Annotated in this window: 104 protein-coding genes, 2 tRNA genes and 3 rRNA genes (2 of these 109 running past the window's edge); 19 read left to right on the top strand and 90 right to left on the bottom strand. The window is 54.8% G+C overall.

What is annotated here, in order from left to right; translation table 11 throughout:
• The 19 genes from rpsI to NLK58_RS17600 all read right to left on the bottom strand — a co-directional run.
• Nucleotides 1-128, bottom strand: partial view of a 30S ribosomal protein S9 gene (gene rpsI / locus NLK58_RS17690; protein ID WP_117619609.1) — the start only. 265 nt of this gene lie to the left of the window's left edge; only the first 128 of its 393 coding nucleotides appear in the window; it begins with the start codon at nt 126-128; its stop codon lies off the left edge, out of view.
• 12 nt (nt 129-140) lie between these two features.
• Nucleotides 141-569 carry a 50S ribosomal protein L13 gene (gene rplM / locus NLK58_RS17685; protein ID WP_341581397.1) on the bottom strand — a complete coding sequence of 143 codons (429 nt, stop codon included), beginning with the start codon at nt 567-569 and terminating at the stop codon, nt 141-143.
• 200 nt (nt 570-769) lie between these two features.
• A complete protein-coding gene (locus NLK58_RS17680; protein ID WP_117619607.1) occupies nt 770-1,555 on the bottom strand; it encodes a TatD family hydrolase in 786 nt (261 codons plus the stop codon).
• A gap of 22 nt (nt 1,556-1,577) precedes the next feature.
• Nucleotides 1,578-3,158 carry a peptide chain release factor 3 gene (gene prfC, locus NLK58_RS17675; protein ID WP_341581396.1) on the bottom strand — a complete coding sequence of 527 codons (1,581 nt, stop codon included), beginning with the start codon at nt 3,156-3,158 and terminating at the stop codon, nt 1,578-1,580.
• A gap of 88 nt (nt 3,159-3,246) precedes the next feature.
• The gene (gene rimI / locus NLK58_RS17670) at nt 3,247-3,732 is read right to left on the bottom strand and encodes a ribosomal protein S18-alanine N-acetyltransferase (RefSeq protein WP_117619605.1); all 486 of its coding nucleotides are present in this window, start codon (nt 3,730-3,732) and stop codon (nt 3,247-3,249) included.
• Nucleotides 3,732-4,544: a 2-isopropylmalate synthase gene (locus NLK58_RS17665; protein WP_117619604.1), complete on the bottom strand. Its 813-nt coding sequence runs from the start codon at nt 4,542-4,544 to the stop codon at nt 3,732-3,734. Before NLK58_RS17665 ends, rimI begins: the two co-directional genes overlap by 1 nt.
• Nucleotides 4,545-4,580: 36 nt before the next feature.
• Nucleotides 4,581-6,131: a 2-isopropylmalate synthase gene (locus NLK58_RS17660; protein WP_117619603.1), complete on the bottom strand. Its 1,551-nt coding sequence runs from the start codon at nt 6,129-6,131 to the stop codon at nt 4,581-4,583.
• Between the two features lie 62 nt (nt 6,132-6,193).
• Nucleotides 6,194-7,186: a sensor domain-containing diguanylate cyclase gene (locus tag NLK58_RS17655; protein ID WP_162893764.1), complete on the bottom strand. Its 993-nt coding sequence runs from the start codon at nt 7,184-7,186 to the stop codon at nt 6,194-6,196.
• Nucleotides 7,187-7,619: 433 nt separating this feature from the next.
• Nucleotides 7,620-7,734 (bottom strand): 5S ribosomal RNA (gene rrf / locus NLK58_RS17650).
• A gap of 101 nt (nt 7,735-7,835) precedes the next feature.
• Nucleotides 7,836-10,726: ribosomal RNA gene (locus tag NLK58_RS17645) — 23S ribosomal RNA — on the bottom strand.
• Between the two features lie 324 nt (nt 10,727-11,050).
• Nucleotides 11,051-11,126: transfer RNA gene (locus NLK58_RS17640), tRNA-Ala, on the bottom strand.
• Nucleotides 11,127-11,396: 270 nt separating this feature from the next.
• Nucleotides 11,397-11,473 (bottom strand) — tRNA-Ile (locus tag NLK58_RS17635).
• A gap of 88 nt (nt 11,474-11,561) precedes the next feature.
• Nucleotides 11,562-13,097 (bottom strand): 16S ribosomal RNA (locus NLK58_RS17630).
• Together the 16S, 23S and 5S rRNA genes with 2 tRNA genes alongside form the textbook arrangement of a ribosomal RNA operon.
• A gap of 420 nt (nt 13,098-13,517) precedes the next feature.
• Nucleotides 13,518-14,141 carry a sulfite oxidase heme-binding subunit YedZ gene (locus NLK58_RS17625; RefSeq protein ID WP_117619601.1) on the bottom strand — a complete coding sequence of 208 codons (624 nt, stop codon included), beginning with the start codon at nt 14,139-14,141 and terminating at the stop codon, nt 13,518-13,520.
• The gene (msrP, locus tag NLK58_RS17620) at nt 14,141-15,115 is read right to left on the bottom strand and encodes a protein-methionine-sulfoxide reductase catalytic subunit MsrP (RefSeq protein ID WP_117619600.1); all 975 of its coding nucleotides are present in this window, start codon (nt 15,113-15,115) and stop codon (nt 14,141-14,143) included. Before msrP ends, NLK58_RS17625 begins: the two co-directional genes overlap by 1 nt.
• A 104-nt stretch (nt 15,116-15,219) precedes the next feature.
• Nucleotides 15,220-16,038, bottom strand: a complete 819-nt coding sequence (gene pssA / locus NLK58_RS17615; protein WP_117619599.1) for a CDP-diacylglycerol--serine O-phosphatidyltransferase — start codon at nt 16,036-16,038, stop codon at nt 15,220-15,222.
• Between the two features lie 88 nt (nt 16,039-16,126).
• A complete protein-coding gene (gene ilvC, locus NLK58_RS17610) occupies nt 16,127-17,143 on the bottom strand; it encodes a ketol-acid reductoisomerase (RefSeq protein WP_117619598.1) in 1,017 nt (338 codons plus the stop codon).
• A 64-nt stretch (nt 17,144-17,207) separates the two neighbouring features.
• On the bottom strand, nt 17,208-17,699 hold the full coding sequence (gene ilvN, locus NLK58_RS17605; protein ID WP_048497877.1) for an acetolactate synthase small subunit: 492 nt from the start codon (nt 17,697-17,699) through the stop codon (nt 17,208-17,210).
• A 2-nt stretch (nt 17,700-17,701) separates the two neighbouring features.
• On the bottom strand, nt 17,702-19,420 hold the full coding sequence (locus tag NLK58_RS17600; RefSeq protein ID WP_117619597.1) for an acetolactate synthase 3 large subunit: 1,719 nt from the start codon (nt 19,418-19,420) through the stop codon (nt 17,702-17,704).
• Nucleotides 19,421-19,940: 520 nt separating this feature from the next.
• Between NLK58_RS17600 and NLK58_RS17595 the strand changes: the two genes are divergently transcribed.
• The gene (locus NLK58_RS17595; protein WP_117619596.1) at nt 19,941-20,396 is read left to right on the top strand and encodes a DUF4124 domain-containing protein; all 456 of its coding nucleotides are present in this window, start codon (nt 19,941-19,943) and stop codon (nt 20,394-20,396) included.
• Nucleotides 20,397-20,440: 44 nt separating this feature from the next.
• On the opposite strand, the gene clpB is transcribed toward NLK58_RS17595, so the two are convergent.
• The 3 genes from clpB to rluD all read right to left on the bottom strand — a co-directional run bounded on the left by clpB (nt 20,441) and on the right by rluD (nt 24,910).
• Nucleotides 20,441-23,017, bottom strand: coding sequence for an ATP-dependent chaperone ClpB (gene clpB, locus NLK58_RS17590; RefSeq protein ID WP_117619595.1), 2,577 nt, complete (start codon nt 23,015-23,017; stop codon nt 20,441-20,443).
• 137 nt (nt 23,018-23,154) lie between these two features.
• A complete protein-coding gene (gene pgeF, locus NLK58_RS17585) occupies nt 23,155-23,943 on the bottom strand; it encodes a peptidoglycan editing factor PgeF (protein WP_117619594.1) in 789 nt (262 codons plus the stop codon).
• Complete coding sequence (gene rluD / locus NLK58_RS17580; RefSeq protein ID WP_117619593.1) at nt 23,933-24,910, bottom strand: 23S rRNA pseudouridine(1911/1915/1917) synthase RluD; 978 nt, start codon at nt 24,908-24,910, stop codon at nt 23,933-23,935. The genes pgeF and rluD overlap by 11 nt, the downstream gene beginning before the upstream one ends.
• A gap of 146 nt (nt 24,911-25,056) precedes the next feature.
• Here rluD and NLK58_RS17575 point away from each other — a divergent pair, with 146 nt between their 5' ends.
• Nucleotides 25,057-25,890: an outer membrane protein assembly factor BamD gene (locus NLK58_RS17575; protein WP_117620440.1), complete on the top strand. Its 834-nt coding sequence runs from the start codon at nt 25,057-25,059 to the stop codon at nt 25,888-25,890.
• Nucleotides 25,891-25,989: 99 nt separating this feature from the next.
• Here the strand turns inward: NLK58_RS17575 and NLK58_RS17570 are convergent, their stop codons facing one another.
• Nucleotides 25,990-27,654, bottom strand: a complete 1,665-nt coding sequence (locus NLK58_RS17570) for an NAD+ synthase (protein WP_117619592.1) — start codon at nt 27,652-27,654, stop codon at nt 25,990-25,992.
• A 93-nt stretch (nt 27,655-27,747) separates the two neighbouring features.
• On the opposite strand from NLK58_RS17570, the gene NLK58_RS17565 reads away from it, so the two are divergent.
• From NLK58_RS17565 to NLK58_RS17555, 3 genes are all read left to right on the top strand, one after another.
• Nucleotides 27,748-29,409: a PAS domain-containing sensor histidine kinase gene (locus tag NLK58_RS17565; RefSeq protein WP_117619591.1), complete on the top strand. Its 1,662-nt coding sequence runs from the start codon at nt 27,748-27,750 to the stop codon at nt 29,407-29,409.
• 56 nt (nt 29,410-29,465) lie between these two features.
• The gene (locus tag NLK58_RS17560; RefSeq protein WP_117619590.1) at nt 29,466-30,854 is read left to right on the top strand and encodes a sigma-54 dependent transcriptional regulator; all 1,389 of its coding nucleotides are present in this window, start codon (nt 29,466-29,468) and stop codon (nt 30,852-30,854) included.
• A 125-nt stretch (nt 30,855-30,979) separates the two neighbouring features.
• Complete coding sequence (locus NLK58_RS17555; protein WP_162893763.1) at nt 30,980-31,546, top strand: GspH/FimT family pseudopilin; 567 nt, start codon at nt 30,980-30,982, stop codon at nt 31,544-31,546.
• 72 nt (nt 31,547-31,618) lie between these two features.
• Here NLK58_RS17555 and NLK58_RS17550 read toward each other — a convergent pair whose 3' ends face one another.
• The 13 genes from NLK58_RS17550 to murJ all read right to left on the bottom strand — a co-directional run bounded on the left by NLK58_RS17550 (nt 31,619) and on the right by murJ (nt 45,977).
• On the bottom strand, nt 31,619-32,071 hold the full coding sequence (locus tag NLK58_RS17550) for a type IV pilin protein (RefSeq protein WP_117619588.1): 453 nt from the start codon (nt 32,069-32,071) through the stop codon (nt 31,619-31,621).
• Nucleotides 32,072-32,074: 3 nt separating this feature from the next.
• The gene (locus NLK58_RS17545) at nt 32,075-34,699 is read right to left on the bottom strand and encodes a PilC/PilY family type IV pilus protein (protein ID WP_341581395.1); all 2,625 of its coding nucleotides are present in this window, start codon (nt 34,697-34,699) and stop codon (nt 32,075-32,077) included.
• 209 nt (nt 34,700-34,908) lie between these two features.
• The gene (locus tag NLK58_RS17540) at nt 34,909-35,277 is read right to left on the bottom strand and encodes a hypothetical protein (RefSeq protein WP_117619586.1); all 369 of its coding nucleotides are present in this window, start codon (nt 35,275-35,277) and stop codon (nt 34,909-34,911) included.
• A 33-nt stretch (nt 35,278-35,310) separates the two neighbouring features.
• Nucleotides 35,311-35,784 carry a PilX N-terminal domain-containing pilus assembly protein gene (locus NLK58_RS17535; protein WP_117619585.1) on the bottom strand — a complete coding sequence of 158 codons (474 nt, stop codon included), beginning with the start codon at nt 35,782-35,784 and terminating at the stop codon, nt 35,311-35,313.
• Nucleotides 35,785-35,818: 34 nt separating this feature from the next.
• A complete protein-coding gene (locus NLK58_RS17530; protein ID WP_117619584.1) occupies nt 35,819-36,913 on the bottom strand; it encodes a PilW family protein in 1,095 nt (364 codons plus the stop codon).
• An 8-nt stretch (nt 36,914-36,921) separates the two neighbouring features.
• Nucleotides 36,922-37,476, bottom strand: a complete 555-nt coding sequence (gene pilV, locus NLK58_RS17525) for a type IV pilus modification protein PilV (RefSeq protein ID WP_227539330.1) — start codon at nt 37,474-37,476, stop codon at nt 36,922-36,924.
• A gap of 10 nt (nt 37,477-37,486) precedes the next feature.
• Complete coding sequence (locus NLK58_RS17520) at nt 37,487-38,089, bottom strand: GspH/FimT family pseudopilin (RefSeq protein WP_117619583.1); 603 nt, start codon at nt 38,087-38,089, stop codon at nt 37,487-37,489.
• Between the two features lie 235 nt (nt 38,090-38,324).
• On the bottom strand, nt 38,325-39,278 hold the full coding sequence (gene ispH / locus NLK58_RS17515; protein WP_341581394.1) for a 4-hydroxy-3-methylbut-2-enyl diphosphate reductase: 954 nt from the start codon (nt 39,276-39,278) through the stop codon (nt 38,325-38,327).
• Nucleotides 39,279-39,466: 188 nt separating this feature from the next.
• Nucleotides 39,467-39,919, bottom strand: coding sequence for an FKBP-type peptidyl-prolyl cis-trans isomerase (fkpB, locus tag NLK58_RS17510; RefSeq protein ID WP_117619581.1), 453 nt, complete (start codon nt 39,917-39,919; stop codon nt 39,467-39,469).
• Between the two features lie 5 nt (nt 39,920-39,924).
• The gene (gene lspA / locus NLK58_RS17505) at nt 39,925-40,449 is read right to left on the bottom strand and encodes a signal peptidase II (RefSeq protein ID WP_117619580.1); all 525 of its coding nucleotides are present in this window, start codon (nt 40,447-40,449) and stop codon (nt 39,925-39,927) included.
• Nucleotides 40,449-43,268 (bottom strand): isoleucine--tRNA ligase, encoded by a 2,820-nt coding sequence (ileS, locus tag NLK58_RS17500; RefSeq protein WP_341581393.1) that lies wholly within the window; start codon nt 43,266-43,268, stop codon nt 40,449-40,451. The genes lspA and ileS overlap by 1 nt, the downstream gene beginning before the upstream one ends.
• A gap of 73 nt (nt 43,269-43,341) precedes the next feature.
• The gene (gene ribF, locus NLK58_RS17495; protein WP_341581392.1) at nt 43,342-44,313 is read right to left on the bottom strand and encodes a bifunctional riboflavin kinase/FAD synthetase; all 972 of its coding nucleotides are present in this window, start codon (nt 44,311-44,313) and stop codon (nt 43,342-43,344) included.
• A gap of 83 nt (nt 44,314-44,396) precedes the next feature.
• Nucleotides 44,397-45,977 (bottom strand): murein biosynthesis integral membrane protein MurJ, encoded by a 1,581-nt coding sequence (gene murJ / locus NLK58_RS17490; protein ID WP_117619577.1) that lies wholly within the window; start codon nt 45,975-45,977, stop codon nt 44,397-44,399.
• 211 nt (nt 45,978-46,188) lie between these two features.
• On the opposite strand from murJ, the gene rpsT reads away from it, so the two are divergent.
• On the top strand, nt 46,189-46,458 hold the full coding sequence (rpsT, locus tag NLK58_RS17485) for a 30S ribosomal protein S20 (RefSeq protein WP_117619576.1): 270 nt from the start codon (nt 46,189-46,191) through the stop codon (nt 46,456-46,458).
• 76 nt (nt 46,459-46,534) lie between these two features.
• On the opposite strand, the gene proB is transcribed toward rpsT, so the two are convergent.
• The 4 genes from proB to rplU form a co-directional block, all read right to left on the bottom strand.
• Entirely contained in the window at nt 46,535-47,659 is a 1,125-nt protein-coding gene (gene proB, locus NLK58_RS17480; RefSeq protein WP_117619575.1) for a glutamate 5-kinase, read from the bottom strand.
• Nucleotides 47,660-47,694: 35 nt separating this feature from the next.
• Entirely contained in the window at nt 47,695-48,888 is a 1,194-nt protein-coding gene (gene cgtA, locus NLK58_RS17475) for an Obg family GTPase CgtA (protein ID WP_117619574.1), read from the bottom strand.
• Nucleotides 48,889-49,032: 144 nt separating this feature from the next.
• Entirely contained in the window at nt 49,033-49,293 is a 261-nt protein-coding gene (gene rpmA, locus NLK58_RS17470; protein WP_088829262.1) for a 50S ribosomal protein L27, read from the bottom strand.
• A 36-nt stretch (nt 49,294-49,329) separates the two neighbouring features.
• On the bottom strand, nt 49,330-49,641 hold the full coding sequence (gene rplU, locus NLK58_RS17465) for a 50S ribosomal protein L21 (RefSeq protein ID WP_027831003.1): 312 nt from the start codon (nt 49,639-49,641) through the stop codon (nt 49,330-49,332).
• A gap of 294 nt (nt 49,642-49,935) precedes the next feature.
• Here rplU and ispB point away from each other — a divergent pair, with 294 nt between their 5' ends.
• Nucleotides 49,936-50,904 (top strand): octaprenyl diphosphate synthase, encoded by a 969-nt coding sequence (gene ispB / locus NLK58_RS17460; RefSeq protein WP_117619573.1) that lies wholly within the window; start codon nt 49,936-49,938, stop codon nt 50,902-50,904.
• Nucleotides 50,905-50,959: 55 nt separating this feature from the next.
• On the opposite strand, the gene NLK58_RS17455 is transcribed toward ispB, so the two are convergent.
• Nucleotides 50,960-51,946: a glutathione S-transferase family protein gene (locus NLK58_RS17455; protein WP_341581391.1), complete on the bottom strand. Its 987-nt coding sequence runs from the start codon at nt 51,944-51,946 to the stop codon at nt 50,960-50,962.
• A 305-nt stretch (nt 51,947-52,251) separates the two neighbouring features.
• On the opposite strand from NLK58_RS17455, the gene NLK58_RS17450 reads away from it, so the two are divergent.
• The gene (locus NLK58_RS17450; RefSeq protein ID WP_117619571.1) at nt 52,252-53,169 is read left to right on the top strand and encodes a LysR family transcriptional regulator; all 918 of its coding nucleotides are present in this window, start codon (nt 52,252-52,254) and stop codon (nt 53,167-53,169) included.
• Nucleotides 53,169-54,698 (top strand): wax ester/triacylglycerol synthase family O-acyltransferase, encoded by a 1,530-nt coding sequence (locus tag NLK58_RS17445; RefSeq protein WP_117619570.1) that lies wholly within the window; start codon nt 53,169-53,171, stop codon nt 54,696-54,698. Before NLK58_RS17450 ends, NLK58_RS17445 begins: the two co-directional genes overlap by 1 nt.
• A gap of 35 nt (nt 54,699-54,733) precedes the next feature.
• On the opposite strand, the gene NLK58_RS17440 is transcribed toward NLK58_RS17445, so the two are convergent.
• Both NLK58_RS17440 and NLK58_RS17435 read right to left on the bottom strand, forming a co-directional pair.
• Nucleotides 54,734-55,429, bottom strand: coding sequence for a DUF2057 family protein (locus NLK58_RS17440; RefSeq protein ID WP_117619569.1), 696 nt, complete (start codon nt 55,427-55,429; stop codon nt 54,734-54,736).
• Complete coding sequence (locus tag NLK58_RS17435) at nt 55,426-55,647, bottom strand: hypothetical protein (RefSeq protein ID WP_117619568.1); 222 nt, start codon at nt 55,645-55,647, stop codon at nt 55,426-55,428. The genes NLK58_RS17440 and NLK58_RS17435 overlap by 4 nt, the downstream gene beginning before the upstream one ends.
• Before the next feature lie 50 nt (nt 55,648-55,697).
• Here NLK58_RS17435 and NLK58_RS17430 point away from each other — a divergent pair, with 50 nt between their 5' ends.
• Nucleotides 55,698-55,901: a DUF6316 family protein gene (locus NLK58_RS17430; protein ID WP_099619836.1), complete on the top strand. Its 204-nt coding sequence runs from the start codon at nt 55,698-55,700 to the stop codon at nt 55,899-55,901.
• A gap of 23 nt (nt 55,902-55,924) precedes the next feature.
• On the opposite strand, the gene NLK58_RS17425 is transcribed toward NLK58_RS17430, so the two are convergent.
• The 9 genes from NLK58_RS17425 to NLK58_RS17385 all read right to left on the bottom strand — a co-directional run bounded on the left by NLK58_RS17425 (nt 55,925) and on the right by NLK58_RS17385 (nt 64,032).
• Nucleotides 55,925-56,452 (bottom strand): phosphatidylglycerophosphatase A, encoded by a 528-nt coding sequence (locus tag NLK58_RS17425; protein WP_117619567.1) that lies wholly within the window; start codon nt 56,450-56,452, stop codon nt 55,925-55,927.
• Nucleotides 56,449-57,396, bottom strand: coding sequence for a thiamine-phosphate kinase (gene thiL, locus NLK58_RS17420; protein WP_117619566.1), 948 nt, complete (start codon nt 57,394-57,396; stop codon nt 56,449-56,451). Before thiL ends, NLK58_RS17425 begins: the two co-directional genes overlap by 4 nt.
• Before the next feature lie 3 nt (nt 57,397-57,399).
• Nucleotides 57,400-57,882, bottom strand: coding sequence for a transcription antitermination factor NusB (gene nusB / locus NLK58_RS17415; RefSeq protein WP_117619565.1), 483 nt, complete (start codon nt 57,880-57,882; stop codon nt 57,400-57,402).
• The gene (ribE, locus tag NLK58_RS17410; RefSeq protein ID WP_117619564.1) at nt 57,882-58,358 is read right to left on the bottom strand and encodes a 6,7-dimethyl-8-ribityllumazine synthase; all 477 of its coding nucleotides are present in this window, start codon (nt 58,356-58,358) and stop codon (nt 57,882-57,884) included. Before ribE ends, nusB begins: the two co-directional genes overlap by 1 nt.
• Before the next feature lie 47 nt (nt 58,359-58,405).
• Nucleotides 58,406-59,521 carry a bifunctional 3,4-dihydroxy-2-butanone-4-phosphate synthase/GTP cyclohydrolase II gene (gene ribBA, locus NLK58_RS17405; protein WP_117619563.1) on the bottom strand — a complete coding sequence of 372 codons (1,116 nt, stop codon included), beginning with the start codon at nt 59,519-59,521 and terminating at the stop codon, nt 58,406-58,408.
• A gap of 64 nt (nt 59,522-59,585) precedes the next feature.
• Nucleotides 59,586-60,701: a bifunctional diaminohydroxyphosphoribosylaminopyrimidine deaminase/5-amino-6-(5-phosphoribosylamino)uracil reductase RibD gene (gene ribD / locus NLK58_RS17400; RefSeq protein WP_117619562.1), complete on the bottom strand. Its 1,116-nt coding sequence runs from the start codon at nt 60,699-60,701 to the stop codon at nt 59,586-59,588.
• Nucleotides 60,698-61,216 carry a transcriptional regulator NrdR gene (nrdR, locus tag NLK58_RS17395; RefSeq protein ID WP_117619561.1) on the bottom strand — a complete coding sequence of 173 codons (519 nt, stop codon included), beginning with the start codon at nt 61,214-61,216 and terminating at the stop codon, nt 60,698-60,700. The genes ribD and nrdR overlap by 4 nt, the downstream gene beginning before the upstream one ends.
• A gap of 77 nt (nt 61,217-61,293) precedes the next feature.
• Nucleotides 61,294-62,547 carry a serine hydroxymethyltransferase gene (glyA, locus tag NLK58_RS17390; protein WP_341581390.1) on the bottom strand — a complete coding sequence of 418 codons (1,254 nt, stop codon included), beginning with the start codon at nt 62,545-62,547 and terminating at the stop codon, nt 61,294-61,296.
• Between the two features lie 1,254 nt (nt 62,548-63,801).
• A complete protein-coding gene (locus NLK58_RS17385; RefSeq protein WP_053114477.1) occupies nt 63,802-64,032 on the bottom strand; it encodes a helix-turn-helix domain-containing protein in 231 nt (76 codons plus the stop codon).
• A gap of 116 nt (nt 64,033-64,148) precedes the next feature.
• On the opposite strand from NLK58_RS17385, the gene NLK58_RS17380 reads away from it, so the two are divergent.
• A complete protein-coding gene (locus tag NLK58_RS17380) occupies nt 64,149-64,700 on the top strand; it encodes a hypothetical protein (RefSeq protein WP_053114475.1) in 552 nt (183 codons plus the stop codon).
• Nucleotides 64,697-66,097 carry a DEAD/DEAH box helicase gene (locus NLK58_RS17375; protein WP_075267661.1) on the top strand — a complete coding sequence of 467 codons (1,401 nt, stop codon included), beginning with the start codon at nt 64,697-64,699 and terminating at the stop codon, nt 66,095-66,097. Before NLK58_RS17380 ends, NLK58_RS17375 begins: the two co-directional genes overlap by 4 nt.
• A gap of 331 nt (nt 66,098-66,428) precedes the next feature.
• On the opposite strand, the gene NLK58_RS17370 is transcribed toward NLK58_RS17375, so the two are convergent.
• Nucleotides 66,429-66,671 carry a hypothetical protein gene (locus tag NLK58_RS17370; protein ID WP_053114471.1) on the bottom strand — a complete coding sequence of 81 codons (243 nt, stop codon included), beginning with the start codon at nt 66,669-66,671 and terminating at the stop codon, nt 66,429-66,431.
• A gap of 336 nt (nt 66,672-67,007) precedes the next feature.
• On the opposite strand from NLK58_RS17370, the gene gmtY reads away from it, so the two are divergent.
• The 4 genes from gmtY to NLK58_RS17350 are packed head-to-tail and all read left to right on the top strand — an operon-like array spanning nt 67,008 to nt 73,085.
• Nucleotides 67,008-68,387 carry a gamma-mobile-trio recombinase GmtY gene (gmtY, locus tag NLK58_RS17365; protein WP_114435623.1) on the top strand — a complete coding sequence of 460 codons (1,380 nt, stop codon included), beginning with the start codon at nt 67,008-67,010 and terminating at the stop codon, nt 68,385-68,387.
• The gene (locus NLK58_RS17360) at nt 68,377-72,198 is read left to right on the top strand and encodes a VPA1269 family protein (protein ID WP_011783464.1); all 3,822 of its coding nucleotides are present in this window, start codon (nt 68,377-68,379) and stop codon (nt 72,196-72,198) included. Before gmtY ends, NLK58_RS17360 begins: the two co-directional genes overlap by 11 nt.
• On the top strand, nt 72,191-72,826 hold the full coding sequence (gene gmtX, locus NLK58_RS17355) for a gamma-mobile-trio protein GmtX (RefSeq protein WP_011783463.1): 636 nt from the start codon (nt 72,191-72,193) through the stop codon (nt 72,824-72,826). The genes NLK58_RS17360 and gmtX overlap by 8 nt, the downstream gene beginning before the upstream one ends.
• Nucleotides 72,819-73,085 (top strand): hypothetical protein, encoded by a 267-nt coding sequence (locus NLK58_RS17350; protein ID WP_011783462.1) that lies wholly within the window; start codon nt 72,819-72,821, stop codon nt 73,083-73,085. The genes gmtX and NLK58_RS17350 overlap by 8 nt, the downstream gene beginning before the upstream one ends.
• Nucleotides 73,086-73,232: 147 nt before the next feature.
• On the opposite strand, the gene NLK58_RS17345 is transcribed toward NLK58_RS17350, so the two are convergent.
• From NLK58_RS17345 to NLK58_RS17320, 6 genes are all read right to left on the bottom strand, one after another.
• Complete coding sequence (locus NLK58_RS17345; protein WP_341581389.1) at nt 73,233-73,976, bottom strand: hypothetical protein; 744 nt, start codon at nt 73,974-73,976, stop codon at nt 73,233-73,235.
• A 106-nt stretch (nt 73,977-74,082) separates the two neighbouring features.
• On the bottom strand, nt 74,083-74,442 hold the full coding sequence (locus NLK58_RS17340; protein ID WP_341581388.1) for a hypothetical protein: 360 nt from the start codon (nt 74,440-74,442) through the stop codon (nt 74,083-74,085).
• A gap of 142 nt (nt 74,443-74,584) precedes the next feature.
• Entirely contained in the window at nt 74,585-75,037 is a 453-nt protein-coding gene (locus NLK58_RS17335; protein WP_341581387.1) for a hypothetical protein, read from the bottom strand.
• Between the two features lie 354 nt (nt 75,038-75,391).
• On the bottom strand, nt 75,392-76,516 hold the full coding sequence (locus NLK58_RS17330; protein WP_341581386.1) for an IS91 family transposase: 1,125 nt from the start codon (nt 76,514-76,516) through the stop codon (nt 75,392-75,394).
• Nucleotides 76,513-77,364, bottom strand: a complete 852-nt coding sequence (locus NLK58_RS17325; RefSeq protein ID WP_273070137.1) for a site-specific integrase — start codon at nt 77,362-77,364, stop codon at nt 76,513-76,515. The genes NLK58_RS17330 and NLK58_RS17325 overlap by 4 nt, the downstream gene beginning before the upstream one ends.
• Nucleotides 77,365-77,824: 460 nt before the next feature.
• Nucleotides 77,825-78,436 (bottom strand): tyrosine-type recombinase/integrase, encoded by a 612-nt coding sequence (locus NLK58_RS17320; protein WP_341581385.1) that lies wholly within the window; start codon nt 78,434-78,436, stop codon nt 77,825-77,827.
• A gap of 381 nt (nt 78,437-78,817) precedes the next feature.
• Between NLK58_RS17320 and NLK58_RS17315 the strand changes: the two genes are divergently transcribed.
• A complete protein-coding gene (locus NLK58_RS17315) occupies nt 78,818-82,435 on the top strand; it encodes an ATP-binding protein (protein ID WP_341581384.1) in 3,618 nt (1,205 codons plus the stop codon).
• 233 nt (nt 82,436-82,668) lie between these two features.
• Here NLK58_RS17315 and NLK58_RS17310 read toward each other — a convergent pair whose 3' ends face one another.
• The 17 genes from NLK58_RS17310 to NLK58_RS17230 all read right to left on the bottom strand — a co-directional run bounded on the left by NLK58_RS17310 (nt 82,669) and on the right by NLK58_RS17230 (nt 97,247).
• Complete coding sequence (locus NLK58_RS17310) at nt 82,669-83,760, bottom strand: toll/interleukin-1 receptor domain-containing protein (RefSeq protein WP_341581383.1); 1,092 nt, start codon at nt 83,758-83,760, stop codon at nt 82,669-82,671.
• 87 nt (nt 83,761-83,847) lie between these two features.
• On the bottom strand, nt 83,848-84,723 hold the full coding sequence (locus tag NLK58_RS17305; protein WP_341581382.1) for a DUF4231 domain-containing protein: 876 nt from the start codon (nt 84,721-84,723) through the stop codon (nt 83,848-83,850).
• A complete protein-coding gene (locus NLK58_RS17300) occupies nt 84,723-85,223 on the bottom strand; it encodes a TIR domain-containing protein (RefSeq protein WP_341581381.1) in 501 nt (166 codons plus the stop codon). Before NLK58_RS17300 ends, NLK58_RS17305 begins: the two co-directional genes overlap by 1 nt.
• Nucleotides 85,224-85,805: 582 nt before the next feature.
• Nucleotides 85,806-86,120 (bottom strand): hypothetical protein, encoded by a 315-nt coding sequence (locus NLK58_RS17295; RefSeq protein WP_139216089.1) that lies wholly within the window; start codon nt 86,118-86,120, stop codon nt 85,806-85,808.
• Nucleotides 86,121-86,236: 116 nt separating this feature from the next.
• Complete coding sequence (locus NLK58_RS17290) at nt 86,237-86,566, bottom strand: hypothetical protein (protein ID WP_092034314.1); 330 nt, start codon at nt 86,564-86,566, stop codon at nt 86,237-86,239.
• Nucleotides 86,567-86,790: 224 nt separating this feature from the next.
• Nucleotides 86,791-87,621, bottom strand: coding sequence for an iron-sulfur cluster carrier protein ApbC (gene apbC / locus NLK58_RS17285; protein WP_376788057.1), 831 nt, complete (start codon nt 87,619-87,621; stop codon nt 86,791-86,793).
• 26 nt (nt 87,622-87,647) lie between these two features.
• Nucleotides 87,648-88,424 (bottom strand): ferredoxin--NADP reductase, encoded by a 777-nt coding sequence (locus tag NLK58_RS17280; protein WP_092034445.1) that lies wholly within the window; start codon nt 88,422-88,424, stop codon nt 87,648-87,650.
• A gap of 36 nt (nt 88,425-88,460) precedes the next feature.
• Nucleotides 88,461-89,468: a putative sulfate exporter family transporter gene (locus tag NLK58_RS17275; protein WP_341581380.1), complete on the bottom strand. Its 1,008-nt coding sequence runs from the start codon at nt 89,466-89,468 to the stop codon at nt 88,461-88,463.
• A complete protein-coding gene (locus NLK58_RS17270) occupies nt 89,465-89,776 on the bottom strand; it encodes a DUF971 domain-containing protein (RefSeq protein WP_339779363.1) in 312 nt (103 codons plus the stop codon). Before NLK58_RS17270 ends, NLK58_RS17275 begins: the two co-directional genes overlap by 4 nt.
• 48 nt (nt 89,777-89,824) lie before the next feature.
• Nucleotides 89,825-90,148: a ferredoxin FdxA gene (gene fdxA / locus NLK58_RS17265; protein ID WP_339779365.1), complete on the bottom strand. Its 324-nt coding sequence runs from the start codon at nt 90,146-90,148 to the stop codon at nt 89,825-89,827.
• 65 nt (nt 90,149-90,213) lie between these two features.
• Nucleotides 90,214-91,173: a HEAT repeat domain-containing protein gene (locus tag NLK58_RS17260; protein ID WP_339779367.1), complete on the bottom strand. Its 960-nt coding sequence runs from the start codon at nt 91,171-91,173 to the stop codon at nt 90,214-90,216.
• 8 nt (nt 91,174-91,181) lie between these two features.
• On the bottom strand, nt 91,182-91,415 hold the full coding sequence (locus tag NLK58_RS17255) for a ferredoxin family protein (RefSeq protein ID WP_092034431.1): 234 nt from the start codon (nt 91,413-91,415) through the stop codon (nt 91,182-91,184).
• A gap of 38 nt (nt 91,416-91,453) precedes the next feature.
• Entirely contained in the window at nt 91,454-93,187 is a 1,734-nt protein-coding gene (locus NLK58_RS17250) for a fumarate reductase/succinate dehydrogenase flavoprotein subunit (protein ID WP_339779370.1), read from the bottom strand.
• 9 nt (nt 93,188-93,196) lie between these two features.
• Nucleotides 93,197-93,940: a GntR family transcriptional regulator gene (locus tag NLK58_RS17245; RefSeq protein WP_339779372.1), complete on the bottom strand. Its 744-nt coding sequence runs from the start codon at nt 93,938-93,940 to the stop codon at nt 93,197-93,199.
• A gap of 72 nt (nt 93,941-94,012) precedes the next feature.
• Nucleotides 94,013-94,891, bottom strand: coding sequence for an ABC transporter ATP-binding protein (locus NLK58_RS17240; protein WP_092034415.1), 879 nt, complete (start codon nt 94,889-94,891; stop codon nt 94,013-94,015).
• On the bottom strand, nt 94,888-95,826 hold the full coding sequence (locus NLK58_RS17235) for an ABC transporter permease (protein WP_092034413.1): 939 nt from the start codon (nt 95,824-95,826) through the stop codon (nt 94,888-94,890). Before NLK58_RS17235 ends, NLK58_RS17240 begins: the two co-directional genes overlap by 4 nt.
• 59 nt (nt 95,827-95,885) lie before the next feature.
• A complete protein-coding gene (locus tag NLK58_RS17230; RefSeq protein WP_092034411.1) occupies nt 95,886-97,247 on the bottom strand; it encodes an ABC transporter substrate-binding protein in 1,362 nt (453 codons plus the stop codon).
• 428 nt (nt 97,248-97,675) lie between these two features.
• Between NLK58_RS17230 and NLK58_RS17225 the strand changes: the two genes are divergently transcribed.
• Complete coding sequence (locus NLK58_RS17225) at nt 97,676-98,005, top strand: hypothetical protein (protein WP_139216097.1); 330 nt, start codon at nt 97,676-97,678, stop codon at nt 98,003-98,005.
• Nucleotides 98,006-98,121: 116 nt separating this feature from the next.
• On the opposite strand, the gene NLK58_RS17220 is transcribed toward NLK58_RS17225, so the two are convergent.
• The 12 genes from NLK58_RS17220 to NLK58_RS17165 form a co-directional block, all read right to left on the bottom strand.
• Nucleotides 98,122-98,883: a sulfite exporter TauE/SafE family protein gene (locus NLK58_RS17220; RefSeq protein WP_092034407.1), complete on the bottom strand. Its 762-nt coding sequence runs from the start codon at nt 98,881-98,883 to the stop codon at nt 98,122-98,124.
• A gap of 8 nt (nt 98,884-98,891) precedes the next feature.
• The gene (locus NLK58_RS17215) at nt 98,892-99,293 is read right to left on the bottom strand and encodes an ATP-binding cassette domain-containing protein (protein ID WP_341581379.1); all 402 of its coding nucleotides are present in this window, start codon (nt 99,291-99,293) and stop codon (nt 98,892-98,894) included.
• Between the two features lie 140 nt (nt 99,294-99,433).
• Nucleotides 99,434-99,613, bottom strand: coding sequence for a hypothetical protein (locus NLK58_RS17210; protein ID WP_139216065.1), 180 nt, complete (start codon nt 99,611-99,613; stop codon nt 99,434-99,436).
• A 687-nt stretch (nt 99,614-100,300) separates the two neighbouring features.
• The gene (locus NLK58_RS17205) at nt 100,301-100,849 is read right to left on the bottom strand and encodes an HNH endonuclease family protein (RefSeq protein WP_341582825.1); all 549 of its coding nucleotides are present in this window, start codon (nt 100,847-100,849) and stop codon (nt 100,301-100,303) included.
• Between the two features lie 1,595 nt (nt 100,850-102,444).
• On the bottom strand, nt 102,445-103,812 hold the full coding sequence (ltrA, locus tag NLK58_RS17200) for a group II intron reverse transcriptase/maturase (protein WP_376788056.1): 1,368 nt from the start codon (nt 103,810-103,812) through the stop codon (nt 102,445-102,447).
• A gap of 435 nt (nt 103,813-104,247) precedes the next feature.
• Nucleotides 104,248-105,612: a TRAP transporter large permease subunit gene (locus NLK58_RS17195; RefSeq protein ID WP_053114456.1), complete on the bottom strand. Its 1,365-nt coding sequence runs from the start codon at nt 105,610-105,612 to the stop codon at nt 104,248-104,250.
• A gap of 31 nt (nt 105,613-105,643) precedes the next feature.
• Nucleotides 105,644-106,192, bottom strand: coding sequence for a TRAP transporter small permease subunit (locus tag NLK58_RS17190; protein WP_053114454.1), 549 nt, complete (start codon nt 106,190-106,192; stop codon nt 105,644-105,646).
• 83 nt (nt 106,193-106,275) lie between these two features.
• A complete protein-coding gene (locus tag NLK58_RS17185; protein ID WP_053114452.1) occupies nt 106,276-107,373 on the bottom strand; it encodes a TRAP transporter substrate-binding protein in 1,098 nt (365 codons plus the stop codon).
• 69 nt (nt 107,374-107,442) lie between these two features.
• On the bottom strand, nt 107,443-108,627 hold the full coding sequence (locus tag NLK58_RS17180) for a lipid-transfer protein (RefSeq protein ID WP_273045151.1): 1,185 nt from the start codon (nt 108,625-108,627) through the stop codon (nt 107,443-107,445).
• A gap of 267 nt (nt 108,628-108,894) precedes the next feature.
• Nucleotides 108,895-110,211, bottom strand: coding sequence for an IS1380 family transposase (locus NLK58_RS17175; protein ID WP_232902043.1), 1,317 nt, complete (start codon nt 110,209-110,211; stop codon nt 108,895-108,897).
• Between the two features lie 539 nt (nt 110,212-110,750).
• Entirely contained in the window at nt 110,751-112,046 is a 1,296-nt protein-coding gene (locus NLK58_RS17170) for an IS4 family transposase (protein ID WP_341581325.1), read from the bottom strand.
• A 426-nt stretch (nt 112,047-112,472) separates the two neighbouring features.
• Nucleotides 112,473-112,730, bottom strand: coding sequence for a hypothetical protein (locus tag NLK58_RS17165; protein WP_053114449.1), 258 nt, complete (start codon nt 112,728-112,730; stop codon nt 112,473-112,475).
• 310 nt (nt 112,731-113,040) lie between these two features.
• Between NLK58_RS17165 and NLK58_RS17160 the strand changes: the two genes are divergently transcribed.
• The gene (locus tag NLK58_RS17160) at nt 113,041-114,342 is read left to right on the top strand and encodes an IS1380 family transposase (RefSeq protein ID WP_053114403.1); all 1,302 of its coding nucleotides are present in this window, start codon (nt 113,041-113,043) and stop codon (nt 114,340-114,342) included.
• A gap of 145 nt (nt 114,343-114,487) precedes the next feature.
• On the opposite strand, the gene NLK58_RS17155 is transcribed toward NLK58_RS17160, so the two are convergent.
• Both NLK58_RS17155 and NLK58_RS17150 read right to left on the bottom strand, forming a co-directional pair.
• Nucleotides 114,488-114,766, bottom strand: a complete 279-nt coding sequence (locus NLK58_RS17155) for a hypothetical protein (protein WP_341581378.1) — start codon at nt 114,764-114,766, stop codon at nt 114,488-114,490.
• A gap of 417 nt (nt 114,767-115,183) precedes the next feature.
• A protein-coding gene (locus tag NLK58_RS17150) for a branched-chain amino acid ABC transporter permease (RefSeq protein WP_053114444.1) crosses the window boundary here: on the bottom strand, nt 115,184-115,343 show its 3' end. 836 nt of this gene lie beyond the right edge of the window; 160 of the gene's 996 nt are visible here — the last part of the coding sequence; its start codon lies beyond the right edge, outside the window; the stop codon is at nt 115,184-115,186.

The raw sequence follows: 115,343 nt of genomic DNA, 5'->3' as shown, positions 1-115,343 counted from the left end.
GTCTCACGACCGAAGAAATCTTCGATAGAGCGACCATTGATGGAAATATTACCGCTTCCCGGCTTGATAAAGACTCGAGCCGTGGATGTCTTGCGGCGACCAGTACCGTAATTTTGTGCTACAGACATATCCGCCTTCCGTTAAATGTCGAGTTCTTTGGGCTGCTGGGCTGCGTGAGGATGCTCAGCGCCGGCATAGATTTTCAGCTTCTTGAACATGGCGCGGCCGAGCGGACCCTTCGGAAGCATGCCTTTGACAGACTTCTGAATAATTTGCTCGGGCGCCTTGTCGACCAGCTTCTCGAAGTTGATGGACTTGATTCCACCCGGAAAGCCGGTGTGACTATAGTACATCTTGTCAAATGCCTTGTTGCCAGTCACCCGCACCTGGCCCGCATTGATCACAACAATGTAATCGCCAGTGTCTACATGGGGGGTGTACTCAGGCTTATGCTTGCCCCGCAGACGACGGGCGATTTCGGTTGACAGACGACCCAGCGTCTTGCCGGCTGCGTCTACAACGTACCAGTCACGCTTTACTGTTTCTGGTTTCGCACTCAGAGTCTTCATTGATTCCGCCTTGAACGCTATATAAGAAACGTTAAAAACCACCACCGGTAAATGCTTTGCATCCGGAGGGGTCTCTATACCTGTTAGTTGGTCGGCAGTGACACTATTCGGGGCTGAGATAGTGACATCGCCTTGAAAAGCCAGGGCGCGAAGTATACTCGAACCACCCGGGAAATCCAACCCTGTCTCGCGCTGTTTCGTTATTCCCCTATACCGGCAGCGGGCCACCCGTATAATCTCGACACATTACCCTTTAGCGCCAGCGCCAGCGCTTCCGGTTCCACCCCCCGGATTTCTGCCAGAATGTCCAGAATTTGCGGCAGATAGACCGGAGAATTCCGCCCCGGCCGGACGCCTTCAGGTGCCATATCCGGTGCGTCTGTCTCGAGCACCAGGGATTCAGTTGGCAGCCTTGCAATGGCATCGCGGGTCTTGCGCGCCCGGGGATGGGTAATCACTCCGCCAACCCCTATGAAACAGCCCAGATCGACCAGCTTTTCCGCCTGCTGAAAGCTTCCGGAAAAACCGTGAATCAAGGCCCGACCACTCCACTGCCTGCGATTGAGCAGGCCGTGCACCTCATCATGGGTTTTAACCGAGTGAATAACCAGCGGCATATTCAGTTCGGACGCCAGACTCACCTGAGCCTCAAACCAGGGCCATTGAGCCTCAAGGCTTCCCCTGAGCCGGTCCAGCCCGCACTCGCCGATTGCGACACAACGCTCGGGCTTACTCGCCAGCAACTGCTCAAGCGCAACGAGGTCTTGCCCGGAATGCTCATCCACAAACCACGGGTGAATCCCCAGACAGTAAAACAGACCCTCATGGGCCAGCGCTGTTCGCCGAACCCTGCCCCAGTCCGGTCGGCGCACACCAGGTATGACCAAACGACTGACACCGCGGGAGCGAGCCCGCTCAAGCTCCGTCTCGCGACGGCCGTCAAACTGTGGAAAATCGAAATGGCAGTGGGCGTCGATCAGTTGCAAAGTCACCTCCGCCCAGGCGCCTTCAGTGCTCCCGGGTCTTGTGGAACTGTATGTCGGGGTACCGTTCTTGGGCCAGATTCAGGTTTACCATGGTCGGGGCAATATAGGCCAGCCGGTCGCTGCCATCGAGCGCCAGGTTGTCGTTGTTCTTGCGCTGGAACTCATCGAGTTTTCGCTCGTCATTGCAGGTCACCCAGCGGGCAGTGGCCACATTAATCGGCTCATAGACGGCCTCGACCTTGTATTCGCTTTTCAGACGACTGACCACCACATCAAACTGCAACACACCTACCGCACCCACAATAAGATCGTTGTTACGGAGCGGCCTGAAGACCTGAACGGCGCCCTCCTCGGACAGCTGTATCAGGCCCTTCTGGAGCTGCTTGGCCTTGAGCGGATCCTTGAGTCGGATACGGCGGAACAGTTCCGGAGCGAAATTCGGAATCCCGGTAAATTTCATGTCTTCGCCGGCGGTGAACGTATCACCCAGCTGAATGGTGCCGTGATTGTGCAGGCCAATAATGTCGCCCGCAAAGGCCTCTTCGGCGTGTTCCCGATCACCGGCCATAAAAGTCAGTGCGTCGGAAAAACGCACCTCTTTGCCGATGCGCACATGACGGGCCTTCATACCCTGACTGTAGTTACCGGATACGATGCGGAGGAACGCCACACGGTCTCGGTGCTGGGGATCCATGTTTGCCTGGATCTTGAACACAAATCCCGAAAACCCGTCTTCGGCCGGCTGCACCAGCCTCTGGTCGGTTTCCCGGGGCTGCGGCTCCGGCGCCCACTCCACCAAACCGTCCAGCATGTGGTCGACGCCGAAGTTGCCCAAAGCGGTACCAAAGAATACCGGTGTCAGCTCACCTGCGAGAAAGGCTTCCTGATCAAATTGATGGGAAGCGCCCTTGACCAGCTCGATTTCATCCCGCAAGTCTTCGGCGTATGCCCCAACCGCCTGTTCCAGCTCCGGGTTATCCAGCCCTGCGATAACCCGTTTTTCCTGAATGGTGTGGCCCTGACCGGATTGATAAAGAATCACCTCATCCCGGAGCAGGTGGTAAACGCCCTTGAAGCTCTTGCCCATTCCGATCGGCCAGGTAATTGGCGCGCAGGCAATTTTCAGAATATCCTCAACTTCGTCCATCAACTCCACCGGATCCCGGGTATCCCGGTCCAGCTTGTTCATGAAGGTAATAATGGGGGTGTCACGCAAACGCGTGACTTCCATCAGCTTGATGGTCCGTTCCTCAACGCCCTTGGCACTGTCGATCACCATCAGGCAGGAATCGACCGCCGTCAGGGTACGATACGTATCTTCGGAAAAATCCTCATGACCCGGCGTATCCAGCAGGTTCACCAGCTTGCCACCATAGGGAAACTGCATGACCGATGTGGTCACGGAAATACCACGCTCTTTCTCCATTTCCATCCAGTCCGACTTGGCATGCTGGCCGGACTTCTTTCCTTTGACGGTACCGGCCTTCTGAATCGCCTGGCCGAATAACAGGACCTTCTCGGTAATGGTGGTTTTACCGGCGTCCGGGTGCGAGATAATCGCGAAGGTGCGGCGCTTGGCCACTTCCTGGGAAAGGTTAGACATAGTCGGAGAGCAACCTGAATCTGATGTTCTGGAAAAGGCCGCTATTATAGGGCCTAACCAGCTGTTACGCGAACACAAGCAATGCCGGTCACTGGCCGAGGCCAAGAACCATCACCCGGGCATCCTCCCGGCCATTGGCTGAAGGGTAGTACCCGGGGCGACGCCCTATTTCCCTGAAACCCTCATCTTCATAGAGCGCTATGGCAGCTTTGTTGCTGGCTCGCACTTCCAGTAAAAGCTGTGACATGCCTTCATGGGACGCGGCAGCGAGCACATGCCTCAGAAGCTGTCGGCCGACTCCCTTGCCACGAACTCGGGGGTGCATGCAAATATTCAGGAGGTGCGCCTCGCCGACCACGTAGGTGACAACCGCGTATCCCACAAGCGATTCGCCCTGACAGGCTGCCCAGAAGCGATAACTGTCCTTGAAACAGTCGAGGAATACCGCTTCGCTCCACGGATAAGAATAACCCTGCAGCTCAATATCCAATACCGCGGTGATGTCCTCTGGCACCAGCGGCCGAAACAGAAGGTCTGCCTCCATCACGCACTGGTAAGGCTCCGGACAGGGCATCAGCGGCCTGCCATAGCCTTGAGCTGATGCCAGAGCGAACGCTTCATAGCGGGATCGCCGGCAAGTTCAGCGAGAGAGTGCTGGAAATTAACCGTTATATCGCGCCCCAGGGCTTCTGCCAGCCAATCTTTTCCGGTCTCGGCCTCGGTTCCCAGCACAACAACTTTCTGGTGATCCAGCCCGGACAGGACATTGCGCATCACCTCAACAAGGTCACCGGTAGAATTTCCGGGAACCAGAAGATTATTGAACACGGGCCAGCGCACGTGGCCCAAAACCCGCCCCCCCTGTTCGCCCAGACTCTTGAGAATGTTCAGCGCCAGGGTTTCCTGGAGCCGGGTACTGGCTTCGGCCGATATGGCTGCTATGAGGGCAACATTATCGCCGGCCAGGAGCATCAGGCTTATATTTCTGACCGGGTTCTCCGGAACTCCTGCGACAACCTCACCTGCAGGCTCTGGTTGCGGCGAATTCTGGTCCGCACCCACCGGAGATTCCTGTTCCGGAGACTCAGACGCAGGCTTCTCCAAAGCCCCGGTACCGCCCTCCATCAACGCCTGCAGATCGGCAATTCGTGCGGCACCCTGATTGCGGTTCCTGACCGACGGCACTGACCGGGCCGTTTTTCCGGAAACCCCGCACGGGCGAGAGGCAGGCTCGGAAATTTCCAGCGGAACCTCCGCAACAGCTGCCTCTTCCGGGAATTCAAATTCCGGACTCGGCGCCGCACCAGGCAGTGGCTGGCGGGCATACCATACACGGATGCCTGCCGCTCCCAGATAGAACTGGCGCTCTGCTTCTGACCTAATCATTGAGCTCGCCTGTGGTTTCCAAGCAGTTGTAAAACTTCAGACATCCGCTACCTGTGGATGTTGCCGAATGCCGCCTTTGCTGATCAGATTAAGGGCTTCAATGTAGGCCTTTGCAGAAGCGATGATGATATCGGTATCGGCCCCAACGCCGTTAACGATCCGACCGCCCCGCTCAAGACGCACCGTTACCTCGCCCTGGGCGTCGGTACCACTGGTGATATTGTTGACGGAATAAAGCTGGAGGTTGCATCCGGAGTCCACCAGGGACTCAATGGCCTTGAACGTGGCATCTACAGGGCCGCTGCCTTCGGCTTCCACCTTGTGCTCTTTGCCATCCATCGTCAGTGTGAGATTTGCCTTGGGAACCACGCCGGTTTCCGAACAGACCTGCATACAGACCAGACCGTAACGGCCATCTTCCTCCTTCTGGCGGGTATCACTGGCGATCGCCTGCAGATCTTCATCGAAAATCTCGTGTTTCAGGTCCGCCAGAGCCTTGAACCGCGTGAACGCCTCATTCAGCTCTGTCTCGGTTTCGAACTGGATACCCAGCTCAAGTAACCGCGTGCGGAAGGCATTTCGGCCGGAATGCTTACCCAATACCAGACTGTTGGTGTGCCAGCCCACATCCTGGGCACGCATGATTTCATAGGTCTCACGATGCTTGAGAACACCATCCTGATGAATGCCGGACTCATGGGCAAAGGCATTGGCGCCGACAATGGCCTTGTTGGGCTGAACGGGGAAACCGGTGATGGTCGAGACCAGGCGCGAAGCCGGGACAATATGTTGTGCCTCGATTCGGGTATCGATATGGAACAGATCCTGACGGGTACGAACGGCCATCACAACCTCTTCCAAAGCAGCGTTACCGGCACGCTCACCCAAACCATTTATGGTGCATTCTACCTGGCGAGCTCCCTGGGAAACAGCGGCCAGCGAGTTGGCCACGGCAAGGCCGAGATCGTTGTGACAATGCACCGAGAAAATCGCCTTATCGGCATTGGGAATGCGATTCAGGAGCTGACGAATGGTTTCGCCAAACTGTTCGGGAATCGCATAGCCCACGGTATCCGGGATGTTAATGGTGCGGGCTCCGGCGTCTATCGCCGCCTCAATGATACGACACAGAAAATCAAGCTCGGAACGGCCGGCGTCTTCGCAGGAAAACTCCACATCGTCCACGTGGCTACGGGCTCTCTTTACTGCCCGCACAGCCTGCCCGACAACATCGTCTGGCTGCATCTGGAGCTTGTGCTTCATGTGGATTGGAGAGGTGGCAATGAAGGTATGAATACGGCCACGCTCGGCCGGTCTGATCGCCTCGGCGGCACGGTCGATGTCATTATCAAGCGCCCGGGCAAGGCTACAGACCGTTGAGTCTTTTATCGACTCGGCGATTGATTTCACCGCCTCGAAATCACCCTGACTGGCAATGGCAAAACCCGCCTCTATAACGTCAACGCGAAGCCTTTCCAGCGCTTTGGCAATACGGAGCTTCTCCGCCTTGTTCATGGTGGCGCCGGGGCTTTGCTCACCATCACGGAGCGTTGTATCGAAGATAACCAAATGCTCAGTTGCAGACATAAGCCCCTCTGTCAGGAACACCAAAGAATAGGAATTAACGGGAGTATATCACTCTGTTCAGGTCAGTTGCCTGCATCGCTCCAGAGGACGCAGCAGTTACGCCCGGCATTCTTGGCCCGGTAGAGGGCCTGGTCCGCCCGGGAAATCAACCAGTCCAAGGCGATCCCGGCGCCCTCGCTGACCGCAAGCCCTACCGAGATTGTCGGCCGGAGCCCGTCGCAAACTTCACCATGATCGATGGAAACCACGGCTTTTCGCAACCGCTCGGCCACCTCAAGCGCCTGCACTGTACCATTTTCCGGAATCAGGGCCGCAAATTCCTCCCCACCCAACCGGCCCAATACGTCGTATTCCCGCAATTCCTTGCTGAGAGCCGCAGTGATGTTACACAGCACACAATCGCCGACCTGATGACCATACTCATCATTTACCAGCTTGAAAAAGTCCACATCGATCACCAACAGGGCACAGTCCCTGCCTGCGCGGCGACAGCGGCTCACTTCCTGCTGGGCAAGGCGCAGAAAGTTGCGGCGGTTATTAATGCCGGTGAGATCATCGGTATTGGCCTGCGTGCTCAGCTTGGCTGTGAGTCTCTCCAACTTGCGCTCTATACGTTTCTGCTCGGTGATATCTGTAAAGAAAGTGAACATCTCGCCGCCTTCGGTAAGCTGCTCGGTAAGCTGCACCCAGCGTCCATCCAACATATCTGTTTGAAAGGAACGGTAGCGATGGCGACGGCGCTTTTGGTGGGCCATGGCCAGCCACTGTTCAATGTCGTCAGTTTCAATATTTATCCCGACATGCTCTCGATAGCAGTGGCGCACCAGCTCTTCAAAGGTTTTACCCTGGGCCTGCTGCGGCGTTAAGCCAAATAATGCGGCGTTGGCGCTGTTGGAGAAGATGAGACGGTCGTCCGGGTCAAAGATGCCAATCCCGTCTGCGGTAATTTCCATGGCCTCGAGCAGCAGCCTGAGAGTTTTCTCTGACAGGCCGGCACTAATACCGCCTGCTTCACAGTCGATACCGCCAGGACCTTTCTTCGGACTGCATGGCATTGACAGCATGCCCTTCAGGATAAAAAGTGGCCAGAATCTTAATCAAGACTCCTCCCAAACTATATAGTATACGATAGCAAATGGCGCGTAACGCTTTGTGTCCCCGGGTTTCCCGGGCCTACCCGAAACTCTGGGGCGAAGAGACAGCGCAGATCACGATGAGGGCATGCGACTGCTCAAGAAGCTCTATCTAAAAGTGCCTTGGCTGACTCCGTGCCTTCGGCCACCACTGTCTCGCAGCTAATAAAAAACCCCAGCACCTTGCGGTACTGGGGTTTTGTATTAGGAGCCTGACGATGACCTACATTGCTCAGGCCTGCGGCGTGCGTGGCACGCCTTGTCACATGGGGGCCGTTGTAGTGCACAGCAGGGCCTCGATCCAAAACAAAAAAGCCCCGGCAGCTATTGCTGTCGGGGCTTGTTTATATTAGGAGCCTGACGATGACCTACTCTCACATGGGCAACGCCACACTACCATCGGCGCTGGTCTGTTTCACTTCTGAGTTCGGGATGGGATCAGGTGGTTCCAGACCGCTATGGTCGTCAGGCAAAACGGTTGATCACTGGGGGACGAGATGGAACGTTCAGGGTGTTTTCTGAGTGATAATCGATTTCGGTTTGCGTTACCCGCAATTGTCTTGGGTGTTATATAGTCAAGCCGCACGAGCAATTAGTATCGGTTAGCTCAACGCCTCGCAGCGCTTACACACCCGACCTATCAACGTCCTGGTCTTGAACGGCTCTTCAGGGCCCTCGAGGGGCCAGGGAGATCTCATCTTGGAAGGGGCTTCCCGCTTAGATGCTTTCAGCGGTTATCCTGTCCGAACATAGCTACCGGGCAATGCCACTGGCGTGACAACCCGAACACCAGAGGTTCGTCCACTCCGGTCCTCTCGTACTAGGAGCAGCTTTCCTCAAATCTCCAACGTCCACGGCAGATAGGGACCGAACTGTCTCACGACGTTCTAAACCCAGCTCGCGTACCACTTTAAATGGCGAACAGCCATACCCTTGGGACCGGCTTCAGCCCCAGGATGTGATGAGCCGACATCGAGGTGCCAAACACCGCCGTCGATGTGAACTCTTGGGCGGTATCAGCCTGTTATCCCCGGAGTACCTTTTATCCGTTGAGCGATGGCCCTTCCATACAGAACCACCGGATCACTATGACCTACTTTCGTACCTGCTCGACGTGTCTGTCTCGCAGTTAAGCGGGCTTGTGCCATTACACTAACCGCATGATGTCCGACCATGCTTAGCCCACCTTTGTGCTCCTCCGTTACGCTTTGGGAGGAGACCGCCCCAGTCAAACTACCCACCACACAGTGTCCTCATCCCCGATCAGGGGACCAAGTTAGAACCTCAAACAGGTCAGGCTGGTATTTCAAGGTTGGCTCCATGAGAACTGGCGTTCCCACTTCAAAGCCTCCCAGCTATCCTACACAAACATGCTCAAAGTTCACTGTGAAGCTATAGTAAAGGTTCACGGGGTCTTTCCGTCTAGCCGCGGATACACCGCATCTTCACGGCGATTTCAATTTCACTGAGTCTCGGGTAGAGACAGCGCCCCCATCGTTACGCCATTCGTGCAGGTCGGAACTTACCCGACAAGGAATTTCGCTACCTTAGGACCGTTATAGTTACGGCCGCCGTTTACCGGGGCTTCGATCAAGAGCTTCGCGCAAGCGCTAACCCCATCAATTAACCTTCCGGCACCGGGCAGGCGTCACACCGTATACGTCCACTTTCGTGTTTGCACAGTGCTGTGTTTTTAATAAACAGTCGCAGGGGCCTGGTATCTTCGACCGGCGTCCGCTCCACCCGCAGGGGCTTCACGTAATACCGGCGTGCCTTCTCCCGAAGTTACGGCACCATTTTGCCTAGTTCCTTTACCCGAGTTCTCTCAAGCGCCTTGGTATTCTCTACCTGACCACCTGTGTCGGTTTGGGGTACGGTCCCGAATAGCCTGAAGCTTAGAAGATTTTCCTGGAAGCAGGGCATCAATGACTTCCCGCTCTATGAGCAGTCGTCGTCGCGTCTCGAGATTGTGGACCCGGATTTGCCTAAGTCCACTCCCTACTCGCTTAAACCGGGACAACCGTCGCCCGGCTCACCTAGCCTTCTCCGTCTCTCCATCGCAGCTATCCAAGGTACGGGAATATTAACCCGTTTCCCATCGACTACACCTTTCGGTCTCGCCTTAGGGGCCGACTCACCCTGCGCCGATTAGCGTTGCGCAGGAACCCTTGGTCTTCCGGCGTGGGGGTTTTTCACCCCCATTGTCGTTACTCATGTCAGCATTCGCACTTCTGATACCTCCAGCATGCTTCTCAACACACCTTCGCAGGCTTACAGAACGCTCCCCTACCCCGTGCACTTGCGTGCACAGCCGCAGCTTCGGTGACCAGTTTGAGCCCCGTTACATCTTCCGCGCAGGCCGACTCGACTAGTGAGCTATTACGCTTTCTTTAAAGGATGGCTGCTTCTAAGCCAACCTCCTAGCTGTCTGAGCCTTCCCACATCGTTTCCCACTTAACTGGTACTTGGGGACCTTAGCTGGCGGTCTGGGTTGTTTCCCTCTTCACGATGGACGTTAGCACCCACCGTGTGTCTCCCGGATAGTACTCACAGGTATTCGGAGTTTGCATCGGGTTGGTAAGTCGGGATGACCCCTAGCCGAAACAGTGCTCTACCCCTGTGGTATTCGTCCGAGGCGCTACCTAAATAGCTTTCGGGGAGAACCAGCTATCTCCGGGCTTGATTAGCCTTTCACTCCGATCCACAAGTCATCCCCTGGCTTTTCAACGACAGTGGGTTCGGTCCTCCAGTTGATGTTACTCAACCTTCAACCTGCTCATGGATAGATCGCCCGGTTTCGGGTCTATGCCCAGCGACTAAATCGCCCTATTCAGACTCGGTTTCCCTACGGCTCCCCTAAACGGTTAACCTCGCCACTGAACATAAGTCGCTGACCCATTATACAAAAGGTACGCCGTCACGGAACACGTCCGCTCCGACTGCTTGTACGCATACGGTTTCAGGATCTATTTCACTCCCCTCACAGGGGTTCTTTTCGCCTTTCCCTCACGGTACTGGTTCACTATCGGTCAGTCAGGAGTATTTAGCCTTGGAGGATGGTCCCCCCATGTTCAGACAGGATATCACGTGTCCCGTCCTACTCGATTTCACTGAACTTAGGTTTCGGATACGGGGCTATCACCCACTATGGCGGCCCTTTCCAGAGCCTTCTCCTACCCGTCGTCCAGCTTAAGGGCTGGTCCCCGTTCGCTCGCCGCTACTGAGGGAATCTCGGTTGATTTCTTTTCCTCGGGGTACTTAGATGTTTCAGTTCCCCCGGTTCGCCCCGCACAGCTATGTATTCACTGTACGGTACCGACCCGAAAGTCGGTGGGTTTCCCCATTCAGAGATGCCCGGATCACAGCTTGTTTGCCAGCTCCCCGAGCCTTATCGCAGGCTTCCACGTCTTTCATCGCCTCTGACTGCCAAGGCATCCACCGTATGCGCTTAGTTGCTTGACTATATAACCCCAAGACAACTGTTCACGAATCAACATCCCTTACCAGGCAAGCCTGACAAAGAACCCTGTTTCGAGACAGTCACTTGAAGCAATATAACAACCACTTCAACGACAACACCGGATAACGCTTGAAATCGCTATCACATTGAACACGTTTTCTCGGAGATAATGAGAAAACGTCTTCGTGTTCTATCTCGTCCAATTTGTTAAAGAGCAAATCTGACCCAGTGATCAGAAAGAAGGCCTTCAGCCATAACCCTTAACTCGGTCATCAAACTGAAAAACTTGTTTCTGTACACTGCCAACTCGCGTTGGTCAGTAAATTTGGTGGAGCTAGGCAGGATCGAACTGCCGACCTCCTGCGTGCAAGGCAGGCGCTCTCCCAGCTGAGCTATAGCCCCGTCTACTTGTCCAGCTTCTGTCACTCGTCGTTGCAGCCTTCATTCGCATCCGTCATGACCCATCGAGGGTCACTCCTTTACTCATTCAAGCTGCGCCTAGATTGACAAAACCTGTCCGGCGCATCCGCGTTCGTCACTCACTTCGGGTTACCCAACCGGCGTGCCCCGCAACTCCAAGGCATGCTCCGAAAATTGGGTTAGCCTAGGCATCGGCGGGTGTAGCGTGCGAGTAGCACGTGAGCCCGGCGATAACGACGGATAACGCAATTTTGGTGGGTCTGGGTGGATTTGAACCACCGACCTCACCCTTATCAGGGGTGCGCTCTAACCAACTGAGCTACAGACCCAAAGGTACGGGCCTGTAAGACCCTTTGCTCTCTTTATTAGCCAACCAAGTAATTCGTGTGGACTCTGACCGAAGCCTTCGGCTTCGTTTAAGGAGGTGATCCAGCCGCAGGTTCCCCTACGGCTACCTTGTTACGACTTCACCCCAGTCATGAACCACACCGTGGTGATCGTCCTCCCGAAGGTTAGACTAACCACTTCTGGTGCAATCCACTCCCATGGTGTGACGGGCGGTGTGTACAAGGCCCGGGAACGTATTCACCGTGACATTCTGATTCACGATTACTAGCGATTCCGACTTCACGCAGTCGAGTTGCAGACTGCGATCCGGACTACGACGCGTTTTGTGAGATTGGCTCCCCCTCGCGGGTTTGCAGCCCTCTGTGCGCGCCATTGTAGCACGTGTGTAGCCCTGGCCGTAAGGGCCATGATGACCTGACGTCATCCCCACCTTCCTCCGGTTTGTCACCGGCAGTCTCCCTAGAGTTCTCAGCCAAACTGCTAGCAACTAGGGATAGGGGTTGCGCTCGTTACGGGACTTAACCCAACATCTCACGACACGAGCTGACGACGGCCATGCAGCACCTGTGTCTGAGTTCCCGAAGGCACCAATCCATCTCTGGAAAGTTCTCAGCATGTCAAGGCCAGGTAAGGTTCTTCGCGTTGCGTCGAATTAAACCACATGCTCCACCGCTTGTGCGGGCCCCCGTCAATTCATTTGAGTTTTAACCTTGCGGCCGTACTCCCCAGGCGGTCAACTTAGTGCGTTAGCTGCGCCACTAAGACTTCAAGAGTCCCAACGGCTAGTTGACATCGTTTACGGCGTGGACTACCAGGGTATCTAATCCTGTTTGCTCCCCACGCTTTCGCACCTCAGTGTCAGTGTTGGTCCAGGGTGCCGCCTTCGCCACTGGTGTTCCTTCCTATATCTACGCATTTCACCGCTACACAGGAAATTCCACACCCCTCTACCACACTCTAGCCTGACAGTTCGAAATGCCGTTCCCAGGTTAAGCCCGGGGCTTTCACATCTCGCTTATCAAACCACCTACGCGCGCTTTACGCCCAGTAATTCCGATTAACGCTTGCACCCTCCGTATTACCGCGGCTGCTGGCACGGAGTTAGCCGGTGCTTCTTCTGTGAGTAACGTCAATCCTCAAGGGTATTAACCTTAAGGCCTTCCTCCTCACTGAAAGTGCTTTACAACCCGAAAGCCTTCTTCACACACGCGGCATGGCTGGATCAGGGTTGCCCCCATTGTCCAATATTCCCCACTGCTGCCTCCCGTAGGAGTTCGGGCCGTGTCTCAGTCCCGATGTGGCTGATCATCCTCTCAGACCAGCTACGGATCGTCGCCTTGGTGGGCCTTTACCCCACCAACTAGCTAATCCGGCTTAGGCTCATCTGATAGCGCAAGGTCCGAAGATCCCCTGCTTTCCCCCGAAGGGCGTACGCGGTATTAATCCGGGTTTCCCCGGGCTATCCCCCACTACCAGGCAGATTCCTAAGCATTACTCACCCGTCCGCCGCTCGTCAGCATCCCGAAGGACCTGTTACCGCTCGACTTGCATGTGTTAAGCCTGCCGCCAGCGTTCAATCTGAGCCATGATCAAACTCTTCAGTTTAAATCATACAAGAATCCGAAGATCCTCTATTCTTGCTCAAGACAAAACTCAATTTCGACGAGTCACTGTCCTGATATTTCATCTCCGAAATACCTCGGCCAGCGCCCACACGAATTACTTGGTTAACTTTTTAAAGAGCGGTTGAGCCGTGGCTCAATCAAGGAGGCGTATTCTACATCGTTCCGCCACCCTGTCAACCGTTTATTTCGAACAATTTAAATATCAAATTTTCGAATACTTTCAAACAGTTGCTATCTTTCGGGAGGTTGCCGTAAGTGGCTTGTCCCTCAGAAGTGGTGCGCATTCTACAGACGTCAGGAAAACTGTCAACGAGGTTTTTGAATTAATTGTTAGCCGTTTCGGTTTCCACCTACCCTATCGATCAGCCACTGATCAACCTGCCGAATAAACAAACAGAAATCAGCCCCTGGCAAACGGAATCATTCCCCGCGAGCCCGCCCACTTCCAGCGAACCGCAAGAAGCACCAGTATGGCCAGACCATAAAACACCATCTCCCCCACATCGCTGCGAGCCTGCCAGATAAAATGAACCCAGGCGACAACAACACTCGGATAAGCCAGTTTGTGCAGCTGCATCCAGTTCTTGCCCAGTCGCCTCATCATTCCCCTGGTTGATGTCAGAGCAAGAGGAACCAGCATCAGGAAAGACAAGGCGCCCGCTACGATGTAAGGCCGTTTGGTAAAAGTTGCCCACAAGTCAGTCCAACCAAGAATAAACTGCAGAAACGCCAGAACATGAAGCGTTGCGTAAAAAAACGCGAACAATCCCAGCATGCGCCGAATCCGGATCCAGCCGCCCCAGCCGGTCCAGCGCTTGAGCGGCGTCATACATAGCGTGGCTATGAGTAGCTGAAAGGCCGCCAGCCCCAGAGACTCGGTTACTTCCTGGCCCGGGTCTGGCCCGAGAGATTGCGCTGCGATACCGGTGATCAGAAACAGAAGGGGCGCACTGGCCAGCAAGGCGGCCAAAAACCGGAAAGCCAGCAGAAATCGGGGGTGTCCGACCCAGCGGGAAATGAGCATTAATAGTACTTCCGCAGATCCATGCCTTTATAGAGATGGGCGACCTGCTCGCCATAGCCGTTAAATCTGACCGTTTCCACCCAGTTGGGAGAAAACAGCCCGGAGGGAAGCCTCCTTTCCTTCTTCTGGCTCCACCTGGGATGATCAACCGCGGGGTTCACGTTGGCGTAAAAGCCGTATTCCTGTGGCGCAATCATTTCCCAGGTCGTTTTTGGCCGCTCCTCCTGGAACCGGATCTTTACGATGGACTTGATGCTTTTGAAACCGTACTTCCAGGGGACAACCAGTCGAATTGGCGCGCCATTCTGTTTAGGCAGAGCCTTACCATAAAGCCCGACTGCCAGAAAGCTCAGTTCGTTCATGGCCTCATCCATCCGCAACCCTTCCTGGTAAGGCCAGTCGATGGTGCTGAAGAGGGAGCGCTGCCCGCGCATCTGGCCCGGATCGTACAGAGTTTCGAAGTACACATACTTCGCGCGGGAGGTGGGCCGCAATCGCTTGAGGATGTCCGCCAGCGGCACACCAATCCAGGGTATCACCATGGACCACGCCTCAACACAACGGAGACGGTAAACACGCTCCTGATACTCGTAAGGCTTGAGCAGCTCCTCAAGCGCGTACTCACCTGGCCGCTCACACTCTCCCTCAACAACCACCGACCAGGGATCGACCGTCATTTCGTCGGCATATTTGGCAGGATCATCCTTCCCCGTTCCAAATTCATAGAAATTATTGTAACGGGCCACATCTTCGAATGGCGTCTTCTTTTCATTCGTGGAGTAGCGGGGCATTGAGATGAAATCCAGGGTTTCACCCTGAACCGGTAACTCTGCGGCAGATAAAAGCCCGGGCATGGAAAGCCCGGCGGCCATGGCAACGGTGCCGGACATGAACTGTCTTCGATTCAGATAGACGGACTCGGGCGTTATTGCGAAGTGGGGCAAAGCCCAGGATGGGCGCTTCTTGATAAACATGAAAAGTCTCCGTCAGGGCGTCAGCCAAGTAAGGCGTTGACCGGAGACTGCGGCTAAAATTCCCCGGGCTTCCGTGAGAAAGACCGGGGGGGGGGAACCGCATTTTAGTCGGTGGCGCCCAGGGTTTTCCGGGGTTTTCCGCGGAACAGGGCACGAATGGGACCGGACAACGCGTAGATAAGGAACCCGGTAAAGAGTACGGTTGCAGGGTCTAGCGCAATCACCACAAATATAAGCACAACAAGAAGAATCGCTGCGAAGGGCACCCGGCCACGCAGATCCAGATCCTTGAAACTGCGATACAGAATATTGCTGACCATCAGAACTCCGGTACCACCCACCACGACCATGGTCAGCAACGTGAGCCAGGTGGCCGGTTCGAAGAGATGGAAACACCAGACCAGCCCGGCGACGCAAGCGGCAGCTGCCGGGCTTGGCAGGCCAACGAAAAATTTCTTGTCGACAGAACCGATCTGGGTATTGAAACGGGCCAGACGCAGCGCGGCGCCAGCGACGTATATGAAGGTAATAGCCCAGCCAACCTTGTCAAAACTGTTCAGTGACCAGAAAAAGGCAACGAGACCCGGTGCAACACCAAAGGCCACCATGTCGGCGAGACTGTCGTATTCCTCACCAAACTTGCTCTGAGTGTTGGTCATCCGGGCCACGCGACCGTCCAGACCATCCAGGATCATCGAAACAAAAATGGCAATGGCGGCGTTATCAAAGACGCCGTTTGCGGCAGAAACAATGGCGTAAAAACCAGAAAACAGGGAGGCCGTCGTCAGCGCATTGGGAAGAAGGTAGATACCTTTACGCCGAACCGGCGCACCTCCAACAAGCTCTTCCTCAACAACTTCTCCGGCTTCAACTTCATAGTCTGGATTCTGCATGTCGTCAGCAGATGTTCTTTCTTCAGTCATTCCCATTACTCCGGAAAGCGTTTGAGCGGATTATATACGAAAAACGCGGCCACCCGGGCCGCGTTTTTCAAACCAGGCGGAATTCCGCTTAGTTTTTGTCCTTATCCACGATCTTGTTCGCGGAGATCCACGGCATCATGCCGCGCAGTTTCTCACCCACAATCTCGATTTCGTGAGCAGCGTTCTGGCGACGACGCGCCGTCATGGACGGGTAGTTCAGCGCACCTTCGGAGATGAACATCTTGGCGTACTCACCGCTCTGGATGCGCTTCAGTGCGTTGCGCATGGCCTCGCGGGACTGCTCGTTGATGATCTCCGGGCCAGTCACATACTCACCATACTCCGCGTTATTGGAGATGGAGTAGTTCATATTGGCGATGCCGCCTTCGTACATCAGATCAACGATCAGCTTCAGCTCGTGCAGACACTCGAAATAAGCCATTTCCGGCTCGTAACCGCCATCCACAAGCGTTTCAAAAGCCGCTTTGACCAGCTCGACAGTACCACCGCACAGAACTGCCTGCTCACCGAACAGATCGGTTTCAGTCTCGTCCTTGAAGGTGGTTTCGATAATGCCGGTACGACCGCCACCGATACCGCTGGCATAGGAAAGGGCCAGGTTCTTGGCGTTGCCGGAAGAGTCCTGGAAGATGGCGATCAGGTCTGGGATACCGCCACCACGGGTGAACTCGGTACGGACCGTGTGGCCCGGGGCTTTCGGGGCAACCATGATGACATCCAGATCCTTGCGTGGAACGATCTGGTTGTAGTGAATGGCAAAGCCATGAGCGAAGGCCAGGGTTGCGCCCTGCTTCAGGTTCGGCTCGATTTCAGCCTGGTACAGCTGAGCCTGGAACTCGTCAGGAGTCAGAACCATAACAACGTCGGCTGCCGCAACGGCAGAGGGAACGTCGCTGGTCTTCAGGCCGTAGGCTTCCGCCTTGGCGATGGAGGAAGAGCCCGGGCGCAGACCAACGGTGACATCAACGCCGGATTCCTTCAGGTTGCACGCGTGGGCGTGGCCCTGCGAACCGAAACCGATGACGGCAACTTTCTTGCCCTGGATGATGGAAAGATCGCAATCCTTATCGTAATAAACCTGCATGAGAAACCTCTGTTATTTGTGATGGCCCCGGAAGGCCATGATGTTCAAACTCTGTTTGAAATTGTTAAAGGCTGAGCACCTTTTCGCCACGGGCAATACCGGATACACCGGTACGCACCACTTCCAGCACACCCGAGGTGCCAATGGCCTGGATAAAACCATCGAGCTTTTCGCTGTCGCCTGCCAGCTGAACGGTGTAAACCGAGCTGGTCACATCCACGATCTGGCCGCGGAAGATGTCCACCGTACGCTTTATCTCGGCACGCTGGGAACCGGTCGCTTTCAGCTTCACCAGCATCAGTTCACGCTCGATGTGGGCGCCCTCGGTCAGATCGACCAGCTTTACTACCTCGATCAGCTTGTTCAACTGCTTGGTAATCTGCTCGATAACCTTGTCCGAACCGGTAGTTGTCACCGTCAGACGGGACAGGGTCTCGTCCTCGGTCGGCGCCACAGTCAGGCTTTCGATATTGTAGTTACGCTGGGAAAACAGGCCTACTACCCGTGACAGTGCGCCCGGTTCGTTTTCAAGCAAAACAGAAATGATTCGACGCATGATCACACCCTCTCCGTCTTGCTGAGCCACATGTCCTTCATGGCGCCACGGGCAACCTGCATCGGATACACATGCTCAAACCGGTCCACATAGATATCCACGAACACCAGCTTGTCCTTCATGGCCAGCACTTCCTTCAGCTTGGTTTCCAGGTCTTCCTTCTTGTCGATCCGGACCCCGACGTGGCCATAGGCCTCCGCCAGCTTGATGAAGTCCGGCAGGGACTCCATGTACGACTGGGAGTGGCGGGACTCGTAGTTCATATCCTGCCACTGCTTAACCATGCCCAAGGCCTGGTTGTTCAGGTTGATGATCTTGACCGGCAGATTGTACTGCTTGCAAGTCGACAGCTCCTGGATGTTCATCTGGATACTGCCTTCACCCGTGATGCAGAGTACTTCGTCGTCCGGATGGGTCAGTTTGACACCCATGGCCGCGGGCAAGCCGAAGCCCATGGTGCCCAGGCCACCGGAATTGATCCAGCGATTGGGCTTGTCGAACTTGTAGTACTGGGCGGCAAACATCTGATGCTGGCCGACGTCGGAAGTGACAAAGGCCTCGCCGTTGGTCAGGCGACACAGCATTTCAATCACTTCCTGGGGCTTGATCACATCCGGGCTGGTCTCATAACGCATGCCATGGAAGGCCCGCCACTCATCAATCTGCTTCCACCAGGAAGCAATCGCCTCGGCATCCGGCTTTTCCTTGCTTTCCTTGACCAGCGACAGCATTTCCCTGAGCACCGCATCCACCGGGCCGACGATTGGCACATCAGCATCAACGGTTTTGGAGATGGAAGCCGGGTCTATGTCAACGTGGATAATGCGCGCACCCGGACAGAACTTCTCGGTGGCATTGGTGACACGGTCATCAAAGCGGGCCCCAACACAGAGAATCAGATCCGAATGGTGCATGGCCATATTGGCTTCGTAAGTGCCGTGCATGCCAAGCCAGCCAAGATGTTGTTTATCGCTGGCTGGGTAACAGCCAATGCCCATCAGCGTATTGGTGATCGGATAGCCCAGCATCCGGACAAGTTCAGTTAGCTGATCCGAGGCCTTGCCAAGAATGACCCCACCGCCCGCGTAGATGATCGGGCGCTTGGCAGCGAGCATCATGTCGACGGCTTTCTTGATCTGGCCGGCATGGCCGCGGATGGCGGGATTGTACGAGCGCAGCTTGACCTTCTTGGGGTAAGCATACTCATAACGCTCGTTCGGCGTGGTCATATCCTTGGGTATATCCACAACAACCGGCCCGGGGCGACCGGTCGCCGCGATGTAATACGCCTTGCGGATAATTTCCGGAATTTCCTCGGGATGACGAACGCTGAAGTTGTGCTTAACCACCGGGCGGGAAACACCCATCATATCGGTTTCCTGGAAGGCGTCTTCTCCAATGAGGGTTGACGCAACCTGGCCGCACAGAACCACCATAGGGATGGAGTCCATGAATGCGGTAGCAATGCCGGTAATGGTGTTGGTGGCTCCAGGACCCGAGGTCACCAGGACAGTACCCGGTTTTCCGGTCGCCCGCGCATAACCGTCGGCCATATGGACCGCCGCCTGCTCGTGCCTTACCAGAATATGTTTGACTTCGTCCTGCCTGAACAGCGCATCATAAATATGAAGGGCCGCACCACCCGGATAGCCATATATGTACTCGATACCTTCATCTTTAAGGGACCGGATCAGCATATCGGCGCCAGACAATAACTCCACGATTTTCTACCCTCTTCTACGAGTGAATGAGCCGGGATTCATCCCGGTTGCCTGGATTCACGGTCTCCATGCTTCTTTTGAAAGCGGAACCGGCTGCTCCTCCACACCTTAAAAAGAGGTTGTCTCCTGGCCAGCCGCCCTCCTGAGGGTTGCGGAGAACGGCCAATCAACGGGTTGCACGTAAGCAACAACCATCCCGCGACCAATGCGCGGCGCGTTCAGTGTGGTGATTAACGGGGGATACTCGCTCGGGATTGCCTGCCGTATTGACCCCAGTCTTCAGGCAATCGGTAATTCTGACAGCGCTAAACTCCCTGTCAATAGCCGCTGCGGGTTTCTGTGCCTACACTGGCCGAAGGTCTGCCATACCTGGCGCAAATCCGGTGCAAAGATTTGAACCAGACAGAAGAAAATCCACAGCACTGGTGGCATGATAGGCCATAATCGAAAGAGAAAAACGGGCCCGGTTTATCCAGGTTGTCTGCCTGCCCGGGAGCAGTGAACATACGTGAGTAGAGCCATGAACCGAAAAACCCTGACGCTGACCTTATTACTGGCCGTTGTACCAGGTGTCGCCATGAGCGCCTCTGTCTATAAATGGACCGACGAAAACGGAGTTACCCACTTTGGTGACCGGCAGCCCAATGGCGCCAAGGCCGAACGCGTCAATGTTCGCTCCGGCACTTCGTCGGATGCTTCCGGAAACAGACCGAGCCCCCAGGAGCGACTGCAGAATCTGCAGGAACACCAGGAAGATGAGGCAAGGCAGCGCCAGGAGACCGCCGTTGAGGAGGCCCGCCGGAAACAGCGCGAGGCAAATTGCGCGACAGCCCGGTCCAACCTGGAGGTAATTGCCAACCACGCCCGCATCCGGATTGAGGAAAACGGCGAACTGCGCTATCTGACTCCGGAAGAGCTTGCCGAGAAACGGGCAGAACTTGAGCGAATGGCGAAAGATAACTGCGAACCAATGTGAACATGGGGTCAGATGAACGCTTTCATCTGACCCCGGTTTAGGCCTCAGGCTTTGGTGAAATCCAGGTGGTGCTCCTTCACCGTGCCACGAATGACATCACCCGACACAAACTCTCCCTTTAGCAGCCTCTGGGCCAGCGGGTTCTCGATCATCCGCTGGATGGCCCGCTTCAGCGGCCGGGCACCGTAGACCGGGTCATAGCCCACTTCCGCCAACAACTCCATGGCAGCATCATCCAGCTCCAGCTTCATATCCTGATCTTTCAGGCGCTTGCTCAGAGACTCTATCTGAATCCGGGCAATGCCCTGGATCTGGCTTTCGGCCAGCGGATGGAACACCACCACCTCATCCACCCGGTTTATGAACTCGGGGCGGAAATGTGTGCCGACAACTTCCATGACCGCATTCTTCATGGATTCGTAATTCTCCTCCCCGGCTTTCTGCTGGATGATGTCCGAGCCAAGGTTTGACGTCATCACGATTACTGTATTCCGGAAATCTACCGTGCGACCCTGGCCGTCTGTCAGCCGCCCGTCTTCAAGCACCTGCAACAGGATGTTGAAGACATCCGGGTGGGCTTTTTCCACCTCATCCAGCAACAGCACCGAATAGGGGCGACGGCGCACGGCTTCGGTCAGGTAGCCGCCTTCCTCATAACCCACATACCCCGGAGGCGCACCGATCAGGCGAGCCACCGAATGCTTCTCCATGAACTCGGACATATCAATGCGAACCATGGCTTCCTCGGTATCAAAGAGAAAGAATGCCAGGGCCTTGCAAAGCTCGGTTTTACCGACACCGGTCGGGCCAAGGAACAGGAATGAACCGTTGGGGCGGCTGGGATCGGACAACCCCGCCCGGGAGCGGCGCACTGCATTGGAAACCGCTTCCACAGCCTCGTCCTGACCAATAACCCGGTCATGGAGCGCCTCTTCCATGCGCATCAGCTTGTCGCGCTCACCCTCAAGCATCTTGGACACCGGAATACCGGTCCACTTGGAGACGATCTCGGCAATCTCCTCGTCCGTTACCCGGTTCCGGAGCAGCTTCATCTCCATCATCTCGGCCTGGCTGGCCATATCCAGCTGGCGCTCAAGCTCGGGAATCTGCCCGTACTGAAGCTCGGACATCTTGCCAAGGTCGCCCGCCCGGCGGGCATTTTCCAGATCGATCCGGGCCTGCTCCAGCCGGCTCTTGATCTTCTGCGAGCCATGAAGAGCCGCCTTCTCTGTATTCCAGACTTCTTCCAGATCAGCGTATTCACGCTCGACGCCGGTGATCACGTCAGACAACTCGGACAGACGTTTTTTCGACGCGGCATCGGTCTCTTTCTTCAGGGCCTCACGCTCGATTTTCAGCTGGATCAATCGACGCTCAAGGCGGTCCAGCGGCTCCGGCTTGGAGTCCATTTCCATGCGAATCTGGGAGGCGGCTTCATCCACCAGGTCAATCGCCTTGTCGGGCAACTGTCGGTCGGCAATGTAACGGTGAGACAGCTTAGCCGCCGCAATGATTGCACCATCGGTAACTTCAACCCCGTGGTGAACCTCATAGCGCTCCTTCAGGCCCCGCAGGATTGCGATGGTGTCTTCCTCACTGGGCTCACTCACCAGTACTTTCTGGAACCGACGCTCAAGGGCCGCGTCTTTCTCGATGTTTTCACGGTATTCATCGAGCGTGGTGGCGCCCACACAGTGAAGTTCGCCCCGGGCCAGGGCCGGCTTGAGCATGTTGCCGGCGTCCATGGAGCCCTCGGCTTTGCCGGCACCAACCATGGTGTGGATTTCGTCGATAAACAGGATAATCTGGCCTTCCTGCTTGGAAAGCTCATTCAGCACTGCCTTCAGCCGCTCTTCGAATTCACCCCGGAATTTGGCACCGGCAATCAGAGACCCCATATCCAGGGACAGGACCTTCTTGTCCTTGAGGCCATCCGGCACCTCGCCGTTCACGATTCGCTGGGCCAGACCTTCAACGATCGCGGTTTTACCCACGCCAGGCTCACCGATGAGTACCGGGTTGTTCTTCCGGCGACGTTGCAGCACCTGGATCGTGCGGCGGATCTCGTCGTCACGACCAATCACCGGGTCCAGCTTGCCGGCCTCGGCGCGCTCGGTCAGGTCGATGGTGTATTTGGACAACGCCTGGCGATTTTCTTCCGCGCCGGCATCGTTTACAGCTTCACCGCCACGAACCTCGTTGATGGCCTTCTCCAGGGCGGCCTTGTCGACACCCTGCTCACGAAGGACCCGACCCAGGGTGCCACGGTCTTCCAGCGCCGCCAGCAACATCAGTTCACTGGAAATGAACTGGTCCTTCCGCTTCTGGGCCAGTTTGTCGGCAATATTGAACAGCCGGCCCATGTCATTGGACATGGAGACATCGCCGGCCGATCCCTGCACTTCCGGCAGGTTCTCGATTTCCCGTGCGATGGCCTGGCGAATGCGTCCGGGCTCGGCACCGGACTGCTTGAGCAACGGCTTAATGGCACTGCCCTCCTGATCAAGCAACGCCTGCATCAGGTGCACTGGTTCGATGAAGTTGTGATCTTTCCCGACCGCGATGGATTGTGCGTCCGCGAGGGCGGTCTGCAGCTTGCTGGTCAGCTTGTCGATTCTCATGTGTAGTTTCCCCAAAATTCTGCGAATACCGTAGTGCCGGTGATGGCGGATATTCGATTGCTTTGACCCTTAATGTAGGGGCAAGTGGGGGGACTTCAAGCGGGACTGCGGTCTATTCGTCAGAAATTTGACGGCCGTCAGTTCTGGCTTCGGTGCAAGCCTGGGTCGGGTAAGGCTCTCCAGATCAGGGTTGCCATGCGCCCTGTCTGACCATCCCTTCGATAGGAAAAAAACCGGTCTTGGTCCTGCACTGTGCACAGACCACCGCCAGTGACGGCGGAAACACCGAGATTGTTCAACCTCAGGGTGGCAAGGGCGTAGATATCTGCCATGAAATGCCCCGACCGGGCACCGTCGGTCCTGAAAGCGCGGGCGGCTTCCGGATCATGCCTCAAAAACGCGTCACGGACTTCCGGGCCGACTTCGAACCTGTCTGGACCGATGGCCGGGCCGAGCCAGGCTTGCAGCGTTTCGGGTGCTACAGCCATGGCGCTCACCAGGTTCTCAATTACGCCACCGCACAGGCTCCGCCAGCCGGCATGGGCGGCGCCGACGACCGTACCTTTGTAATCCGAGAGAATCACCGGCAGGCAATCGGCGGTGAGGATGGCGCAGGCGATGCCGGGGTGTCGGGTGTAGCTGGCGTCAGCATTCGCGATTTGCTGGACGTTGTCCGGTGTGAGTTCGACAACCTTGGTGCCGTGCACCTGGTTAAGCCAACCGATCCGGGCACTATCCAGCCTGATGAATTCGGCAAGTCTCCGCCGGTTCTCTTGCACGTGTTCCGGGTTGTCTCCGACATGGCCGCCGAGATTGAGGCTGTTCCACGGCGATCCGCTGACACCGCCTGCGCGGGTTGTGCTGATGGCCTGCACCCTTCCCGGCCCGGACCAGCCCGGGTTCAGGAGGGTTCCTTCAGTAATCACGGTGTTCCAGCTCCCGGGCGTGTTTGCGCAGGGCTTCTATCAGCGTGACCATGTCTCCCGGCAAGGGTACTTCCCAGCTCAGGATTTCACCGGTCTCCGGATGCTCCAGCGTCAGCTGCCGGGCATGGAGTGCCTGGCGGTTGAACGCGGAGAGCGCCTCGCGCAGCTCTTCAGTGGTTCCCTTGGGAAGCCGCAGGCGACCGCCATACATCGGATCACCAACCAGCGGGTGTTTGACATGGGCCATATGCACCCGGATCTGGTGAGTACGGCCGCTTTCAAGTTTGCAGCGGATGAGCGTGTGGGCGGCAAAACGCTCTACCAGGCGATAATGGGTAACCGCCGGCTTGCCCGAAGCAACCACCGCCATCTTTTTACGCTCCCGAGGGTGCCTGCCGATAGGCGCATCCACCGTTGAACCACCCGTCAGCGTGCCGACCACAACCGCTTCATATTCGCGCCCCATGGTTCGTGTCTGCAACTGGTCCACCAGGGAGGTGTGGGCAATCAGGCTGCGGGCAACGACCATGATGCCCGAGGTATCTTTATCGAGCCGATGCACGATACCTGCCCTTGGAAGATTTTCCACTTCTGGTGCATAGTTCAGCAGCGCATTGACCAGCGTGCCGTCGGCATGGCCGGCCGCCGGATGCACCACAAGCCCGGCGGGCTTGTTGATGACCAGAAGATGCTCGTCCTGGTAGACGATATCCAGGGAGATTTCCTCAGCCTGCCAGCTCACCCGAATTTCCGGCTCGGCATCCAGCTCCAGGCGATCATCGAGCATCACCTTGTCCCGAGGCTTGCGCGCCTCGCCATTCACTGTCAACACACCACTTTTAATCCATGATTGCAGTCGCGAACGGGAGTGCTCGGGCATCAGCTCTGCCGCTGCCTGATCCAGGCGCCGGTCACTCAACGTCGGTGGGACAACAAAGCTGGCGACGATTCGATTTTCAGATGACATTAAGCCCCCAGGGCCTGTGTGTGTTACGTTTCGGTCAGATTCTTTGAAACAGCGGGGCGTTGCTCTTCACATGCCTCTGCACATGGAGCAACTTCCCCGCTACAATGGCTGCCCTTGAATTAATCGACATTATACGGGATTCCGGCATGAGATCAGGTCTTCGTTTACTGCTACTTTCCACACTGGTTGTTCTGATCAGTGCCTGCGCCTCCAATAAGCAGGAAGAAGTGCTTCCGGAGAAGACTTACTATGAGAATGCCCGCCAAGCCATGAGCTCCGGGAATTTCAACGAAGCGGAACAAAACCTGGATTCGCTGGAAACTTACTATCCCTTCGGCCGCTATGCCGAGCAGGCTCAGCTTGATCTCATTTATGCCCGTTACCAGAACCTGGATCTCGAAGGCGCCCGAGCGGCGGCTGACCGCTTTCTGCGGCTGAACCCGCAAAGTGACCACGCGGATTATGCCCTGTATATGCGCGGCCTTGCCTCCTACAACCTGGACCTGGGGCTTGCGGCCCGTTATTTCCCGATCGACGTGGCCGCCCGGGATCCGGGTGAGCAGATGCAATCCTTCCGGGATTTTTCGGAACTGCTCAACCGCTACCCGGACAGCCAGTATGTGGCAGACGCCCGCCAGCGCATGGTTGCGATCCGTAATCGGATGGCCGAACTGGAAATCAACGCAGCCCGCTACTATATCAAGCGCCAGGCCTATGTTGCCGCCAACAACCGTGGCCGATACGTGGTGGAGAACTACCCGTCATCGCCTTCCGTTGAAGAGGCCCTGATCATCATGGTCGAAACCTATCAGTTTCTTGACCTGAAAAAGGGCGCCCAAGACGCCATCGCCCTGCTTCGCACCAACTTTCCAGACAGCGAAGCGTTTAACAGCAATGGCGAGTTCGAGGCAGACCTGCTGAAGGGAGAGAGTCGTTCACTCACCAACGTTGTCACCTTTGGCCTGATGGGCGACGAATAAAAGGCTGAAATTGGGGTCAGATGAAATTGGGGTCAGATGAAGTTTTCATCTGACCCCAATTTCATCTGACCCCTTTTTCATCTGACCCCGGGCAATCGGCTACTTTCCGCTTTTCCAGGCGTTGGTAATGGGATAACGACGGTCCTTGCCAAAACCACGCTCGGTAATCCGTACGCCAATCGGCGCCTGCCGGCGCTTGTATTCGTTGGTGTCCACCAGGCGGATAACCCGCTCCACATCGGCCCGTTCAAAGCCTTCCGCAACGATGGCGTCGGCACTGAAATCCCGCTCCACGTAGAGGTTCAGGATCTGATCCAGCGCATCGTAGCCGGGCAGACTGTCCTCATCTTTCTGGTCCGGCGCCAGTTCGGCGGAGGGCGGCCGGGTGATAACCCGCTCCGGGATTACCTGGGATACCGTGTTGCAGTACCTGGCCAACCGGAACACCAGGGTTTTCGGCACATCCTTGAGAACGTCAAACCCCCCGGCCATATCCCCGTATAACGTTGAATAGCCCACCGCCATCTCGCTCTTGTTACCGGTTGTCAGCACCAGAGAGCGGAACTTGTTGGACAGGGACATCAGCAGAACACCGCGCAGGCGGGCCTGCAAGTTCTCCTCGGTTGTGTCAGGACGGGTACCCTCGAAAGGCCCGGCCAGGGTTTCCATGAAGGCATCGTACATGGGCTCGATAGAGAACACGTCGTACTGAACCCCCAGTGCCACCGCTTCAGCCTCGGCGTCCTCAAGGCTCATGCTGGAGGTATAACGAAAAGGCATCATCACCGCCCGGACACGGTCCTTACCCAGGGCATCAACCGCCACCGCCAGGGTGACCGCCGAGTCGATGCCGCCGGACAACCCCAGAACCACCGATTTAAAGCCATTTTTATTTACATAATCCCGAACGCCCGTCACCAGAGCCTTGTACACATTGGCTTCCAGTGACGGCTCCTCAGGTAAGGGCTGGGAAATCGGCTGGCAGTGGCGCTCACACAAAAAATCGACCGGGTAAAGGCCCTCGCCAAACTGGGGCGCTTCTGCCATCAGCACACCGGAGTGATCGAACACCATGGAGCCACCGTCAAAGACCAGCTCGTCCTGGCCACCAACGAGGTTCACATAAACAATACTGACCAGATTCTCTCTCGCTTTACGCTCCAGCAGGGCCTTCCGGCGGGCCTGTTTATCGATATCGTAGGGGGAGGCGTTCAGGTTCAGGATCAGCCGTGCGCCGGCTGCGGCACAGTCCTCTACCGGCCCTTCCTTCCAGATGTCTTCACAGACGGTGATGCCGACCTGAACACCACGGATATCAAGGGTCAAAACATCCGCACCTTCAGCGAAGTACCGCTTTTCATCAAACACCTGGTAATTGGGCGGGAAACGCTTGAAGTACCGACCGGTGATTTCGCCACCGTCGATAACCACAGCCGCGTTATACAGGAGCGCTCCGTGGCGCAGGGGTGCACCGATAACGATGGCCGGCTCCAGTTGCGCCTCCTGCAGCCGCTCCAGCGCTTCGTTAACACGAACCTCAAGGCTTGGCCGCAACAGCAGGTCCTCCGGCGGATAACCCGTCAGGCAAAGCTCGGGAAAGACCACAACGTCCGCCTGGTGGTCCGATGCCGCCCGCTGGACAGCATCAATGACGAGCTCCGTGTTGCCGGGAATATCACCCACCAGAAAGTCCAGTTGGGCCATCACCACCCGCAGTTTTCTGGCTGTCACCCCGTAGACGGCCTGTTTTCCGGACACGGACATAAATCGGCTCCTGTAACTCATTGCCATGAAAAGGCTATTATAACCCCGCACGCGCGTGGATTTCTTCCGACCAACAGCGGATTCCGGTAAATCATGGCAACAGAGACATCTACAACAACAGCCAACACCATAAGCCCGGCCGTTCCCACCACGCCTTCCGGCCTGCAGCAGGCAAAACTGTTCAGGATCTACAACCACTACCGCCTGGTGGTCAGCCTGATACTGGTGGCGCTGCTGTTCGTCGATCCGGTCAATTTCGACGTGCAATTCCGGATGCTCGACTACTACCAGGCCGGCGTTTCAGCGTATCTGGGGCTGAACGCCTTTATCGCCCTGCTCCTCGTGGCGGGGTTTCATCCTGGCCAGCGGCACATCACGCTCTCGATTCTGCTGGACATTCTGATCATGCACGGGCTGTTGCTCACCAGCACGGGCATTACCAACGGCCTGGCCAACCTTGTTATTGTTTCCGTGGCCGCGGGCAACATCCTGACCCCAAGCCGCATGGGAACGTTTTATGCGGCACTGGCCGCCATCAGTTCGCTGGGCATCTCCGGGTGGGCGGTACTGGCACTGGGTGAATCGGCAGACGATATTGTCCGGGCCGGCTCCCTGGGCATCCTCTACTTTGCGGCGGCCTTCGTGTTGCAGAACATCTCCCGCCGGATGATGCGCAGCGAGGCACTGGCCACCAGCCGGGCCCGCAGCATTGCCGAACTGGAGCAGATCAACCAGCAGATTATCCAGCGCATGCGCACCGGCATACTGGTGCTGGATTGTTTCGGCCAGATTCGCCTGGCCAATGCCGCCGCCGAGGAGCTTTTGTACGGCGCCCCCAAAGCCGCGGCACCCATTCATGAATTCACAACCGTGCTACCCAAACCCTTGAAACAGGGCCTCGAAGCCTGGCTGAAAGACCCCACTCGCCGGATCGAACCCTTCCAGCCCTCGCCTACGTCCCCGTTATTGCAGGCAAACTTTACCCAACTGGACCAGGAACGCGGCGACCAGATACTCGTGTTCATTGAAGATATGAGTAAGGTCACCCAGCAGGCACAACAGATGAAACTGGCTTCTCTCGGGCGACTCACCGCAGGCATTGCTCATGAGATTCGCAACCCTCTGGGTGCGATCAGCCATGCGGCACAGCTGATGGAAGAGGCCCCGAACCTTGAGCCCGGCGACCGCCAGATGCTTGGAATCATCCGGCGCCATTCCCGCAGGGTAAATGGCATCATCGAGAATGTTCTGGACCTCTCCCGGCGCCGGGCCGCCAACGCCGACCTGATCGAGTTGGAGCCCTGGCTAAAGGAATTCAGGGAAGATTTTCTCCAAACCCAGGACCAAGACTGCACCTCCTCAAATATCATCCTGAAGAACGACTCAGACGACCTGCCGCCAGCCCGTTTCGATAAAAGCCAGATCGAGCAGGTGATGGTTAACCTCTGCGATAATGGCTTGCGGTATAGTAAACAGCAGACCGGCGAGCGGCACATCGAACTTCACGCCGGAGCCACAGCAGATGGCGAACGAGCCTACGTGGATGTCCGCGATTTCGGGCCTGGCATTGCCCCTGAAAACCGTAACTCGGTGTTCGAGCCCTTTTTCACCACCGACAAGAGCGGAACCGGGCTCGGGCTTTATCTGGCACGGGAACTGTGCGAGGCTAATCAGGCGCATCTTTCCCTGGTAGACGACGACCAGCCCGGCTGCTGTTTCCGCATTACGTTCGCCCACCCTGGGCGAATGATCTGACCCTACACCGGCGGATATCGGGCGTTTGAACAACGACATGGAACCGACGACACAACATGACCACATACACAGCGCTGATCGTTGACGACGAACCGGACATCCGGGAACTGCTGGAAATCACCCTCACCCGAATGGGCATAACCACCTTCACGGCACCCGACCTGACCAGCGCTCTGGCGCTGCTGGAGCAGAACAAACCGAACCTCTGCCTCACCGACATGAACCTGCCGGACGGCAATGGTATCGAACTGGTTCAGTGGATCCAGCAGCATGCTCCGGCAACACCGGTGGCCGTCATTACCGCCTACGGCAATATGGACACGGCGATTGAATCCCTCAAAGCCGGGGCTTTCGATTTTGTTTCCAAGCCGGTGGAACTGCCCCGCTTAAGAGAGCTGGTAAACAGTGCGCTCAAGCTCTCGGAGCCCAAGGCGGACTCGGAAGATGGAGCCGACGAGCCCGGCCTGCTACTCGGTAAATCTCCGGAGATCCGGAAACTCCGGAACCAGACCCGAAAGCTGGCCAGAAGCCAGGCGCCGGTATTCATCAGTGGTGAGTCCGGCAGTGGTAAGGAACTGGTTGCCCGAATGATTCACCTTCAGGGCCCCCGCCGGGAGGGACCTTTCATTGCCGTGAACTGTGGTGCGATTCCCTCGGAACTCATGGAGAGTGAATTCTTCGGGCACAAGAAAGGCAGCTTTACCGGGGCTGTGGAAAACAAGGACGGCCTGTTCCGCTCTGCCAACGGTGGCACTCTGTTTCTGGATGAAGTCGCAGACCTGCCGCTGGCCATGCAGGTGAAACTGCTCAGGGCCATCCAGGAAAAAGCGGTCCGACCAGTAGGTGACACCAAGGAAGTACCGGTAGATATCCGGGTGCTGAGCGCCACCCATAAAAACCTGCCGGAACTGGTTCAGGAAGGCAGCTTCCGCCAGGACCTGTTCTACCGGATTAACGTGATCGAACTGGCTGTTCCGCCTTTGCGGGAGCGGCTCGATGATATCCCCATACTCGCCGGCCACATTCTTGAACGTATTGCCGGAGAGTACGAATGCGATCCGGCCACGTTAACTCCCGCTGCGATAGAGCGCCTCAAGAGCTACGATTTTCCCGGAAACGTGCGGGAATTGGAGAATGTTCTGGAACGCGCGTTTACCCTGTGCGATGCCGACCAGATTGACGCTGACGATCTGCATCTCGGGAATGGTGTACAGCATGCCGCATCGCCCTCACAGATTATTGCCGAGGGCCAGGCCGGCGAAGGTGAGAATTTTACCGTGCCGGATGGTGAAATCGATCTGGAAGGATACCTGGAAAGCATCGAACGGCAAGCGATTGAGAAGGCTCTGGAGGCGACCCGCTGGAACAAGACGGCGGCGGCGAAGCGGTTGGGGATCAGTTTTCGGGCGTTGCGGTATCGATTGAAGAAGTTGGGGATGGAGTAAAGTTAGCAGACATTTAAAGGGACTGGTTCACAGAATATAAATTCCATCCTTTTAAAATAATCTTACCGGATATCGCAGGACGTGAATCCGGCACTTCCCAAAAAGATAGAACATGGATGTTAACGATGAGTACCGCCAAATCACCTGCAGGTTTTACACTGCCGGAGCTTGTTATTACGGTCGCCGTGCTGGCCATTGCCACCGGTTTTGCTGTTCAGTCGTTCGGAGGTTGGATCGAGCGATCAAATCACAGAACTCTTATTGAACACTATCACTCAATCTTCGCATTCGCCCGCTGGTCGGCGGCAAGTCAGCGTCAGCTGATCACGGTCTGCCCCCTCTCGTCACAGAACAAATGCATAGACGACTGGCAAAACACCATTTCGGTATTTGTTGATTCAGACAATAACAAACAACCTGACGAAGACACGGTAATCCGGGAATTCACGCCAGACTTCGGGGGTTTCCGGATACGCTCTCGCACAGCCGGGCGAGGCTACTTTCAGTTTAATCCCAGGGGTATGGCTCATGGCGCAATGGGAAGCCTGATACTTTGTCCTTCGAATCCGGCAAGCGGCAACATGAGCTACATGGCGGTCAACATTGCCGGTCGTTTCCGGGCCGAGCACGACAAGGACGCGGATGGCATGATTAAGCTTTCATGGGGAGCGAAGGTTTTCTGCCCTGGTTAATTGTCGGACATAGACGAAAAGGCCGACCCTGAAGGCCGGCGTTTCAATCATTGCTGCAAGGATTACCGGAAGTTAGTTTTCCCAGGTATTATCACCAGCGCCAAAGCCATCATTGTCGCGATCCCAGCGTCGCGCACCGGTAGAGTCAAGCTCCAGGTTTCCATCTCCCGCTTGCACGCCTTTCGGAGTTGCCCGCAAGGTGTAGGAGTTTGCATCCGCAGCCTCGATGGTCAGATCGTAATACTTCTGCCCACCGTCGAGCGGCGCCTCATCCGGGTATATAGCCGGAGCACCGGTATCCGCACCACCGGCCGCTGCACTCTCATAAGTGTTGTTAGAAGCATAATATCGCTCCATAGCACCCGAGAGCCCGGTTAACGCTCCTTGAGCATCAGAACGGCGAGTACGATCCGTGTACTCTACGTAACTGGGATAAGCAATGGCGGCGATGATCCCAATAATCGCCACCACGATCATCAGTTCAATAAGCGTAAAACCTGACTGGGAACTCCTTGCCTTAACCAAGACTTACTCCTCGTACCAATAGGTTTCAACGACGCCCTTGAGAGAGTCTACCGTCACACATTCCGCGCCAACACACACCACATCCGTATCATCAACACGCATGCGCTGAGGGTCGGCAGGCAGACCGATCGTATTGAGTTCCACCTCCCGGTCAGGGCGGGTCAGCTCGTCGGCTGCGCCCACTCCGTCGTAGTTGACGACAGCACGCCCATCAAGCACCGACAGGTGATACAGGCGCGATGTACCGGCCGACGGAATACAGATGTTTGTACTTGGAGTTGGCTCGTAAGTAGTGACAAACACCTCATTATTGATGGTCTGGCTTGTCGAGAGCACCTTTTCACCGCTGTTCGTCAGGCGGATATACCAGCCATCCGCCAAGCCAATCGCCGCAGCAGCGTCGTTCTGCTCTTGCGATGTTCCCTGTTGAACCAGGTTGTCAGTGGCATCGTAAAGATCTGTCTCAGTAATGGGCGTGTACAGCACGTTGCCTTGGTCGTCGACCGGCGGCGCGCTGATCTCAGGAATTCGCATCATGTAAATGCGGTCATCAATATTTTCGTCCAGAGGGTGAGCCTGAAAGCCCGACCCGATGACCAGACCAAGGAACCGCGTTCCGCCAAACTTCAAACCGAACAGGTCCGGCGCATGGTAGAAACGCCGATTGTTCGCGGTACTGTTATCCTCCGCCAGATCTGCGATTACACCACCGGTAACCAGGTCATCGGCAGCGTTGGAATTGGTAACATCAAACCGGAAAATCTGTCCGCCCATATCACCCACGTATATCTGGTTAATCTTACCATCACCGGTCAGGTCTAGAGCCTTGGGGGCAGAGGGGATACTGTATTTCAGATCAGCAAGCTCAAGGTTCGCGCCACTGCCTGTGGGGCCAGCCCACCAGAGACGGTCACCGGTTTCAGCATCCACGATGTACAAAGCCCGGCCGATATCGTCAACGGTGCGCGTTGTTGCATCGTCCTGGTCAGCATCGTATCCGCCGCCGAAGATCAACACGTCGTGGATCTGGTTGCCAATTTCCACCTTGGTCTTGGAAGGTCTCGACCAGGTTTGGCCCAGCTCAGCGAAATCGGTATTGGCTTGCCCACCCTGAATCGACCAGAGAAAGTCTGGCTGATCAGGGTTGGTTACATCCAGTGCGTAGTAGTTGGAACCACCACGGCGCATACCCGAGTAGATATAAGCGAAATCGCCGTCGCCAGCAATGATACTGCCGTCATTGTTGTCATCATTAACCCAGCTGAGGATAGACGAGTCCATGCCATACACTTTATTCGCGGTCTCGCTGTTTTCTTTTAAACCTGCCTGATTTTTCAGAAGGTCTCTGGGCATGAATGAGAAGTGCGTTTCCCCGGTCTCACCATCGATACCGTGGATAAAGCCCTGATTATCCCCAAAGAACACTGCGGTATCCGGTGAAGACTCACTGCCACCATAGACGATCAGGTGCGGTACGGAGTGGAGCGGGTCCGCGATAAACTTCCGTGAGTCGGTTGTTGATGCATCACCGTCCGAATCATCGAGATCCTGACCCCGGGTCCAGTTAACCAGGGCGGAGAAATCTGCATCGGACATGTTTGTGTCCCCGAAGAGAGCCTTGGTCAGATTATTATTACCTGTTGCGAGCGCATTGGCGCTATTCGTCAGCCCCCTGTTTGTGGCGAGATTCGAATAGACCTTGCGATCGGAGTTGGGATCTGCATGCTGTGACGAGGCTCCTCCGTCGGTAACAACCTTGCCATCCTGGATATTGCTCCACCAGCTCTGGGCACTATCCTTGAAGAAACCGCTGTTCGGGTCGACGGCTGGCTGCCCGTCCTCGCCGACAATGACGGCCTCACTTTGCCCGGTAGTGGAATTCTCCTGGATAGCGAGTTTGTAGCGCTTAAGATTACCCGGCCAACGGGCTCCTTTCGCCGGCTGGAACAGAGCAAAATAGAGCGCATCGAGGTGATTCAGGCGGTCAAAAGTGTTGACCGCAATGCCTGGAGCCACATAGGTTGCAGAGGTCGCAAGGATGTCGTTGAAGGCTGTCTCAAACGCGGTTGCCAATGAAGCGGCGTCGTTAGCCTGAAAGTACTGTCCGCCGCCATTGGAAGCGGCGTCAGAAAGCAGCGTCTGATTGCTCTGGAAGCCCACAGTGTATGTGCGGATGGACTGCGGACCGTCCTGTTCCGTGCTCATGTCGTTATCAAACATGTACTCCGCAATTTCGTCGAGGCAGTTGCCGGAACACGAGCCGACGGTGCTCTCCATGGTGCTTTGATAGTTGGTATCCTGAGTGGGCTGGCCGTCCGTTAACAAAATGATGTTGTTTGGCTGGCACTGGTACTCGATCGGGCTGTCGTATTTGTTTCCATCCATCACATCGGCAACGCTGGAATCACGGATGAACGTATCACCTCCCTGAAAATACCTCATTGCCTCAAAAGTTGTCTCGGAAAGCGGCGTATTTCCGCCCGGCGAGAGCCCATTGATTGCGGTTTTCAATGGTGACCTGACGTCAGCAATCGGTTTGATTGCCGAGAGGAAATAACCACCATCGTTGCCACCAAAATACATGGCCCCGACATTGACGTCTTCCATATCATCCAGAAGATTGCCCATTACCGCCTGAACAACCTCCAGGCGATTGGACGTTCCTTCCGCGATATTGCTCATGCTTCCGGACTTATCGAGAATAAACAGAATGTTGGGCTTGACGATCTTGTCAGCGTCTGTAAAGAAAATCTCGGTATCGTCAGCAACCGCTGTAGAGGTGCCAACCGTCAGGGACATGGAAAGCAGGCCCCACGCGAATCGTTTTATGAAGACCTTCATTGCAGCTCTCCTTCTTGCTGGATAGGATAAATGACCATCAACGCCATCCCACTATCCGAATCCACGAGTACGGTACCGGCTTGGCCAGAAACGCGCCGGTATCCATCTGCACCTACGTCACGCTTGCCAACCTGAACCTTGAATCCACGAGCTGGAAGCAGGCGTGGTTCAGGGCAAAGCTCGCAGCCTTCGGTAACCACACTGAATACCCGTGACGATGAATCTACCATCAACTCGACGGAAGCGGCTTCATAGGCCTCAATCGGGCTATCAATTAACCGCGCATCCTCAAGACTCGCCGCACTGACCGGAGTGATCGCCCAAACGAACATTACCAGTGGTAAACAAAGCATTTTCTTGATCATCTTTTCCTCCAGAGCTGGTCCCAAAACCAACAATCAGTAATATTCGATTCCCTTGAAGACCGTTGAAGTCGCACCGGTCCCTGCCATGGTTGCAGTGCCACTTAACTCATATCGATAACCATCCAGTGCCGTGGAGCTCTCGTTAGCATCCAGTGAGCTGCCGCTACCGGCTATTATTTCGCCGAGGTACCGGGCCTGGTAGGTACCGGCAACGCCGTTCCCGGCGTCAACCGTGAAGTTAACCGAACTGCTCATATTGTCCGCAGATTGCATCGACTCTCTTAGCAAGCTCAAATCATTCCCGATTAACCGCTCCGTCAAGGCACTGGCGGAACTCTCGGCAGCCTGAAATGTCCGATTGGAGTTCTGGGCATTCACGGCCATACGCTCCTGCATCACTGACGTATTCATCCCCGCGACACCGATGAGCGTCAAGACCAACAAAACCACAAGGCTTACGATCAGAACTGCGCCACGCTCCTGGCGACCTGTCTTCAATTCAGTCATAGCTTCTATCCTCTGGCGTTCTATGCACCTATGCTTAATCCCTGTTTCTCAAGGTCACCGTACTGATGAAAGTCCGCCTCAAGCGGGTGTCTTCCGGGTGCGTCACCGGGCCGGCACCACTTGCTTCAGTAATCACTTCGCCTGGCAGCGCATAGCTCGATGTATCGTCCGTGTCCCGAACCTGGTCAGCGTCACTGATCAGCAAGCCGATTCTCAGCGCGACCACGCGAGACATATCGGTGACGTTGTCAGCGGTTTCGTAACGGATATTGTTGGTGGGCAGTATCTCCCCATACTGGATTTGCATGCTCTCGACCCCCTCCACCAGCTCGTCAACCTGGAAGCTTGGCCCGCCGGCAGCGAGCATGTTATTGGCGCCCCTATAGAGAGCAATTATGTCGTTACCCTGAATGTCATCACGCCCGGTATCGGCGACAAAATAAACGTTGGATGAGAACCTCATAATCCGGGCGCTTTCGTTGTACGCCTGCCCCAGATTGTTGCTGGAGTTCACGTTTTGGGCGTGCGCCCAGGTGCCGCTACTTGGGTCGCTCGATATTCGAAAAAGATCCGCGTTCTCGCAATCGGAAATCAGAACAATGTCATTCTGGGTAAACGAATTAATCGCAGTGCCTGCCACCTGAATGTTGGCGTTTACCACGTTCATGTTTCCGGTCACCTCGACGTCAATGGTCTGGCCGCGCTGTATCGAAATCACATCGCTTCCAACGAGGGCATTGGCCTCAATCGGGGTCCCGTCAAACTCGGTGCCATTGGCCCAGTTGCCGTCGGCGACTTCCCAGCCTCTAAGGGTGGTGGAGAAGAAATCTGCCGTAGGGGCGTTATCCGCGATAATCCTCATGGTCACGTCTGCAGGGTCCGCACATCCCTGAAAACCAATCATCCGCATGTCTCGCCCGACGATATCCGTCGCGATCCGACCGGATTCCTGAATCCGCGCAAGAGACGTACTGAGGCGAGCGGTCTGGCTTGAATCCACATAGACCGTGAAAATGCCAAGAATCAGCGTTGCACTCAGGGCAAGCGCGACCATCAATTCAACCAGCGATAAACCGGCCTGCCCTTTTGGGCTATGGGTAATGAACCCCTGAACTTTTTTGGCTCCCATCAAGCACCTCATAATGAGAAATTCAGGAAAAAGGAATTATCACCGGCGATTTGTTCGTTAGCATCGCCTTCTCTGACAACTTCATCCCACTGGACAGAGATCGTAAACATCTCGGTGCCGGCATCGAACTGAATCGAGCCTTGCCCGCCAGGCAAGAGCGTCATGTCGCTTCCGACTCCCTGAATCTGGCGCGCCCACTGAGCCAAATCCACCGTTACCTGTTGCGCCGGCGAACATCCGCCGTTCTGCGTCGCACAAACCGGGAGGTTTGTGGATGCGCCAACGGTCGTGAAGCCGTCATAGGCTCCACCGCCTACAGCCTGGGCCCGATTGGCCCGTATGCGGTCAGCCATGTCATAGGCCAGAATGCTCGCCTGGGTCCGCAAATACGCACCCTGATTGTTTCGCATTCCGTCGACCAGCAAACCGGCGAGGCCCAGAAGCCCTATCGCCAGGATGAACACGGTCACCAGAATTTCAATCAGCGTAAAGCCCTGACTTTTCATGCCTTTCATTTCGCTTCTGTTGGCACCGCGCTTCGGAATAAACGACGTTTTCATCATTGCGCCACTCTCACGGACAGGTGATATTTGCGTTGTTGTGATCGTTCAGTACGCCGTTACCCGAGGTATCTCGCGCCAGACGTGTCTGACCGGACACGCTGACAACAATTGCCCGAGCTGCCGCCGCACCACGGGAATCACATACTGTAATCGTGCCTGCAGCCGATAGACCAATTCCCGGAGGAATCGGGAAGCCATTGCCTGAAAACTGCACAAATGAGCCTCCACCACTGGTAAGGCCAGCGATTCTCATGGTGTTGCCACCTTCTAGGGCCTGGCTGATCCGGAGGAGCTGGTCGTCTCCGGCATCGAGCACGCGATCACCGTCAAGGTCGCGCATCACAATCCAGCCGGTCTCCCACGTGTTTGCACCACTGCATGAAGCGCTGTCAGCACTGGCGCAGACAGTAATCACGCCATCCTGCATTTTGGATGCTTCACTGCGGGCATAGCTCATAAGGCTGGACGCTTCATTTATTTGAGACGTCAGCCGATTATTAAGTACGGTCTCGCGAAAAGACGGAACTGCAAACGATGCAACGATTGCCAGAATGACGATCGTTATAATCAGTTCAAGCAACGTAAAGCCAGAGCTTCGCTGGAATCCGGACATAATTCTTCCCTATTTCTGATTGGTTACAGATTATTTTGAGTCAGGGTGCGAAACCACCCACCTGCGATAAGCGGGAGTCTTAGCATGATAAACGGTCGCTACTTAAGAAGTGAGGTGTAACGGTTCACAAAAAAAAGGGGGGGGGAAATAGGGCAGGATATTGAAAGTCTGGGAAGCTTCCCGAATGAAGCAAGGCCCCATCCGGCAAAGCTCACCTGCCATACGAGGGCAAAAGTCAGGAAACCTCTACCACATCAATCCTGAGCTCTTTGGGCATCGAAAACACAATATTCTCCTCACGCCCGGCAACTTCCTCCGGAACACCACCCCCCAATTCCCTGAGGCGATTGATCACATCGTTCACCAATACTTCGGGCGCAGAGGCACCAGCGGTTACGCCAACTGAGGTCTTTCCCTCAAGCCAGGCAGGATCAATCTGAGATGCCTCATCGATCAGGTAGGCCGGCGTACCCATCCGCTCAGCCAATTCTCGCAACCGGTTGGAATTGGAACTGTTCGGGGAGCCAACCACCAGCATCAGGTCACAGTCTCCGGCGAGCTGCTTCACGGCGTCCTGGCGGTTCTGGGTGGCGTAGCAGATGTCGTCTTTGCGGGGTCCCTGGATTTCGGGGAATTTGGCGCGCAGGGCGTCGATGACTCGGGCGGTGTCGTCCATGGACAGCGTGGTCTGGGTGACATACGAGAGCTTTGTGGGATCAGTCACTTCCAGCTTTGCCACATCTTCCTCGTTTTCCACGAGGTAGATGTCACCGCCATTGCGGTGGTCATATTGCCCCATAGTGCCTTCCACTTCCGGGTGGCCATGGTGGCCGATCAGGATGCATTCCCGGCCGTCGCGGCTGTAGCGCATCACTTCCAGGTGGACCTTGGTGACCAGCGGGCAGGTGGCGTCGAAGACTTTCAGGCCGCGGCGGGCAGCTTCGTTCTGCACCGCCTGGGAGACGCCGTGGGCGCTGAAGATGACGAGCTTGTCGTCCGGGACTTCGTCCAGTTCGTCAACGAAGATGGCGCCGCGGTTGCGGAGGTTGTCCACCACGAATTTGTTATGCACGACTTCGTGACGCACGTAGATCGGAGCGCCAAAGACATCCAGGGCGCGATTGACGATTTCGATGGCACGGTCAACACCGGCACAGAAGCCACGGGGGTTTGCGAGTCTGATTTGCATTATCTTGCCACTATTTCCGGACGAAGGACTTTGGAGCATTGCGACCGCGGGCTACGGGGAAGAACCTGCCGGGACACGCTGTGAATACGTCCCTGTACGCTTGACTGCAGCATCCATGCTGCAGACAGTCCCGGCAGGTTCTTCCCCGCACCCCGCTAGTTCAGAGTATGACGCTCAGCTATTTCTTTTTAATGGGTCGCCCCTGCGGGCTCCACATCAATAATCTGTACTTCGAAGGTCAGTGTACGCCCTGCCAGGGGGTGATTGAAATCCACCTCCACTTCATCGCCTTCCACCCGGCTGACAACGCCCGGCAGTTCGCTCTGGCGGGCATCCGCGAAGGAGATCATCACGCCCGGCTCCAGCACCATATCTGGGCTGAACTCGTGGCGCTTGAACGTCTGCACGTTGTTGGGGTTGTGCTGACCAAAGGCTTTTTCCGGGGGCACTTGATAGCTTTCCCGGTCGCCGGCCTTCATGCCCATCAGGTAGGCTTCGAAATTCTCCGGCAGGTTTTCATCGCCGATTTCGAGGGTGGCCGGCTCTTTCTCAAAGGTGGAATCGATCACTTCACCATCCGGAAACTTCAGGGCGAAATGCAGTTTGACCCGGGTACCCTTGTCGACAGGCAGTTCATTCATAAGAGTTACTCGCTCCTTTCAGCATCCCCACCAGAATCGGTGGGTTTGCGGAACATATCGAGAATCATCATGGCAGCACCGATGGTGATGGCGGTGTCGGCCAGGTTAAAGGCGGGAAAGTGCCAGTCCTGCCAGTACAAATGCAGGAAGTCGACGACATAGCCGTGCACCACCCGGTCGTAGACATTACCCAGGGCGCCACCGAGTATGAGCACGATGGCAACGGCGGTCCAGGTTTCATGGCGCTTCAGGTTTTTCAGCCAGTAGATCAGCACAACACTGACCACCAGGGCCAGGGTTACGAAAAACCAGCGTTGCCAGCCCGCGGCTTCGGCCAGGAAGCTGAACGCGGCGCCGGTATTGTGGAGCAGGGTCAGGTTGAACATGGGGATGACCGGAACCGGATCGCCGTAGGTCAGCATGGCCGTGGCCATGGCCTTGGTGCCGAGATCGAGGATGATCACAAGCACCGCCAGCCACAGCCACTTGAGTTTGCTTCCGGCGACCTGTTCAGGCATGGCAGCGTCCATCAGGCGTAAGCGCGGGCTTCACCGGGCCCTTCCACGTTGGTCACGCAACGACCACAGAGGTCCTCGTACCTGGCGTTACGGCCGACATCTTCCCGGTGATGCCAGCAACGCTCGCACTTGGTGTGGGTAGCCGGAGTCACCTTCACCCGGAGGCCTTCGTGGGAAGTCATCTCGGCGTCGCCCGCCTCGGAGACCGGCTTCACGGTGGCCTCAGACGTGATCAGGACGAAACGCAGTTCCTCACCAAGGTGTTTGAGCTCTGCCGCCAGATCACCTTCGCAGTAAAGGGTGACTTCCGCACTCAGGGAGCCCTTGATCTCTCCACGCGCCCGGGCCTCCTCCAGCCGTTTGTTGACGGCTTCCTTGACGCTGTAGATCTCGCGCCAGTAGTCGCGACCAAGCTCGGCGTTTTCCGGCAGTGCGGTCAGGCCTTCGTACCAGGTTTCGTAGAATACGGTATCGCCCCGCTTGCCCGGCAGGTGCTGCCAGATTTCATCGGCGGTGAAGCTCAGGATCGGGGCAATCCAGCGAACCAGGGCCTCGGCTACGTGATAGAGAGCCGTCTGGCAGGAGCGACGGGCCAGGCTGTCGGCCTGGGTGGTGTACTGGCGGTCCTTGATGATATCGAGGTAAAAGCCGCCCAGGGTCGCCTCGCAGAAGTTGTAGACCTTCTGGTAGATCCGCAGGAAGGCATAGTTGCCGTAATCCTCATGGAGCTCTTCTTGCAACTGCAGGGCACGATCCACCATCCAGCGGTCCAGGGCGATCATGTCCTCCGGTGCCACCATGTGCTGTTCCGGATCGAAACCGGTCAGGTTGCTCAGCAGGAAGCGGGAGGTGTTCCGGATCCGGCGGTAACCATCGGCGGTCTGGCGCAGGATGTCCTTCGAGACGGTCATTTCACCGCTGTAGTCCGTCGCCGCCACCCACAGCCGCAGGATGTCAGCACCCAGCTCGTTCATGACTTCCTGGGGCGCGATCACGTTACCCAGGGATTTGGACATCTTGTGGCCCTTACCATCGACGGTAAAGCCGTGGGTCAGAACCTGCTTGTAAGGCGCCACACCGTTCATGGCGATGGAGGTTTTCAGGGACGACTGGAACCAGCCACGGTGCTGATCTGAACCTTCCAGGTACATATCCGCCGGGAACTGGCCCAGTTCCTCGCGAACCCGCAGCACCGATTCGTGGGTCACGCCGGAGTCGAACCAGACATCGAGGGTATCGGTCACCTTCTCGTACTGCTCGGCATCGCTGCCCAGCAGCGCGGACGCATCCAGCTCGTACCAGGCGTCGATACCGCCCTCCTCAATCTGCTGGGCCACCTTCTCGATCAGGTTCTGGGTGTCCGGATGCAGTTCCTGTGTCTCCTTGTGGATAAACAGGGTGATGGGTACGCCCCAGGTGCGCTGCCGGGAGATGCACCAGTCCGGAGACTGGTTGAACATGGCTTCGATGCGATTCTTGCCCCAGGAGGGCACCCAGCGCACGCCCTTGATCGCTTCCAGAGCGTCGGCGCGGAGGTGTTCCTTGTCCATGCTGATAAACCACTGGGGAGTCGCCCGGTAGATCAGCGGGGTCTTGGTGCGCCAGCAGTGCGGGTAGCTGTGACGGAACTTCTCCGAACGGACCAGCTTGCCTTCGCGCTCAAGCGCGCCGCAAACCGGCTCATCGGCCTTGTAAACGTGCACGCCAGCCAGTTCACCGGCCGCCGAGGTGTAGGTGCCGTCGGCCTGAACCAGGTTGATGGTGCCGATGTTGTAGGCCTTGCCTACTTCAAAGTCTTCCATACCGTGATCCGGCGCGGTATGGACAGCACCGGTACCGGCGTCGGTGGATACGTGCTCCCCCAGGATGACCGGCACCTGCTTGTCGTAAATCGGATGCTGGAGCACCAGGTGCTCCAGTGCGGCGCCGGAACAGGTCGCCAGCACTTCATAGTCTTCCACCTGCCAGCGGGCCATGACGCCTTCCACCATCTCGGCAGCCAGGATCATGCGCTCCGGCCCCTGCCCGACGTCGGTCTGGACCAGCGTATAGTCCAGCTCGGCATTCACGGACACGGCCTGGTTGGCCGGAATGGTCCAGGGGGTGGTGGTCCAGATGACGACAGACACATCGCCTTCGCCCCTATCAGTGCCAAACAGTGAGAGCGCTTTTGGCTGATCAACGGCGGTGAAGCGGACGTCAATCTGGGTAGAGGTTTTGTCCTGGTACTCAACTTCGGCCTCTGCCAGTGCGGACTGACCCACCACACTCCAGTAAACCGGCTTATAGCCACGAACCAGGTGACCTTTGGCTACGATCTTGCCCAGGGCGCGAACGATCCCGGCTTCCACCTTGGGATCCATGGTCAGATAGGGCTTGTCCCACTCACCCATCACACCCAGGCGAATGAAGTCTTCCTTCTGACCGGCGATCTGTTTGGTGGCATAGTCACGGCAGGCTTGGCGGAAGGTCTTGTAATCCACCTTCACGCCTGCCTTGCCGATCTCCTGCTCCACCTTGTGTTCGATGGGCAGGCCATGGCAGTCCCAACCCGGCACATAGGGCGCGTCGTAGCCCATGAAGCCTTGAGACTTGACGATCATGTCCTTGAGAATCTTGTTGACCGCATGACCTATGTGAATGCTGCCGTTGGCGTAGGGAGGACCATCGTGGAGAATGAACTTGTTCCGCCCCTCACGCTGCTTGCGCAGGTTGCCGTAGACGTCGAGATCCTGCCAGCGCTTGAGCATTTCCGGCTCGCGCCTGGCCAGGTTACCGCGCATGGGAAAGGCGGTTTCCGGCAGATTCAGGGTGTGCTTGTAGTCGCTCATGTTTGTGTGCGTACTCTTTTGGTCTTGGTCAGTGTTGGTCAGTCTTTTATTCGTTGGGGCGCAGCCGGGCGTTTCAATGCGCGCTTTTTACAGTGCCGTGCTCCGAAATCCACGCACGGGCGTGCTCGAAATCCCGGGTAATCTGTTCTTTCAGTTCATCCACGGAAGCGAACTTTTCCTCGTCCCGCAGGCCGTGGCGGAACACGACTTCCAGGTGCTGGCCATAAAGTGTGCCAGCAAAGTCAAACAGGTGCACTTCCAGGGACGGCTGCTTGCCATCCACGGTCGGCCGCAGGCCTATGTTGGCAACGCCATCGTACACGGCGCCATCGTCCAGTGTGGCCGCCACCACATACACCCCTTGCAGCGCTGGTAGCCGGTGCAACAGGATGTTCGCCGTTGGCGCCCCGATCTGGCGCCCCAGTTGCCTGCCATATACCACCCTGCCCCGGATGCGGTATGGATGTCCGAGCAGCGCCTCTGCCTGCTCCAGGCCGTTCACCGTGAGCAGTTCCCGCACACGGGTGCTGCTCACCCGCTCGCCATCAACCGTTACCGTGCGGGTATTCTCAACCGTGAACCCTGCATCCTTGCCTACTTTCTTTAGAAGGGCGAAATCCCCGGCCCGGTCGCAGCCAAAGCGGAAATCGTCCCCCACCACCAGGTGCCGGACGGCCAGCCCCTGAATCAGGATGTCTTCGATAAAGCCCATGGCAGAGTAACTGCGGAAGGCCTGATTGAAGCGCAGGCACAGCACGATATCGATGCCCTCGGCCAACAGGGCCTCAAATTTCTGCCGGAACCCCATCAACCTTGGCGGCGCCTCGCTACCCTGGAAAAACTCCCGGGGCTGGGGCTCGAAAATCATGACCATGGAAGGCACGCCAAGGGCTTCGGCCTTGCTCCTGACCTGATCAATAATGGTCTTGTGGCCCAGATGCACACCGTCAAAATTACCGATGGTGGCGACACACCCGTTGGCGAGTGGAGAATCCTCCCGCCGGGACAGCTTTTTCAGGTTGGTCAGGCCCCGGATCAGACGCATGTAATGCGAACCTTCAATTGCCAGCTAGCTTTCAGCGCTACCCTTGTTACCGCAACGCTGGTGAGAAAACGCGCGATTATACCTTACCTCTGGCGGAAATGTCTTACCCGAACCCCGGCCAGCGCCAGGGCAACAAAGTAAATGGCCACACCGGCACCCACCAATATCGCCATATCCGCCGCCCGCTGATAACCGCCGTTTGCCAGCCACACTGCCACCGGCGCCTTGAGCCACAAAATAACGGCAGCCAACGCACCATTGGCGAATAGAACCTGCAGCAGGAAACGGGGCCAGCCGGGCTGGCTCTGCCAGGCTCCTTCCTTGCGCAACCCTCGCCACAGCAGATATCCATTCAGCCAGGCCGACAGGGAGGTTGCCAATGCCAGTCCGGCATGCGCCAGCGGAAAAATCAGTATCAGGTTGAACACCATGTTCGCCACCATGGCGATAACACCGATCTTGACCGGCGTTTTAGTGTCCTCGCGGGCAAAGAAACCCGGAGCCAGCACTTTAATTAGCATGAACGCAAGCAACCCCGCGGAATAGGCCCGCAGGCTCTGGGCCGACATGGCCACATCCCGGTCGGCCACTTCGCCGTAGTGAAACAGGGTGGCAATCAGCGGCTCCGCCAGCAAGACGAGGGCCAGCGCCGCCGGCAAACCAATCAACAGGACCGCACGGACTGCCCAGTCCAGGGTGGCCGCAAACTGGTCAGCCGATGCCGCCGCATGCTTGCGGGACAGGCTTGGAAGAATCACCGTGGCAATGGCAATGCCAAAAACACCAAGAGGCAGTTCCGCAAGCCGGTCGGAGTAATACAACCAGGAGACACTGCCGGTCTGAAGAAAGGAAGCCAGCACGGTATCAAGCAGCAGATTGATCTGGCTGACCGATACCCCGAACAGGGCGGGCGCCATCAATTTAAGAATCCGGCTGACACCTTCGTGGCGATAATCGACTCGAGGCCTGGGCAACAGGCCGAGGCGCATCAGAAAAGGCAGCTGGAAGAACAACTGCAGGGCACCGGCAATGAACACCCCCCAGGCCAGCGCCATCACCGGCTCGTCCATCAGCGGCGTCAGCCAGATCGCCGCCGCAATCATGGCCAGGTTCAGAAGAACCGGGGTAAACGCCGGCACAGCGAACCGGTCGTAGCTGTTCAGTATGCCGCCGGCAAAGGCGGTCAGGGAGATCAGCAATAAATAGGGGAAGGTGATGCGCAGCATCTCGCTGGTCAGGGCAAACTTCACGTCATCATCAAGAAACCCCGGCGCAAAAACTGCCGTCAACACCGGCGCTCCCAGGATCGCCACCAGTGTTACACCCAGCAACACCAGACCCAGTGAACCGGCCACAGCATTGACCAGCCGCTGCACGTCGGAGTGGGACTGATTTTCCCGGTAGGACGACAACACTGGAACGAAGGCCTGGGAAAAAGCGCCCTCGGCAAACAGCCGGCGCAGAAAGTTGGGAATCTTGAAGGCGACAAAAAAAGCATCCGCCCCGGCACCGGCGCCAAAATAGCGGGCAATCACCATGTCCCGGACCAGGCCAAGCACCCGGGACAGCATGGTCATAATGCCCACAAGTCCCGACGACCTGAGCAGGCCAGGCGCTTTAGGCAATTGCTTTTGCTCAGGAGATGATTCAGGTTCCGAAGACATGCGGGCTCTGGTCTGGCATTGTGGAAATAGACAAGTGGCCGCGAGTTTACCACAGGCCTTCTGTGTCAGGGCATGAAATGGGTTTTGGCCTTGACATTTCGAGGTTTGAGCGGCATAGTTCCGCGTCATTTATTTCGACGCGCTGGTTTTGGCGCGCCCGCGATGTAACGAATCATTCAGCAACGAATTTGAGATTTTCAGGAGTTTTACGGTGGCAAATACCCCGCAAGCCAAGAAGCGCGCACGTCAGAACGAGAAGAACCGCAAGCACAATGCAAGCCTGCGTTCCATGGCTCGTACTTACATGAAGAAGATCCAGTCCAAGATTGAGGCCGGCAACTACGAAGAAGCCCAGGCTGCTTTCCAGCAGGCCCAGCCGATTCTGGACAGCATGGTCAACAAGGGTATCTTCGCGAAGAACAAGGTTGCTCGTCACAAGAGCCGCCTGAGCGCCAAGATCAAGTCTCTGAAGAGCGCGTAAGTCGCCCGACTTCAGAAGCATAAAAAAACCGGCCAGTTGGCCGGTTTTTTTATGCTTCAGTTATCAGAAACAAGCATTACACTATAACGAGGTTATCCCGGTGTATCATTTCCTCGCCGGAACTGTAGCCCAGAACCTCGGCAATCCGGTCACTGGATCGACCGGCGATCGCCCTGGCCTCGTCGGCATCGTAATTCACAAGCCCCCGGGCAATCTCCTTGCCAGCCTGATCAACGCAGGACACCATTTCGCCACGGCGAAACTGCCCGACCACACCCTTTACGCCCACCGGAAGCAGGCTGCGCCCGCCGAGACACACCACCTTCACCGCACCGTCATCCAGGGTCAACTTGCCCCGGGTCTGTAAATGGCTGGCCAGCCACTGCTTGCGGGCAGCGATCCGGCCCTGCTCCGGGAGCAGCAGGGTGCCAATCACGTCGCCTTGGCGCAGCCGGCCGATCACCCCCTCGATACGACCACCAACAATAACGGTAAACGCACCAGACCGGGCGGCCAGGCGAGCCGCACGCAATTTGGTCATCATGCCACCCCGCCCCAGCACACCGGCCCCGCCTCCGGCCATGGCATCCAGCTCATGATCACCAGCCTTGCGCTCAGTGACCAGCCGGGCATTGGCGTTCTTCCTGGGATCCTTGTCAAACAGACCAAGCTGATCAGTCAGGATAATCAGGCCGTCCGCCTCAATCAGGTTAGCGACCAGTGCGCCAAGGGTATCGTTGTCACCGAACCGAATCTCGTCGGTCACCACCGTGTCGTTTTCGTTGACGATCGGCACTACGCCAAAGTCGAGCAGCGCCCTGAGCGTGCTTCGGCCGTTGAGGTATCGCTTGCGGTCCGAGAGGTCATCGTGAGTGAGGAGAATCTGGGCAGTGTGGATATCATGCCGCTTGAACTGGGCCTCCCAGGTCTGAACCAATCCCATTTGCCCAACCGCGGCGGCGGCCTGGAGTTCGTGCAACTGCTCCGGCCTCACTGTCCAGCCAAGACGGCTCATCCCCTCAGCCACCGAACCGGAGGAGACCACGACCACTTCCACCCCTTCTTCGACCAGCTCTGCAATCTGATCCACCCACAAGCCCAGAGCAGCCACATCCAGCCCCCTGCCATCGTTGGTCAGCAGGGCGCTTCCGATCTTGATAACCAGGCGGCGGGCCTGGCGCAACTGTAGGCGTTCAGTCATGGTGCTTGAGCGGTCTCCCTGGTGTTAATCCTGCTTTACTCGGGCGCGTAAACCACTTCGACGTCGTAGTCATCATCGTCGAAGTCATCGTCATCGTCGTCCTCGCGGGCAGCACGGCGAGCCTGACGCTCCGCCTCGATACGGACCCGGGCCTCTTCATCCATCTGTCGACGGCGACGGGCTTCCCGCTCAGCGACCTCGGGATTCTGGGCCTCTTCTTCGGCCTGCTCTTCAATCCAGCGCATAACCGCCTGAACCAGCGGCCTGGTGCCCTCACCACTAAGCGCGGAAATCCGGAACACCGGCCCTTCCCAGCCAAGCTCATCAACGATGGCCTGGCAATGGGCATCGCGGTCTTCCTCAGCCACCATATCCACCTTGTTCAGCACCAGCCATCTGGGCCGATTGGCAAGAGTCTCACTGAACTTCTCAAGCTCATGCTCAATCGCCCGGACGGCATCCGCCGGCGAAGATCCGTCGTAAGGCGCAACATCCACAAGGTGCAGCAAAAGCCGGGTGCGGACCAGGTGCTTGAGGAACCGGATACCGAGCCCGGCGCCCTCGGCTGCGCCCTCGATCAGGCCGGGGATGTCGGCAATGACAAAACTCTGATGCGCCTGCACACTGACGACCCCGAGGTTAGGCACCAGTGTGGTAAAGGGGTAATCCGCCACTTTCGGGCGGGCCGCCGACACCGAACGGATAAAGGTGGACTTACCGGCATTGGGCATACCCAGCAGCCCGACATCCGCCAACACCTTCAGCTCCAGCCGAAGGTTGCGCAGCTCGCCTTCAGAGCCTTTGGTGGTCTGCCGGGGCGCACGGTTAACCGAGGACTTGAAGCGGGTATTGCCAAGGCCATGAAAACCGCACTGGGCAACCTTCAGACGCTGCCCTGCATGGGTCAGGTCCCCGAGCACCTCATGGGTGTCCATATCCACAACCGTGGTGCCCACCGGCACTGGCAGGACAAGATCCTCACCCTTGGTACCGGTGCAGTTGCGGCCGGAGCCTGGCTCACCATTCCGGGCTTTGTGTTTACGCTGGAAACGGTAGTCAATCAATGTATTGAGCGACTCGTCTGCTTCCAGATACACGGAACCACCATCGCCCCCGTCGCCACCGTCGGGGCCGCCCTTGGGAACGTATTTTTCACGCCGGAAGCTCAGGCAGCCGTGACCGCCCTTGCCGGCTTCCACAATGATGGTGGCTTCGTCTACGAATTTCATGAATCAACCCTTTGCGCGATGCGCATAAACTAAAAAGCCCCGCAGCCTCAAGGAAGCTTTGCGGGGCTCCGGATGGCTCTGAACACCTGATGATATCAGGATATCAGCGCCACCCAAGGTTCGACAGAACCGGATCGCCGCTGCTTACGCAGCCGGAACGATACTCACGAACTTACGGCTCTGCGGGCCTTTGACTTCGAACTTCACCTGGCCGTCTGCTTTCGCAAACAGGGTGTGATCCTTGCCAATGCCAACGTTGCTACCAGCGTGGAAACGGGTGCCACGCTGACGAATGATGATGCTGCCTGCAGAAACAGTCTCACCGCCAAAGCGCTTCACACCAAGTCGTTTCGACTCGGAATCGCGACCGTTACGGGTACTACCTGCTGCTTTTTTATGAGCCATTACCAGCCTCCTTCTCTAGGGGGTAATTCGAGAGCCTCAGCCCTGGATACCCGTGATCTTTACTTCAGTAAACCACTGACGGTGGCCCTGACGCTTCATGGAATGCTTACGACGACGGAACTTGATGATCTGAATCTTGTCGTGACGGCCGTGGCTAACCACTTCCGCAGTCACTTTGGCACCATCAACAACCGGCGCACCAACCTGAACCTTGTCACCATCGGCGATCAGCAGAACGCGATCAAACTCAACGTTACCGCCGGTTTCAACTTCCAGCTTTTCCAGCTTCAGGGTTTCGCCTTCTTTTACACGGTGCTGCTTACCACCGCTGACAATAACTGCGTACATTTACTCGTTCTCCGCGATTGACCCATCCCTGCTCTTATCCACCTGGTTCTAAGGGAAGCGCTCTGGCGACCCTATAGCAGGGAGCGCAGGTTGGGATGAGTTGGGCGCGTGATTGTACGAGAAGACGCCATGCTAAGCAAGTTGAACATAGGGTCAGAAGAAAGCTTTCTTCTGACCCCGACTTCGCCGACTTAACGTTGACACCTCAACCTGCAATACCTAGCATTGCCGCGACCTGCCTTTATTATCAGCGAACGCAACGACGACAACACCAGCAAGGGATCCACAAGCCGCATGACAGCCCAGCGCATTCACGACACCGTGGCCGACGACTTCAGCCGCGTCAATGACCTGATCATCCAGCGGCTTTCCTCAGACGTTCCCCTGGTGGAAAAAATCGCCCAGTACATCATCGAAAGCGGCGGTAAGCGGCTGAGACCCTTACTGGTTTTGCTTTCCAGCCAGGCTGCGGGCTACGACAAAAGCGACCACCTGAAACTGGCGGCTGTCATCGAATTCCTGCACACCGCCACCCTACTCCATGACGATGTGGTGGACACCTCCGACATGCGGCGGGGCCGGAGCACGGCCAATGCACGCTGGGGTAATGCCCCGAGCGTGCTGGTAGGTGATTTCCTCTACGCCCGGGCCTTCGAGATGATGGTGGAGCTCAAAAGCCTGCCTATCATGGAGGTTTTGTCCCACGCCACGGCCGTGATCGCCGAAGGCGAAGTCATGCAACTGATGAACGTGAAAAATCCGGACCTGACCGAAGACCAGTACATGAAGGTCATTCACAACAAGACCGCCATGCTGTTTGAAGCCGCGTCCCACACCGGCGCCCTGCTCGCCGGGGCCGGTGACGACCAGGAACGGGGCCTGAAGGACTACGGCAAGCATCTGGGCCTGGCGTTCCAGCTGGTGGACGATGTCCTGGATTACCGGGGCGATGCCGAAGCCATGGGCAAAAATGTGGGCGACGACCTTGCCGAAGGCAAGACCACCCTGCCCCTGATTTACGCCATGGCACACGGCACGGAAAATGAGCGCCAGTTGATCCGCCAGGCCATTCGCAAAGGCGGGCTGGACGACCTGCCCAGGATTCTCGAAATTGTTGAGCGCTCAGGCGCCATTGAATACACCATGACCAAGGCCCGGGAACAGGCGGACCTGGCCAAAGCCTGCCTGACAACCCTGCCGGCCTCAGACCACAAAGAAGCCATGGAGCTGCTGACCGACGTCGCGGTGGCCCGGGTGAGTTGACGTAAAAATGGGGTCTGAAAATGGGGTCAGATGAAAATTTCATCTGACCCCGATTTCAACTCAGGCGCTCGCGCCCATGAGGCTCGTCAAAGTTCAACGCCGGCCCCACCGGCACAATCTGGGTCGGGTTGATGGTCCGCTGGCTCACGTAGTAATGACGTTTGATCTGCCCGATATCCACGGTTTCGGCCACGCCGGGCTCCTGATACAAATCCCGCACGTAGGCAGAAAGCGCCGGAAAATCACTGATCCGCTGGCGATTGCATTTGAAATGGCTGTAATACACCGCATCAAATCTAATCAGCGTGGTAAACAGCCGCCAGTCCGCCTCAGTTAACTGGCTACCCACCAGATACCGCTGGCCAGACAACCGATCCTCCAGCCAGTCCAGCGACTCGAAAAGAGCGTCGTAGGCTTGCTCGTATTTATCCTGAGCGGTAGCAAAACCCGCCTTGTAGACACCGTTATTGACTGTGTCATAGACCCGGGCATTGACCTCATCAATTTCCCCCTGCAGTTCCTCGGGATAGAAGTTCCGGTCCGAGCGAACACCCTCCAGCCCATCGAAGGCCGAATTGAACATCCGGATAATCTCGGCGGATTCGTTACTCGCAATCGTCTGTTTTTCTTTATCCCACAGCGTCGGCACCGTCACCCGCCCGGAATACTCAGGCGCAGCTCTGGTGTAGACCTCATGCATGAAACGGAAGCCATGCAAGTAATCCCGGTGCTGCTCACTGTCAGGCCGGAACTCCCAGCCATTCTCTACCATATCCGGGTGCACAACAGACACTGAAATATGCTTCTCCAGCCCCTTCAGCTTCCGGAAAATCAGCGTCCGATGCGCCCACGGGCACGCCATGGACACATAAAGATGGTAGCGACCGGACTCAGCCTTGAAACCACCTTCACCATCCGGCCCCGGCAAGCCGTCTGCGGTCACCCAGTTCCGAAACCGCGCCGCCTCCCGCTCAAACTTGCCACCGGTCTTATCGGTGTCATACCACTGGTCATGCCATTTGCCGTCAATCAAAAGCCCCATAAACCCTCCGATGAAAAACCTTGAAAGTGTGGCCCCTGTAACAAGGGGGCGCCGGCAAAAAGTCTGCCAAGGGTATTGGAGAAGGCCTTTGCAAACCGTGCATTGCCAAGGATGGCAATGCCGAGCCCCCAGGGAAGGGTTCACGGCGTGTTTGCAAAGGCCTTCTCCAATACCCGCTGCCCCCAAAACTGACAGCGGCCCTGTTACCTGCCCTCCAAAGCCTGATAATTTGAAGGAAGAATACCGGCGACCCTGCTACCCTCTCAAACAAGCATTTCTGGCCAACAACCTCAGATAATTCGAACATGCACACAGCCATCACCATAGACGCCCTCAAAGTCCTTGACGCCATTGACCGCAAAGGCAGTTTTGCCGGCGCCGCCGGCGAACTCTTCCGGGTACCCTCGGCCATAAGCTACACCGTGCAAAAACTGGAAGAAGACCTGAACGTTGCCATCTACGACCGCACCGGCCACCGCGCCAGGCTGACCCCGGCGGGTCATTACCTCCTGGAAGAAGGCCGCACCCTGCTGGAGGCGGCAGAAAACCTTGCCCACACAACCCGTCAGGTGGCCCAGGGCTGGGAAACCAGATTAAAGATCGGATTCAACTCATTGCTGCCGGCACAATGCCTGTTCCCGGCCATCCGGGAATTCCATGAACTCGGAGTGCCGGTCGATGTGCAAATCGTGGAAGAAGTGTTTGCCGGCACCTGGGACGCCCTGCAAAGTCGCCGGGTCGACCTGATCATCGGCGCGGACAATTTCAGCAAACCGTCGGGAAACTTCACAACCAGAGCCCTTGGTGAAATGCCTTTCGTGTTTGCTGTCGGCCCCGATCACCCGCTGGCAAGTGCCGAAGAGCCTCTCTCAGAGGAGGATATCTCCCGGTACCCGGCAGCCGTGGCGGCTGATACCTCGCGTTCGCTGCCACCGGGACATGCCGGCATTTTTCGCCGGCAACGAACCCTGACCGTCGCCAACATCGACCAGAAAATTGCGATTCAGGCCGCAGGTCTCGGCGTCGGGTGGCTACCCAGGGCAAGAATCAGCCAACAGCTGAAAGACGGTAGCCTGATCTCCAAGCAGGTGCACGAGCCCCGGCAGCCCATCATGCTGCATCTTGCCAGACATGCTGAAGACCAGGGCAAGGCCCTTATGTGGTTCTGGGACCGGCTCAGCCGGGAAGAAGTTGTAAAACCAACGCCCAAGGGAGTTCTCTGATGCGGCAGCTGTCGGAACTGGATGCCTCGTTCCTGTACCTGGAATCGGAAACGACCCCGATGCATATTGGCGGGATCTATCTCTTTGATGCCAGCGAACGAGAAACACCACTGGCCTTCAGTACATTTGTTGCCTACCTTCGCAGCCGGCTCCACGTGGTGCCGGTGTTCCGTCAGCGTCTCAAGGAAATCCCCCTGCGCCTGGGCCGCCCCTACTGGATCGACGACCCGGACTTCAGTATCGAGCGCCACCTCGCCTACGTCAATCTCGGCGAACATGGTCGCAAAGCCAGCCTTATGAAACTGGCCTCCAAGATTCTGGAGGAACCCCTGAAAAGAGACCGTCCTCTTTGGCACATAACGTTCGTGGACGGTTTCAAGCTGGATGAGGAGGATGCCGGCAGTGCGGGCTTTGCGCTGATCGTGAAGTTACACCATGCGGCTATCGATGCCTTCAGCGGCGAAGAAATCATCGGAAAGTTACTCGAGTACACTCCGGAGCCTCGCTCGATTACACCACCCCGGCCCTGGCACCCCCGACCAGAACCTTCGGAAGAGCGGGTCATGTTGCAGGCAGGCGCAAATATCCTTCGAACACCACTGCAATTCACCTCGCTCGCCGTCAATGCCGCCGAAGCCACCGCACGGGGGTTGATTCAGAAGCAGTTACGCAAACTGCCTCTGCCACTGCCGCTGTTCTCTGCCCCCCATAGCCCGTTTAACCGGCAGATAACCGCGAACCGGCAAATTATCGCGGCCAGTGTTGAGCTGTCTCGCCTGAAAACGGTGAAGGCGTCCCTTGGGGACGTCACCCTGAATGACGTGGTTCTCGGTTTGTGCGCCGAGGCCCTAAGACGGTACCTGATCAGCGAGGGCTCGGACGCCGGCAAATCCCTGGTGGCAATGACTCCAATTTCTGTTCGCTCAAACAGCTTGCGCAGGGCGACCGGAAACCAGATGTCCGCCATGCTGCTGGATCTCGCCACCAACGAGCCAAACCCTGCGCAACGGATTCGCCGGATTCATTGGAACGCAGTCGCCTCGGAGCCCTACCGTGAGGCCATAGCCGCCGACCGGCTAACGGAACTTTTACCGTCAACCATGCTGGCCCTGTCCGCCAGACTTTACTCGGAGTTGCAGATTGCCCAGCGTTATCAGCCGGTATTCAATCTGCCGATCACCAACGTTCCGGGCCCCCAGGTACCGCTATATCTGCAGGGAGCGCGTCTGGTTCAGCAGTACAACACGGCGCCGCTGTTCGACAGCATGGGGCTGGTGATAGTGGCGGTAAGCTATGAAGGCAGGCTGACACTGAACTTCACCACCTGTCCGGACGTGGTCGCAAACGGGGATTCATTGCAGGCCCATGTCGCCGAAAGCCTTGATGCGATTGAGGAGGCGATACACCGGCTCGGGGCAGACGACGGCCACGGGCCAATTCCCGCAAGTTCAACCCAGACCCTGGCGGACGATGCGATGACGGCGCTGGAGGGACTTCTGAAGAAAGCCTTGAGCCGTTTCCGGGGCTGAACACGGCCCGGAAACGGCGGGCGCAGGATCAGAGATTATTCAAACGCCCAACGGAGAAACGCTTTTTTCTCCTCGTCGCTTGCCGTTGCCCAAACCGCCTTAAGCTGGTCGAGGGCATTAACATCATTCGCGGAAGCGCCCTCAGACGGGGATTCAGGGATGGGAGTCCGGGCTACCCTGCTTGCTTCAGCGGGATTCCATTCGGTCGAGCTTGCCACTGAATCCCCCGCCGAGGACACAATCGTTGCAGAAAACTCCGGCATCATCCGTTCTGCTTCCTGCCGGGAATCCGGTTGCTTGAATTCAAAGCGGTAAGTCTCGCCAGCGATGGCTTCGAAGCGGGCCTCCTGAGGCTTGCTTTCGATAACGTGAACTTTCGATTCCTCGTTTCTGACCACCCCGCTCTTTGCCCAAATGGTTTTGTAGACGAAAACAACCTCGTTTTCACCGGGCAGCAAAGCATAGTCCAGCGCCAGGTCGTTCATTAGGAAGTTGCCCGTGGTGCGGCCATTCACCCGGGTAACCCGAATTTCACCCGGTGTTTTCAGTGTCGCGGCGTTCGTCGCTGCCTCTGGATTGCCGTCCCAGGTCTCTACCCTACTTACCGGGGAGGCACAGCCCACCAATGACAACGCAAGCAATGCTGCCAGCCCGGCGCGAAGGCTAACGGCGTGTTTATGCCAGCCTTTCATCGCCGATTTGAAACCACGGTTAACGTGACAAATGCTCATTTAATCTCCTTGGCTATGAGGAACAAAACAGATTCAGGCTCGCGCCGGACCCGTAGCATTTTGACCAGTGCATCTGACAAGGGCAAGGCAATGGCATAGCTTTGCCGGCCTGTCCCGAGCCGCGGTCTCTGATCCCGTTTGAGACGCACCCCGTAAAAATGTAAAAAAATGTTGAATTCGTCCTGAATTGGATTAATTTTAAACAGATCGGCAGACATTAACGCGGCGCCCGAAAAAGCAGAACAGAAAAGCGGGCACAGGAGACACCATGGATACCCAATGCAGAACCGGAGAACAAGGGCCGGTTCCCTTTCGCAGCAGTCGATTCTTTTGTGTGGGGAGCAAATGGTACTTCACTACCCGGGAAGGGTTTGACAGTGGCCCGTTTGCGTCACGGGAACGAGCCGAGACTGGCTTAAAGCGATTTTTACATGTTGTCCGGTTGTTACCCGAAGAACAGCAACTTCATTAACAGGGAGCCTCATTGAGGCCCCCCTAAATCATTACCGGGATCAGCCAGCGGTCAACTGCCCAAAGGCAGACCAGAGCCATAACCCCCGCCAGCACATCGTCCACCATGATACCAAGCCCACCGGGCATTCGTTCGTCCAGCCACCCGATGGGCCATGGTTTTGCGATGTCAAAAAGACGGAAAAGCAGAAAAGCGCCCAATACGCCGTAAATGGTATCCGGAAACAGTCCCAGGGCGATCCACATCCCGACAAATTCATCCCAGACAATGCCCCCGTGATCGTGGACCTTGAGGTCCTCAGCGGTTTTTCCGCACAGCCAGATACCCACGACAAAAGCCAGCAACACCACCAGCCAGTAGGCTATCGGTGGTAACCAGGCGAAGCCATACCAGAGAGGAATTGCCGCGAGACTTCCCCATGTTCCGGGAGCCCGTGCCGTTGCACCGCTACCAAAACCGAAGGCCAGCAAATGGACCGGATTACGCAGGAATCCCGGAGGCAGGAGAACTTCGGGAATTTCCGGTTCGGACGCCTCATCTTTCTGGCTCATGGTCTGCTCCTGAAATGATCGAACCCGGCATCTGCACCACACGGCTTACCATCGAGAATCAACCCGGGCGGGGATTCAACCGTACCAATCACCGACAGTTTTTTCCGGACCGCGTCCGGGGCGTTTCTCCAGCACTCTGCGGGGATGGTCAGGCACAACTCATAGTCATCCCCGGACCGCAGCGCATAATCCAGCGCTGCATCGCCTTTCAGGCGCTTCAGATGCGGTGATACCGGCAGTCGGGCACTGTCGATGCTCGCCCCGACGTCAGAGGCCTCAAGAATATGCCCAAGGTCCGCAAGCAGGCCGTCAGAAATATCAACAGCGGCACTCGCAATGCCACGGACAGCGCTGCCAAGTGCCAGCCTGGGCCGCGGTGAATGATAACGATCCAGCAGGGCTGTAACGTCTGGCGAAGGGCTCGCCTCGTCAAGGTAGTCCAGCGCCGCACCGGCGTCTCCAAGCGTTCCGGAGACCGCGACAAGGTCACCAGGCCGGGCACCCGCGCGCCGAATGGCGGCTCCATGCTCAACGGTTCCGTGCACCTGAAGAGTCAGAGTAAGCGGACCGGAGGTTGTATCACCGCCGGCCAGCGCCATCCCGAACGCATTGCTGGCACTTCTGAGCCCGCCGGCAAAACCTGCAAGCCATTGTTCGTCTGCAGCAGGCATGGTCAGTGCAAGGGTAAAGCACTCCGGATCGGCCCCCATGGCGGCCAAATCACTTGCCGCTACGGCCAAAGCACGCCAGCCAAGGTAATCCGGGCGATAATTCCTGGGAAAGTGGACACCCTCAACCAGGGTATCCATGGAGAAGACGAGATCCCGGCCCGCGGGAATATGCTGAATTGCGCAGTCATCCCCCGGCCCCAGAATCAGGGACCGGGCTGTCTGCTGCCTGGCGAGCGGCAAAAAATAACGCCGAATCAGCTCGAACTCGCCCATCAGCTAGCGGGCACGGGAGCGTGTCTCGGCAAGCCGGAGTCGGCCGCTCAGCTTGTCGAGGATGCTGTTGACGAATTTATGGCCCTCGGTGCCACCAAAGCGCTTGGCCATTTCAATGCCTTCGTTAATAACCACCTTGTAGGGCACATCAAGACGATGTTTCAGTTCATAGGCACCAAGCCGGACAATGGCCAGCTCCACCGGATCCACCTCATTGATCGGGCGATCCAGGAACGGCTCAATCAGCTTGTCCAGTTCGCCCTGCTCCCGGTGTACACCACGGAGCAGGTCGCGGAAGTACAGCAGATCAACCTTGCTCGTGTCATTGTCAACCATGAACTCGGCCTCAATGTCGGAAATGGCCGTCTTGCTGAAGTGGCGCTGATAAAGCCCCTGCATGGCCAGAGCCCTGGCGCGGCGTCGATCACCGGCTTTCGGCTGGCCGGCCGGTGCCGGCTGCGGTGATGTACCTTCAGTTTCGCTCATTACTCACCCAGTTTCCTGAACAGGCTGACCATTTCAAGGGCCGTGATGGCCGCTTCGGCGCCCTTGTTACCAGCCTTGGTGCCCGAACGCTCGATAGCCTGTTCGATGGAATCCACCGTCAGCACACCAAAGGTCACCGGTACGTCTGTATCAAGGCTTACCGCGCCGATACCGCTTGACGCTTCACCGGCAACGTATTCGAAATGCGGGGTGCCGCCACGAATGACGGCACCCAGCGCAATGATGGCATCGTACTCGCCGGTTTCGGCAACACGCTTGACGGCCAGTGGCATCTCATAGGCGCCAGGCACCCGCACAATGGTGACATCATCATCGGAGATCCCGTGGCGGCGCAGGGTATCCAGCGCGCCTTCAACCAGGCTTTCAACAACAAAACCGTTAAAACGGCCTACCACCAGCGCATAACGCCCGGTGCACTCGGTAAAATCACCTTCAATTACTCTGATATCCGCCATCGATGGCTCCTTCACGTGTCGCGGCACCAATGCCACGACCGGGTTTATCATTCAGGGGTATAGGGAACGTACTCAACAACTTCCAGATCAAAACCGGAAATGGCCGAGAACTTGATCGGCGGGCTCAGCAGACGCATCTTGCCCACACCGATGTCCCGGAGAATCTGGGAACCGGTGCCCACGGTGAAATAAACACCGGAGCTGCCCTTGCCGGAGGACCCTTGCCCTTCATCAAAAAATTCGTGGATGCGGTCTTCCAGGTTATAGCTGTCTTCGGCGCTGTTCAGCAGAACAACCACACCCCTGCCCTCGGTTGCCACTTTTTCAAGGGCGTGGTGCAGAGGCCAGCTTCGTGAATCCTTGCGGCGGGCACCCAGAAGGTCCCGCAAGGTGTCGGTGATGTGTACACGTACAAGAGCCGGCTCTTCCTGGGAAATACTCCCCTTCACCATAGCCAGGTGAGTCGCACCCTGGATATTGTCACGGTAAGTACGAAGGCTGAAGACACCGTATTCGGTGTCCAGGTCGTTCTCTTCCACACACTCAACGGTGCGCTCGTTCATGGTGCGGTAGTGAATCAGGTCGGCAATGGTACCAATCTTGAGATCATGTTCTTCGGCAAATCGTTCCAGGTCTTCCCTGCGGGCCATGGAGCCATCGTCGTTCATGATCTCGCAGATCACACCCGCCGGCTCGCAACCAGCCAGTCCGGCAAGATCGCAGGACGCTTCGGTATGGCCGGCGCGACTCAGAACACCACCCGGATCGGACATCAGCGGAAAGATATGGCCGGGCTGAACCAGGTCACTCGCCTTCGCGTTGCGGTCTACCGCCGCCTGAACCGTGCGGGCACGGTCTGCGGCAGAAATACCGGTAGTCACGCCCACGGCCGCTTCAATGGACAGAGTAAACTTGGTACCGAAACCGGACGCGTTCTGCTGGACCATCAACGGAAGACCTAACTGCTCACAGCGATCCCGGGTCATGGGCATGCAGATGAGGCCGCGGCCAAAACGGGCCATGAAGTTGATGGCTTCAGCCGTGCAATGCTCGGCGGCCATCACGAGATCGCCCTCATTCTCGCGATCCTCGTCATCCATCAGTATGACCATCTTGCCCTGACGGATATCTTCAATGATGTCTTCAATGCTGTTCAGTGCCATATGGTTTTGCACCCTTGCGGAGTTCCGGCAGCCATCTGCTGATGAAACCTCCTGAATGTATGGATTACCGGCGAGCGAGAATCAGGCGCTGATCCTCCCCTAGCTGACGTCGGTCCAGCACCTTCCATTGTACTTTATCTGCCATGGTTTCCAGCAGCAGGCGCGCGGTCGGACGTCCCGTACTACCGAGGAAAACCGGCGCCTGATAGAGCCAGAGTTCGTCTACCAGGCCTTCGCTGATGAACGTGCCTGCCAGTGTGGGGCCCGCTTCGACCAGCAGCTCATTGATGCCGAGTTCCCCGAGAGAATCCAGCAGTTCGGCCAGATCAATGCCGTTGTCCTTCCAGGCCACCCCGGTGAGACTGATGCCCAGTGCCGCCAGATCCTGGGCCGGTGTCGTCGCCAGAGTTGACGACGCACAGAACACCTGCACATTGCCACCCTGCAGGATCTTCGCCGAACAGGGCGTCCGCGCATCCCGGTCGGCGATCACTCTCAGGGGCTGCCTCGATGGCTCCGTGGCGTCACCGATATCGCCCAGCTCTTCACGGCGAACAGTCAACGATGGATCGTCCACCAGAACGGTACCGACACCCGTGAGGATGGCATCGCTGATGGCCCTGAGACGCTGCACATCCCGGCGGGCATCGCTGCCGGTTATCCACTGGCTCTCGCCGGAGGCCATTGCCGTGCGGCCATCCAGACTGGCCGCCATTTTCAGACGCACCCAGGGACGACCGGTGTTCATGCGCTTCATGAAACCCGGATTCAGGCGGATGGCTTCATCCGCCAGCAGGCCTTCAGTAACCCGGACCCCGGCTTTCCGAAGCATATCCAGTCCACGCCCGGACACCGAAGGATTCGGGTCCTTTGTCGCCGCATAGACATGGGCCACTCCGGCGTCGATCAGAGCCCTGGCGCAGGGCGGTGTGCGGCCGAAATGGCTGCAGGGCTCCAGAGTCACATAAGCCGTGGCACCCCGGGCATCCGGGCCAGCCTGGCTCAGCGCACGGATTTCGGCATGGGCTTCGCCGGCACGCTCATGCCAGCCCTCCCCGAGCACCAGATCGCCCCGGGCGATGACGCAGCCCACCCTGGGGTTGGGGTGCGTCGAGTACCGACCGCGCCAGGCAAGCTGGACAGCCCGGGCCATCATGGCCCTGTCGCGGTTTTCGATCATGCTTTTCCTTCTGCAGAGCGGTTATCTGCCAGTGCCTTGGCAACATCAACGGCTGTATCTCCATTGCTGGCAGACAGGCGCTCGATTTCTTCCTTAAACTCGTTGATATCCTGGAAGCTGCGATACACCGACGCGAAACGGACATAGGCCACTTTGTCCAGTTGCCGCAACTCGGTCATTACCTCCTCACCCAGCTGCATCGATTTCACTTCCCTTTCACCGGTCGCCCGCAAACGGTACTTGATGCGGTTCAGGGCGGCATCGATCTGCTCAATGCTGACTGGCCGCTTCTCCAGTGCCTTCATCAACCCCGAGCGCAGCTTTTCCTCATCAAAAGGTTGCCGGGTGCCGTCCTGCTTCACCACCCGCGGCATCACCAGCTCGGCAGACTCAAAAGTGGTGAAACGCTCACGGCACGACAGGCATTCCCTGCGGCGACGCACCTGATCGCCCTCGGCCACCAGCCGGGAATCAATCACCTTGGTATCTGCTTCACCACAGAAGGGACAATGCATAGTCAGGAGCTCCGGAGAGGAAGCCGGGCCGACTGATCGGCCCGGCGGGTCATGCCTGTAGTCTAGCTATAAAACGATCAGCCGTAGACAGGGAAACGGGCGCACAGAGCACTCACCTGCTCACGAACCCGACTGTTTACCGCCTCATCCTCCAGGTTATCCAGGATGTCGCAGATCCAGCCAGCAAGGTCACGGCACTCAGACTCACCGAAACCACGGGTGGTAATCGCCGGAGTACCAAGGCGCAGACCGGAAGTGACAAACGGAGAGCGAGGATCGTTGGGGACCGCGTTCTTGTTCACGGTGATGTGTGCCCGCCCCAGCGCCGCATCTGCGTCTTTGCCAGTGATGTCCTGCTTGATCAGGCTAACCAGGAACAAATGGTTCTTTGTGCCACCGGACACCACGTCATAGCCACGATCCACAAACACCTGGGCCATGGCAGAGGCGTTCTTGACCACCTGCTGCTGATAGGTCTTGAACTCGTCGCTCATAGCTTCCTTGAAGCAGACGGCCTTGGCGGCAATCACGTGCATCAACGGGCCACCCTGGCTGCCCGGGAACACCGCAGAGTTCAGCTTCTTCTGCAGATCAGCGTCGTCACAGGCCAGGATCAGGCCGCCACGGGGACCACGCAGGGTCTTGTGGGTGGTGGTCGCAACCACGTGGGCGTGGGGAATCGGATCCGGGTACACACCGGCGGCTACCAGGCCGGCAACGTGCGCCATGTCGACAAACAGAAAGGCGCCAACCTTATCCGCGATTTCACGGAATCGGGCAAAGTCCAGTTCCTGGGAATAGGCGGAGAAGCCGGCAATGATCATTTTCGGCTTGTGCTCAGCCGCCAGCGCTTCCACTTCGTCGTAATCGATCAGGCCGGTTTCCGGGTTCAGGCCATACTGCACGGCATGGTAGATCTTGCCGGAGAAGTTGACGCTGGCACCGTGGGTAAGATGACCACCGTGCGCCAGACTCATACCGAGAACGGTATCACCGGGTTTCAGCAGCGCCATAAACACAGCAGAGTTTGCCTGGGAGCCGGAATGCGGCTGCACGTTCGCGTAGGCGGCACCGAATAGCTCTTTGGCGCGTTCAATCGCCAGATCTTCGGCAATATCCACAAACTCGCACCCGCCGTAATAGCGCTTGCCCGGGTAGCCCTCAGCATATTTATTGGTCAGCATGCTGCCCTGGGCTTCCATCACCCGGGGGCTGGTGTAATTCTCGGACGCGATCAGCTCGATATGAGCTTCCTGGCGCTTCTCTTCCGCCTGCATGGCGTTCCAGAGTTCGTCGTCAAAGCCGGCGATTTTCATTTCACGATTAAACATGGATGCGCTGCCTCTGTGTGCTTGGCTGGCCCGGAGAGCTTTGGCAATCTCCGGAGGCTCCCTGAAAAATTGGGCCGCTATTCTATCTTACAAACGGGTGAAAAATCATCCTTTATACCGTCCGCAGATACCGGCATGCGGCCAACGCCGGTTTCTGCTCAATTGCTATCACTGGTAGGTTTCGATACCTTACCGGGTCAATAGCACTAGCTCGGATCAAGGGCGGCGGGGCTGGCCTTCCGGGATCGTCAAAATCAGGGATGATTTTGTCGAGCGTACATGGACGTATTCACAGCGTATCCCGGAAGGCCAGCCCCGCCGCCCGAACCATCAGATTGCGAATTCACGAACCTGTCTTACCAAGAGGTTTACGCCAACATGGCCCAATCTGCTTATCTATCCCATTAGTTTTTCGTTATGTTTTATCGGTACACAACCACTCCCTGTACCAGCTGGCCTTCCACCCCTTCCTAGTACCTCCACCCTGTCATCTTCACGAAAAACCAGTCGTTTTAGTTAACTTTTACCGATTTCGGACCAAATTGGACTCAAAAACTTAACTTTTTTGTACGCGCCCACTGATCAAACCTTGCCAGAAGTAAACAGCCGCGCTCCAGCTCTGAGACAACAAACCGCAGATCGCACTAACCTTCCTAGTGGACAGCTTGGCCAGCACATATCTCCTTTAGACACATTTCTCCTGTACGCTCAGCTTTACCACCAGGATCAGACTCATCGTGGATGGCGCGAGGATCAGTGAATGACGAGCAGCCACCATCGAGACTGTCAAAGGTCGGCACCCCCGACCCTATACACAGCTTCTAGACATTTCACATGCCGCAATATTTAGGTATATCGAAACTCTTCTCATTGAAGAGCCAAATGCAATCATCGAAGCACACCTTGATGAGCACCTCTGGGCCGAATAGATTCGATGTGCAAACCTTGTCGCGGTCTATTTAGCGGAAGCGCCGGGCATCCTGACTCAGCCTACGGGCCAAGATGAAATTGCAGAGCATCAAATGCGACAGAGAGGGATTTCCTGGTCACACGCCAGGCGGATGCTCAAATCGCTGAGCCAAGCCAGCAGCTCCGCCTGACAGATCGACTGATCGCTGACGCCACCATCAAGTCACCGCACTTGCGTGCTGCACATCCACTACAATATTCAGCGGAACCTAATTGAAACGGTCCGCCGTCGACATCGACAGACGGTTGCCAACAACACTTTTCTGTTAAACATAGATGACAAGCTTATTCTTTCAATCGAGGCTGATCGAGCAATAGCTCTGAAGGGTGACATCTCAGGCATTCGGCGAGTAAGTAGAGCTTCTCAATAGTGACGTTGACTTCCCCCCGCTCAATTTTGCCTACATAGCTCCTGTCTATTCCCGCCTCGTAAGCAAGACGCTCTTGCGAAAACCCTTTGGATTTTCGAATCGCACGCAAATTCCGGCCAAAAGCCTCGCAAACCAGTGAGCCCATTTCTCGCCCTCACAAAAGGCAAGACTATGGTTTCTTGAGGCATCACAGGCCACGGCATATAATACCCATTTTTTTAAGATCGACTTGTTCGATCAAAAGACCAATTGGGCCGCCGAATGGAAAAGACACAGTCACTGCAAGTCGATAAGATACTGATCGAACTGTTGCGAAAGCAGTTAGACACTCCTTTTTCCACCACCAGTATTCGGGATCTGTACGTCCTTCAAATACCTGAAGGTCAGCGACCGGGTCGCAACCAACTCCGCAAGCACATCTATAGAGAACTGCTGCGACTTGAATCGGCCAAGGTGATTGAACGACATGGCGGCTCCACGGGCCGCGGGTGCAAATTTATCTTCCGTCCAGAACATTCAAGCGTCGAGCTCGAAGCCAGGCCCTCGCCGTTCGAAACCAGTGATCCTCATGTTGAGTCACCGATGGACGTTAAAACACAGAGAGCGCTGCAAGAAGAGCTCTCCCAAAGGAGGATCGAGCTTGTCGCCAGCATTGGTGAAGCGGAAGAATACCAGCGCCTATATAACAAATACCCAGCGCTTCGAGGGGCCGTGAAGGAGCAATATCTGGAGTCTCGAGAGAAGAGCACGAAACTCCTGGGCCAGCTGCGCGCTGTCGAGTCCGTGATCACGAAAGTTGGCTTTCCCTCATGATGCAGTTGCGCGCGTGGCAGAGTGAGTGTATTGCTCAGGCTCTGAAATCTTTTGAACGCCAGTCCCACTTTCTATGTCATGCGACACCCGCGGCCGGGAAAACTGTCATGGTTGCGTCTGTCGCTAAGGCCCTTTTTGAACGGGGCAACATCGATTTTGTCGTATGTTTTTCACCTTCGCGAGCAGTAGCACAAAGTGTCGCCACAACTTTTAGCCAGATTCTCGGGAGAAGCTTTAATGGCCAAATCGGTGCTGCAGGTGGGTCTTATACCTATCAGTCGATGAGTACGCTCCCCAGTGAGCTTTGGCGAGTGCTGAGCGACCATCGAGTCCTCGTAGTATTGGATGAGGTCCATCACTGCTCTGGTAGTAGCTGGGACGAATTCTCTATGGGCAACAGTTGGGGGAGAATCATTCTCGATAGAATTCAGGGAAAGGCATCCTTCACAATCGCTTTATCCGGAACGCCATGGAGAACGGACGACAACCCTATTGTTCTCGCTCGATATTCTCAACCGGACGGCGAGCTGCATTGTGACTACGAATATGGCCTACAACGGGCTGTTCTCGACGGAGTGTGCCGAGCTCCAAATATCGTGCTCACTGACAATCGAGAGATCCATCTGAAGTCATCTGAACTCGGCCTTAAAACCTATTCCAGTATCCGTGACACTATCAAGCAGGGTCATATTTCTTATCCCGACTTTCTTTACCGGAACGAGGTGATCGACCACACGCTTTCTGAGGCATCAAAAAGGCTATCAAAGATTCGGCGGCGCGTTCCTACTGCGGCCGGGTTGGTCGTAGCAGCCACCGTGGTTCACGCAGAACAAATAGCGACCAGGTTTTCAGCCTTGGGTGAGAAACCCGTTGTTGTGACGAGCCGGACTCCGGAAGCTCATGAGGTCATCAATAACTTCAGAACCTCCTCTGATCGATGGATCATTTCTGTAGGGATGATCAGTGAAGGAACCGACATTCCTCGACTCCAAGTATGCTGTCACCTTAGTAGAATTCGAACAGAGCTCCATTTCCGGCAGGTTCTCGGCAGAATCCTCCGTTGCCAGGCAGGCGAACCTTCTGACATAGGAGGCTGGCTCTACGTACTCGCGGAACCCAGCCTGACAGAGTTTGCGCGTCGAATTGGCGAAGATCTCCCAGAGCAAAACGTGGTTTCATTTTCACCCAGGGCTTCAAGGCAAAACGCGGATGGCACTATGGAGCGAGCAGTTGTACCCGAAGACAGTGACGCATCCGAGTGGGACTTCAGTGTCAATGGGACGGATACCCGGACAGCAAGGCCTGACCAAACATGGCAAAAGGAAACAACTGAACTCTCCATGAGCAATCATTACTGGAAAGAAGTTCTGTCTTTATTCGGGGATAGGATGCTGTGACGGCTTCCCCGAAAATTTTTTCTGAGTTCCATTATCGGAATATTCCCGCGGACTTTTCTCAGACAATGAGTGGACGAATCCTCAGAACTTGATGGTTCGTTTATGCACGCTTGTGGAGCCCAGTTTAATGGCGTTTGCCCACAAATTTGGGGACAATTTCTCTCTAAAACAAGCAATTTGTTCCAATAAACTTCACGGTCGGCTCCACTTTGGTGCAATTAGTCAGTTTTTGGAGCCGTGCAGGCCTGAAAAGCCAGAGGCTGGTATTTTTAACGATCTGAAAATATTAGCGGTATGGCACTTTTCATACTGAGAGGAATGTAACGGGTTATCATTTTTGCTCTTTGTTATCCGGTTGATCTCGATTTTCCATAAAATCCTCCGTTACGCCCTCAGCCTCAAAGCACTCATCCCACACGGGATCAGTTGGCCGTTCGTAGCGAAGGACGGAACCTTTTAAACGTTCCAGAGCTGTCGGCTCATTACCCTGCGGCTCGGCAAGCTCATCCGCATGGGCCGCATAGGGATCCAGGCCGTCAAGCAGCTCTTCTTCAGTGAACCTTTTCTTTTTCATACCGCCTCTTTTGAGAGCGAATCATTACACCCTTAGTATAGCAATTGGTCAGGTGCGACACCTATTGAGGAAAGACTTGGTCCAACTGGCTTCCGCCGGAGACAGCTGAAGATCATATTGTTTTACGATTCGGCGAAATCGCGCCACGTATCCGCACTTTCCAGATGGTGGCAACCACTCGTCCGGGCCCTGGGCGCCCTTACTTCTTAGTGGAATAGAAAAAATATCCTAAAAAGCATCAAAAACCTATGCCAGAAATCGAAATCTGGTTTTTCTTGAGCATACATGCATATATAGTGGAATTACGAACATACTATTTTACCAATTGGAAATTGCGTGCTGAACAGCGTCTGCATAGAGGCAAATATCAAAGTAGACAACACGGGGACGAAGATAAGTCTTCCGGTGATCGTCACCCAAGATGGTTTGCTGAAAAGTTATTTGGATTATTTGATCGTTCATCGATACAAATCTCGGAGCTGGAAAGACAGGAGCGCGTTTGCGGTTCGACTCCTCATCGATTACACGAATCAGAATAAAGACTGCTTTGAAACTCCTCACCAACTGTTTCAGGAGTTTTCAAACAGCCTCTACACCGGAACGATTGGCGAGGACGGTAGCGATCCGAGTTGGCTGCGGTGGAAACCACGCGAGGATAAGGACGCGAACTTTCTAATCAGCCTGATAACACAATACACAGACTGGCTCTCTGAGCAGTATGAAGAGAAAAAGCTTCAGATAAACCCAACGGTGAAACCGACTCGTTACGAGGAGTGGATGGGCCTCGCAGCCTTCTACCAAAAGAAACGGCGGGCTTTTCTTTCCCACCTTTGGGCTAACAAACCAGCCCCTGCTTATTTCCGGAAGGTTATGCCCAGGACGGTGTCGCGTTCTAACGGCAATGAGGGTAAGAAAAGCTTTCCTCCTGGACGAATTGACGACCTCTTGTGGAATGGCCTTACGCGATATGGCTTTGAAACGAGCGACGTAGTTTATGAGCGCCTGGACCTGAAGAATGTGCTCATTACCATGCTGATGCATTACGGCGGACTCAGGCTCAGCGAGTGCTTTCACCTTTGGGTAGAAGATGTCGTGCCGTGGGAGGACGGAACCGCACTGGTCAAAATTTTTCATCCCGATAAAGGGCGGCCCCGTCCAAACGGCCCCAGCAGGCGCGAAGAGTTGCTCAACAAGTATGGGATGCAACCGCGATTTGAATATTCGAAATCCCATACGCTGCATGCAGGTTGGAAAGCGCCCAAAGAGGACAATGAAAGTCGCCACTTTCTTCAGGTTTGGTGGTTTCCAAGAAGTGCTGGTGAAACCTTTAACGACCTTTGGCGGCTTTACCTGACCTACCAGCGATACCCCGATGGCGGTAAACATCCGTTTGCATTCACGACGCAATCAGGCGCTCCGCACTCAATCAAAGGCTATAACCAATCGCTTAAAAGAGCCGTTGAGAGAATTGGTTTACCGTTTTCAAAAGAAGCGGGAACGACAGCACACGCCCACCGACACTCGTATGGGCAAGCTCTGGCTGATGCAAACGCTGATTCTCTGATCATTAAAAACGCCCTACACCATAAATCGATAGAAAGTCAGCAGGTCTACACCGAACTCACTGATAAGCAGATGCGTGCGCATTTGAGCAGATTGTCGCCCGAGCACGGCTTAATTTCTCCAATCAAGAAAGGACTCACTCATGGCAACTAAGTACGCCACGCTCGCCGAAGCCTCAGAAGCCGCTCAGCGCTTGGAATTCAAAACGCAGCCGGAATACAAGAAGGGCTACAAACAAGATCCGAAGCTGCCAGCAAATCCCAACCAACTCTATGCCGGAGATTGGGATGATTGGTATAGCTTCCTTGGCACTGAACACCCCGGTGAGAAGTACGCCACTGTCGCCGAGGCGTCCGAGGCCGCTCAACGCTTGGGATTCGAAATAAGAGATGAATACAACAAGGGCTACAAAAAAGACCTGAAGCTGCCAGCAGCTCCCGACAAACACTATGCCGAAGATTGGGCTGATTGGCCCAACTTCCTTCGCAATGAGCGCCCTAGAGAAAAATACGTGACGCTCGCCGAGGCGTCCGAAGTCGCTCAGCGATTGGGCTTCAAAACACGCACCGAATACCATGAGGGCTACCAAAAAGACCCGAAGTTGCCATCGAATCCCCAACGAAGTTATGCCGGAGAGTGGGATGATTGGTATAGCTTTCTTGGCGTTGAGCGCCCCGAGAGGTACGCGGCGCTTGCCGAGGCGTCCGAAGCCGCTCAGCGTCTGGGGTTCAAAACGCAGCAGGAATACTATGAGGACTACCAAAAAGACCCGAAGCTGCCATCACAACCCTCTGTTTTCTATGCCGAAGATTGGGATGATTGGTATAGCTTCCTTGGCACTGAACGCCCCAGTGAGAAGCACGCCACTGTCGCCGAGGCGTCCGAAGCCGCTCAACGCTTGGGGTTAAAAACACAGGCGGAATACTATGAGGACTACCAAAAAGACCCGAAGCTGCCAGGTTCTCCCAACGACTTTTATGCCGAAGATTGGAGTAGTTGGTACAACTTCCTTGGCACTGGACGCCCCGATGGGAAGTACGCAACGCTCGCCGAGGCGTCCGAAGCCGCTCAGCGCTTGGGATTCAAAACGTCCACAGAATACTTTAAGGGCTACAAACAAGACCCGAAGCTGCCACGCCATCCCGACGGAATGTATCGCAGAAATTGGGCTGATTGGTACAGTTTTCTTGGCAATGAGCGTCCCAAAGAAAAGTACGCGACGCTCGCCGAGGCGTCCGAAGCAGCCCAGCGCTTGGGATTCAAAACACAGAAGGAATTCTACGAGGGCTACAAACAAGACCCGAAGCTGACAGTAAGTCCCTTCGACTTCTATGCCGAAGATTGGGATGATTGGTACAGCTACCTTGGCATTGAGCGCCCCGTTAAGAGGTACGCGACGCTCGCCGAGGCGTCCGAAGCCGCTCAATGCTTGGGGTTAAAAACAGGTGCGGAATACTTCAGGGGCTACGAAAAAGACCCGAAGTTGCCATCGCAGCCGAATAAAACTTATTCCGAACATTGGATATCTTGGCCTCACTTCCTGGGCAACGAAAACGCCATTAATCGAGAACTGACCAGCAAATACCCCGAGTTTTGGAAAGCCATTCAGTGTTATGTAGAGGCTGGTACAGGCCAATCCAACAAATACTCACATTTGAGAGCACTCCTTAGATTTTACGTGGACAAGCTGGGCTTGGTTGACGACCCGGGAGCCATGCTGTCAAGGGATATCCCGTTTGATGAGCGAGCGTACGAAAACTTCATAAATGTCACCGCAGATACTGTAAAAAAACCACGGCATAACGCCTGTTCCGCTTTTTTCGAGTGGATTTTGGAGACTTATTGCTCTGACGAGGACGAGAACGGTGAGTTGATAGTTCTGCCCGGCTACCGCAATCCTCTTAGAACCGTTCTCAAGGGTTTGTTAGATCAGTTACCCAGTTACAAGCGCAGTGAATCAGACAAGCCTCCATTGCCCATGGATGCCATTGTACGAGCCAAGCAGCATCTGATTCCGCTAGAGGCGACGTCGTTTCGCGATCTCTATCAATTGCATCCCTTCCTCGAAGACTGCTGGTTCGGGGTTGATCCACAGTTAATTGATGACAATGACCCAAACTGCATTTATCGAGTGGTCAAAAAAGAGCGGAAGCGAGGTCGCAAGCGCTATTTTGAAGAGATGCACGAGTTATGGTCGCCCGTAAAAATTGTCGCAAACTACACATTGCTATCCATTCCGTTGCGAGGACAGCAAATCTGTTGGCTCGACAGCGGAGAGGGAGATGAATTCGTTCCGTTATGGCGTGATGGGAAGGTTCACTGGATCGAAAATCCAAGTCCGCTTGCGACCCGAAAGCGGAATAAGGGCTTTATTCAGAAAGGGAACAATGACGGTGAGTTGAGCGCCTACATCACGACGAACAAAACCGGAAAGAAATTGGGCGGCTACGATATTCCGTTCATGCCGGAAGATCTGGCGTATTGGATTATCCAGCTTCGGGAGTGGCAATCCAAATACAACCCAATCGAAGAACTGACACTGTGGACGCAAATCAACCCGCAGCAAAGGATACACAAAGACATCCTCAAAAGGCGCGGTAAACAATCGTTCCTGTTCCGCGACCCGGCCTCACACGCCTGTGATGAGAAGGCGTCGCCCATGCGTACGACAACCGCGTTTACACGAACCCTGCCTGCTCTGTTGTTCCATAGTCAGAGGCCAGGCGCGGACCTCGCTGAGAAAATCGAAAAAAAGAGCAGCGTGGATTACAAGAGCCAATTTACACCTCATGCTCTCCGCGTCAGCCTTATCACTGCCTACATTGTCGACGGCAGAGCGCCCATAGCCGTGATTTCAAAGCTGGTTGGTCATTCCTCTCTGGTGATGACGATTTACTACACAAAGGTAGGAGCCAGCAAAATGCGGCTGGAGATGGCGGCGGCTGAAAAACGGGCACTTGAGCAGAGTCATTATCGTTACGAAGACCTCATCCTCCAGAAGAAAATCGAAGAGGCGCGTCCGGAATTAATCGCCACAGACCGAAGCATCATGGATCAGTGTCTGACACCTAATTGGCCCTCTGGAGCCTTCCAACTTATGAGTTTCGGAATCTGCCCCATGAGCGGCAACAAGTGTGACGAAGGTGGCATGGCACTGGTTGAGCGGAAGGTTGAAGCACAGTACGCGCCCGTGCCCAATGGCTACCTTGGGACTCGAAATTGTCCCCAGTGCCGCTTCTTCATTACCGGCCCGGCGTTTCTGGGCGGTTTGTCGGCCATTGCCAACGAAATCATTCTGGAAATCAATGTCACCCGCAATGAATACCACGAACTCGAAGAAAAAAGGCAGACGCTCGATGACGAGCGGTACGATGCCGAGTCTTCGGGACAGTTTTTTGGTAAAGAGCGAACGCTGAAAAAGATCACCTCGGCGTATGAGGAAAAAGCCAAAAAGCTCGACATGCTTCTCACGGATCTCCAGCACTTATACCGCCTGATTTCTCAATCTACCGAACTGCTGAAGACCTCCGAGACAGGCCAGCACCAGCTGATCGTCAGCGGCAATTACGTGGAAATGGAGATGCATTTGGAGGAGCAAAGCAGCGAATTTCGGTTGCTCGCTGAGGTCTGTGCCAACGCTGAGATTTACGAGAGCGCCAGTGCCTCCAGAGCACGCCCCCTGCTCAGTCAGATGCTCGACAAATTGGCGGACACCAATGGGATTGCACCCGCGATATTTCGGTTGACCGAGGATCAGCAGCTCAAAGCTGCCAATCAGGTCGTCCGGCTGATTATGCAAGTGACACAGAATAACTGGCACGTCGCTGACCAGTTGATCAATGGGCAAATCACCTTGGAAGATCTCGCCGAACCACTACAGCTAGGTGATGTGCGCCAAGAGATCGAGTCAGCCATGAACGGGTCTTTGAAATTCCCGCTAGAAATCGAGAGCTGCAATGAGTGAACCGAACGAAGTCTACGAGGCCATACTGGGCCAACTGAAAAATTCTCGTTCCAGGAAGTCCCTGGAGGCCCTTCACGCCGTTTGCAAGGAACATCATGAGTCAGGCTCGGTTGATTTCAGAATCTCAACGATTGCGAAGCTTGGGGCCAGTCGTGGCGCTCCTAGCGAGCAGACCATCCGAAACAAAACCGGAGAACATTATAGAGCGGTCATTGAGGCTTGGCAGGCGCTTGGAGACCAGAAAAAGAAAGCGATCAAAGCACAGACCACGCCCTCGGGCGAGTACGATTGGGTTGATGAGGTAAGCAATAAAACTCACCGCTTCCTCATACTCGACCTGATTTCGAAGGTCCGTAAATTGAGGGCCGAAAATAAAAGGTTTGCATCGATCAAGAAATTGGAAATTGACTACCGAGCGGGTGCTGAAGACAAATCTGAATCGAGGTTACCGAGCCTGTTGAGTCACGAGATTGATGCATTGAGAGACGCCATCTCTGAGGAGTCCCTTAAATTAAAGGGCTGGACTAAAACAGAACGCGGCAGCATCAAGGACCAAAACGGCAAGGTTGTCCTCAGAAACGGTTTTGTGGATGCCCTTGAAAAAGCGTTGAGTATCGGGAATGACTAACGGACAAGAAAAAGCTCGCGAAAACCTTGTTGCCTTTCAGCGTTGGGCCGCTACGAAAACCGATGACGATTTAAAGCAAATCGTCTTTCGGGGCCAGCTAAACCGTGGCGAAGTCGCCAACGCTATCGGTATCGGAGAGAGCGCCGTGCGCCAGAATCCGGCGATAAAATCGCTGGTCCTTAAATACCTCGGGCGAATCGCCGCTTGCGGCGAGAGGGCAGAGCCCTCAATTGAAATCGAGGCTACGTCCGTTTTTTGATAAGAAGCGGACCTTTTTTGTCGCCGAGATTCCGGGAGATTAAGCACGCTGAGGTCGCAAAGCGAACATTCAGATCCAAGCCCGAATGCCTCATTTTGAGTGTCTTCTGTATCATCCCTAATGGGACAATTTTGAAACGGACTGGAACTACTGGTTAGCTTTGGTTTGCGAATTAGCTAACGGCCAAACCTTTCCCCGCTCAAAATTCTTTGCGCTTAGCGATTGCCCTGTTTGGTCATCTTCGTATGCTACTGCCCCCAGAAACCCTTCTTCAAACCTACGAACTATATGATTTTCAAGGGTATATTTTGGATCACTTATTACATAAGGATACGCCGGCCACACGTTACGTAGCGACAATATCGGCATGGTTGCGAAAGTGCTTGGAAAACGCTCGCTCTCGTATGAGATATACAATAATAGCCTATGGGCATATTCAACCTTCAGCTCAAACAGACGGCGTCCAAGCTTCAGCTTGAAAGAGCTAAGCAGAAAAATAATGCAGAAGACGAAGTCTCTAAAAGAATCGCCATCTATTTCAAACTCGCTTTCAGTTATTCCCGCTAACTCAAAGACTTTATGGAGATCGTCACTCAATTCTTTATGAGTTCCGAGACCTTTGACAACGGGAGGGTAAAATTCTCGATTACTGAAGTATTCAACTAGTCCATGTTCAAAATCGCCACTAGCCTCTTTGACGCTCTTCAGAACAATGCCACGATCTTTTCCCTTTGGGTGAGCTAAGAAATCACCTAGTTCCCGCAAGATACTCCCCGATTGAGCATAATCGCGTGTCAGAACGACAAAAAGAGCAACGTCGTCCTGATCAAAACTACAGCGTTGAAAGGATTCATGAAACTGACTGACCTTGTGTCTACAGTAAGTGTTCAAGAAACAACCTCTCGAAGCTACCACCAGCCAGCATGCGTGCTACAGAATGGAGGCGAAGCCGCAATGTAGTAAAAATCCCCGTGACTGGCCTTTTTAGCGATAAACGCTAGTCATCAATATCTTCGCCTCTATACAACCTGTCTTCTCGTATTTCTTCGAGGTCATCTTCAGATAACTGTCGTTCGGAAAGCGGTATAATTATCTCCGCCTGCTCAATGACAGCCTCTATTGCCGCCTTAAATCCCGGTCTTTCCGTTTCGCTTAATTGAGACTGGAGAAACTCATCAGGCAGCTCATTCTTTAGCCCTAAGTGATCGTCGTGGCGTGCAAACACTTTATGGGTATTTCCAAGATCTACCAGAGCGTCGACAAGCTCTTCAACTGTCTGATATTCAGTATCTGGGCTGAAGGGGCCGCCATTTCCCAAAACCTGAGCAACGTCTTCTAAGCTTTCAAATTTCTTCATACAGGGTGATTTCCTATGTTTAGTTGAGTTAGAGCATGTCTCTTTGAAGCATCGCTAACGCCAGCCAGCATGCGCGGCTACGGAATGCAGGCGAAGCCGCAATGAGTAGCCGTCGCGGTGACTGGCCTTGTTACATAGCTCGTTAGTTTAGGTCAAAATCGCAATTAAAATTCGTAGTCCGGGCCTTTATGATTTGAGTGCGTGGATCGAAGTTTCCAGCGGCATTTACTTGCGAGGCGACGATTTTTTTCATGCCAAGGTGTATAGCGTACGTCCACACGCCGGCGGAATTACTATTTGCGGCCGGTGCTTCAGCGGCAATGATAACCCCTGTGCTCTGCGCCAAGATATAAGCGGGTTTTCCATCAATAAATAACTTGTCAGGAGGAGTGAAGCTGAACTGCCAAGTTGAATTGAATTTCTCGCTCGTTGTCCAACCACCAGGCATGCTGTTCCCCTGAAGGTCGTTTGCAGCGCGATACCCATGGGTATTGAGATCTTTGCATGTGGCGTTAAAACCCGGGTTGGAACTCTGGGCGTGGATTGGTATTACAAAGAGCATTAACAACGAAATGCCAATAATCCTTTTGGTCATCCTTTCCTCCTGACTATCAATGGTGAAGCGCCATGTAACACCTAAGCATTTAATGGTCGTGCGCAGCATGACCTTTAAATGTCTGTTGGACTAAGCCGCCGGCACCGAAGCTGCCGGGCGACGCATAAGGGTAAAGTAATCGGGAGGCAAGGCTCGGAACGGTGAGGCTGGCTGCCGACGGACCTCAGCACCAGTGAACATTAGCCGTGTTATATACATCATTGGCCGATTCCTTACGGTGATTTAACTCAGACTACCCCGCAGATGCCGCATTTTCCAGTCTCAAGCCGCACACGGGCCCAGCTCACAAGGAACTGTAAGCGATCACCCGCCAGATCAAGAGCCGCGTGCGGGCTAGCCGGTTGGCACGGCTACTATTCTGAAGCGCGGGATCTGACGAACCATGTGAACCAGACCCTCATCGCAGCGCGGGCAAGGCCAACAACGATGGGGTTCCTGGTTCACTCGGTTTGTCTCTGGTTGGGGTGGCTGCAACAGACACTGCCGGATAACAGCCAACTTTTGTCGTCGCGTTCGGTTACTCAGGTAACCAAAGTGGCGGATGCGCATGAACCCTTTTGGCAGAATGTGCATCAGGAACCGCCTGACGAACTCCCGCCCTTCCAGCCACTGGGTCTTTAGTCGTCCTTGATCCCGGTAATCCTTGTATCGGAACGAGACCCGGTCACCTTCCATCGACAACAACCGCCCGTTGCTGATGGCAATCCGGTGAGTGTAACGAGCCAGATAATCCACTACGGACTCAGCCTGGTTCAGGCAATGCCGGGTGTAGACAACCCACTCTTGTCGCATCAGGCCGTTGAGCACGTCATCAACCTCACCGCTGTTGGTCACCCGATGCAACTCACCAGCGTTCGACGACGCTCTGAGCAACGACACCATTCGCCCGCGAAAACGCCGTGATAATGCCCGCACCGGGAACAGGTAGTGGCTCTTTGCTCTGTGCCATTCACCCCTGCCTGTCAGTACACCTCCAGGGATTAGACAATGCACATGAACATGGCGACTCAGGTTCTGCCCCCATGTATGCAGCACCGCCGTCATGCCCAGTTCGCCCTGCAGATGCTGCGTATTGCGGCCGAACTGATTGAGCGTATTCCAGACGGCCTGGAAGAGGCAGCGGTAGAGTACCTCGGGATGCAGTTGAACCCAGCCATTCAGGGTATGGGGCAATGTAAACACCAGATGGAAGTAGGGTACCGGTAACAACAACGCCCTTTGCCGGTCACTCCATCGCTGGCTGGCACGGCCCTGGCACTGCGGACAGTGCCGATCCCGGCAGCCGTAATAACAGACGGAGCGGGCCTTGCAGTGATCACACTGCATCTCCATACCGCCCATGCGGGCCGTCCGGCACCCGGTTAACCGGGCACAGACCTTGCGGCGATGGCCGTCCAGTGGCTCATCGGGGAGGAACTGGTCCAGAATTGTCTGGACGGTTAGTGAACTGGCCATCATCCACCTCCCAGACCTGCAATCAGGTCGACAGGTCCACGGTTTTGGGGTGTCACGCCCGGCAGCCAATGCAGATACCGTTGTGTGCTGCGCAGGTCGCTATGCCCCAGCAGCCGTTGCAACTCATGGAGGGGAACGCCCTGCTCTAACTGATGGGTGGCGTAAGCATGGCGCAAGGCATGAATGCCTCCACGTTTGTGAATGCCACTGGCTCTCTTGGCCTGATGGAACACCTTCTGGGGCGTGGTGATATGAAGGTGCTTGTCTGGCAGCAAATCACTGGGAAATAACCACGGCATGGGACGACGAATCCGCCAATATTGACGAAGCACCTGGAGCAGTCCCGGTGCCAGAGGCACCATCCGGTCCTTGGCTCCCTTGCCCTGGGCAACCCGAAGCAGATGACGTTCCCCATCAAGGTCCTTCACCTGCAATGCCACCGCTTCACTGACTCGCAAGCCACAGCCATAGATGATGGACAGCAACGCCTGATGCTTGGGGTTGGAGACGCCCGCTAGTAGGCGAGAGACTTCCTGACGGGTCAGCAATTCCGGAATGCGCTGGGGGCGCTTGGGTAAGACCAGCGTCACATCGAAATGCGCCCAGTGCAGCACTTGCAGGTACAAAAACCGGATGCCGTGTAGGTAGAGGCGACAACTGGCTGGTGACAGGGCGCGCTCCTGGACCAGGTAGTTGAAATAGACCTGCAGGTCATCGACTTGCAGTTGATCCGGCGAGCGCCGGTAGTATCGAGCCAGCTCGGTTACAACGTACAGATAACTTTGCTGGGTTCGGGGGGAAAAGCCATGTTGGCACATGGCCTGGATCATGGTCTGACGTAACGGTGTCATGACGGATTCTCCTCTTCTGAAAAGCCCACCTGGGCTCATCAAAAGTATCCGTCAATCCACCTGATCTCGCGGGAAACTCCCCGGCTTACTCGCTACCGCGAAGCGGTTTAGTTCAACAGCAAATAGGCAGCGCGCTTTACCATTGCAGAAATTTGACTGCGTCACTATTACTGACTTTGAACCATCAATCGTGTTGCACACGAATCTATAAAACAATAGCTTAGATGAGCACGGCCATCTCTGCCATGTAACCATTCAGTGCCTGCAATTTGCACAGCCGATGAGACTGGATCAAATGGCTGCGATTAGCTCGGAGGCCCTGGAGAAAAGCCCTGACTCAAATGTTCGCTTTTGTTTAGCCATTGGAGGGCCTGATCGGCTCCCGGAGATAATCATCGACTGGCGCTGAAAGCTGCTGCATCACCCAACGATCGCGGATCGGAGGTCCACTTGACACCAATCAGATCTCAATGCTCTCAGCGATCTCCAGAGCATCCTCCACCTCGACACCAAGGTATCGCACGGTACTGGACATATTTGTGTGCCCCAATAGCAACTGGACTGCTCGAAGATTTTTGGTCTTCTTATAGATCAGTGTTGCCTTGCTCCGTCTCATTGAGTGGGTGGCATAGACAGAAGGATCCAGTCCAATGCTGGTTATCCATTTCTTGACGATACGGGCATATTGGGTAGTGATGTGGTCAAACTTTCTGATCCGGCTCGGCCACAGATAATCCATACCCGAAAGTTGGCGAGACTCAATCCATGCTTCGACCGATTCACGCGTCTTTTTAGTTATCTCAAACTGAACAGGCTGGCTGGTTTTCTGCTGGATGACTTGCGCCCGATCCATAACCTCACCGTTTCTGGAAATATCTCGAACCAAGAGCTTTACCATATCGCAGGATCGGAGTTTGCAATCAATCGCCATGTTGAACATCGCAAGCTCGCGGATGTTCTTTGCAATCTCCAACCGAATGCGGATAGCCCATATTTGTTCGAGTTTGAGCGGTAACTTCTGGCCAACGAGCTTCCCCTTGTTCCAGGGAGCTTTGCTGATAGGAAATGTCATGACGCGGCCCTCTTCGGAGGGTAAGGGCCTTTAAGTATGGTTCAGAAGATCGTTCTCTGCTGCCCAACCTGGTCGCAAAGCGAACATTCAGATCGACCATATAGCGGACCTTTTCCCAAGCCGCTTGCCCCGTTACTCCCCCGATTCACTGTAAGACCCGGCGCCATGGGAATATCTGGCGAAAGACCATCGGTCAGAAAAGGTGATTCGACGGTGACTGGCATCAGCAAAATGAATAGTTCAGTATGAAGCTAGTTCATCAAACGCCCGAATCCAAACATAGAACTGAAATCAGTATTGGCGCCCGGTCAAAAGTGGGTAGTTTTTAGTCAGCCTTTCCCGATTTTTCGTTTCTTGACGGTCAGGATAGTTCAGCATCGTATGATAAAAATCATCACCTCCCTAATACGCTGGCTTGCCAATCACCTCCATGGCATAGAGTCTTGGCTGGAAAGCCAACACGGCTCCGCCGACATGCAGTCTAAGTTCGTAGACCTCGCGCCAACCGATGATGCAGACAAGGCTGGCGTATATTCCGAAGCAATTTTGTTCGCGACGAACAATGCGAAGGTTTCCAATATTGCCCTAACTGGTCCGTATGGGTCAGGAAAGAGCAGCATCATTCAGTCCTTCTTAAAAAAGTATCGACGCCCTGCGCTTCATATTTCTCTCGCCGCGTTCGTTCCCGACGCCAATTCCGACGGCGAGAAGGTGAGCCGTCAAGAGATTGAGAGAAGTATCCTCCAGCAGATGTTGTATGGTGCTGACGCAAACAAGCTTCCACTATCGCGGTTCAAAAGAATTCAGTCGCCCGGTGTTTGGTCGATTTTTAAATCTCTCTACATAATGCTTGGCATTCTTGCGCTTTGGTACGTGTTTCATCATCGCGAAGATATCCTCAACGGCTCCTTTTTCGTCCCGCTAGCATTTAGTAATTGGCTCAACCTTGGGAGTTTCTTGCTCGCGGCAACGTTCGTCTGGGCCACACTGCATCATTTTTATGTCGCGAGCTTCGGTCTGTCACTCAAGAGCATTTCGTTGAAGGACGTTGAGATAAAGCCCGCGCAGGATGACCAGGCGTCCATATTGAACCGTCACTTAGACGAAATAGTCTACTTCTTCCAATCAACCGATTACGACCTTGTAGTTATTGAGGATATCGATCGATTTGATAATGCCGAAATTTTCGTCACGCTGCGCGAAATTAATAGTCTTGTAAATGAAAACGCAGGCGTGAAACGCACCATCAGATTCCTCTACGCCCTGCGCGACGACATGTTTGTCAACACCGATCGAACCAAGTTCTTCGAATTCATCATTCCCGTCATACCGATCATCAATACGTCGAATTCCATCGACATGGTATTGAAGCAGGGAAAGAGACTTGAGCTCGACGAGCGCCTAGATCGGCAGTTTCTGCGAGAGGTCTCACGATACTTGAACGACCTGAGGTTGATTCAGAACATCTTTAATGAATACGCCATTTATGTGGCTAATTTGAAAACCGATGACGAGGATTTGCTCGACGCCAACAAGCTCCTCGCAGTACTGATCTATAAAAACGTCTATCCAAGGGACTTTGAGCAACTGCACCGCGGTACGGGGAATCTCGCTGAAATTTTGAACCGCCAAGACGAGATCATTAGGCACGCTGAGGCCACGAAAAGGACCGAAATTGCGGAGCTCGAAAGGAGGCTTGAAGTCGCCGAGCGACAGATACCTTCGGACTTGAGAGAGTTGCGTCAAATCTACGCTATGGCTCTGATTGCTAAGCTCCCAGCAAATTCTGTCAGCGTCAGTCTCGATGGCCGGGCATGGATCAACCTTCAACAGCTGGTTGCGCAGGATGCGTTTGAACAGCTTATAGAGGCTTCCCACATATCCTGTAAACACAACCAGAATCAACGACAACAGGTCAATATTTCCAAGTTGCAAAGCGAGGTCAACCCTCATAAATCCTATCAGCAACGCAAGGAGGAGATAGAAAGCAATGCGGCGGAAAACAGGAAGAGTAGCTTGCGTGAAATACGCGACTTAAGATCAGAGATCGCAGCGCTTCGCACTACTAAGCTCAACAAGCTGTTGCGTTTGAACGCCGATCACGTCCAGGATCTTTTCGAAAACTTTGGGGAAAACGGAGAGCTTGCCCGTTTTCTTATTCTGGAAGGCCATCTCGACGATACCTACTACCAATACACTTCACTCTTTCACTCAGGCCGATTGTCCCCTAATGACAATAAATTTCTGATTCAAATAAGGGCATTCGCCATGCCTGAGCCGAGTTTTCCGATCGACAATCCAAAAGAGGTCATCGCAGCAATGCGAGCTGAAGACTTCCGGCAAAGCTATGTCTTGAACGTTAAGCTTGTCGATAGCCTCCTGAGTGACCGAAGCTATTATCTCGACCAAACGCAGAAGCTTTTCGAGTTTCTCTCGTCAGAATTCGAGAGCTGTGAGGACTTTTTCGATGCCTATTACAGCAGCGGCCACCATGTTGTAGAACTTCTCTCGGGGCTAGTCGAAACGTGGAAAGGCCTAATCCCAACCTTTATTGCCAGCCCTAACAACATCTCCCACGTCAGCCAACTGATCTCGAACCTACCGGTAGCCTCACTCAAAACGCTCGCAGAGGAATTTGATGAGTTACCAGAATTTGTTTCGGTAAACCTTACGGAGATTTTGGTTAATTCACCCGGACTGGAACCGGAGCGCCTCACATGCCTCAACGTTGAGGTAAAAGACCTGGCCGCAATCAAAGAAAACCCTGAAATTGTGCGCGTCATGTTTGAGGAGGGGCTTTTCGATCTCACGATCCCGAACCTGGAGTACGTTTACCAAGAGATTTTGAGAGAGAACGATCTTAAGCCACTACATGAGAGGAACTTCACGACTATACGTTCGACGAATTGTGCACCCTTGATTAATCGAGTCGAGCGCGATTTAAATCGATATCTTCATGAAATTCTCTTGGCGCTTCCGGAAAACTCACAGGAGGACGTCCCCGCAATCCTAGATTTGATCCGCCACGGTGATGTAGATCACGATGATCTTCGCGAGTTTCTTGAGCGGCAGACAACCCTGCTGCCAACTCTAGAAGGTGTTCCCGAGAGATTGCACGCAATGCTATTCGAGCTAAATGCGATCGAACCAACCTGGGTGAACTGTCTTGATTTTATGAAAGGTGAAGAGTTCCATGAAGATAGTCTGGTTGGCTATCTTGATCGGGATGTTGTCCGCTCGGCTATCCTGCAAAACCCCATACCAAGTGACTCAGGTTCAATGCAGCTGCGTCAATTCCTCGTCAGTACAGGTTCGCTATCTGATGCCGCTTATAAAGAATATGCTCACGCCCTGCCGAATTCGTTCAAGCACCCACCCGAAGGGCTCGAACTAACCAAGCTTCGAATCCTTGTAGACGAAGGAAAAATCACCTTCACGAAGGAGAGTCTTGACGCATTCGCTGAGAACAACGATTTGCAGGTACTATTTGTCGCAGCTAACATCGAAACGTATTTGGCGGCCCCAGATAGCTTTGCGCTCGACGATAACTTCCGAGACAAGCTTCTACGTTCTTCAATTGGTAATGAGGCCAAACTAAAGATAATCGACTTGATGGAGCTAGAGGCGCTCGTAGACCTTCCCGAACGTGCAGCACTTATCGGCTCAATTCTGAGCAAAACCGACGCCAGTACATCCAACTTAAACGGCAATGTTGCGCGATCCCTGATAGCGCACTCCGCGCCTATAGAAACGCAGATTTCACTCTTCAACAAATATCACTCTCTCATGACAACCGACGAAGTGCATCAGGTATTGGCCAATTTACCGAAGCCATTTTCTGAAATAAAAACAGGGCGCAAGACGCCGAAACTGAAAAATACTCCTGAGAATGAAGAGTTGGTCAGATGGCTTGATTCAAGAAACATTATTTCGTCATGGAGTCAGAATAGTGTCTTCACTGATGATATAAGAGTTAACCTGTTCTACAGGCCTCGATAAGCGGCTTCACAAATCCCGCACCGTCTCAGCACGGCAAAAAGGTCCGTTTGCCAATGGAAGCGTGGATGTTTTAGCGAAGAGATTACTAATGTTCGCTTTTCGTTTAGAGTTTTGGAGTTTGAGAAGCTCGGCCTGGTCGCAAAGCGGACATTCAGATTAGGGCATAACGCTAGGCTCACGCGCCGGTTTGGAGTCGCTATGCAGCGGAAAATCGGTCGCCGTGTAGCCGACTGTTACGAATTCCTAGCTGGCACCACGATTCCTGCTTTCACCAATTCTTCTACTAGTGAAAATAACAGCTTCGCATCAAACTGACCTGAATCGTAAACAACGCGAAGATTCTCTCGGTCTTCGCCAAAACTTCGGCCTCTTTCTGGGGGTGGATCTAAGGCAAAGTCAACGGATTTATATTTGTGCATTCGGCCATTCAAATCGGACATTGAGAAGCCACAAATATGTAGTTTGGACGACACCTTAAAGTCTTTTGTTAATAATGAGACATCGGTTTCAAAGAATGCATTGAGCCAATGTTTATCAACTGCTTGCGCCTGATACAGAACAGCAATGAGGCTGTTAATCAACTTTTCGTTTATCTTGAGACAAAAAGGATCTAACACGAGGGATACACCAGCACCAAACTCATCACCCTCCTTATACCTGATGATTGCTCCATGTGTGTGTATCGTATTTTTATCCGCAACCCTGAACTCGATATCGTTTTCGACTAACAGTTTTTCAACCCTAACCAATGGATCGTCGACGATAGATATATCTTTCCCGCCGGGCTTAATTTTATTTGGAAATACCATTTTCACATGGTCTATTATATTTAGCACTTCTTCTGATACTTCTTGGTGACCAAAGCTAAAGGCCAATACCCGCTCGAAATCATCCTCTGAGAACGATTCGGGATAGCTGCAGTCAAATTCTCGATTCAAAACAGCAATAATATTATTGAGACCATCAGCACTTGTGATGTTAAATCCCTGAAGTAAGTTTAAGGGTGGCTTTAGGTTTCCTATATCGACCCCATCTATTCCGATAGGAATAACCTTGACCCCCTTCGAATAAGCGAAGCCAGCCTCAAAGTAAATCCAGCTAGACATTGCTGATCTTGGTGATACAAAAACGAGCATTATCTTGGATTTATTAAGATTTTCTTCGACTTGGTGAATCCAATTATTGCCAAAAGGAATGCTTTCGCCGTCGCTTGACTGAAAAAGATCAACGGTTCCCGAGGTGCGCCTGTTGACCAAATCCTTGATTTGGCGAATCAGCTCCTTGTCTAAAGAAGAATGACTAATGAATATTGTCGGTTTCTGCATACTCTCTCTAACCTTCGTAGCACCTTGCTCTGCGGCAATTTTGAAGCGCAGCGGAAAAATTGTCCGGCAGCAGCGCATTATTAGACTTTATATAGAGTCTTTGCGAGCTAGCCATTGAGTGTGCTCTCTAGAAAATGCGTTCTCGCTGTCAGCGACAAACTGCGCCAACTTTTCCCCAGAATCGATTTGCTCTAGCTCCCCCCTTACGACTCCAATTTCATGTGCGGTCAATCCATATGCCGCCGCTAGTTCCTTAAACCGCTTCACCTGGATCCAGGTTAAAGCCGATCCAGCCGCAACGACAAATACATCCGCAGGCCAATACCCCCAATCCGGATATGCAACACGCAAAATTAGGAACAAAACCGCAAAAGTTTGGCAACCAAGCAAGATAGCAAACCACAGCCTTCCTTTTCTGCGATTCCAAGCAGACTTATTTGCATACCAAGAACGCTGCTCATCAATTCTATACGTGCGATAAAAGTCAGCCCTCTGTTCCCAAGATAGATTTCTTACTTCGCACATCTTGTCGGTGATCTGCTCTTGCTCAGATACCGAACCTCCTAGATGCTCCGCCAAGTCCTTATGCTCACTTAAGATACTTTTCAGTCGTGCCCTAAAATGGGACTTCACTACTCTTACATCAGGGGCATCGACATAGGGCTCACACCTCATCATGAAGCGCCAAGAGCTAGTTTTAACCGATTCAGCGACAGATCGAGCCCGATACCAGGTATCTTCATCTCGTCTCAGCAGCATCATTACAGATAGGAATATGGACCCTATAACGAGTAAGGCGGCTACGACTGCAGATGATTTTTCATTTATTCCGTAAACACCCAAACCTGCTGCAGCAATAAGAAGTAGAGAATAAACTTTAACGAATCTTAAGTACTGGTTCTGGGCATCCATTGATGCCTTGTTGGTGGCACAGTACAGCGCTGGATATTGTTCGTCTTTCATCAGAGCCCCAGCTGCCTGTAGACGGAATCGTTGTATAGCCTTGGACCTTTATCGCTTTGACTGCGTCGATGGTACTCTCCTGGAAAATTGTCTAAGGCGTACTGAATTATTTTTAGTTTGAACGGGATATGCACAACATACTCATCACGAATTACTGGAGGACAAAGATTTTCGTCTTGGCTTCTTTGTCCATTTAAATTAACAGCAATGATCGGTATGCCTAGGTTCATGCATGTTTCAAGCTCCCAACGCACAAACCGATACAAATTTTTTGTCTTCTCTCCAATAAGAACTATAGCCTGCTTGGTATCCCCAAGCCTTTCCCTTAGCCGCCTCTTAACCGTATCTTCTCCTGCACGATCTGTAAGTGGCTTCAAATCGTGAGCGTCAAAGAAGTTAAAATCGATATTTTCGTTTGCTTTCCATCCCCGCATATAGCGGTATGCCCACATGTCTTCATCACCATCAAAGATGACGTAAGTTTTATTTCTGTAGCTCACTTTTCACCTCCTGAAGGTCTAAAGCTAATTCAACGACAAATGACATCTAATCCTCATGCGACTATCCGCACCAACCAGAACGTCACCCACCTCATTTATCTCTCTATTTCAGAAGCTTAAAATACCGGCTCCGACCAGCCCTTCGCGAATAAACGCAAAGTCTCCGTTTTACGCGGGCTTCCTGTTCGCTTATCCCGCATCTTATGAAGCTCACTATTCCATAACGTTCAAAGGCTTGTAAGCCCAGGCATTAGGAATTGACTAAGTTTTGTGACATTTTTTGTTGATCTCCAGACTACAGTAAAGCACACCGAGGGGGCTCAGAGGATACTCTGGGTCAGTGTCCGCTTTTGTTTAGGAATTGCCTAGGGTGCCAGCGGTCGCAAAGCGGACATTCAGGTCGACCACAAAGCGGACATTTTTCACCGCCCAAAACATCTCTTTCCAGGGACGGCAACTGCTGTATAGTCGTAACCAAAACTAAGGAAAGTCTGATGAATGCCCAATTTTCTATCGTCAATGCGCCCGCGCTAGCTGCGACGGCGTCTTTGGGAGAGATGAAAAAGGCTTTAGGAAGAGACCTCAAAACGGAAAAAGCAGCGGCGTGAGCCAAATTACCACGCCCATGGCAAGCAGCTGCAGGGGCACCCCTAACTTGGCGAAATCGAGGAAGCGGTAGTTTCCCGGCGCAAGCATCAGGATGTTGACCGGCGAGGCCACGGTCATCAGTACTGGTTCGGGGCTGACCCCCATTCCCACGCAGTGGCAATGGGGGTTACCAGCACGTTGGTAGCAGTATTCGAGATAAACTGATTGAGCACGGATGTCAGCAGAAACAGGCTTACGTAGAGCGCACGGGGCCTGCATCGCCAAAGCCTGCGACAAGCTGGTAGACAATCAGCGCCGGAGCACCGCTTCACTCCATCGCCAGAGGTAATAGTCCGGCAATCAATACAGACTGGTGGAATTGAGGGATCGATAGGCTTCCGGCCGTGTCAGGCAGCCACTGCCGATTATCGCCAGCGCCAGCGGGGCATTTCGTCCATTTCCTCGGGCGTATCCAGCAGAACAAAATCACGCTCCTGCTGCAGCTCACGAACCCGGTTCCAGCCACCGACCAGCAACAGTGTGTCGCTTTCTTCAAGGCGGGAGTTACCAAACCGCGTGGCTTGGGATTGTCCCATCCCTCGGACACCACTACTACTGAGCCGGAATTGTTCACGGAAGCGCCGCTCCTCGGGAGTCTTCGCGATCAGTGAAGATCCGCGTCGCAGTGCCACCTCTGCCACTCCGAACTCCTTAATGACCCGCTCCATTTCGCCCTCAGGAAAACCCAGGGACAACAGGCACTCTGTGAGGCACAAAACTGTTCAACGGCTTCGGGCGAACCATGCATCAGCAGCCAGTCACCCGTCGCCACGCGGGTTTCCACCAACACCAGAGTGGAAAGCAACCTTCCGGCCCGTAGGATGCCAAAAAGCGTGACTTCGTAGTGTTTACGCAGGGCGGCCTAGGCCGCCGTTTTGCCGGCCAGCCCCGAGCCGGCCGGCACCGTCAACAGGGATAGTTATTCCATCACGATCTTTGGCATAATCTGACTGCCGCCATGTGTTACCTTTTCAGTCTCCAGCGCTTCAAGTTCTCGGACGATTCGTGAAGCAATTGCTTGATACGCGGCGGCCAAATCACCCTTGGGGTCGGTTACCAGTACTGGCTGGCCAGAATCGGATCCGGTTCGAATACGGATATCAAGCGGCAGTTCGCCCAGTAGTTCGGTGCCGGCCTCTTCGGCCATTTTCCGGGCACCGCCTTCCCCGAAGATGTGTTCCTCATTTCCGCACTTGCCACAGATGTGGGTGCTCATGTTCTCGATGATGCCCAACACCGGCACATTCACCTTCACGAACATTTTCAGCCCCTTGCGGGCGTCCAGAAGGGCGACGTCCTGGGGCGTGGTGACGATCACCGCCCCGGACACTGGCATTTTCTGGGCCATGGTCAGGTGAATGTCGCCGGTGCCCGGGGGCATGTCCACAATCAGGTAGTCCAGATTGTCCCAGCGGGTTTCATACACCAGCCGTGTCAGAGCCTGGGTGATCATCGGGCCACGCCAGATAATGGGTGATTCCTCATCCACCAGAAAGCCGATGGACATGGTCTGGATTCCGTGGCCGACCATGGGCTCCAGAATCTTGCCGCCGGTCGTGTCTGGCAGGCCACTGAGGTTCAGCATGCGTGGCTGGCTCGGCCCGTAGAGATCGGCATCGACGATGCCGACCCGGGCGCCGGTGCTTGCCAGTGCCATCGCCAGATTGGTTGTGGTAGTGGATTTACCAACGCCTCCTTTTCCGGAGGCGACGGCGATCAGGTGTTTCACTCCGGGAACTGCATTTGACATGGTAATTGCTCCGGTCTGTTGACTTGCTATTGCTCGACGAATGCCCGTTCAATCACGTAATCGCCCCGCACACCCTGTTGGGGAGAGCCTTTGAAGCCCATGCTGTCCAGCATCTTTGTCAGGTCTTTCAGCAACCCGGGGCTGCCGCAGAGCATGGCCCGGTCGGTTTCCGGGTTCAGGGGCGCTAATCCGATGTCATCTGTCAGCTTGCCGGACTCGATGAGGTCAGTAATCCGGCCCTCGTTGCGGAAGGGCTCCCGGGTCACTGTGGGGTAGTAGATCAGTTTGTCACCGATGATTTCCGACAGGAATTCGTGGTTCGGCAGTTGTTGGGTCAGGTAGTCGTGATAGGCCAGTTCGCTGACCTCCCGCACGCAGTGCACCAGAATCACTTTTTCATAGCGCTCGTAGGCTTCCGGGTCCCGGATGATGCTCATGAAAGGGGCCAGGCCGGTGCCTGTGCCGAACAGGTAAAGGTTCTTGCCGTCGTTCAGGTCACCCATCACCAGGGTTCCCACCGGCTTGCGGCCGATGTACAGGGAATCGCCCTCCTGCAGGTGCTGCAGCCGGGACGTCAGCGGGCCGTCCTGAACCTTGATGCTGAGAAATTCCAGGTATTCCTCATGGTTGGCGCTGACAATACTGTAGGCGCGCAGCAGTGGCTTGCCGTCCACCGGCAGGCCGATCATCACAAAGTGGCCATTCTCAAAGCGCAGGCTCTGATCGCGGGTGGTTCTGAAGCTGAACAGGGTGTCGTTCCAGTGGTGAACGCTGATGACGTTTTCGGTTCCGATTGCAGCCATGGGTATGTCCTCCGTGTTGGCTATATCAATAAAGATTCACAGTGAAAAAACAGCCATGGATGTCATGGCAGTTAAAACCAGAAGCGTGCTGAGCATGGCCAGCAGCGCAAACGGCCGCCAGCCCTGGGCAATCAGCGATGACAGACTGGTGCGCATGCCCAGCGCCGCCATGGTGACCAGCAGGCAGGCCTTGGATGCGGTGGTCAGGGCGTCACGCAGATCTTCCGGCAGCCAGCCCAGGCTGTTCATGGCGAACAGCGCGATAAAACCCAGCAGAAACCAGGGGTGTTCGGCTTTGCCGCTGTTGTTCCTGTTAAGTAACGCGCCCAGCAGCAGCACCATCGGCGCTAGCAGGGCAACCCGCAGCAGCTTGGTCAGGGTTGAGATATCACCGGCTGTGTCTGATACCAGGTAGCCGGCACCAGCGGCCTGGGCCACATCGTGAATGCTGGCGCCCAGTAACAGCCCGGTTTGCGTGTCGTTGTAGCCAAGCGATGAAAACACGGGTGGTAACACAAGCATGCTGAGGGTGCCCAGGGCGGTAACGCCCACCACCACGCCCAGCAACCGGCGGTCTTCCAGTTTGCCCTGGGGAATCACGGCAGCAACCGCAATCGCAGCAGAAACGCCGCATATTGCTACTGCCACACCAGCGACCAGGCTTTGCAGGGTGGGCAGCCCCATCCAGCGGCCCAAAAGCAGCGCCGAGCCGATGGTAATGGGCACACAGGCAAGCACCATCAGCAGCGGCAGGCTGCCAACCGTGAGCATCTGTTCCACGCCAATCCGTGCGCCGAGAAATGCGATTCCGATTCTCAGGACCTGGCGGCTGCAAAAGGCCACCCCTGGCTGCAGCCGCGTGTCGGTCGCCTGACTGGCAAAACCGAACCCCAGCAGCAGAACCAGCACCAGTGCCGGCGCACCATAGTGGTTGGCCAGAAAACTGCCGGCCAGGGCCAGTACCACGCACAGGGCGGCGCCCGGATAGCGCAACCGCGCAGGGGCCCACCAACGAGTGTCGATGGCGCGCAACGTCTGGTTCATGACACCTGCTCGCTCAGTTCCCGCAGAAAGCCCCAGGGGTACAGGCCCCGGTAATGGCCATCGCTGAAGAAAAACTGCAGGCCACTGACGCCAGAGAGTTCGACTTTTTTAATGCTGATGTCGGCATCAATCAGGCTCAGCCGCCCCATGCGCTTGGCCTGGGCGCAGTGCGAACAGCCGCAGGAACGGCGCAGTATCAGGCAACTTAGCCGCGAGGTCAGGCCGTCGGGCCAGCTTAGCTCCAATTCATTGAGTTTTCGTTTCAGACGGACTTCTTTGGGTGGTTCTACCAGGGTCTGTACAGACATTGTGGCCTCCATATTCTTGCAACTCGTCATGACAAGTTGGGTGACAACTCAGCGCTCCAGGTACTGCAGTTTGTCGGGTTGGTCCACCCAGGCCTCGGCTTCCGGCATTGGCGCCGAGGTGGAATCAATCACCGGCCAGACCTTCGCCAGATCAGCGTTCAGCTCAATGAAATGTTTCTGGTCCTCCGGCAGATCTTTCTCATCGAAGATGGCATCGGCGGGGCACTCGGCCACGCACAGACTGCAGTCGATACAGGTTTCCGGGTTGATCACCAGGAAGTTGGGCCCCTCGTGAAAGCAGTCAGTGGGGCAAACATCGACACAATCAGTGTATTTGCAGCGGATGCAGTTCTCAGTCACAACAAAAGTCATGGTGGTCTCCTTACTGTTGGCGGTGGCCGCGGGCCGGCCCGGTGCGTAGCGGGCCGGCCGGTGGCTCAGGCCGCCGCGTCCAGTTTCGACATGGCCCAGCGGGCCAGTTTGCGAACGTCCGGGTCGGGGTCGTCCATGGCGATTTCCACAAACGGACGGCAGTCGCTGTGGGCAATAGCCCCGAGTGCGCCGATAGCGGCTTTGCGAAGGTTACTCATGGCATCTTTCGAGCACTCGCCGAGCACCGGAATCGAGTCGGTTGAACCCAGTTTGCCCAGGGCATCCACGGCCTTTTCCCGAACCTGCCAGAGCTCGTCTTTGGTGGCGTCCATCAGGGGCTGAATAGCGGCCTGGTGGTCCAGCTTGCCAATGCTGTTGGCGGCTTCGCAGCGCACCTGCCAGTGGCCGTCTTTCAACAGGCTGATCAATGCCTGCCCGACTTGTTGCGGGGTGGCGTAAACCAGGGCGCCAGTGGCAGCCCGGCGAACTTCCGGGTCCTTATCGTGCTGGGCGGTTTCAACCAGCGCCGGCAGGTTCTCGGCCTGTTTCAGCCATCCCAATACGGCAACGGCCTCGCGGCGAACTCTTGGGTCGTCATCGCCGAGACGTTTGAGGGCGGGGCTCTGGGCAGCGGGCAGGCGCAGCGGCTTGAGCGCCCGCAGAATGCCGGACACCACGAAGCCGTCCGAACTGTTGTCCAGGGCCTTCAGCAGCGGTTCACCGGCAGCCGGGTCTTTCAGGTCAGCCAGTGCATGGGCAGCGCTGTTGCGCACTACCTCGTCGTCGTCGCCGAGCGCGGCTATCAGGGCATCGGCCATGTCGGCCGCCTCGAATTCGTCGACTACCTTGGCGGCTTCCTGGCGTACGTTGGTGTCAGGGTCATTCAGGGCGTGGATGACCAGTTCCACGGCTTCCGGCTCACCGGAATCGACCAGGTCCATGACCGCCACCCTGCGAATTCCGGGGTCGTCGGACGTGAGTTTGACGGCAATGGCCTGTAATTCGGGATCGTCGTATATTTTCATGGCTTACCTCAGCTCAACAGGTATGGAATGTTGACGGTGACTGCATCTGTGGGGCAGTCAGCCTCACAGGGCATGCAGTACCAGCACTCGTCGTATTTCATGTGAGCCTTGCCGGTGGCTTCGTTGATCCACAGCACGTCCAGCGGGCAGACGTCGATGCAGACCGTACAACCTTTGTCGGCGATGCATTTATCCTCGTCGACAATGACAGGAACGCTTGAATGATGGTTTGCGATAGGCATGTGTTTGTCCTCTCTCGATCAATCTGTTTTATGGGATATCAGCCGTTAGCCGCTTTCTGGACCCGCATCTTGCGATAGGCGTCTTTTTCTTCACCCAGGGATACCAGGTAATCCGCAATGGGCCGCTTGCCGCTGGCCATTTGTCCGTTTTCGTCCTTGAACAGGCGGCTGTGGTAGAACCATTCGGCGTCGTTCTGATCCGGGTAGTCCACGCGGTAGTGGTACAGGCCCCAGCGGGATTCCTTGCGGTACAGCGAGGCGCGGGCGGCCATTTCGGCGCAGTCGATGATGGACTGGACTTCCATGGCCCTGAGCAGTTCGTGGGGATCGCGAGCGCAGAGCCGTGGCACGTCTTCACGGACGGCCAGAATCCGCTCCAGCCCGATTTCCATTTTCTTGGTAACCTTGGGGGGTTGCAGGTAATCGTTTACCAGGCGACGGACTTTGTATTCCATCTGTTCCGGCGGAATGCCGTCGGCTACTTTCATGGGCGCCTGGATGCGATCAAGTTCGGCCTTGATGAAATCTTCGTCGAGCTTTGGCTCACCCCGGTCTTTAATGAACTCGACCGCGCTTTCGCCGCAGATCTGGCCGTACACGAAGGCGCCCAGCATGTAGTTGTGGGCCACGCTGGCCATGTCGCCTGCACAGTAGAGACCGGGGACAGTGGTGGCGCCGGTTTCGTCGGTCCAGACGCCGGAAGCCGAATGCCCGGAGCAGAAGCCTACTTCCGAGATATGCATTTCAACCATGCGCTCGCGGTAGTTCACATCGCGGCCCTCATGGAAGCGGCCCCGGGACGGGCGCTCGTTGGTGTGCAGTACCGTCTCGATTTCCTCGATAGTCTCTTCAGCAAGGTGGTCCAGCTTGAGGAACACCGGGCCGGTGCCCGATTCCAGCTCCTTGAAGAACTCCAGCATCATCTGGCCGGACCAGTAGTCGCACTCGATGAAACGCTCACCGAACGCGTTGGAGGTGAAACCGCCCAGCGGGCCGGTCACATAAGCGCAGGCCGGGCCGTTGTAGTCTTTCAGCAGCGGGTTCACCTGGAAGCACTCCAGGTTCGCCAGGTCGGCGCCGGCGTGGTAGGCCATGGCATGGCCGTCGCCGTTGTTGGCCGGATTTTCATAGGTTCCGAACAGGTAGCCCGAAGTGGGCAGGCCCAGACGGCCGGCGGCACCGGTGGCCATGATCACCGCTTTGGCGCGGATGATGATGGGCTCGGCGGTGCGGGTGTTAACACCGATCATGCCGGCGATCTTGCCGTCCGGATCCTTGAGCAGGCGGGTCGCAGTGAAGCGGTTTTCAATCTGCACCCGGTTGCGGCGCAGGCGGCGGTAAAGGATCTTTTTAACGTTATGGCCCTCCGGCATGGGCAGCACATAGGTGCCCAGGTGGTGGACCTTCTTCATGTCGTAATCGCCGGTCTCGTCTTTCTGGAAGTGCACTCCCCAGGAATCCAGCTTTTCAATCATCGGAAAAGATCTTGTGGCGTAAGCCATAAGTGCAGGCTGGTGCACCACGCCATCGTTGGCGATGGTTATTTCCTTTACGTACTGCTCGGGTGTGGCATGGCCCGGTACTACAGCGTTGTTCAGGCCATCCATGCCCATGGAAATGGCGCCGGAACGTTTAACGTTGGCTTTTTCCAGCAGCATGACGTTCAGGCTTGGGTCCTGCTCCTTGGCGGTCACAGCGGCCATCGGGCCGGCGGTGCCTCCGCCAATCACCAGGACGTCGGTGTCGATCACAGGGATGTCATTGATTTTCATGGTGCGCTCCTATTTCCGGTCAATCCGGAACTGGTATTTGAATGAATCGCCGCGATAGCAGAGATATTCGAAATCGATGGGGCGGCCATCCTGGTTGTGGGTCAGTCGTTCCACGCGCAAAATGGCTTCGCCGGGTTTCAGGTTCAGGTGTTGTTGGGTTTCTGCATCAGCCAGGACAGCGTCCAGGCCAATGTCGGCACCACCGAGAGGAATGCCGAACAGGTTTTCAAGCATCGGGAAGATGTCGCCTGACAGATCCAGGCCGAACATCTGGTTGCCGATGTCCATGGGAAAGTAGCTGTTGTCGATGCAGACGGGTGATCGGTTCAGGTACCGGACCCGCTTCACTTCGACGCATTCGTCAGCCGACTCCAGGTCCAACGCTGCAGCCACTGCTTTTGGTGCTTTCATCTGTTGGATGCTAAGCACCCGTGCAGACGCCTCATAGCCTTGGGCAGCCATGGCTTCGCCAAAACCTTCCAAGCGCTGCACGTTCTGCACAGCCTTGGGTTTGCTGACGAAAGTGCCCTTGCCCTGGGCGCTGAATACCAGGCCTTCGTTATGAAGGTCCCGCAGGGCCTGGCGGATGGTGATCCGGCTCACCCCATAGGTATTCATCATTTCGTTTTCCGACGGCAGTCGCTCGTGTACCTGGTAACTGCCATCCAGAATCTGCCGGCGCAGGCTGTCGCGAATCTGGACGTACAATGGCAGGGGCGATTGCCCGGCCATTATTTGGGTCACGTTATTCATCACGCATCCCTCTGCTTGTCATGACAGGTCATGGCGAGTCGGGGCGAGTTCAGGCCTGAATAGCGCATGGCTTCACCCCTTTCCGTTCTGCTGTTTAAAGGCATTGAGGGTTTCCTTGCGGATCAGGTCTAGACACTGGCGCTTGAGGGCCATGAATTCCGGGCTGGTCAGCAGGGACTGCTCCCTGGGCCTTGGCAGGTCAACATCAATATCGGCGATGATTTTTCCGGGGCTTGCGCTCATCACCACAATACGGTCGGACAGGAACACGGCCTCGTCGATGTCGTGAGTTACAAACACCACGGTGTTGCGGAATTCCCGCCAGATCTCTAGCAGGTTTTCCTGCATCATGACGCGGGTCTGGGCGTCCAGGGCACCGAAAGGTTCGTCCATCAGTAACACGCTGGGGTAGTTGGCCAGGGCGCGGGCAATCCCCACCCTTTGCTGCATACCGCCCGATAAGGTGTTGGGATAAGCATTTTCGAAAGCCGCAAGGCCGACCAGCGACAGAAAAGTGCGGGCAACGCTACTAGCTTCCTGGCTGCCGACACCGGACATCAGCGGGCCGAATGCCACGTTTTCCTTGACGGTTTTCCAGGGAAATAGTGAGTGCTGTTGAAACACCATGCCGCGATCCGGGCCGGGCTCAGTCACAGCTTCACCGTCCACTTTCACTTCGCCGCTGGTCGGTTTCACGAAGCCCGCTATGGTATTCATCAGCGTTGATTTGCCGCAGCCGGACGGGCCAAGCAGGCAGATGAATTCGCCGGGGCGAATTGTCAGGCTGGCATCCTGAACGGCGACATGGGGGCCGCTGGCGGTATCGAAGACGATATCCACGTCCCGGACGGAAATTCTGCCGCGTTCGGCTCCGGGCTTGCCGGATTTTGCCTGCAGCCGACTGTGGTCCAGCACCGCAAGGCGGTTGTCGTTTGCAAGAGCCTCGTTCATGACCGGCCTCCTTTGGCTTGCCACTTCAGCAGCGGATTGCAGCCCTTACGCACCAGCAGGGTACAGAGGGTTCCCAGGCCGCCGATGGTGAGCATGCCGATGATGATCTGCGGGTACTGGATCAGGGTGTAGGAATTCCAGGTGTAGTAGCCGATGCCGTACTGGCCGCTGATGATTTCGCCGGCCAGCAGCGAGAACCAGGCCACGCCCATGCCAATGGCCAGACCGGCCACGATTGATGGCATGGCGCCCGGCAGTATCACGTGCCAGAGGATGGCTGTCCTGCTTGCACCCAGACTCCGGGCGGCGCGAACCAGTACACCGTTGGTTTGCTCAACACCATGAACTGTATTCAGAATCACCGGGAACAGAGCTCCCAGGAAGGTGATAAAGATGATGCTGGACTGTTCGGTTGGCAGCATCAGAATCGCCAGGGGAATCCATGCAACCGCCGGAATCGGCCTTAGCAGCTCGATGTAGGGCATGATGATGTCTTCTGCCCAGCGGGAGCGCCCCATGGCCACACCCAGCAGTATTCCCAGGACGACCGCCAGCACATAGGCGATAGCCACACGTTCAAGGCTGTGCAGAATATGCAGGTAGAATTCCGTGCCTGTCAGCTCCGCGATCAGCGCAGTGCCCACAACAGAGGGGGCCGGAATATTGTCAAAATTGATGTAAAAGTCGAAACCCTTTGTTGACGCCAGTTCCCAGAGCAGAACGGCAACGATCAAGGCTGCGATTCTCACCAGGTAACGGGGGCCAATTGCCTTCAGCCAGGTGGCGGAAACGCCGGGCACGGTCGCGGTTTGCTGCTCCAAATGCGAGGCCGCGGGTACTGACTCTTTTGCGACCTTTCCGCCCAAAGCAGGGGGCTCGACTGCCTTTGCCGGCGGCTCGGCGGTGCGTATTGCCGCGCTGGTTTTGCTATCCATCGTTCTTGCTCCTCAGATCATTACCGGGCGGGCGCTTGTGGCGGCCGCCCGGCAAAACATCAGTTCGCCATTGCTAAGGCTCGTAAAGGGGTAACCGGGGTGCCGCCGTTATCAGCAATGTATTGTTCTGAATCCGCTTTTTTGAGGAAGGCCACAACTTCACCGTCGTCACCGCGCACCATGAAGGACGCCTTACCGAAGAGCTTTAGACCGGTCAGGTTGTCGTAGACGTAGGTGGCGTTGATTTTTTCGCTCGACGCTTCCATGGCTGCCAGCATGTCGGCTATGGAGTCGTAGGTAACGATGCCTTTGTCGGCAAACCAGATTTCGGCAGGCGCAAATTCAGGATTGTTGGGCTGGGTTTCCACAACCGAATTCACCAGGGCGTCGTAGTCCATGTCCATGGTCTTGTAAGCGGCGCGCAGATGGGTGTCGTCAAGCCAGCGGTCGAAATCCAGGTTCGGGATGCCCACTTCGCGCTGCAGCAGGGCGTGGTCGTACTCCAGAGCGTCTACCCATTCCGGCTTGATGCTGGCCTCAAAGGTGGTGATGCCGCCCTCACTGAAGTAGAGATAGAGCACCTCTTTTTCCACTCCGGTCCATTCGGAGACTTTCATTGCGGCTTGCATAGGGTCATCCTGGATCCATTTCTGGGCTTCCAGAGTAGCGGTCAGATAGCCTTCCACTACTTCCGGATATTCATTGGCGAATTCCTGGCGTACCACGGTGCCGTGAAAGGTGGGGATTCCGGCTTCACTGCCGTCGTAGATTTTCCGGCCAGTCTCGCGGAACTCCATGATTTCAGACCAAGGGCAGAAATCGGCATGAGCATCAATCCGGCCAGCCTGTATATTGGCGGCACCAACGGCGGGGCTTTGGTTTACGATCTGGACCTTGTCGCTCAGGCCTGCTTCGCTCAGTGCCTTGAGTGTCATGCCCCAGGCTGCACTGCCAACGGGTACCGAGAGGGTTTTGCCTTCCAGGTCCGCGAGGGTCTGCGTGTCGGAGTCGATGGGCACCACGATGCCGTTGCCGGTGCCGCGCAGGTTGTAACCGGTCACCCCGATAAAGCGTGTTTCCTGCTTGCCGGTCTCCTGGAACTTGGCGCCATTCACGATCAGGGGATAATCACCCATGACGCCGAAATCCAGCTTGCCAGCCAGCATCTGGTTGGTGATGGGTGGCCCGGAATCATAATCACGGTAGATAATTTCGTACTCTACGTCTTCGTACTTGCCGGTGGTGGGCAGGTGTTTTTCGAGCAGCTCCAGTTTTTCAAGGATGATGCCGCCAGGAATGGTATTGGTCACCATGCTCTGGTGGCCAATACCGATACGGATGGTTTCTGCGGAAAGAGCGCTGGTAAATAGCGCTAATGATCCGCAGAGCGTAATCGCCGTAAATGTTCTTGAAACTCTCATCGTCTGTTCCTTCCCGTTTTGATTTCACTTGTACTAACAAGTCATGACCCGTAGTGAGGGTGTTGCACCTGCTGTGCCAAAATCAGGAAGTCGGTTTGAAAGTGATTGTTTTTATTGGCTTTTTGGAAGCAGATCTGCAAGAAACGACTAAAAAGTGAACGATAGTTCAGCGCTCGTGTTTGGTGCGGGTGGGTCTGGTCGGTGCAAGGAAAGCGCAAAGCGATTTGCGGCTGCTATAACAAGTAGTGCAAGTTCGTTGTGCGGAAAATTGAAGGGAGAATTACCATATCGGAATTTAACGATGAGTTACCTGCACCGTCAGTGATTATGTTCTGCTAACAGCAGCGCCTGGTAGGCACGACGCCCTGTTAAGCACCATGGAAGAGATGCGGTCGCAACTGGAAGCGTTGGGTCTGGCAGAACGACCTATGCCAGAAGACAAATACCGATGTGCTGATTGGTTTCAGCTTAAATTTCGGCTGGCCTGCCTCATTCATCCGCTCCATCGCCTGCTGGCGTCTGCCTCGGCCGAAGCGCTACCACTGGCGGAAACGCCGTTGCGGATACTGGCCTGTGCTCTTATATTGGCTTTGGGATTGGCCGAACTTTCAGCGGCAAACGCGCCGCTTAAAAAGATTGGACTCTTTTTTGCGGACTTCGAAGCCATGCCTTTCAGCTTCACGGCCACGCACAAGGCGACCTTCTCTTCCTCGCCAGCCGGAATATCCGGATCCAGCGGGTTGGTTGAGGAAGACTAACCGATGGCCACGATTTCCGTGATCATGTTGATCCAGTCCAGCTCGTTGATCCGGTTGATAAGAGCTGTCTGAAGGGGCTAGCTGAGATTCACCATCATCGTGTTTTCTTCGGTCTGTCAGAAATAGCTGTTTATAATTTTGAGGCCCAGCACCAATAGGGTTGAGAGCATCAGCAGCGTCGTCATCACATCAAAGAAAAGATCGGGCAGCCGGTTGGAGATCAGCTGGCCCAGCACTACGCCTGCCAAAGTGGGCAGTAGGTAAACGGTGATCCCGGCAAGCACCTCGTCGGACAGCCCGCTGAGGGCCACTGAAATCACCAGCATCCCGCTGTAGGAGCCCACCATCAGTGCGAACACCGTGGCGCGGACTCGGGCCGGATTCAAGCCACGGGATCGCAGGAACACCAGCGCCAGGGGGCCGGGCATGGCCAGAGTGGCGCTCATCACCCCGGATGCCATGCCGTAGAACAGGCTGGCCCGTTCCACTACCGGCTCCGCAGGTTCTATCACCGCCGGGCTGACGTCCCGTATCAGCACCGTAACGTACCGCACCAGGCTGTAGGCCAGCGCCATCAGTGCTGCCACGCGGATGGCATTGATTGATGCCACCAACAGCAAGGCACTGCCCACCACCAGGCCCGCCAGGGTACCAATGGCCAGGCGGGTCAGCTCGTAGGGCATAATCCTCCGGCGCACAAAAGGGGCAATACCCGCCACAATCAGCAACGTCAGCGCGCCTGTCATCTGGATGGCATCCACGGGCTCATAGTAGGCCAGAAGCAATGGCGCAACAATCAGACCGAAGCCCAAGCCAGTCGTGATCTGCACCAGGGCGCCGAGAAAACAGACAACCAGAATCAGGGGTTCCATGGACATAGTCGGGCCTAGAACATCCGCACGCTTTCAACACGGATGAATTCCATGCATTCACGTTTGATTTCCAGAAAATCAGTCTCAGAGGAGATCATTTGATCCGGTGGCCAGGGCAAGGAATTGGCATTGCCCTTCACGATGCGCCTAGGCGCAGCGCTCGTTAGTAGAATGAGTTCAGACAGGAAGATCGACTCGTCCACGTCGAGAGTCACAAACACAATCGTGGTGTTGAATTCCTCCCACAAGTTCACCAGGATGTCTTGCATCATCAGACTGGTCTGGTAATCCAGCGGGGCAAAGGGTTCGTCCATCAATAGAATCCGTGGGTAGATTGCCAGCGCGTGGGCAATGTCCACCCGCTGCTGCATACCACCGGAGAGCTGGTCCAGATAGTGATGCTCGTACTTCTGCAACCCACCATTTCTAGGAAAAGATCCACGGTACGCAAGACTACCAAGTCACCGAACGCAAGCTTGCCACGGTCAATGAACTTTATAGCAATGGTTTCCAGGTCCTGTTTTGCAGTGTTCATAAACAATGGCGTTTCGCTGAATTAACCCAGATGGGCTCGCTCGATTTCCATGCCGAAGCGGGAGCAGTCGCCCCGGTAGTAAAGGTTCTTGTAAAGCAGGGACTGGCCGGCGCCGTCCAGAATTTTTTGCCAGATGCCCTGCTTCACCTTCTGAAAAAACGCCATTGGCATTACGTCTGTATCACTCGGTAGCCTTTCCATACCTGCCTCATCACAACCTGTTATAACCAGTTATATTCGCTACAGCATAGGCTGTGCCAAGCCTAAAATAACGCTTTATTTCAGGAGGTTGTGAGTTTTCGTATTTGTGGAGGTTGTGAAAAATGCGCTGCTCTGAGACAGAAAACCGGGCAAAGCACTCTTTATGTGCGAAGTTTGGCATCCGGTTTCTTCGGGAAGGCAGGCGTGTCTTAATACGGAATCGGAAATTGTCGTCGTCTATTGGCCCAGGGGCAGGCGAACTCAAAGGCTGTAAGGATAAAAAGCTATCACGGGTGTTTTCGAAATCAGACTGGGTCATGTTGGCCAGTTGGAGCCCCGCCACCAGGTAATAGGGGCTTTGCTGAGCAATTGCGTGGTCCAAAAGCTTAATGTATTCATGTTCTTCAATACTTATAAAAACCTAGTCGATTGGAGCATGAAAGCCCTTGATTTGGGCTGCGGCGAACGTTCGCTTTTGTTTAAAAGAGCTTGAGCTTAACTGAACGTCCAGAAAGGTCCGCTTTGAAAACCGAGTGGACGCAAAAGTGGGGTGATTTTTTTGCGTGCTACTACATGAACAGAAGTCACGCCATGGTTTCTTTCAGCTAACTTTTAGGATTTTAGATTAGTATGTTTACTAAACCTAAAAACGCTCATTCACTCACTCATACGATCATTTGGGATATTTTATATTGTTATAGTGCTACTATTTAGGCTTAGCTCGACAGGCCAGAGATTGACCATATCGTTTGCAAACCGTTCTCTTTTCGCTTGGGGCCAAAGCTGTGCGCCACGCTTCCAGGCCCAATTAAGAGGGACCACGTGGTCAATGTCGATCTCGCTACTGTTCTGGATGACGTTGCCCGTGAAGGGACTTATCCAGCGACCGGTGACGACTCGACACTCTTTGTCTGTAGCGAATCGCACCGTAGTGCTGGAAGTTTCGATTAGTGCCTCGGCCCGACTGTTCTGGCAATCGCCATCTGCGTCATCCCACCCATTGCCAAATGCTGATCTCGCGTAGGACGTTGAGCTGGCCTCCGTCGGCTGAGTTGATTGGTTTTGCACCAATGTCTTTGGTAAGCGTCCGCCACTTGTTACGCAAGCGTCAACGGAGTCAAAAGGCTCAAAATCCCGGGTTCGTTCGTAATAAGGGCTTGCGGGTGGATGGCAAATGCCAGACGACGTCTTCTTGACCACGGCTGCACTGGCAACTCCGGACGCGATAAGCAGCATTACAGCCAACAGAGAATGCTGGAAATACTTCACTGACTTCCCCTATATCTCAAAAGCACAGACCCGAACGTCATGTTAAAGACAATGGTCACCGGTATTCTCTGTAGGATAAATCCCACCCGCCTTTCGGATTTATCCGCTTTAGGCGGTCGGCTGAAAACCAGACAATGCGGTCGAGCCGTTTGATCAGGATGATCAGGGCTCAACGCCGGCAAGGATGCCTGGCAAACGCGACACCTGCCAAGTGGTGTGACTCGCCGGGGAGAGGCCTGGTGTCCACTTCTGTTGTTGATTCCTTTCCACTTCGGCCGAGACGACGCGCATTTTAAATAGCCTGCTGTGCCGACGAAAGACCCGTCAAAGAAAATATTTCCAAATGATCGGCTCAACTAATTTAGCCGCCGTTTCACACAGTTGTGGGGCCGGTGTCGGGTCCAACTTCTTCGCTATGACCACAAAGCGGACCTTTTCAGATAGGGGCCTGCCTAATCCGCTATTCGGAAATAAAGCGCGCTGAGGTCGCAAAGCGGACATTAAGATTTTGGAATAACGCCTTGGCTTTGCGGCGTGCCGGAGCGACAGCGTAGGAGCGTTCGCCAACAGCCACAGGTTAGTTGATAGATGGTTATGCAACGAGGTTCCAGTAGCGATTCTTAAGGCAATCCAAGAACCAGCGAAGGTCAGGCTTATGCAATGATCTGGCCCTTATGACAGCACCCTTGGTAAACCTGGCCCGTATAAGAGAACAACAACTGCCCATCATGCTTCATCAAACAGTTCAGACTATAGTATGCATTCCTGCCTGCACATCTCTGTCGTGCCGGCATAGAGGATAGGCCTGGCTGCCGGTCTGTATCAACCGATCCGTCCGGGTACTAGCACTCTGGCAGTCGGCCGCCACAGTATCTCTCTGCTCCCTTACCAAGCCAATGTGTCCCCGCAGCGCCTCGATGCACATCCCTAACCCGTCGGGCAGCCTTTGAACGCAGCATCCCTCACACTGGTCCTCCGCATTTCACTTCAATGATTTTCGCCCTCCCTTCGCATCCAACCATAGTATGTAGCCCAGACAGGTTCGCTGAAACTCCCTAGCAGTCATCCCGGTTTTGTGATCCACGCTGATAAGAGGTTTCTAAATCCGAAAAATAGTCGCTATTACAACTTCATCAGCCACCTCACACACACCGCGACCTCGGATTTTACCTCGCGCAGCTGCACCCAGCTGCGCCAGGATTCTGTGCCACACTTTCCCGATTGCTAAATTGGCTCACGGTTTGAAGATCACACGCTCTACTAGCAAAGCACAGGTCTAACTGAGTAACGGGTGTCGCGCATTTCTGCACACCTACCCTCCCGGGCTTCAGAAACAGGTCCACTTGCCTTATGTACCGTTACCGTCCTAAGGATTCTTCAAGACCCACGTAAGCCAGCGACGCCACTGCCAGTAGAATTGTTCTCTGCTATTACCACTGAGTTTCAGATGGCCGGGATTGCCGGCTTCGCAAGCATCGGGATAGGGGGGAACCAATAGGTTCCGCCCCTCCCACACCACCCGGCATGCGGGTCCGCACCGGGCGGTTCGAGACGTTGAGGGTTCACGAGAGTCTCGGCACTCCCAACCGGTCGAAGTAGGCAATCGTCAGGACATTGTGGATGGCAGAGCGACTGTTGTGCCACCAGCGGCGACTCAGAGCCGCCACAGATTCAGCCACCCAGGAACTGGCACCCAACCGGACCAGCTCCCGGTAGATCGTCTTACCCCGCCGCCACTGCCGGAGGTGGAGCATTCTCAGACGACGACGTATCCACTCATCCAGTGATCGCCAGATGCGTGGCGTTTGCGCCAGCCTGAAGTACCCTTTCCAGCCGAGCAGGTATCGGCGGAGTTGCTCTACCACCTGTTCAATACTGCGACCCCCTGATCCCCGGGTCAGTTGCCGGATCCGGAGCTTGAACGCCTGTAACGCCCTGGTGGATACCGCGCGTCGAACCTCAGCGCTCCTCCCTTGCCACAGGGCATAGCCGAGGAACTTGCGCCCGAACACGCTGGTCACCGCGCTCTTGGCTTCGTTAATCACCAGACGCAACTTTCCATAACAGCGGCGGAGTAACTGCATGACCCGTTCTCCCGCCTTGTGGCTGCGAACGTAGACGTTGCAGTCATCGGCGTAACGGGCGAAGCAGTGCCCCCGGCGTTCCAGCACTTTATCCACCTCGTCCAGCAGAACGTTGGCCAACAACGGCGACAATGGCCCGCCTTGCGGCGTGCCCTCGTGCCGATCCATGACCACACCACCGTCCATGATGCCCGCGTTCAGGTACGCACGAACCAGCCGGATAACGCCGGGGTCGTTTATGCGTTTCTTCAGGCGGTCGATCAGGATGTCGTGGTTGACCCGGTCGAAGAACTTCGACAGGTCGACGTCCACCACGATATGGCGGCCCTGTTGGGCGTAACGCTGCGCAGCCAACACGGCGTCGTGGGCCCGACGGCCCGGGCGGAAGCCGTAGCTGTGCTCGCTGAAGGTGGGATCAATCAGAGGTTGCAGCACTTGCAACAGTGCCTGTTGAATCAGACGATCAGTGACGGTGGGGATGCCCAGTTCCCGCTCACTGCCGTCCGGCTTCGGGATGCCTACCCGACGGACGGGCTGTGGTTGGTAGGCGCCGCTCAGCAGGTGCTGGCGAAGCTCAGGCCACGCCCATCGCAGGTGTTCCGCGGTTTGGGCAATATCCAGCCCATCCACACCTGCCGATCCTTTGTTGGCCTTCACGCGCTTCCATGCCCGCTGCATATTCTCTCGTGCGAACGCCTGCGCAAGCAGGTTTCGCCCTGCGCCCTCCGGTTCTCGTCGCGGGAGTTCTGTTTCATCGCTGGTCACGTCCGGCAAGGCTTCACCTTCCCTTGTGGCGACCCGCCCCGCTGACGCGGGCATCTGATGCGTTACAGCGCTCATCGACAAGGCGTTTGACGCTCCTTCTCGTTCGGCCCTTCGCCCCATATTAGCGGCTACTATGGCCTCTGCTGACTTCTCGCTCCGTGTTGCCACGTCGCCCTTTCAGGCATAAGGCGAGATCTCCCCGGGTAAGAACACACTCCTTCACCGCACAACCGCCGGATATACACCACCTCGCTTTGGCCACAAGAGCTTCGCGGCTTCTTGCCCGCTCGCCCTGCTTGGCAGTGCCTCGTATCCGATTCTTGTTCATCGGCTCACGGTTTACGATCCACGCTTCCTCCCCACGGTCGGTCGCCCTTCCGCAGTTGCGCTTCACTTCGTTCGCTGTGGCCAGCTCACGGGAGGACTTGCACCTCCAGGAGTGCGCCCGTGCCGGGCGCACAAAAAAATGGCCCCACAAGGGGCCAAAAGGATCGCAACACAATGCAATGGGAATCTCTAATTATGAATAATATCTGGAAGCCAGGTAGCCAAATCATCTAAAACAAAAACCGCAAAAAGAACCAACAACTGAATAATAATGAACGGAAAAACGCCAGTATAAATATCCCTGGTTTTAATAGCGGTCGGACATACGCCTTTAATGTAAAAAAGAGCAGGTCCTACTGGAGGAGTCAAAAAAGATGTTTGAAGACACAAAGCGAATAAAACCGCAAACCAAACAGGGTCAACACCTAAACTAAAAACAGTTGGGGCAACCAGGGGAAGAACTATAAGCGTTATCTCAATCCAATCAAGAAAAAAACCCAAGACAAATGTTAACAGCAAAATACAAATTACGACACCCGTCGCACCAAACGGAAGATCAATTATTAAATTTCTAATTACGTCGTCCCCACCAACACCACGTAAAACTGATGCAAATACGGTTGCTCCTAGAAAAATACCAAATATAAATGCAATCGTTCGGCTCGTTTGATGAAGCGCTGCAGATACAACCATTATATTCAACTGCTTGTTAAGCCCTGCGAGAACTAGAGCTCCAGCAGCTCCAATAGCCGATGCCTCGGTTGTAGTGGCAATACCGGAGACAATTGAACCAAGAACGCCAAATATTAAAGCGAGGGCTGGTAAAGCGGCCCGTAAAAAACCAATTAAATAACGAATTGAAAAATTTCTAACGGTGTCTTGCGATGGGGCAAAGCTAGGTCTTAAATATGCAGAGGTTACAATATAGAGTATATATCCAAAAGCCAGAAGTAACCCCGGGACAACTGCAGCCATAAAAAGCCGTCCAACAGAGGCCTCGGGTGTACCGAGTCTATCAGCAAGCAACACCAACATAATACTCGGTGGAATGATTACCCCTAAAACACCGACAGCTGAAGCCGTCCCTACCGCCAAACCCTTATTATAACTTTGAGAAAGCATAGGGCCGATAGAAAGCATTCCTAATAGCACCACAGAAGCGCCTACGATCCCGGTCGAAGCCGCCAAAAGAATTCCTACGATGACAACTGATACCGCATATCCTCCCTTCAGAGTGGAAAATAGGCCAGTAAGCGAGTGCATCAATTTCTCAGCAACTCCTGATCGATCAAGCATGATCCCCATAAAAATGAACATTGGCAACGCAACCAGCAATTCATTTGCAACCAACCCGTAAATTCTCGCATCTAAGGAACCAATAGTTCCTTGCCACGTAAACCAAATATCCGAATTGAAATACTCAACTAACAAGAATCCTATGATCGCAAACAAAAAACCGGCTGCAGATAGCGCCCACGCTACCGGTAAACCCATCAGCAGAAATAGGAAGAAGCATCCAAACATCGAACTTACAAGAACTTGCTCACTAATCATATAGTTAACCGATAAATCTGCAATAATATTACTATTTTTTTGGTTTTCCGAGCACTAAAGCGATATCTTTTATAAGTCGAGAAACCAATGAGAGCATCAACAACAGGATAGAGAATGGAATAATACTTTTAAGAATAAACCTATATGGCAACCCATCGGGAGCCATAGACGATTCACCTTTAACAAATGAATTCCAAGCGTACTGTACAAGAGTTTCAGTCATAAAAACTAAAAGAGGAATTACCAAAACGCTAATTAATAAAAATTCAATTAAAGCTACGCATCTAACGGGGAGCTTCTCTGACAAAAAATCTACGCGCACATGATCGTCTGTAACAACAGCGTATGATAAAACTATCAACATGGTCGCTCCAAACAGGTGCCAAGATAACTCCAACATGGCAGCTGACCCGCTATTAAACAAATAACGACTAAAAACATTAAATAATACGACGAGCAGAACCACTAACCAAATCCATGACACCGCCTTCCCTATCAATACAACAAAACTATCTATATAGAAACTTATATACTCTAATTTTAACCCGCCTTTTAAATGGCCTTCCTTTTTTTTAACCACCCTGCCCCCAGATGTTTTAATAAAATATATAACCCTCACCAATATTAGGGAGAGCTCACCTACTCTCCCTAATACCTCAGATGTCAATATTTGTTAGGAAGATAACCTTGCTGAGACCATTTTTTATAGGACTCTGAGAACTCAACCTGACTTCGTAAAACACGCGCAAACGCCGCACTGTTTTCACTATTCTTCGACAGTACTTGGTCTGTTATCTCTTTCAATTTAGTCAAGTCATTTTCAGAAAGCTGAATTGGCGAAGCCCCAGCTTCATTTATGGCCTTAATTGCCTTACCTTGCAAAAATTCGGTTTCAGAAAGGGTATAAAGTGTTGCTGCCTTACAAGACATTTCAATCAATCTTCTAGTGGGTACCGCCAACTCATTCCATTTGCCCTTATTTATCATGAGGTGAGTTGCAGTGCTCGGCTGGGCCCAATCTGGAACCATGTAGTATCTCGCAATCTCTGGAAAGCCAAACTTTAAGCCCACAAGAGGTTGGCCTAGTTTTGCAGCGTCCACCACACCACGTTCCAACGCCTGATAAGTCTCCGCTGCAGAAATTGAAGATACATTTACTCCAAGTTCAGAAAGAACATCTGCGCCAAAGCCTGCAATTCTGAAGTTCAGGTCCTTAAGATCCTCGATAGAACTGACAGGTGATGTAAACCACCCACCCAATTGAGGTCCGGTAACACCACAAAGAATTGGGTGTATATTTCTCTTACTATAAGCATCAACTAGCAGTTCTTCACCGCCGCCGCTATAATGCCAGGCGATATAGTCTATTGGCCCCAAATAAAAAGGGATATATGAGAAAAGTGAAGCTTCAGGCATAGAACCCTGATCATATGCTGTATAAGTGAACCCTGCTGGATACGTTCCTTTTTCAACAGCACTGCTTACCTCAAATCCCGGTATGAGCTCACCCGGCTCATAGGTTCTCAAGGTAACGTGGCCATTCGAAATTTCGCTGAGCCATTTTGAAGCATGAACTATTGCATCAAGACCGGGAACTGTAGTGGGTGCGCCAGTAGGAACTTGCCACCGCACACGCTCAATCTCTTGAGATGACACGGGCGCTGCACCGCTACAAAAACCACTCAACAGTACTAACCTTAATGCCAACTTTTTGGCAGTCCCAGACTTAATTCTTTTTTGTATGTATTTTATGTTAATCATTTCTTTAACTCCTTTATTAGTTTTGTTAATTCAGCTTCTACCAAAAAAATTATAGGATTTCTGAAAGCCTTATCTCGTTCTTTCATATAATGTAACTACAGCTGCGCTACCAAGCCCTAAGTTATGCTGTAATCCAAATCGGGCATTGTCGACCTGACGAGCTCCAGCGTTCCCGCGCAATTGTTGAGTCAACTCAAAACACTGAGCCAGCCCAGTTGCGCCCAAAGGATGTCCTTTTGAAAGAAGACCACCGGAAGGATTTGTAACGAACGTTCCACCGTATGTGTTATCACCATCTTCAACTAAACGCTCACCCTCTCCTGGAGAACAAAGACCAAGAGCCTCATAGGTGATAAGTTCGTTTTGAGCAAAGCAATCGTGCAACTCAATTACGTCAATATCTTCAGGTGCCACTCCAGCTTGCTCATATACTTTTTCGGCCGCCAACTCCGTTAGGCCGGCTCCAACCAACTTAATCATGTCTGGACCTTCGAAAGTATCTTGCAAATCGGAAACCATCGCCTGCGACCTGATTCGAACAGTTGCATCTAACCCATGCTTCAACGCAAATCTTTCCGAAACCACGACAGCAGCTGAAGCTCCACAGGTTGGCGGACATGCCATCATTTTCGTCATTACGCCTGGCCAAATTGATTGAGCATGAAGCACTTCTTCTGTAGAAACTTTTTTCCGAAAAAGCGCCTGAGGATTGTTGAAAGCATGATCACTGGCTTTTGCGCGAATTCGAGCGAACGTTTCGAGCTTTGTTCCGTAAAGATCCATATGAGCCTTCCCTGCCCCGCCAAACAACTTTAACGTTACCGGCAAATCACGCTTATCGAAAAAGGCTTCATCAGCAATCATTTCAAATTTTTCTAAAGGAGAGGGTCGATCACTAAAGACTTGCTCAAGTGCGCCAGGTTTCATCTGTTCAAAGCCTAAAGCTAAGACACAGTCGGCAACACCGCTTTCTACAGCCTGTCGCGCTAAAAACAGGGCGGTTGATCCACTCGCACAGTTGTTATTTACATTGATAATGGGAATTCCGGTCATTCCAACACGGTAAACGGCTCGTTGCCCTGAAGTGCTGTCGCCGTAGACATACCCAACATAAGCCTGATCTAGATGCTTGAGTGAGAGTCCAGCGTCGTTTAATGCCAGCAAAAGTGCATCGGAGCCCATTCTGTCATACATTTCAGAGAAGCCCGGTTTCGCAAACGGCACAAGACTTGTACCAGCGATGAACGCCGCCATTTGAAAGCCTCCTATCAAAATAAATATTTCAAACTTATACCTGAATCAGTGACTTCGCTCGCCAATATACCCGTCAAGCCCACCTCTGCGCCAACAAGAGGCGATAACTGGGTGAGATTCTGACTTTGAGGTCAGGAAGCAAAGAGCGGGAGCAACCGATGGTTCGAGATTGGTTGATAAATAACCAGCATGCAGTGTTTAGGCAATAGCGGGCTGTCCCGGCAGAGGATTCCGGGAGGATTGTTTTTTGCCAGTGGTTGAGTTGGCCTATCCGGCGGAAGCAAGGCCCCGATAAAGATCGCGGTAAACCGCAAAGCCTGGGCAGTGTCGGCCAAATCGCAGGATCCACTGCCGGCCACTGTGCACCAGGCGGCAGGCCATGGTCATGATCTCCTGCATCACGGTTCTCAGGCGGCGACGCCTGGCCGGGTGGCGAACCGGTGCATCCGGGCCGGTCAGTCGCAGACCCATCCAGCGCAACACGTTGTAACCCATCGTCGCGAAGGCCATGACCAGGTTGTTGGTGTCGAATTTCCCGGACGGAAGTCGTTCCAGGTCCAGGTCGGTCTTGAACTCGCTGTGGAACTGCTCACTGGTGGCGTGATCGCTGTACAGCGCCATGATGTGTTGCTCGTCGGCTACTTCGGCCGGCAACGAGGTCACCCAGCCTTCGAGGCTGACTTCCGGTTCGAGATACAGCTGGCCTTCGGCATCGCTGGTACGAACGGTGACCTTCACGATGCGACGTAGACCGGGCTCGTCCGGAATCGCTTCCGACAGAACCGCTTCCATCTTGCCATCGCGCTCCAGTGACCAGGCTTTCCGGGCCTGGACCTTGTCCGCCCAGACGAGCGGATCCTCTTTACGAGGGTTCCACTTGATCAGGAAGTCGACCTGGTCCTGCTCGCGCAGGAAATCGCGATTGGCACGGGCATCGTGTGCGCTGTCCAGGCGCAACAAAATGGGCTTATCCGTCAGTGATCGAGCCCGGGGTAACACCCGTTTGAGGGTATCGAGAAATCCCTTGTTGGCGTGCTGGCTGCCAGGGCGCAGCTCGCAACCCAGGCACCAGCCTTCCTGCCCAAGGTAGGCGGCCATCGGCGCATAGCCGTCATAACCCTTGTAGGTGTAGCTGACACCCTCTTTGCGGGTCTGGCTGTTGTCCATGGGAAAGACATCCATATCCAGCGCAACGTGGCCCATCGCCAGAGGTGACACCGGAGCTTCGACGGACTGAAGAAACTCGACGCTGGCATCGTCCAGCAGGGGTGTCAGGCCTTGAGCGTCTTCATCAAATCGCTGGCGCAACCGGGCCGACGATGGCGATTGCTTGATGCCCAGGGCAGACTTGAAAAATGGGTCCGTTCGAACCGGCTCGACCGCCTCGAAGTCACTCTTGCCCAGCGTGATCAGGCCAAGATAGGTCCGGATCAGTTCAATGTTCGGAATACCGTGCCGCTTGACGACGGTGCGGGCGGTTTTGGTGAGCGATGTATGCCGGTTCAGGCAATGACCGACCAGGGCCAGCCCGCCATTGGGTGTATAGACTTCGGTTCGGGATTGCTGGAGAGTGAAGGTACGCATGAGCCGAAAGCACTAACTGGGTGAATGGGTGTCAGATGCTATTATATCGCTCTAAGCCTTATTATTGCAGGCTTTGGGCGTGAGTTCAGCTCGTTGAAGTCACGGATTCAGGTTATAAAAATACCGATCCTTAGTTATTAGCTAGCTACACTTTCCGCACTCAACCAATGCGAAAGCCGGTAAATTGTATTAGCTCTATCGAAGACATCTGACTCACCAAAGGCACCGATATCAAACCATTCTTTTAGCCACAAACGGATATTAGTTTCCTATTTCCAAATCATCCCCCCTCAAAAGGCAATGGTATCAACTTAAGGAAAAACCACAGCGCCGGCAAGCCAGGTTCCTGCCACATCGAGCCAGCATGAAGTTGGCCAACTGACAGAAACACCCCTTTATTGCCGTGTTGAGGGGACACGGAGGTGCGGATTGGAGAAGAATTGCAGGTCAAGGCGACCTTTGAGGCGAGCGAAAGCCGACCAGCGCCAAACGCAGTCTTTGAGTCGGATTCAATACGCTCGTGACCGGAGCCTTCGGGTTCAGCGAGTGCGCTTGTAGCCTTCGCACCCGCGGGTTGCTTTTCGTCGGCGCTGGCGCGGAAAACTTCGCCCGGGCCGGATGGCGGTCAGGCTGTTACGGATCAGGGTCAACAGGCACTCCATGGCGTGGGCGCATGGCTCGACCAGGAGCGTCACCAGGGTGTTTTTCAGGCGCGACACGCCCTGAGTGAAGTTCGCCTTCCAACCCCTTTTGCGGTGTCGGGTTTGTTGCTCAATCCGGGGCTGCTGCAGTACCTGCATCAGCATGGCCAGGTTTTTCAACAGCAGCTTGGCGTGGAAGTCCTGAAGCGCCGCGGTCGCGGTGCGACCGCTGAAGTTGTCCAGGGTCAGGGTCTGCTTGAGCCGCCGGTAATCGGTTTCGATCCCCCAACGGCGGTGGTAGAGCCCCGCAAATTCGGTGGCCGGGAAGGCCTGGGTATCCAGCAGTGACGTGGCCAGCACTTCCACCTCACCGCCTGGCAGGAGCACCCGGATCAGGCGCAGGGTGACCTCGGTATCCGGATCGACGCCGGCCTGCTCGCAGACTTTTCGGGACAGCCAGCCCTTGCAGGCGAAACAGAGGGTCTGTTCGCTGTTGCCGGAAGCCACGAAGTCCCTCACGGCCGGGTTGTGCTTGAGAGTCAGGCGCATGAGGAAATGCTGGTTCCGCTGCAACAGGGCGGCAAAGAGCCAATGAGCAGGGTAGCCCCGGTCAAACACCAGGAGGCTGTTGTCCGGCGCATACTCCAGGTGCATGGCGGCACAGCCCCGCTCATCCACATCCGGAGTAATCAGCAGACCATGCAGGGTCTGTTGGTCGCACAGATCATAGAGCATGGACAGCCGCGCCACGGGCAGCTCACTGTGACTGCCGAAGAAGTTTTCCAGGGGCTGCTCCAGCGGCAGGTGTACACCGGAGCCGTCCACGCCCAGCAGCCGCAGCCCGCACCATGTGCTGCGCAGGCCCAGTTCATCCAGCTGGTTTTGAAGCACATCGTTCAGCGCCACCAGAGCGGAGGGCTTGAGCTTGCGGCGGGCTTTGCTGAAAGCCTGCGCGGTGACGACCTGTTTTTCGAAAGGCGTGTTGTTGAGCACACGGAAAAATTGATCCAGCTCGGTCTGAAGCGCACTGCCAGGCTGGTTAAGCAGAAAAAGGATCAGATTACGGAAGGTGAGATAGCGTTTTCGGGTGAAATCGCACGCATTTTGGCGATGAGTAGCAATGAATTCCGGGCTATCCAGCAAACTGGTTAATTTATGTACAATTTTTAAGCAGGATCTCGCTGGTGGGGTCAACCGTTGGATTGGATTTATGGCTCAATTCAGTGACTCCTGAGTTGGTTTGTGGACCCTAATTATATGATATTTTTAGTGAAATGTCTTAAGTTGATGGCATTGCCTCAAAAGGGGGGGGGCACGCTTCGCAAGGTAAATTCAATTAAGTCAATAAATTCGATCTTGCCAATTTCAAACTTAATTGTTATTTAGAGAAATTTATTCTCATCGTGAATTTACACTTTTACTTATTTATTATTATCAAAAACACTAGCACAATATATTATTTAAATATTAAAATTCATACTTTGACTTTCCAATAGATTTGCTAAACTCTACACTCCACCAAGTAAAATCCCCCGTTGGCAAGATACTAACGGGGGCAAAATGTCGATTTATATTCGGGATAAGACTTTATTCTATCCAAACATTTTCATATACGGCACGTCAGAAAACATACTGCACCATTCCTTGTAAACGAACTGCATCACCCTCCTCACCACTTTGTGTTCTACGACTGTGATAACCGGCCTCAACGCCATAGTTGATACGCTTAGCAGGCGACCAAATATAATTTAGGTAGATGCTTTCCGCTCTGTCGGTCGCTAGCGAAGACATTGCACCCTGGCCAACTGCATCATCCAAGTCCACCTTTGCAATTCCATAAGCAACATTCACGTTTCCGGTACCAACCGAAATCGTCATACCAACAGTGCCGCCAACACCCTTAATTCCCTCTACAGACCCGCTAGCGTCAATAAATCCGGCACCACTAGGTGACCCGTAAAGATAGCCCCCCAATCCATCACCATGAGTAAATGCGCCCCTAAGGCTAAATCTATCCGTCACCTTCGAAGCAGCCTCAAAATTTACCCCCCAGCCCAGAATACTTTCATCGCTATTACTAGCCCGGATTTCTCATGAGAGGGTAGCGTAAGGAGGAAGGGAGCGGCTGAAAGTGCTATGGTTTCAGGACCTTACACCATCACCACTGAACCAACAGCCGCTATCCAAAATGTTACCTGAAAAACTGACCTTCTCGCCACTCTCTCGCCGCCAAATTGAAGCCGATTTCTCCGGTGGTCATATCACCTCCGATGCAGGGTTGCTCCTGCTTCGGGAAGTCGACAAACAGCACCGTCTGACTCAGCGCCTGGCCTCGGTGCTTAACGATTCACGGAATCCAGTGCTGGTTCGCCACAAGCTGGAAACCATGACTCGGCAACGGGTCTTCGGCGTGGCTGCAGGATACGAAGATCTGAACGATCATGAAGCGCTGCGTTTTGATCAGGCTCTGCAAACCGCGGTCGGCAAAGAGCGCGACTTGGCCGGCAAGTCCACGCTCTGCCGAATGGAGCAGCAAGTAACCCGTCAGTCGGTGGTCAAGGCCCACGAATTGCTGTGGCAGCATTTCATCGAACAGCACGAGACACCGCCGAAGGAAATCGTGCTGGATTTTGACGGTACCGATATCCCCGTTCATGGCGACCAGCCCGGCAAGTTCTTTAACGCTTATTACGACCACCACTGCTACTTTCCGCTGTACGTGTTCTGCGGCCGTCACCTGCTGGTGAGCTACCTGCGCACCAGCAGCCGCAGTGACAGCCGCCACAGCTGGGCCATTCTGGCCCTGCTGGTAAAGTTCATCCGGCAATATTGGCCCGATACACGCATCGTGTTCCGAGGTGACAGTGGCTTCTATCGGCCTCGCCTATTGAGCTGGTGCGACCGGAATAATGTGGATTACCTGGTCGGCATCAGCAAGAACAGCCGGTTGCTCAAGGATGTGGAAGCGCCTTCACGACTGGTCCGGGACACGCACCAGAAAGTCGGTGAAAAAGTCTCTGCCGTTTACCGATTCCGCTATCAGGCGCGTTCCTGGAAGTTCCCTCGCTGGGTGGTGGCCCGCCTGGAAGAAGGCGAGCTGGGTTCCAACCCTCGCTTCGTCATCAGCTCCCGCTACGATGACGGCTTCAAGCTCTACTACGAGCAGTACTGCGCCCGAGGCGATATGGAAAACCGGATCAAGGATCAGCAGTTGTACCTGTTCGCGGATCGAACATCGAGCGTCCGGTGGTGGACCAATCAATGGCGGCTGATCTTGTCCGGCTTCGCTTACACCCTGTTCGAGCGATTACGAGCGCACCTGAAAAAGACACCCTTCGAACGAATGAGTGCTGGCAATCTGCGACTGAAGCTGATCAAGGTTGGCGCAGTCATCATCCGCAATACCCGTCGAGTCCGGGTGCTGATGAGTGACGCCTATCCTTACAAGCACGAACTCACGGATCTGGTAAGTCGCCTGGTTCCGGGATAGATGCTCGGGCTCCCCCGGCCCGACGCAATGGGGGAAAGGGGGCAGTATGTCCGGACAACAGAAATTGATCAATTATCAGGCTGTGATGGCTTCATCTGAGCGGTCATGGCGGTAAACCGCTCAGTCTGCGAGACTGGCTGAGTAGCTATGAGAAATCCGGGCTAAACCCTAATCGACTTTGAAAGGCGTGAAGATTAGCATGCCCCTCCGCCCCCTCCTGACTGTCGAGGGAAATTAAACGGTGGGTAACGGTAGGTCCAATATACCCGTCAACGTCATAAATCATGTCGAGCTTCGCATATCCATAAATGCTAGCCTTCATATCAGCCACATCTAGTTCAAAGGCAGATACCGAACATGTAGAAAACATAGTAATTGCTGCAAGGGCACTTAGTTTATAGATATTGGTTTTGTTATAGTGCATTAATTATTTCCCTTTTGAAATTATTGAAACCTTCTTGCATCTCAAACTTAATTTGCGATGCTCAATCAATCGTAATGCACCCCTTTGATGGGCTCCCCTCTCAAAAGGAGGGGGGAGAGGGTTGATGCATATATTCGGTCTTCAACGTATATGTCTAACATTTAGAAAATATAGATCCGTACACTAATTTTTCAGGGCACCAAAAATTAATGCCCACTGCCGGAATAAATCGAATACCCACGAATTTAATTTCAACTTCAGAATATCAGTAGAACTGAGATAATGTCTTTTAGTCACGTAGCTTTTACTTATAGAAATACTGTCTTTATGGATTTTTGCAGGAAGCTAAAAATTTCGTTATTTAGAATGACTAGAAGCTCGATTCGCCAAAATAAAACCAGCCACATTCTGTTTAAATCACCCCAGGTTCTTTTTTATGACTTTTTGGATTTCACCCACAATCCCGCTGCGGAAGGCCAGTACCGTCAACACAAAGATGCCGCCAAGGATCGGGTCTACCCAGTCGCGCAGCGGCCCCTGGGACAGCTGGTATTCAATGTTCACCACAAAGGTGGCG

The organism is Marinobacter metalliresistant, from assembly GCF_038098645.1.
GTDB classification, from domain to species: Bacteria; Pseudomonadota; Gammaproteobacteria; order Pseudomonadales; family Oleiphilaceae; genus Marinobacter; species Marinobacter metalliresistant.
Note: the sequence above shows the minus strand (reverse complement) of the source record. Positions and strands in the feature narration are given on the sequence as shown.

Excerpts from the sequence above, each read along its gene's own strand:
- NLK58_RS17575 (WP_117620440.1), top strand. The coding sequence starts at position 25,057 with ATGAGATCAGGTCTTCGTTTACTGCTACTTTCCACACTGGTTGTTCTG.
- NLK58_RS17210 (WP_139216065.1), bottom strand. The coding sequence starts at position 99,613 with ATGGAAAGGCTACCGAGTGATACAGACGTAATGCCAATGGCGTTTTTT.
- NLK58_RS17335 (WP_341581387.1), bottom strand. The coding sequence starts at position 75,037 with ATGACCAAAAGGATTATTGGCATTTCGTTGTTAATGCTCTTTGTAATA.
- cgtA (WP_117619574.1), bottom strand. The coding sequence starts at position 48,888 with ATGAAATTCGTAGACGAAGCCACCATCATTGTGGAAGCCGGCAAGGGC.
- NLK58_RS17315 (WP_341581384.1), top strand. The coding sequence starts at position 78,818 with ATGATAAAAATCATCACCTCCCTAATACGCTGGCTTGCCAATCACCTC.
- NLK58_RS17570 (WP_117619592.1), bottom strand. The coding sequence starts at position 27,654 with ATGTCCGTGTCCGGAAAACAGGCCGTCTACGGGGTGACAGCCAGAAAA.
- NLK58_RS17595 (WP_117619596.1), top strand. The coding sequence starts at position 19,941 with ATGAACCGAAAAACCCTGACGCTGACCTTATTACTGGCCGTTGTACCA.
- NLK58_RS17370 (WP_053114471.1), bottom strand. The coding sequence starts at position 66,671 with ATGAAAAAGAAAAGGTTCACTGAAGAAGAGCTGCTTGACGGCCTGGAT.
- lspA (WP_117619580.1), bottom strand. The coding sequence starts at position 40,449 with ATGGACGCTGCCATGCCTGAACAGGTCGCCGGAAGCAAACTCAAGTGG.
- apbC (WP_376788057.1), bottom strand. The coding sequence starts at position 87,621 with ATGTCAAATGCAGTTCCCGGAGTGAAACACCTGATCGCCGTCGCCTCC.
- ribE (WP_117619564.1), bottom strand. The coding sequence starts at position 58,358 with ATGGCGGATATCAGAGTAATTGAAGGTGATTTTACCGAGTGCACCGGG.
- NLK58_RS17565 (WP_117619591.1), top strand. The coding sequence starts at position 27,748 with ATGGCAACAGAGACATCTACAACAACAGCCAACACCATAAGCCCGGCC.
- ribBA (WP_117619563.1), bottom strand. The coding sequence starts at position 59,521 with ATGGCACTGAACAGCATTGAAGACATCATTGAAGATATCCGTCAGGGC.
- NLK58_RS17180 (WP_273045151.1), bottom strand. The coding sequence starts at position 108,627 with ATGGCGGCGTTCATCGCTGGTACAAGTCTTGTGCCGTTTGCGAAACCG.
- NLK58_RS17350 (WP_011783462.1), top strand. The coding sequence starts at position 72,819 with ATGACTAACGGACAAGAAAAAGCTCGCGAAAACCTTGTTGCCTTTCAG.
- msrP (WP_117619600.1), bottom strand. The coding sequence starts at position 15,115 with ATGTTTATCAAGAAGCGCCCATCCTGGGCTTTGCCCCACTTCGCAATA.
- nrdR (WP_117619561.1), bottom strand. The coding sequence starts at position 61,216 with ATGCATTGTCCCTTCTGTGGTGAAGCAGATACCAAGGTGATTGATTCC.
- NLK58_RS17385 (WP_053114477.1), bottom strand. The coding sequence starts at position 64,032 with ATGGGCTCACTGGTTTGCGAGGCTTTTGGCCGGAATTTGCGTGCGATT.
- NLK58_RS17380 (WP_053114475.1), top strand. The coding sequence starts at position 64,149 with ATGGAAAAGACACAGTCACTGCAAGTCGATAAGATACTGATCGAACTG.
- NLK58_RS17455 (WP_341581391.1), bottom strand. The coding sequence starts at position 51,946 with ATGGGGCTTTTGATTGACGGCAAATGGCATGACCAGTGGTATGACACC.
- NLK58_RS17275 (WP_341581380.1), bottom strand. The coding sequence starts at position 89,468 with ATGAACCAGACGTTGCGCGCCATCGACACTCGTTGGTGGGCCCCTGCG.
- ispB (WP_117619573.1), top strand. The coding sequence starts at position 49,936 with ATGACAGCCCAGCGCATTCACGACACCGTGGCCGACGACTTCAGCCGC.
- ribD (WP_117619562.1), bottom strand. The coding sequence starts at position 60,701 with ATGATCGAAAACCGCGACAGGGCCATGATGGCCCGGGCTGTCCAGCTT.
- rplM (WP_341581397.1), bottom strand. The coding sequence starts at position 569 with ATGAAGACTCTGAGTGCGAAACCAGAAACAGTAAAGCGTGACTGGTAC.
- thiL (WP_117619566.1), bottom strand. The coding sequence starts at position 57,396 with ATGGGCGAGTTCGAGCTGATTCGGCGTTATTTTTTGCCGCTCGCCAGG.
- NLK58_RS17450 (WP_117619571.1), top strand. The coding sequence starts at position 52,252 with ATGCACACAGCCATCACCATAGACGCCCTCAAAGTCCTTGACGCCATT.
- prfC (WP_341581396.1), bottom strand. The coding sequence starts at position 3,158 with ATGTCTAACCTTTCCCAGGAAGTGGCCAAGCGCCGCACCTTCGCGATT.
- NLK58_RS17325 (WP_273070137.1), bottom strand. The coding sequence starts at position 77,364 with ATGACACCGTTACGTCAGACCATGATCCAGGCCATGTGCCAACATGGC.
- NLK58_RS17235 (WP_092034413.1), bottom strand. The coding sequence starts at position 95,826 with ATGGATAGCAAAACCAGCGCGGCAATACGCACCGCCGAGCCGCCGGCA.
- nusB (WP_117619565.1), bottom strand. The coding sequence starts at position 57,882 with ATGAGCGAAACTGAAGGTACATCACCGCAGCCGGCACCGGCCGGCCAG.
- pilV (WP_227539330.1), bottom strand. The coding sequence starts at position 37,476 with ATGATGAAAACGTCGTTTATTCCGAAGCGCGGTGCCAACAGAAGCGAA.
- rimI (WP_117619605.1), bottom strand. The coding sequence starts at position 3,732 with ATGCCCTGTCCGGAGCCTTACCAGTGCGTGATGGAGGCAGACCTTCTG.
- pssA (WP_117619599.1), bottom strand. The coding sequence starts at position 16,038 with ATGACTGAAGAAAGAACATCTGCTGACGACATGCAGAATCCAGACTAT.
- NLK58_RS17375 (WP_075267661.1), top strand. The coding sequence starts at position 64,697 with ATGATGCAGTTGCGCGCGTGGCAGAGTGAGTGTATTGCTCAGGCTCTG.
- fdxA (WP_339779365.1), bottom strand. The coding sequence starts at position 90,148 with ATGACTTTTGTTGTGACTGAGAACTGCATCCGCTGCAAATACACTGAT.
- NLK58_RS17245 (WP_339779372.1), bottom strand. The coding sequence starts at position 93,940 with ATGAATAACGTGACCCAAATAATGGCCGGGCAATCGCCCCTGCCATTG.
- NLK58_RS17305 (WP_341581382.1), bottom strand. The coding sequence starts at position 84,723 with ATGAAAGACGAACAATATCCAGCGCTGTACTGTGCCACCAACAAGGCA.
- NLK58_RS17255 (WP_092034431.1), bottom strand. The coding sequence starts at position 91,415 with ATGCCTATCGCAAACCATCATTCAAGCGTTCCTGTCATTGTCGACGAG.
- NLK58_RS17360 (WP_011783464.1), top strand. The coding sequence starts at position 68,377 with ATGGCAACTAAGTACGCCACGCTCGCCGAAGCCTCAGAAGCCGCTCAG.
- NLK58_RS17340 (WP_341581388.1), bottom strand. The coding sequence starts at position 74,442 with ATGAAGAAATTTGAAAGCTTAGAAGACGTTGCTCAGGTTTTGGGAAAT.
- rluD (WP_117619593.1), bottom strand. The coding sequence starts at position 24,910 with ATGTCATCTGAAAATCGAATCGTCGCCAGCTTTGTTGTCCCACCGACG.
- NLK58_RS17560 (WP_117619590.1), top strand. The coding sequence starts at position 29,466 with ATGACCACATACACAGCGCTGATCGTTGACGACGAACCGGACATCCGG.
- rplU (WP_027831003.1), bottom strand. The coding sequence starts at position 49,641 with ATGTACGCAGTTATTGTCAGCGGTGGTAAGCAGCACCGTGTAAAAGAA.
- fkpB (WP_117619581.1), bottom strand. The coding sequence starts at position 39,919 with ATGAATGAACTGCCTGTCGACAAGGGTACCCGGGTCAAACTGCATTTC.
- ileS (WP_341581393.1), bottom strand. The coding sequence starts at position 43,268 with ATGAGCGACTACAAGCACACCCTGAATCTGCCGGAAACCGCCTTTCCC.
- glyA (WP_341581390.1), bottom strand. The coding sequence starts at position 62,547 with ATGTTTAATCGTGAAATGAAAATCGCCGGCTTTGACGACGAACTCTGG.
- NLK58_RS17320 (WP_341581385.1), bottom strand. The coding sequence starts at position 78,436 with ATGACATTTCCTATCAGCAAAGCTCCCTGGAACAAGGGGAAGCTCGTT.
- ilvC (WP_117619598.1), bottom strand. The coding sequence starts at position 17,143 with ATGCAGGTTTATTACGATAAGGATTGCGATCTTTCCATCATCCAGGGC.
- NLK58_RS17655 (WP_162893764.1), bottom strand. The coding sequence starts at position 7,186 with ATGCCATGCAGTCCGAAGAAAGGTCCTGGCGGTATCGACTGTGAAGCA.
- NLK58_RS17240 (WP_092034415.1), bottom strand. The coding sequence starts at position 94,891 with ATGAACGAGGCTCTTGCAAACGACAACCGCCTTGCGGTGCTGGACCAC.
- NLK58_RS17660 (WP_117619603.1), bottom strand. The coding sequence starts at position 6,131 with ATGTCTGCAACTGAGCATTTGGTTATCTTCGATACAACGCTCCGTGAT.
- NLK58_RS17625 (WP_117619601.1), bottom strand. The coding sequence starts at position 14,141 with ATGCTCATTTCCCGCTGGGTCGGACACCCCCGATTTCTGCTGGCTTTC.
- NLK58_RS17205 (WP_341582825.1), bottom strand. The coding sequence starts at position 100,849 with ATGCTGCTTATCGCGTCCGGAGTTGCCAGTGCAGCCGTGGTCAAGAAG.
- ribF (WP_341581392.1), bottom strand. The coding sequence starts at position 44,313 with ATGCGTCTGATCCGGGGCCTGACCAACCTGAAAAAGCTGTCCCGGCGG.
- NLK58_RS17555 (WP_162893763.1), top strand. The coding sequence starts at position 30,980 with ATGAGTACCGCCAAATCACCTGCAGGTTTTACACTGCCGGAGCTTGTT.
- NLK58_RS17530 (WP_117619584.1), bottom strand. The coding sequence starts at position 36,913 with ATGGGAGCCAAAAAAGTTCAGGGGTTCATTACCCATAGCCCAAAAGGG.
- NLK58_RS17445 (WP_117619570.1), top strand. The coding sequence starts at position 53,169 with ATGCGGCAGCTGTCGGAACTGGATGCCTCGTTCCTGTACCTGGAATCG.
- NLK58_RS17440 (WP_117619569.1), bottom strand. The coding sequence starts at position 55,429 with ATGAGCATTTGTCACGTTAACCGTGGTTTCAAATCGGCGATGAAAGGC.
- NLK58_RS17435 (WP_117619568.1), bottom strand. The coding sequence starts at position 55,647 with ATGTCTGCCGATCTGTTTAAAATTAATCCAATTCAGGACGAATTCAAC.
- NLK58_RS17185 (WP_053114452.1), bottom strand. The coding sequence starts at position 107,373 with ATGATTAACATAAAATACATACAAAAAAGAATTAAGTCTGGGACTGCC.
- clpB (WP_117619595.1), bottom strand. The coding sequence starts at position 23,017 with ATGAGAATCGACAAGCTGACCAGCAAGCTGCAGACCGCCCTCGCGGAC.
- NLK58_RS17520 (WP_117619583.1), bottom strand. The coding sequence starts at position 38,089 with ATGTCCGGATTCCAGCGAAGCTCTGGCTTTACGTTGCTTGAACTGATT.
- rpmA (WP_088829262.1), bottom strand. The coding sequence starts at position 49,293 with ATGGCTCATAAAAAAGCAGCAGGTAGTACCCGTAACGGTCGCGATTCC.
- NLK58_RS17430 (WP_099619836.1), top strand. The coding sequence starts at position 55,698 with ATGGATACCCAATGCAGAACCGGAGAACAAGGGCCGGTTCCCTTTCGC.
- NLK58_RS17220 (WP_092034407.1), bottom strand. The coding sequence starts at position 98,883 with ATGTCCATGGAACCCCTGATTCTGGTTGTCTGTTTTCTCGGCGCCCTG.
- NLK58_RS17330 (WP_341581386.1), bottom strand. The coding sequence starts at position 76,516 with ATGATGGCCAGTTCACTAACCGTCCAGACAATTCTGGACCAGTTCCTC.
- NLK58_RS17425 (WP_117619567.1), bottom strand. The coding sequence starts at position 56,452 with ATGAGCCAGAAAGATGAGGCGTCCGAACCGGAAATTCCCGAAGTTCTC.
- ilvN (WP_048497877.1), bottom strand. The coding sequence starts at position 17,699 with ATGCGTCGAATCATTTCTGTTTTGCTTGAAAACGAACCGGGCGCACTG.
- NLK58_RS17545 (WP_341581395.1), bottom strand. The coding sequence starts at position 34,699 with ATGGGCAATCTTCTGGATGATATGGAAGACGTCAATGTCGGGGCCATG.
- NLK58_RS17230 (WP_092034411.1), bottom strand. The coding sequence starts at position 97,247 with ATGAGAGTTTCAAGAACATTTACGGCGATTACGCTCTGCGGATCATTA.
- NLK58_RS17160 (WP_053114403.1), top strand. The coding sequence starts at position 113,041 with ATGTTACCTGAAAAACTGACCTTCTCGCCACTCTCTCGCCGCCAAATT.
- NLK58_RS17165 (WP_053114449.1), bottom strand. The coding sequence starts at position 112,730 with ATGACGATTTCGGTTGGTACCGGAAACGTGAATGTTGCTTATGGAATT.
- NLK58_RS17195 (WP_053114456.1), bottom strand. The coding sequence starts at position 105,612 with ATGATTAGTGAGCAAGTTCTTGTAAGTTCGATGTTTGGATGCTTCTTC.
- ispH (WP_341581394.1), bottom strand. The coding sequence starts at position 39,278 with ATGCAAATCAGACTCGCAAACCCCCGTGGCTTCTGTGCCGGTGTTGAC.
- NLK58_RS17155 (WP_341581378.1), bottom strand. The coding sequence starts at position 114,766 with ATGCACTATAACAAAACCAATATCTATAAACTAAGTGCCCTTGCAGCA.
- NLK58_RS17260 (WP_339779367.1), bottom strand. The coding sequence starts at position 91,173 with ATGAAAATATACGACGATCCCGAATTACAGGCCATTGCCGTCAAACTC.
- gmtX (WP_011783463.1), top strand. The coding sequence starts at position 72,191 with ATGAGTGAACCGAACGAAGTCTACGAGGCCATACTGGGCCAACTGAAA.
- NLK58_RS17310 (WP_341581383.1), bottom strand. The coding sequence starts at position 83,760 with ATGCAGAAACCGACAATATTCATTAGTCATTCTTCTTTAGACAAGGAG.
- NLK58_RS17540 (WP_117619586.1), bottom strand. The coding sequence starts at position 35,277 with ATGATCAAGAAAATGCTTTGTTTACCACTGGTAATGTTCGTTTGGGCG.
- NLK58_RS17665 (WP_117619604.1), bottom strand. The coding sequence starts at position 4,544 with ATGATTAGGTCAGAAGCAGAGCGCCAGTTCTATCTGGGAGCGGCAGGC.
- NLK58_RS17225 (WP_139216097.1), top strand. The coding sequence starts at position 97,676 with ATGCCAGAAGACAAATACCGATGTGCTGATTGGTTTCAGCTTAAATTT.
- NLK58_RS17175 (WP_232902043.1), bottom strand. The coding sequence starts at position 110,211 with ATGCGTACCTTCACTCTCCAGCAATCCCGAACCGAAGTCTATACACCC.
- NLK58_RS17270 (WP_339779363.1), bottom strand. The coding sequence starts at position 89,776 with ATGTCTGTACAGACCCTGGTAGAACCACCCAAAGAAGTCCGTCTGAAA.
- NLK58_RS17535 (WP_117619585.1), bottom strand. The coding sequence starts at position 35,784 with ATGACTGAATTGAAGACAGGTCGCCAGGAGCGTGGCGCAGTTCTGATC.
- proB (WP_117619575.1), bottom strand. The coding sequence starts at position 47,659 with ATGACTGAACGCCTACAGTTGCGCCAGGCCCGCCGCCTGGTTATCAAG.
- NLK58_RS17280 (WP_092034445.1), bottom strand. The coding sequence starts at position 88,424 with ATGGCTGCAATCGGAACCGAAAACGTCATCAGCGTTCACCACTGGAAC.
- murJ (WP_117619577.1), bottom strand. The coding sequence starts at position 45,977 with ATGTCTTCGGAACCTGAATCATCTCCTGAGCAAAAGCAATTGCCTAAA.
- NLK58_RS17250 (WP_339779370.1), bottom strand. The coding sequence starts at position 93,187 with ATGAAAATCAATGACATCCCTGTGATCGACACCGACGTCCTGGTGATT.